This is a genomic window from Pseudomonas muyukensis (assembly GCF_019139535.1).
GTDB lineage: Bacteria > Pseudomonadota > Gammaproteobacteria > Pseudomonadales > Pseudomonadaceae > Aquipseudomonas > Aquipseudomonas muyukensis.
In genome coordinates, this window is sequence record NZ_CP077073.1 from 2,408,247 (window position 1) to 2,523,589 (window position 115,343).

Annotated in this window: 90 protein-coding genes, 1 tRNA gene and 1 other RNA gene (2 of these 92 cut by a window edge); 48 read left to right on the forward strand and 44 right to left on the reverse strand. The window is 66.1% G+C overall.

Translation table 11 applies throughout. The annotated features are described in order from the left end of the window. The 4 genes from KSS95_RS10880 to KSS95_RS10895 form a co-directional block, all read left to right on the forward strand. On the forward strand, nucleotides 1-463 hold the 3' portion of the coding sequence (locus KSS95_RS10880; protein WP_217853657.1) for an ammonium transporter. It extends 746 nt beyond the left edge of the window; 463 of the gene's 1,209 nt are visible here — the last part of the coding sequence; the start codon falls outside the window, past its left edge; it ends in the stop codon at nucleotides 461-463. Between the two features lie 72 nt (nucleotides 464-535). Next, on the forward strand, nucleotides 536-772 hold the full coding sequence (locus KSS95_RS10885; protein ID WP_217853658.1) for a glutaredoxin family protein: 237 nt from the start codon (nucleotides 536-538) through the stop codon (nucleotides 770-772). A gap of 67 nt (nucleotides 773-839) precedes the next feature. Next, nucleotides 840-1,148, forward strand: a complete 309-nt coding sequence (locus KSS95_RS10890; protein ID WP_186661874.1) for a transcriptional regulator — start codon at nucleotides 840-842, stop codon at nucleotides 1,146-1,148. A gap of 51 nt (nucleotides 1,149-1,199) precedes the next feature. Next, on the forward strand, nucleotides 1,200-2,084 hold the full coding sequence (locus tag KSS95_RS10895; RefSeq protein ID WP_217853659.1) for a pseudouridine synthase: 885 nt from the start codon (nucleotides 1,200-1,202) through the stop codon (nucleotides 2,082-2,084). A gap of 197 nt (nucleotides 2,085-2,281) precedes the next feature. On the opposite strand, the gene KSS95_RS10900 is transcribed toward KSS95_RS10895, so the two are convergent. From KSS95_RS10900 to acnA, 3 genes are all read right to left on the reverse strand, one after another. Then, entirely contained in the window at nucleotides 2,282-3,847 is a 1,566-nt protein-coding gene (locus tag KSS95_RS10900) for a methyl-accepting chemotaxis protein (protein WP_217853660.1), read from the reverse strand. 195 nt (nucleotides 3,848-4,042) lie between these two features. Then, entirely contained in the window at nucleotides 4,043-4,819 is a 777-nt protein-coding gene (locus KSS95_RS10905; protein WP_217853661.1) for a CPBP family intramembrane glutamic endopeptidase, read from the reverse strand. A 246-nt stretch (nucleotides 4,820-5,065) separates the two neighbouring features. Then, complete coding sequence (gene acnA / locus KSS95_RS10910; protein WP_217853662.1) at nucleotides 5,066-7,807, reverse strand: aconitate hydratase AcnA; 2,742 nt, start codon at nucleotides 7,805-7,807, stop codon at nucleotides 5,066-5,068. 219 nt (nucleotides 7,808-8,026) lie between these two features. Between acnA and rlmM the strand changes: the two genes are divergently transcribed. The 3 genes from rlmM to pdxB all read left to right on the forward strand — a co-directional run bounded on the left by rlmM (nucleotide 8,027) and on the right by pdxB (nucleotide 10,605). Beyond that, entirely contained in the window at nucleotides 8,027-9,085 is a 1,059-nt protein-coding gene (gene rlmM / locus KSS95_RS10915) for a 23S rRNA (cytidine(2498)-2'-O)-methyltransferase RlmM (protein WP_217853663.1), read from the forward strand. An 88-nt stretch (nucleotides 9,086-9,173) separates the two neighbouring features. Then, the gene (gene tusA / locus KSS95_RS10920) at nucleotides 9,174-9,416 is read left to right on the forward strand and encodes a sulfurtransferase TusA (RefSeq protein WP_217853664.1); all 243 of its coding nucleotides are present in this window, start codon (nucleotides 9,174-9,176) and stop codon (nucleotides 9,414-9,416) included. Between the two features lie 46 nt (nucleotides 9,417-9,462). Next, nucleotides 9,463-10,605: a 4-phosphoerythronate dehydrogenase PdxB gene (gene pdxB, locus KSS95_RS10925; RefSeq protein ID WP_217853665.1), complete on the forward strand. Its 1,143-nt coding sequence runs from the start codon at nucleotides 9,463-9,465 to the stop codon at nucleotides 10,603-10,605. Between the two features lie 116 nt (nucleotides 10,606-10,721). Here pdxB and KSS95_RS10930 read toward each other — a convergent pair whose 3' ends face one another. Next, nucleotides 10,722-10,889: a PA1571 family protein gene (locus KSS95_RS10930; RefSeq protein WP_217853666.1), complete on the reverse strand. Its 168-nt coding sequence runs from the start codon at nucleotides 10,887-10,889 to the stop codon at nucleotides 10,722-10,724. A gap of 391 nt (nucleotides 10,890-11,280) precedes the next feature. Here KSS95_RS10930 and KSS95_RS10935 point away from each other — a divergent pair, with 391 nt between their 5' ends. Next, a complete protein-coding gene (locus KSS95_RS10935; RefSeq protein ID WP_217853667.1) occupies nucleotides 11,281-13,044 on the forward strand; it encodes an ABC transporter transmembrane domain-containing protein in 1,764 nt (587 codons plus the stop codon). A 64-nt stretch (nucleotides 13,045-13,108) separates the two neighbouring features. Here KSS95_RS10935 and KSS95_RS10940 read toward each other — a convergent pair whose 3' ends face one another. Next, entirely contained in the window at nucleotides 13,109-14,458 is a 1,350-nt protein-coding gene (locus KSS95_RS10940; protein WP_217853668.1) for an NCS2 family permease, read from the reverse strand. 355 nt (nucleotides 14,459-14,813) lie between these two features. Between KSS95_RS10940 and KSS95_RS10945 the strand changes: the two genes are divergently transcribed. After that, nucleotides 14,814-15,569, forward strand: a complete 756-nt coding sequence (locus tag KSS95_RS10945; RefSeq protein WP_217853669.1) for a GntR family transcriptional regulator — start codon at nucleotides 14,814-14,816, stop codon at nucleotides 15,567-15,569. Between the two features lie 150 nt (nucleotides 15,570-15,719). Beyond that, nucleotides 15,720-16,418, forward strand: a complete 699-nt coding sequence (gene aqpZ, locus KSS95_RS10950) for an aquaporin Z (RefSeq protein ID WP_217853670.1) — start codon at nucleotides 15,720-15,722, stop codon at nucleotides 16,416-16,418. On the opposite strand, the gene guaD is transcribed toward aqpZ, so the two are convergent. The 4 genes from guaD to xdhA all read right to left on the reverse strand — a co-directional run bounded on the left by guaD (nucleotide 16,415) and on the right by xdhA (nucleotide 22,574). Then, entirely contained in the window at nucleotides 16,415-17,719 is a 1,305-nt protein-coding gene (gene guaD, locus KSS95_RS10955; RefSeq protein ID WP_217853671.1) for a guanine deaminase, read from the reverse strand. The two genes, aqpZ and guaD, sit on opposite strands and share 4 nt — an antisense overlap. A 10-nt stretch (nucleotides 17,720-17,729) precedes the next feature. Next, nucleotides 17,730-18,575 (reverse strand): xanthine dehydrogenase accessory protein XdhC, encoded by an 846-nt coding sequence (gene xdhC / locus KSS95_RS10960; RefSeq protein WP_217853672.1) that lies wholly within the window; start codon nucleotides 18,573-18,575, stop codon nucleotides 17,730-17,732. A gap of 152 nt (nucleotides 18,576-18,727) precedes the next feature. Next, entirely contained in the window at nucleotides 18,728-21,127 is a 2,400-nt protein-coding gene (gene xdhB, locus KSS95_RS10965; protein WP_217853673.1) for a xanthine dehydrogenase molybdopterin binding subunit, read from the reverse strand. Further along, on the reverse strand, nucleotides 21,120-22,574 hold the full coding sequence (xdhA, locus tag KSS95_RS10970) for a xanthine dehydrogenase small subunit (RefSeq protein WP_217853674.1): 1,455 nt from the start codon (nucleotides 22,572-22,574) through the stop codon (nucleotides 21,120-21,122). Before xdhA ends, xdhB begins: the two co-directional genes overlap by 8 nt. A gap of 272 nt (nucleotides 22,575-22,846) precedes the next feature. Here xdhA and KSS95_RS10975 point away from each other — a divergent pair, with 272 nt between their 5' ends. From KSS95_RS10975 to KSS95_RS11005, 7 genes are all read left to right on the forward strand, one after another. Further along, on the forward strand, nucleotides 22,847-23,506 hold the full coding sequence (locus KSS95_RS10975; RefSeq protein WP_217853675.1) for a GntR family transcriptional regulator: 660 nt from the start codon (nucleotides 22,847-22,849) through the stop codon (nucleotides 23,504-23,506). Between the two features lie 4 nt (nucleotides 23,507-23,510). Beyond that, the gene (gene smc, locus KSS95_RS10980) at nucleotides 23,511-26,999 is read left to right on the forward strand and encodes a chromosome segregation protein SMC (protein WP_217853676.1); all 3,489 of its coding nucleotides are present in this window, start codon (nucleotides 23,511-23,513) and stop codon (nucleotides 26,997-26,999) included. 204 nt (nucleotides 27,000-27,203) lie between these two features. After that, the gene (gene zipA, locus KSS95_RS10985; protein ID WP_217853677.1) at nucleotides 27,204-28,094 is read left to right on the forward strand and encodes a cell division protein ZipA; all 891 of its coding nucleotides are present in this window, start codon (nucleotides 27,204-27,206) and stop codon (nucleotides 28,092-28,094) included. A gap of 99 nt (nucleotides 28,095-28,193) precedes the next feature. After that, a complete protein-coding gene (gene ligA, locus KSS95_RS10990; protein ID WP_217853678.1) occupies nucleotides 28,194-30,548 on the forward strand; it encodes an NAD-dependent DNA ligase LigA in 2,355 nt (784 codons plus the stop codon). 187 nt (nucleotides 30,549-30,735) lie between these two features. Then, nucleotides 30,736-30,832, forward strand: an RNA gene (gene ffs, locus KSS95_RS10995) — signal recognition particle sRNA small type. Nucleotides 30,833-30,986: 154 nt separating this feature from the next. Further along, complete coding sequence (locus tag KSS95_RS11000) at nucleotides 30,987-31,367, forward strand: hypothetical protein (RefSeq protein WP_217853679.1); 381 nt, start codon at nucleotides 30,987-30,989, stop codon at nucleotides 31,365-31,367. Nucleotides 31,368-31,392: 25 nt separating this feature from the next. After that, complete coding sequence (locus KSS95_RS11005; protein WP_217853680.1) at nucleotides 31,393-33,342, forward strand: hypothetical protein; 1,950 nt, start codon at nucleotides 31,393-31,395, stop codon at nucleotides 33,340-33,342. A gap of 72 nt (nucleotides 33,343-33,414) precedes the next feature. Here KSS95_RS11005 and KSS95_RS11010 read toward each other — a convergent pair whose 3' ends face one another. Then, a complete protein-coding gene (locus KSS95_RS11010) occupies nucleotides 33,415-33,819 on the reverse strand; it encodes a MerR family transcriptional regulator (protein WP_217853681.1) in 405 nt (134 codons plus the stop codon). A gap of 36 nt (nucleotides 33,820-33,855) precedes the next feature. Between KSS95_RS11010 and KSS95_RS11015 the strand changes: the two genes are divergently transcribed. The 4 genes from KSS95_RS11015 to recR all read left to right on the forward strand — a co-directional run bounded on the left by KSS95_RS11015 (nucleotide 33,856) and on the right by recR (nucleotide 37,679). Continuing rightward, nucleotides 33,856-34,401 carry a DUF2938 domain-containing protein gene (locus KSS95_RS11015; RefSeq protein WP_437179592.1) on the forward strand — a complete coding sequence of 182 codons (546 nt, stop codon included), beginning with the start codon at nucleotides 33,856-33,858 and terminating at the stop codon, nucleotides 34,399-34,401. Nucleotides 34,402-34,539: 138 nt separating this feature from the next. Next, complete coding sequence (dnaX, locus tag KSS95_RS11020) at nucleotides 34,540-36,588, forward strand: DNA polymerase III subunit gamma/tau (RefSeq protein ID WP_217853683.1); 2,049 nt, start codon at nucleotides 34,540-34,542, stop codon at nucleotides 36,586-36,588. Between the two features lie 63 nt (nucleotides 36,589-36,651). Beyond that, nucleotides 36,652-36,987: a YbaB/EbfC family nucleoid-associated protein gene (locus tag KSS95_RS11025; protein WP_023632783.1), complete on the forward strand. Its 336-nt coding sequence runs from the start codon at nucleotides 36,652-36,654 to the stop codon at nucleotides 36,985-36,987. A gap of 89 nt (nucleotides 36,988-37,076) precedes the next feature. Continuing rightward, entirely contained in the window at nucleotides 37,077-37,679 is a 603-nt protein-coding gene (gene recR, locus KSS95_RS11030) for a recombination mediator RecR (RefSeq protein ID WP_217853684.1), read from the forward strand. A 146-nt stretch (nucleotides 37,680-37,825) separates the two neighbouring features. Here the strand turns inward: recR and KSS95_RS11035 are convergent, their stop codons facing one another. The 16 genes from KSS95_RS11035 to ccoN (KSS95_RS11110) form a co-directional block, all read right to left on the reverse strand. After that, nucleotides 37,826-38,374 carry an adenine phosphoribosyltransferase gene (locus KSS95_RS11035; protein WP_217853685.1) on the reverse strand — a complete coding sequence of 183 codons (549 nt, stop codon included), beginning with the start codon at nucleotides 38,372-38,374 and terminating at the stop codon, nucleotides 37,826-37,828. 54 nt (nucleotides 38,375-38,428) lie between these two features. Continuing rightward, entirely contained in the window at nucleotides 38,429-39,163 is a 735-nt protein-coding gene (gene fnrA, locus KSS95_RS11040) for a Crp/Fnr family transcriptional regulator FnrA (protein WP_023630845.1), read from the reverse strand. A gap of 189 nt (nucleotides 39,164-39,352) precedes the next feature. Next, nucleotides 39,353-40,735 carry an oxygen-independent coproporphyrinogen III oxidase gene (gene hemN / locus KSS95_RS11045; RefSeq protein ID WP_217853686.1) on the reverse strand — a complete coding sequence of 461 codons (1,383 nt, stop codon included), beginning with the start codon at nucleotides 40,733-40,735 and terminating at the stop codon, nucleotides 39,353-39,355. Between the two features lie 97 nt (nucleotides 40,736-40,832). Further along, nucleotides 40,833-41,516 carry a sulfite exporter TauE/SafE family protein gene (locus tag KSS95_RS11050; protein WP_217853687.1) on the reverse strand — a complete coding sequence of 228 codons (684 nt, stop codon included), beginning with the start codon at nucleotides 41,514-41,516 and terminating at the stop codon, nucleotides 40,833-40,835. Next, nucleotides 41,509-41,721: a cbb3-type cytochrome oxidase assembly protein CcoS gene (gene ccoS / locus KSS95_RS11055; protein ID WP_217853688.1), complete on the reverse strand. Its 213-nt coding sequence runs from the start codon at nucleotides 41,719-41,721 to the stop codon at nucleotides 41,509-41,511. Before ccoS ends, KSS95_RS11050 begins: the two co-directional genes overlap by 8 nt. Continuing rightward, nucleotides 41,703-44,174 (reverse strand): heavy metal translocating P-type ATPase, encoded by a 2,472-nt coding sequence (locus tag KSS95_RS11060; RefSeq protein WP_217853689.1) that lies wholly within the window; start codon nucleotides 44,172-44,174, stop codon nucleotides 41,703-41,705. The genes ccoS and KSS95_RS11060 overlap by 19 nt, the downstream gene beginning before the upstream one ends. Nucleotides 44,175-44,323: 149 nt before the next feature. Then, nucleotides 44,324-44,854: a FixH family protein gene (locus KSS95_RS11065; protein ID WP_217853690.1), complete on the reverse strand. Its 531-nt coding sequence runs from the start codon at nucleotides 44,852-44,854 to the stop codon at nucleotides 44,324-44,326. Between the two features lie 15 nt (nucleotides 44,855-44,869). Next, nucleotides 44,870-46,285: a cytochrome c oxidase accessory protein CcoG gene (gene ccoG / locus KSS95_RS11070; protein ID WP_217853959.1), complete on the reverse strand. Its 1,416-nt coding sequence runs from the start codon at nucleotides 46,283-46,285 to the stop codon at nucleotides 44,870-44,872. A 280-nt stretch (nucleotides 46,286-46,565) separates the two neighbouring features. Further along, nucleotides 46,566-47,543, reverse strand: a complete 978-nt coding sequence (ccoP, locus tag KSS95_RS11075; protein ID WP_217853691.1) for a cytochrome-c oxidase, cbb3-type subunit III — start codon at nucleotides 47,541-47,543, stop codon at nucleotides 46,566-46,568. Beyond that, nucleotides 47,540-47,731: a cbb3-type cytochrome oxidase subunit 3 gene (locus KSS95_RS11080; RefSeq protein WP_134693554.1), complete on the reverse strand. Its 192-nt coding sequence runs from the start codon at nucleotides 47,729-47,731 to the stop codon at nucleotides 47,540-47,542. The genes ccoP (KSS95_RS11075) and KSS95_RS11080 overlap by 4 nt, the downstream gene beginning before the upstream one ends. 5 nt (nucleotides 47,732-47,736) lie before the next feature. Next, nucleotides 47,737-48,345, reverse strand: coding sequence for a cytochrome-c oxidase, cbb3-type subunit II (gene ccoO, locus KSS95_RS11085; protein WP_134693551.1), 609 nt, complete (start codon nucleotides 48,343-48,345; stop codon nucleotides 47,737-47,739). Then, complete coding sequence (gene ccoN, locus KSS95_RS11090) at nucleotides 48,345-49,787, reverse strand: cytochrome-c oxidase, cbb3-type subunit I (protein WP_217853692.1); 1,443 nt, start codon at nucleotides 49,785-49,787, stop codon at nucleotides 48,345-48,347. The genes ccoO (KSS95_RS11085) and ccoN (KSS95_RS11090) overlap by 1 nt, the downstream gene beginning before the upstream one ends. Before the next feature lie 423 nt (nucleotides 49,788-50,210). Then, nucleotides 50,211-51,152: a cytochrome-c oxidase, cbb3-type subunit III gene (ccoP, locus tag KSS95_RS11095; RefSeq protein ID WP_217853693.1), complete on the reverse strand. Its 942-nt coding sequence runs from the start codon at nucleotides 51,150-51,152 to the stop codon at nucleotides 50,211-50,213. Further along, nucleotides 51,149-51,340 carry a cbb3-type cytochrome oxidase subunit 3 gene (locus KSS95_RS11100; RefSeq protein ID WP_134691797.1) on the reverse strand — a complete coding sequence of 64 codons (192 nt, stop codon included), beginning with the start codon at nucleotides 51,338-51,340 and terminating at the stop codon, nucleotides 51,149-51,151. Before KSS95_RS11100 ends, ccoP (KSS95_RS11095) begins: the two co-directional genes overlap by 4 nt. A gap of 5 nt (nucleotides 51,341-51,345) precedes the next feature. Next, the gene (ccoO, locus tag KSS95_RS11105) at nucleotides 51,346-51,954 is read right to left on the reverse strand and encodes a cytochrome-c oxidase, cbb3-type subunit II (protein ID WP_217853694.1); all 609 of its coding nucleotides are present in this window, start codon (nucleotides 51,952-51,954) and stop codon (nucleotides 51,346-51,348) included. Between the two features lie 13 nt (nucleotides 51,955-51,967). Then, nucleotides 51,968-53,392 (reverse strand): cytochrome-c oxidase, cbb3-type subunit I, encoded by a 1,425-nt coding sequence (gene ccoN / locus KSS95_RS11110; protein WP_050706570.1) that lies wholly within the window; start codon nucleotides 53,390-53,392, stop codon nucleotides 51,968-51,970. Nucleotides 53,393-53,441: 49 nt separating this feature from the next. Between ccoN (KSS95_RS11110) and KSS95_RS11115 the strand changes: the two genes are divergently transcribed. Then, a complete protein-coding gene (locus tag KSS95_RS11115; protein WP_225935574.1) occupies nucleotides 53,442-54,167 on the forward strand; it encodes an alpha/beta family hydrolase in 726 nt (241 codons plus the stop codon). A 22-nt stretch (nucleotides 54,168-54,189) separates the two neighbouring features. Here KSS95_RS11115 and ppnP read toward each other — a convergent pair whose 3' ends face one another. Beyond that, nucleotides 54,190-54,474, reverse strand: a complete 285-nt coding sequence (gene ppnP / locus KSS95_RS11120; protein WP_134691795.1) for a pyrimidine/purine nucleoside phosphorylase — start codon at nucleotides 54,472-54,474, stop codon at nucleotides 54,190-54,192. A gap of 73 nt (nucleotides 54,475-54,547) precedes the next feature. Beyond that, complete coding sequence (locus KSS95_RS11125) at nucleotides 54,548-55,099, reverse strand: 3'-5' exonuclease (RefSeq protein WP_217853695.1); 552 nt, start codon at nucleotides 55,097-55,099, stop codon at nucleotides 54,548-54,550. 186 nt (nucleotides 55,100-55,285) lie between these two features. Here KSS95_RS11125 and KSS95_RS11130 point away from each other — a divergent pair, with 186 nt between their 5' ends. After that, complete coding sequence (locus KSS95_RS11130; protein ID WP_217853696.1) at nucleotides 55,286-56,080, forward strand: substrate-binding periplasmic protein; 795 nt, start codon at nucleotides 55,286-55,288, stop codon at nucleotides 56,078-56,080. A 63-nt stretch (nucleotides 56,081-56,143) separates the two neighbouring features. Continuing rightward, nucleotides 56,144-57,151: a GNAT family N-acetyltransferase gene (locus KSS95_RS11135; protein WP_217853697.1), complete on the forward strand. Its 1,008-nt coding sequence runs from the start codon at nucleotides 56,144-56,146 to the stop codon at nucleotides 57,149-57,151. Nucleotides 57,152-57,259: 108 nt separating this feature from the next. Here the strand turns inward: KSS95_RS11135 and KSS95_RS11140 are convergent, their stop codons facing one another. Next, nucleotides 57,260-57,787: an RNA polymerase factor sigma-70 gene (locus KSS95_RS11140; protein ID WP_217853698.1), complete on the reverse strand. Its 528-nt coding sequence runs from the start codon at nucleotides 57,785-57,787 to the stop codon at nucleotides 57,260-57,262. Nucleotides 57,788-58,095: 308 nt separating this feature from the next. Here KSS95_RS11140 and KSS95_RS11145 point away from each other — a divergent pair, with 308 nt between their 5' ends. The 3 genes from KSS95_RS11145 (at nucleotide 58,096) to KSS95_RS11155 (ending at nucleotide 77,019) form a co-directional block, all read left to right on the forward strand. Beyond that, nucleotides 58,096-71,043 carry a non-ribosomal peptide synthetase gene (locus tag KSS95_RS11145; RefSeq protein WP_217853699.1) on the forward strand — a complete coding sequence of 4,316 codons (12,948 nt, stop codon included), beginning with the start codon at nucleotides 58,096-58,098 and terminating at the stop codon, nucleotides 71,041-71,043. Between the two features lie 958 nt (nucleotides 71,044-72,001). Then, nucleotides 72,002-76,645 (forward strand): RHS repeat-associated core domain-containing protein, encoded by a 4,644-nt coding sequence (locus tag KSS95_RS11150; protein WP_217853700.1) that lies wholly within the window; start codon nucleotides 72,002-72,004, stop codon nucleotides 76,643-76,645. Continuing rightward, entirely contained in the window at nucleotides 76,642-77,019 is a 378-nt protein-coding gene (locus KSS95_RS11155; RefSeq protein WP_217853701.1) for a hypothetical protein, read from the forward strand. Before KSS95_RS11150 ends, KSS95_RS11155 begins: the two co-directional genes overlap by 4 nt. Before the next feature lie 93 nt (nucleotides 77,020-77,112). Here KSS95_RS11155 and dsbG read toward each other — a convergent pair whose 3' ends face one another. From dsbG to dsbD, 3 genes are read right to left on the reverse strand one after another with little or no spacing between them, the layout of a single operon-like run. After that, the gene (gene dsbG / locus KSS95_RS11160; RefSeq protein ID WP_217853702.1) at nucleotides 77,113-77,871 is read right to left on the reverse strand and encodes a thiol:disulfide interchange protein DsbG; all 759 of its coding nucleotides are present in this window, start codon (nucleotides 77,869-77,871) and stop codon (nucleotides 77,113-77,115) included. 1 nt (nucleotide 77,872) lies between these two features. Continuing rightward, complete coding sequence (locus KSS95_RS11165; RefSeq protein WP_217853703.1) at nucleotides 77,873-78,703, reverse strand: TlpA family protein disulfide reductase; 831 nt, start codon at nucleotides 78,701-78,703, stop codon at nucleotides 77,873-77,875. Beyond that, nucleotides 78,703-80,421 carry a protein-disulfide reductase DsbD gene (dsbD, locus tag KSS95_RS11170; protein WP_217853704.1) on the reverse strand — a complete coding sequence of 573 codons (1,719 nt, stop codon included), beginning with the start codon at nucleotides 80,419-80,421 and terminating at the stop codon, nucleotides 78,703-78,705. Before dsbD ends, KSS95_RS11165 begins: the two co-directional genes overlap by 1 nt. Before the next feature lie 176 nt (nucleotides 80,422-80,597). Between dsbD and KSS95_RS11175 the strand changes: the two genes are divergently transcribed. The 4 genes from KSS95_RS11175 (at nucleotide 80,598) to pvdP (ending at nucleotide 85,934) form a co-directional block, all read left to right on the forward strand. Continuing rightward, complete coding sequence (locus KSS95_RS11175; protein ID WP_217853705.1) at nucleotides 80,598-81,281, forward strand: response regulator; 684 nt, start codon at nucleotides 80,598-80,600, stop codon at nucleotides 81,279-81,281. Next, nucleotides 81,278-82,600, forward strand: a complete 1,323-nt coding sequence (locus KSS95_RS11180) for an ATP-binding protein (protein WP_217853706.1) — start codon at nucleotides 81,278-81,280, stop codon at nucleotides 82,598-82,600. The genes KSS95_RS11175 and KSS95_RS11180 overlap by 4 nt, the downstream gene beginning before the upstream one ends. A 197-nt stretch (nucleotides 82,601-82,797) precedes the next feature. Beyond that, nucleotides 82,798-84,195, forward strand: coding sequence for an aspartate aminotransferase family protein (locus KSS95_RS11185; protein ID WP_217853707.1), 1,398 nt, complete (start codon nucleotides 82,798-82,800; stop codon nucleotides 84,193-84,195). 116 nt (nucleotides 84,196-84,311) lie between these two features. Further along, entirely contained in the window at nucleotides 84,312-85,934 is a 1,623-nt protein-coding gene (gene pvdP, locus KSS95_RS11190) for a pyoverdine maturation tyrosinase PvdP (protein ID WP_217853708.1), read from the forward strand. A gap of 101 nt (nucleotides 85,935-86,035) precedes the next feature. Here the strand turns inward: pvdP and KSS95_RS11195 are convergent, their stop codons facing one another. Genes KSS95_RS11195 through KSS95_RS11205 form a run of 3 tightly spaced genes read right to left on the reverse strand, consistent with a single transcriptional unit; the run spans nucleotide 86,036 to nucleotide 90,581 of the window. Continuing rightward, a complete protein-coding gene (locus KSS95_RS11195; protein ID WP_217853709.1) occupies nucleotides 86,036-87,433 on the reverse strand; it encodes an efflux transporter outer membrane subunit in 1,398 nt (465 codons plus the stop codon). 3 nt (nucleotides 87,434-87,436) lie between these two features. Then, entirely contained in the window at nucleotides 87,437-89,401 is a 1,965-nt protein-coding gene (locus KSS95_RS11200) for a MacB family efflux pump subunit (protein ID WP_217853710.1), read from the reverse strand. A 1-nt stretch (nucleotide 89,402) separates the two neighbouring features. After that, entirely contained in the window at nucleotides 89,403-90,581 is a 1,179-nt protein-coding gene (locus KSS95_RS11205; protein ID WP_217853711.1) for an efflux RND transporter periplasmic adaptor subunit, read from the reverse strand. 152 nt (nucleotides 90,582-90,733) lie between these two features. Here KSS95_RS11205 and KSS95_RS11210 point away from each other — a divergent pair, with 152 nt between their 5' ends. The 5 genes from KSS95_RS11210 to KSS95_RS11230 all read left to right on the forward strand — a co-directional run bounded on the left by KSS95_RS11210 (nucleotide 90,734) and on the right by KSS95_RS11230 (nucleotide 94,109). Beyond that, nucleotides 90,734-91,276: a sigma-70 family RNA polymerase sigma factor gene (locus KSS95_RS11210; RefSeq protein ID WP_263974811.1), complete on the forward strand. Its 543-nt coding sequence runs from the start codon at nucleotides 90,734-90,736 to the stop codon at nucleotides 91,274-91,276. 168 nt (nucleotides 91,277-91,444) lie between these two features. Next, the gene (locus KSS95_RS11215; RefSeq protein WP_217853712.1) at nucleotides 91,445-91,930 is read left to right on the forward strand and encodes a histidine kinase; all 486 of its coding nucleotides are present in this window, start codon (nucleotides 91,445-91,447) and stop codon (nucleotides 91,928-91,930) included. Between the two features lie 58 nt (nucleotides 91,931-91,988). Further along, nucleotides 91,989-93,314: an MFS transporter gene (locus KSS95_RS11220; RefSeq protein ID WP_217853713.1), complete on the forward strand. Its 1,326-nt coding sequence runs from the start codon at nucleotides 91,989-91,991 to the stop codon at nucleotides 93,312-93,314. 93 nt (nucleotides 93,315-93,407) lie between these two features. After that, a complete protein-coding gene (locus KSS95_RS11225; RefSeq protein WP_217853714.1) occupies nucleotides 93,408-93,704 on the forward strand; it encodes a type II toxin-antitoxin system MqsR family toxin in 297 nt (98 codons plus the stop codon). A 3-nt stretch (nucleotides 93,705-93,707) separates the two neighbouring features. Next, nucleotides 93,708-94,109, forward strand: a complete 402-nt coding sequence (locus KSS95_RS11230; RefSeq protein ID WP_217853715.1) for a type II toxin-antitoxin system MqsA family antitoxin — start codon at nucleotides 93,708-93,710, stop codon at nucleotides 94,107-94,109. Nucleotides 94,110-94,333: 224 nt separating this feature from the next. Here KSS95_RS11230 and KSS95_RS11235 read toward each other — a convergent pair whose 3' ends face one another. Next, complete coding sequence (locus KSS95_RS11235; RefSeq protein ID WP_217853716.1) at nucleotides 94,334-95,998, reverse strand: electron transfer flavoprotein-ubiquinone oxidoreductase; 1,665 nt, start codon at nucleotides 95,996-95,998, stop codon at nucleotides 94,334-94,336. A 544-nt stretch (nucleotides 95,999-96,542) separates the two neighbouring features. Between KSS95_RS11235 and KSS95_RS11240 the strand changes: the two genes are divergently transcribed. The 6 genes from KSS95_RS11240 (at nucleotide 96,543) to mqo (ending at nucleotide 102,265) form a co-directional block, all read left to right on the forward strand. Next, the gene (locus KSS95_RS11240; protein WP_134691771.1) at nucleotides 96,543-97,292 is read left to right on the forward strand and encodes an electron transfer flavoprotein subunit beta/FixA family protein; all 750 of its coding nucleotides are present in this window, start codon (nucleotides 96,543-96,545) and stop codon (nucleotides 97,290-97,292) included. Further along, complete coding sequence (locus KSS95_RS11245; RefSeq protein ID WP_217853717.1) at nucleotides 97,293-98,222, forward strand: electron transfer flavoprotein subunit alpha/FixB family protein; 930 nt, start codon at nucleotides 97,293-97,295, stop codon at nucleotides 98,220-98,222. 89 nt (nucleotides 98,223-98,311) lie between these two features. After that, nucleotides 98,312-99,133: a substrate-binding periplasmic protein gene (locus KSS95_RS11250; protein ID WP_217853718.1), complete on the forward strand. Its 822-nt coding sequence runs from the start codon at nucleotides 98,312-98,314 to the stop codon at nucleotides 99,131-99,133. A 9-nt stretch (nucleotides 99,134-99,142) separates the two neighbouring features. Further along, entirely contained in the window at nucleotides 99,143-99,496 is a 354-nt protein-coding gene (locus tag KSS95_RS11255; RefSeq protein WP_217853719.1) for a DUF4398 domain-containing protein, read from the forward strand. Continuing rightward, entirely contained in the window at nucleotides 99,493-100,299 is an 807-nt protein-coding gene (locus tag KSS95_RS11260) for an OmpA family protein (RefSeq protein ID WP_217853720.1), read from the forward strand. Before KSS95_RS11255 ends, KSS95_RS11260 begins: the two co-directional genes overlap by 4 nt. A 397-nt stretch (nucleotides 100,300-100,696) precedes the next feature. After that, nucleotides 100,697-102,265 (forward strand): malate dehydrogenase (quinone), encoded by a 1,569-nt coding sequence (gene mqo / locus KSS95_RS11265; RefSeq protein WP_217853721.1) that lies wholly within the window; start codon nucleotides 100,697-100,699, stop codon nucleotides 102,263-102,265. Between the two features lie 71 nt (nucleotides 102,266-102,336). On the opposite strand, the gene KSS95_RS11270 is transcribed toward mqo, so the two are convergent. Together KSS95_RS11270 and KSS95_RS11275 are read right to left on the reverse strand one after the other, a co-directional pair. After that, nucleotides 102,337-102,413, reverse strand: a tRNA-Pro gene (locus tag KSS95_RS11270). Nucleotides 102,414-102,495: 82 nt separating this feature from the next. Next, nucleotides 102,496-102,717: a YgdI/YgdR family lipoprotein gene (locus KSS95_RS11275; protein ID WP_134691765.1), complete on the reverse strand. Its 222-nt coding sequence runs from the start codon at nucleotides 102,715-102,717 to the stop codon at nucleotides 102,496-102,498. Between the two features lie 176 nt (nucleotides 102,718-102,893). Between KSS95_RS11275 and moaB the strand changes: the two genes are divergently transcribed. Further along, entirely contained in the window at nucleotides 102,894-103,433 is a 540-nt protein-coding gene (gene moaB, locus KSS95_RS11280) for a molybdenum cofactor biosynthesis protein B (protein WP_217853722.1), read from the forward strand. A gap of 22 nt (nucleotides 103,434-103,455) precedes the next feature. After that, on the forward strand, nucleotides 103,456-104,643 hold the full coding sequence (locus KSS95_RS11285; protein ID WP_217853962.1) for a molybdopterin molybdotransferase MoeA: 1,188 nt from the start codon (nucleotides 103,456-103,458) through the stop codon (nucleotides 104,641-104,643). On the opposite strand, the gene KSS95_RS11290 is transcribed toward KSS95_RS11285, so the two are convergent. Together KSS95_RS11290 and KSS95_RS11295 are read right to left on the reverse strand one after the other, a co-directional pair. Then, entirely contained in the window at nucleotides 104,632-105,867 is a 1,236-nt protein-coding gene (locus KSS95_RS11290) for a glycosyltransferase family 4 protein (RefSeq protein WP_217853723.1), read from the reverse strand. The genes KSS95_RS11285 and KSS95_RS11290 overlap by 12 nt on opposite strands. Before the next feature lie 63 nt (nucleotides 105,868-105,930). Then, nucleotides 105,931-107,385: a mannose-1-phosphate guanylyltransferase/mannose-6-phosphate isomerase gene (locus tag KSS95_RS11295; protein ID WP_217853724.1), complete on the reverse strand. Its 1,455-nt coding sequence runs from the start codon at nucleotides 107,383-107,385 to the stop codon at nucleotides 105,931-105,933. A 272-nt stretch (nucleotides 107,386-107,657) separates the two neighbouring features. Here KSS95_RS11295 and yegS point away from each other — a divergent pair, with 272 nt between their 5' ends. Next, nucleotides 107,658-108,545: a lipid kinase YegS gene (gene yegS / locus KSS95_RS11300; protein ID WP_217853725.1), complete on the forward strand. Its 888-nt coding sequence runs from the start codon at nucleotides 107,658-107,660 to the stop codon at nucleotides 108,543-108,545. Here yegS and KSS95_RS11305 read toward each other — a convergent pair. From KSS95_RS11305 to KSS95_RS11315, 3 genes are all read right to left on the reverse strand, one after another. After that, nucleotides 108,529-109,188 carry a response regulator gene (locus KSS95_RS11305; RefSeq protein ID WP_217853726.1) on the reverse strand — a complete coding sequence of 220 codons (660 nt, stop codon included), beginning with the start codon at nucleotides 109,186-109,188 and terminating at the stop codon, nucleotides 108,529-108,531. The genes yegS and KSS95_RS11305 overlap by 17 nt on opposite strands. Then, complete coding sequence (locus KSS95_RS11310) at nucleotides 109,178-110,074, reverse strand: sensor histidine kinase (protein ID WP_217853727.1); 897 nt, start codon at nucleotides 110,072-110,074, stop codon at nucleotides 109,178-109,180. Before KSS95_RS11310 ends, KSS95_RS11305 begins: the two co-directional genes overlap by 11 nt. A gap of 367 nt (nucleotides 110,075-110,441) precedes the next feature. Then, on the reverse strand, nucleotides 110,442-110,954 hold the full coding sequence (locus KSS95_RS11315; RefSeq protein WP_217853963.1) for a histidine kinase: 513 nt from the start codon (nucleotides 110,952-110,954) through the stop codon (nucleotides 110,442-110,444). Between the two features lie 339 nt (nucleotides 110,955-111,293). Here KSS95_RS11315 and KSS95_RS11320 point away from each other — a divergent pair, with 339 nt between their 5' ends. Both KSS95_RS11320 and KSS95_RS11325 read left to right on the forward strand, forming a co-directional pair. Then, a complete protein-coding gene (locus tag KSS95_RS11320; RefSeq protein WP_134691757.1) occupies nucleotides 111,294-112,229 on the forward strand; it encodes a chemotaxis protein CheV in 936 nt (311 codons plus the stop codon). A 55-nt stretch (nucleotides 112,230-112,284) separates the two neighbouring features. Then, a complete protein-coding gene (locus tag KSS95_RS11325; RefSeq protein ID WP_217853728.1) occupies nucleotides 112,285-113,088 on the forward strand; it encodes an MOSC domain-containing protein in 804 nt (267 codons plus the stop codon). A 98-nt stretch (nucleotides 113,089-113,186) separates the two neighbouring features. On the opposite strand, the gene KSS95_RS11330 is transcribed toward KSS95_RS11325, so the two are convergent. Next, nucleotides 113,187-115,115, reverse strand: coding sequence for a transglycosylase SLT domain-containing protein (locus tag KSS95_RS11330; RefSeq protein ID WP_217853729.1), 1,929 nt, complete (start codon nucleotides 115,113-115,115; stop codon nucleotides 113,187-113,189). Between the two features lie 207 nt (nucleotides 115,116-115,322). On the opposite strand from KSS95_RS11330, the gene KSS95_RS11335 reads away from it, so the two are divergent. Beyond that, nucleotides 115,323-115,343: the beginning of an ATP-binding cassette domain-containing protein gene (locus KSS95_RS11335; RefSeq protein ID WP_217853730.1), read on the forward strand. 1,908 nt of this gene lie beyond the right edge of the window; the window shows 21 of its 1,929 coding nt (coding positions 1-21); its start codon is at nucleotides 115,323-115,325; the stop codon falls past the right edge of the window.

A 115,343-nucleotide genomic window follows, 5' to 3' on the forward strand; every position in this document is an offset into this window, starting at 1 on the left:
CTTGTCGGCCTTGCTGGCCGGGCGCAACGACCCGGGCTTCCTGCACAACGGCCCGCTGGCCGGGCTGGTGGCAGTGTGCGCCGGCTCCGACCTGATGCACCCGGTCGGCGCACTGGTCACCGGGCTGGTGGCCGGCGGGTTGTTCGTCTGGTGCTTCACCGCGGCGCAGAACCGTTGGAAGATCGACGATGTGCTCGGTGTGTGGCCGCTGCACGGCCTGTGTGGCGTATGGGGCGGTATCGCCTGTGGCGTGTTTGGCCAGGCAGCGCTTGGTGGGCTGGGTGGCGTCAGCCTGCCCAGCCAGCTGCTGGGCAGCCTGGCCGGGGTGCTGGTGGCATTGGCCGGCGGCTTTGCCGTGTATGGCTTGATCAAGGTGCTGCATGGCCTGCGGCTGAGCCACGAGCAGGAGTTCCAGGGCGCCGACCTGGCGTTGCACCGCATTGGCGCCACCAGCCAGGATTGAGGCAGGTCAGGTGCGTGATGGCGGGGGTGGGCCTAGAATGAGCATCCATTCCTGCGATTGGCGGATGTTTGCATGCTCCCCGAAACCCAACTGTTCGGCACCCTAGGGTGCCACCTGTGCGAAGTGGCCGAGGCCGTGCTGATGCCGTTCGTCGAGCATGGCCTGCTGGTCGAGCTGGTCGATATCGCCGACAGCGAGGACTGGTTCGAGCGCTACAGCCTGAGGATCCCGGTATTGCGCCGTTGCGACACCGGCGCCGAGCTGGGCTGGCCGTTCGATGCCGAGCAGGTGGTGGCTTTTCTGCGCTGACGCGTGCATTGACGGCAGGGCGGCTGGCTCCGTATGCTGTATATAAATACAGTATCGAGGTAACGCCATGCTCAATGTCGAGCAACTCAAGTACAGCATCAACCACATGTCCCCCGAGCGTGTGTGCGACGCGGTGCTGGAACTGCGCCTCGACGGCATCGTCACCGACGAGCGCACCCCATTCGGCAAGGTCCACTTCAACACCTGCTTCGCGGAAATCGAGGCGCTGTTCCAGCGCGCCGGGTTCCACCGTCCGCTGGATGTAGTGGGCTACCAAGGGCTGAGCTACGCCCTCTACGACCCCGGCCGCTGGGATGCGGTGCAGGTGCTGCGCTGGCTCAAGGCGCGCTGCGAGCCGGCCTGCGAGGCTGGTTGAGGCGTGCGGGGTAGGGGATAATGCCCGCCCCCTGAAGAACCGAGCCCACCCATGACCACGCCTTTCGATCCTGCCCGCCAGCAAGCCAGCACCGTATGCCTGCCGCCAGGGCCTTGGGCGACGGTGCTCGATTGCCTGTGCGATCACTTCAAGGGCATCACCCGCGAGCAGTGGCTCGACCGATTTGCCCGGGGGCGTGTGCTCGATGCCCAAGGCCAGGCCATCGCTGGCGAACTGCCTTATCGGCGCGGCATGCGCCTGCATTATTTCCGTGAAGTAGCCAACGAGAAGGCGATACCGGTGCAGGAGCAGATCCTGCACATCGACGAGCATCTGGTGGTGGCGGACAAGCCGCATTTCCTGCCGGTTACACCGACGGGCGAATACGTCGAGCAGACCCTGCTGCGCCGTCTGATCCGGCGCCTGGACAACCCCCACCTGGTGCCGCTGCACCGCATCGACCGGCACACTGCCGGGCTGGTGTTGTTCTCGGCCAACCCGCACAGCCGTGGCGCCTACCAGCGCCTGTTCCCGGAACGACGCATCGACAAGCGCTACCAGGCCATTGCCGCAGCCATGCCGAATGTGGCGTTCCCGTTGGTGCACCGCAGCCGGCTGGTGCATGGCGAACCGTTCTTCCGCATGCATGAGGTCGAGGGCGCTGACAACAGCGAGACCCACGCCTGCGTGCTGGAGAAAAATGGCGAGCTGTGGCGCTATGGCTTGTCGCCGGTCACCGGCAAGACCCATCAGCTGCGGGTGCACATGGCGGCGTTGGGGGCGGGTATCTGCAACGACCCGTTTTATCCGCAGTTGCTCGATGACCAGGACGATTATGCCAAGCCCTTGAAGCTGCTGGCCCAGAGCCTGCGTTTCACGGACCCGTTGACGGGTGAGGCGCGCTATTTCGAAAGCCGGTTGCAGCTGGACTGGTAACGGCCGGCCGCATACCCCTTGGCCAGGCGCTGGGATGGTCTTCGCAGGAGTAGGTGCCAGGCACCGCGGCGCCTGCTTCGCCAGCAAGGCTGGCGCCTACGCAGCGCGGGGAAGTCGCGAACGTCGTAGGCGCCGGCTTGCCGGCGAACACCGGCATGGCCGGTGCCAACAGGGCGCCTACGGTCCGTCGCCGCGGCTCAGCGGTTGAAGCGCTCCACCAGCGAATACTGCGAACCGGCGGTGCTGGTCAGTTCCTCGCTGAGCAGCGCCGAACGCTGGGCCTGGCCGGACGTCTGGTCTGCCAGGTCGGCGATGGTACTGATGTTGCGGCTGATTTCCTCGGCCACCGCGGACTGCTCCTCGGTGGCGGCAGCGATCTGCGTGGCCATGTCGGTGATATTGGCCACCGCTTCGCTGATACCGACCAGCGCCTGGTCGGCTTCCATCACCCGCTCGACGCCTTCCTGGGCCTGGCGGTGGCCGGTTTCCATGGTTTGCACGGCGTTGTTGGCGGTTTGCTGCAGCTTGGCGATCAGGGTGTGGATCTGCCCGGTGGACTCGGCGGTGCGCTGGGCCAGCTGGCGCACTTCGTCGGCGACCACGGCGAAGCCACGCCCCATTTCGCCGGCCCGTGCCGCCTCGATGGCGGCGTTGAGCGCCAGCAGGTTGGTCTGGTCGGCGATGCCCTTGATCACATCGACCACGCCGCCAATCTCGTCGCTGTCCTTGGCCAGCTGGGTGACGGTCAGCCCGGTTTCACCGACGGCGGCGGACAGGCGCTCGATGGCGTCGCGGGTTTCACCGGCAATGTTGCGACCCTGGCTGGTCAGGCGGTTGGCTTCCTGGGTAGCGTCGGCGGTGCGCTGCACGTGGTTGGCCACTTCCTGGGTGGTGGCCGCCATCTGGTTGACCGCGGCGGCCACTTGTTCGGTTTCCACGCGCTGGCGCTCCAGGCCCGAGGAGCTCTGGTGGGCCAGGGCATCGGACTGGCGTGCCTGGTCGCTGAGCTGCTCGGCGCTGTCCTGCAGGCGGGTCAGGCAGGTCTTCATCCGCGCGTCCTGGCTGAGCATGGCCATTTCCAGGCGCGCCTGCACGCCGCGGCTGTCGGTGTACATCTGCGCGATCAACGGGTCGGAGGTGGTCTGCTCGGCCAGGCGCAGCAGGCGCTTGAGGCCGCGTTGCTGCCAGCTCAGGCCCAGCAGGCCGAGCGGTACCGACAGGCCGGCGGCCAGGGCGAAGCCCCAGGAGTGGCCCAGCCAGTTGCCGATCAGGAAGCCGATCTGGCTGACCAGGATGAACGGCAGCCAGTCCTGCAGCACCGGCAGCCATTTGTCGCGCTTGGGAATGGCCGAATGGCCTTGGTTGATGCGTTGGTACAACGCCTCGGCGCGGCGGATCTGTTCGGCGGTGGGCTTGACCCGCACCGACTCGTAGCCGACCACCTGGTTGCTGTCGAAGATCGGCGTGACGTAGGCATTGACCCAATAGTGGTCGCCCGACTTGCAGCGGTTCTTGACGATGCCCATCCACGGCAGGCCCTGCTTGAGGGTCTGCCACATGTGGGCGAACACCGCCGGCGGCACATCGGGGTGGCGCACCAGGTTGTGTGGCGCGCCCATCAGGTCCTCGCGGGAAAAACCGCTGATCTCGATGAAGGCATCGTTGCAGTAGGTGATCACGCCCTTGGCGTTGGTGGTCGAGATCAACCGCTGCTGGGCAGGGAAAGTCCGTTCTCTCTGGGTAATCGGCTGGTTGTTACGCATTGGCTGTTCAATCCGCGAGGCTTTCCACAGGTATCGGCAAGCCTCTGGTTTTATTGAATGAATAATTAACTGCCGTTGATCTGGCGCAACATGCGCGGGCTACGCCTGGGGTAGCGCGAAGATCGCGTAAGTTGCTGCCAATATTGCAGTTTTCTTTATAAATGATGACGAATAGGTCTGATCATGACCTATTGTTCAATGCAGGGCCAGCATCGGGTAGCTGAAGAGGGCGAAGTGCGCCAGGTTGACGCAGGCATGGCACAGCACCGCGGCGCCGAGGCCGCCATGGCGATACGCCAGACCATAACCCACCCCGGCCAGGGTCGCCAGGTAGAACCATTGCCAGCCACCGCCCAGGTGCGCCAGGCCGAACAGCAGCGCGGCCACCAGCAACGCCAGCCCTTCATGCTTGAACAGACGTTGCAGACCGCCCTGGATATAGCCCCGGAACAGCAATTCTTCGGTCAGGCTCACCAGCAGCAGGTTGTTCACCAGCCACAGCCAGGCCTGCTCCGGCCATTTCGGCGCCCATGCCAGCAGGCCCAGGGCCCAGGCGCCGCCGAGGCAGGCGAGCAAGGTCAGCGGCAAGATCAGCGCCAGGCTCAGGGCCAGGCCGCGCGCGCGCAGCATCACCAGCCAGGGGCAGGCCAGTAGCAGCCACAGGCCAATCAGCGGTTTGTCCAGGTTCAGGTACATGGAGAACGGCACCGCGCCCTCGCTGAGCACGGCCTTGTCGATGACGCGGGCGCCGTGGAAGCCGGGCAGCCAGTGCAGCGCCAGGGCGATGGCGAGGACGATGAACAGCAGGTGGCCGAGGGTCTGTTGCCAGCGTACCCGGCGTCGGGCCAGCAGGGCGCAGCAGAACAGGGCGAGCAAGGCGGGTAGGGCGGCCACGCCGAGGCTGCCGTAGATCAGTGCGAGGGTGTAGCCGAGGCCGAGCAGGAGCAGGGCGATCCAGTGGGGAAGAGGCATGAGGGGTCCTTGTGCCGGTGAATCCGTGGAGGGTAGGACTTACCCCAAGGCCTTCAGGACACTTGGATGCTTGCGCGCTTGGACGGGTAATGCCGGGACCGCGTTGCGGTCCTTTCGCGACACAAGGCCGCACCTACAGGGGACCGCGCCGTCCTGTAGGAGCGGCCTTGCCGAGGCGTCGGACCGGTCGGAAAGGGTCGCAAAGCGACCCCGGCAATCTTGAATGGGGAAGGGATGGGCCCAGCCTTAGCCTGCGATCAATTGCCGCAGCACATAATGCAGGATCCCCCCCGACTTGAAGTACTCCACCTCATTGAGGGTGTCGATCCGGCACAACACCTCGATCTGCTCCTGGCGCCCGTCCTCGCGGGTGATACGTACCGGCAGGCTCATGCCCGGGCGGATCTGCGCCCCGCCAAGGCCCAGCACATCGATGCGTTCCTTGCCGGTCAGCCCCAGACGCTTGCGGTCGTCCCCAGCCTTGAACTGCAAGGGCAGCACGCCCATGCCCACCAGGTTGGAGCGGTGGATGCGCTCGAAGCTCTCCGCCAGCACCGCCTTGACCCCCAGCAGGTTGGTGCCCTTGGCCGCCCAGTCGCGGCTGGAGCCGGTGCCGTACTCCTGCCCGGCGATCACCACCAGCGGCGTGCCATCCTGCTGGTAGCGCATGGCGGCATCGTAGATCGACTGTTTCTCGCCCGTGGGGACGTACAGTGTGTTGCCACCTTCCTCGCCGCCGAGCATCTCGTTGCGGATGCGGATGTTGGCGAAGGTGCCGCGCATCATCACTTCGTGGTTGCCACGGCGCGAGCCATAGGAGTTGAAGTCGCGTGGCTCCACGCCTTTTTCGCGCAGGTAGCGTCCGGCCGGGCTATCGGCCTTGATGTTGCCCGCCGGGGAGATATGGTCGGTGGTCACCGAGTCGCCGAGCAGGGCGAGGATGCGCGCGCCCTGGATATCGGCGATCTCTGGCGGCGGCCCGGCGATGTCGTCGAAGAACGGCGGATGCTGGATATAGGTGGAAGCGTCCTGCCAGACATAGGTGGCCGCCTGCGGTACCTCGATGGCCTGCCACTGGGCGTCACCGGCGAAGACTTCGGCGTATTCCTTGTGGAACATTCGCGTGTCGACCTTGGCCACGGCCTCGGCGATCTCCTGCTGGCTTGGCCAGATGTCGCGCAGGTACACCGGCTGGCCGTCCTTGCCGGTGCCCAGCGGGTCCTGGCCGAGGTCGACGCGCACGCTGCCGGCCAGGGCATAGGCCACCACCAGCGGTGGCGAGGCCAGCCAGTTGGTCTTGACCAGTGGGTGCACCCGGCCTTCGAAGTTGCGGTTGCCCGACAGCACCGAGGCGACGGTCAGGTCGGCGCTGCCGATGGCTTGCTCGATGGCCTCGTCCAGGGGGCCGGAGTTGCCGATGCAGGTGGTGCAGCCGTAGCCGACCAGGTCGAAGCCAAGCTGGTCGAGGTAGGGGGTGAGGCCTGCGGCCTTGTAGTAGTCGGTGACCACCTTGGAGCCGGGGGCGAGCGAACTCTTCACCCAGGGCTTGCGCTGCAAACCTTTCTCCACGGCTTTCTTCGCCACCAGCCCGGCGGCCATCATCACGCTGGGGTTGGAGGTGTTGGTGCAGGAGGTGATGGCGGCGATCACCACGGCGCCGTCGCGCAGGGTGTGGGTCTGGCCGGCGTGGCTGTAGGCGATCTCGCCGGCCTGGTCGGCATTGCCCACCGCCACGCCACCACCGCCTTCGCTTTCGAGGCGGCCGACTTCCTTGGCCAGGGGCTTGGGCTGCAGCTCGATGAAGTGGTCGAAGGCCTGGCGTACCTGGCCGAGGGCGACCCGGTCCTGTGGCCGCTTGGGCCCGGCCAGGCTGGCTTCGACCTCGTGCATGTCCAGCGCCAGGGTGTCGCTGAACAGCGGCTCCTGGCCGGGCAGACGCCACAGCCCCTGCGCTTTGCAGTAGGCTTCTACCAACTGCACGGCCTCTTCGGGACGGCCGGACAGGCGCAGGTAGTCGAGGGTCACCTGGTCGACCGGGAAGAAGCCGCAGGTGGCGCCATACTCGGGTGCCATGTTGGCAATGGTGGCGCGGTCGGCCAGCGGCAGGTCGGCCAGGCCGTCGCCATAGAACTCGACGAACTTGCCCACCACGCCTTTCTTGCGCAGCATCTGGGTGACGGTCAGCACCAGGTCGGTGGCGGTGATGCCTTCGCGCAGCTTGCCGGTGAGCTTGAAGCCGATCACCTCGGGGATCAGCATCGACACCGGCTGGCCGAGCATCGCCGCCTCGGCCTCGATGCCGCCGACGCCCCAGCCGAGCACGCCGAGGCCGTTGATCATGGTGGTGTGCGAGTCGGTGCCGACCAGGGTGTCGGGGAAGGCGTAGGTGCGGCCGTCGTCTTCGCGAGTCCACACCGTGCGCCCCAGGTACTCGAGGTTGACCTGGTGGCAGATGCCGGTGCCCGGTGGCACCACGCGGAAGTTGTCGAAGGCGCTCTGGCCCCAGCGCAGGAAGGCATAACGCTCGCCATTGCGCTGCATCTCGATGTCGACGTTCTGGGCGAAGGCGCTGGGGCTGGCGTAGCGGTCGACCATCACCGAGTGGTCGATCACCAGGTCCACCGGCGACAGCGGGTTGATCCGCTGCGGGTCGCCGCCAGCCTTGGCCATGGCCGCGCGCATGGCGGCCAGGTCGACCACCGCCGGCACGCCGGTGAAGTCCTGCATCAGCACCCGCGCCGGGCGGTACTGGATCTCACGGTCGCTGCGGCGCTCCTGCAGCCATTTGGCCAGGGCGCGCAGGTCGTCGCCGGTGACGGTCTTGCCGTCCTCCCAGCGCAGCAGGTTTTCCAGCAGTACTTTCAGCGACATCGGCAGGCGCTGCAGGTCGCCGAGTTGGCGGGCGGCTTCGGTGAGGCTGAAATAGTGGTAGGCGCGGTCGGCCACCTGCAGGGTCTTGAGGGTTTTCAGGCTATCGAGCGAGGGCATTTACAACTCCTTGTGCTCCGGTGCCCGGCGGCTGCCAATGGCTCGCCGGTGTCACCGCTCTGGATTGGTCCGCACGGCACGGACCTGGCTGAACAGTCAGGTTAGACCGGTTTGCCCGACCTGACCCTTTTCTGGACCGATGGGGCGTGTCGCAGGTTCCGATCTTCCTTTATCATTCGCCGCCCTGGTGCCACCTGCGCCAGTGATGTGGAGTGAGAAATGAATACCCTGTTCATGCATTGCCGGCCCGGCTTCGAGGGCGAGGTCTGCGCCGAAATCAGCGAACACGCCGCCCACCTGGGCGTGGCCGGCTATGCCAAGGGCAAGCCGCAGAGCGCTTGCGCCGAATTCGTCTGCACCGAGCCTGGCGGCGCCGAACGCATGATGCGGGAGCTGCGCTTCGCCCAGCTGATTTTCCCGCGCCAGTGGGCGCGTGGCGCCTTCGTCGAGCTGCCCGAGACCGACCGCATCAGCGTGCTGCTCGAGCACCTGGCCGAACTGCCGGTGTGCGGCAGCCTGTGGCTGGAGGTGCTCGACAGCAATGACGGCAAGGCCTTGTCGACCTTTTGCCGCAAGTTCGAGGTGCCGCTGCGCAAGGCCCTGGAGAAGGCCGGCCGGCTGGTGGACGACGCCCGCCGCCCACGCTTGCTGTTGAGCTTCATCAGCGGCCGCCAGGTTTTCCTGGGCCTGGCCGAGGCCGACAATTCGGCGTTGTGGCCGATGGGCATCCCGCGTCTGAAGTTCCCCCGCGAGGCGCCCAGCCGCTCGACCCTCAAGCTTGAGGAGGCCTGGCACCAGTTCATCCCCCGCGAGCAGTGGGATGCGCGCCTGAACGACGACATGACCGGCGTCGACCTGGGCGCCTCCCCCGGTGGCTGGACCTACCAACTGGTCAAGCGCGGCATGCTGGTGACCGCCATCGACAACGGCCCGATGGCCGAGAGCCTGATGGACACCGGCCTGGTCACCCACCTGATGGCCGACGGTTTCACCTGGCAGCCGAAGCGCACCGTGGACTGGATGGTCTGCGACATCGTCGAGAAGCCAGCGCGTACCGCGTCGCTGATCGAGACCTGGCTGGGCGAGGGGTTGTGCCGTGAAGCGGTGGTCAACCTGAAACTGCCGATGAAGCAGCGCCATGCCGAGGTGCGCAAGCTGCTGGAGCGTATCGAGGCGGGGTTCAAGGCGCGCAAGGTCAGGGTGTCGATCGCCTGCAAGCAGCTGTACCACGACCGCGAGGAAGTGACCTGCCATCTGCGTCGGCTCGACCTGAAATAACCCCTGTAGGCGCCAGCGAGGCTGGCGCCTACAGGGAGACGTGGGCCTGCTTATGCGCCACAATGACGATCATTTTGCGGAGTCTTTCATGACCGATTTCCCCCACGACGCGATCCTCGATGCCAGCGGCCTGAACTGCCCGGAGCCGGTGATGATGCTGCATACCCACGTGCGCAACCTGGCCGGCGGCGGCGTGCTCAAGGTCATCGCCACCGACCCTTCGACCCGCCGTGACATCCCCAAGTTCTGCAACTTCCTCGGCCACGAATTGCTCGGTCAGCAGGAAGCGGCCGGCACCTACCTGTACTGGATCCGCAAGAAGGCCGACTGAGCCCTGGCGATCGCGCTACACTGCGTTCCCCAGACAGGAGAGCGCCATGCTGATAGTTGCCGACGAGAATATCCCGCTGCTCGATGCCTTCTTCGCAGGCTTCGGCGAGATCCGCCGTTACCCTGGCCGGGCCATCGATGCCGCCTGCGTGAAGGATGCCGATGTGCTGCTGGTGCGCTCGGTGACCCGCGTCGATCGGCAACTGCTCGAAGGCAGCCGGGTGCGCTTTGTCGGCACCTGCACCATCGGCACCGACCACCTGGCGCTGGACTACTTTGCCGAAGCCGGCATCCACTGGAGCAGCGCGCCGGGCTGCAACGCCCGTGGCGTGGTCGACTACGTGCTGGGCAGCCTGCTGACCCTGGCCGAGCTCGAAGGTGCCGATCTGGCCGGCAAGGTCTATGGCGTGGTCGGCGCCGGCGAAGTGGGCGGGCGTCTGGTGCGGGTACTGCGGGGCCTGGGCTGGCAGGTGCTGGTCTGCGACCCGGTACGCCAGGCCAGCGAGGGCGGTGCCTTCGTCGACCTGGAGACGATCCTTGCACAGTGCGATGTGATCAGCCTGCATACTCCGTTGCAACGCGGTGGTGAGCACCCGACCTGGCACCTGCTCGACCAGCCACGCCTGGCGCGGTTGCGCGCCGGTGCCTGGTTGATCAATGCCAGCCGCGGCCCGGTGGTGGACAACGCGGCGTTGCGCGAACTGCTGCTCGACCGTGAAGACCTGCACGCGGTGCTCGATGTGTGGGAGGGCGAGCCGCAGGTCGACCTGCAACTGGCCGACCTGTGCACCCTGGCCACCCCGCATATCGCTGGCTACAGCCTGGATGGCAAGCAGCGTGGCACGGCGCAGATCTACCAGGCGTTCTGCCGCTGGCGTGGCGAGGCCGAACAGGTGCACCTGGTCGATTTGCTGCCGGCGCCAGCGCTGGCCCAGCTCGAATTGGCTGCCAGCGCGGAGCCAGCCTGGGCGCTGGCCACCTTGTGCCGGGCAGTGTATGACCCACGCCGTGACGATGCGGATTTTCGGCGCAGCCTGAGCGAGCAGGTGGCCGAGCAGCGTGCCGCGTTCGACTTGCTGCGCAAGCATTATCCAGTGCGACGAGAGATCGAGGGGCTGGCGGTGCGGGTGCGCGGCGAAGCGCCGCAGCTGGCGCAGATGGTCAGCGCCTTGGGCGCGATACTGGTGTAGCCGCCGGCTTGCCGGCCAACCACTGCGTTGCCTGGTTCGCCGGCAAGCCGGCTGCTACCGGTATCAAGGGCCAATAAAAACCCGGCGCCTGGCCGGGTTTTGGTGAATACCTGGGCTCAACCCTGCTTGACCTTCTCGACCCGGCTCTGCTCCAGGTCCTTGCAGGCCTTCTGGATCATCTGCTCGGTAATCGGGATCTCGCGCCCCTGGGCATCGATGATCGAACCGCATACCTGAGGTTGCTGTGGGGTCTTGGGCTGATTGGTGCTGTGCTGCAAGCTCATGTCCTGTCTCCTCATCAGGTTCAAGCTCAAGGGTATCGCCGCGCCGTGACTGGCCTGTGACAACGCCTGCGGCATCACGACAGCCACAGTCCAACAGAAAGCGCGGCAAAGCTCCAGTGACGCATTAGACCGAATGGGCATAGGGCCTGCGGCACTGGCCTTAGGCTCTGTACGAAAAGCCTTGATACTCGTTCATGCTGCGTTGAAAACCGCCTCGCAATGCTCAGGTACTTCAGTACACTGCGCTTGCTCGGCTGTTTTCGCCTTGCCTGACCTTCGTCTCAAGACTTTTCATACAGAGCCTAGCTGCGACGGCGTCTTATTCACGGGAGTTCCGCCGCGGTGGACGAATGGTAGGCTTGCAGGGTCTTCCTGCCGAAAGCTGCCTGCCATGCCTGATCCGATATCGTCCCGCCAGCGCCGTGCCCTGCACCTGGGCTGGCAGTTCATCCGTCCGTATCGCCGACGGGCGTTGCTGGCCCTGTTGGCCCTGGTGGTCACCGCTGCCATCACCTTGTCCATGGGGCAGGGCATCCGCCTGCTGGTCGACCAGGGCTTCATGACCGGTTCGGCGCACCAGCTCAACCAGACCATCGGCCTGTTCCTGCTGCTGGTCATGGCCCTGGCGGTGGGCACCTTCGCCCGTTTCTACCTGGTTTCATGGATCGGCGAGCGCTGCGTGGCCGATATCCGCCGCGCGGTGTTCGACCATCTGATCGGCCTGCACCCGGGTTTTTTCGAGGACAACCGCAGCTCGGAGATCCAGTCGCGGCTGACTGCCGACACCACCTTGCTGCAGTCGGTGATCGGTTCTTCGTTGTCGATGTTCCTGCGCAACGCACTGATGGTGATCGGCGGGGTGATCGTGTTGTTCGTCACCAACCCCAAGCTGACCAGCATCGTGGTGCTGGCGCTGCCATTGGTGCTGGCGCCGATCCTGTTGTTCGGGCGGCGGGTGCGCAGCCTGTCACGGCAAAGCCAGGACCGGGTGGCCGATGTCGGCAGCTATGTGGCCGAGACCCTGGGCCAGATCAAGACGGTGCAGGCCTACAACCATGAGGCGCGTGACCGGGCGCTGTTCGGCGAGACGGTCGAGGCGGCGTTCACCGTGGCGCGCCGGCGTATCGCCCAGCGGGCGTGGCTGATCACCCTGGTGATCATGCTGGTGCTCGGTGCGGTGGGGGTGATGCTGTGGGTCGGCGGCATGGATGTGATCGCGGGGCGTATCTCCGGTGGCGAGCTGGCCGCGTTCGTGTTCTACAGCCTGATCGTCGGCAGTGCCTTCGGTACCCTGAGTGAAGTGATCGGCGAATTGCAGCGGGCCGCCGGCGCCGCCGAGCGTATCGCCGAGCTGTTGGCGGCGCGCACCGTGATCCTGCCGCCGGCGCAGCCGCTGCCGCTGCCGGGCGCGCGGGCCCAGGGCGCGATCGAACTGCGCGAGGTGCGCTTTGCCTATCCGTCACGGCCGGGCACGGCGGCCATCGACGGCTTGAGCCTGCAGGTGCAGCCAGGGCAGACCGTGGCGCTGGTCGGGCCTTCGGGCGCAGGCAAGTCGACCTTGTTCGACCTGCTGCTGCGCTTCCACGACCCGCAGGCGGGGGCGATCTTGCTCGATGGCCAGGCGATCACCGAGCTCGAGCCTGCCGAGCTGCGCCGCCAGTTCGCCCTGGTGGCGCAGCAGCCGGCGCTGTTTCGCGGCACGGTGGCGGCCAATATCCGCTATGGCCGGCCCGAAGCCAGCCAGGCCGAGGTCGAGGCGGCGGCGCGCAGCGCTCATGCCCATGAGTTCATCGTGCAATTGCCCGAGGGCTACGAAACACCGTTGGGCGAGGGCGGCGTCGGCCTGTCCGGCGGCCAGCGTCAACGCCTGGCGATTGCCCGGGCGTTGTTGCTGGATGCGCCGATCCTGTTGCTGGACGAAGCCACCAGCGCCCTCGATGCGCAGAGCGAGCACCTGATCCAGCAGGCGTTGCCGCCGTTGATGGCTGGGCGCACCACCCTGGTGATCGCCCACCGCCTGGCGACCGTGCAGCATGCCGAGCGCATCGCCGTGATCGACCAGGGGCGCCTGGTCGCGGTGGGCACGCACCGCCAGTTGATCGACGAAAGCCCGCTGTATGCACGCTTGGCCGCGTTGCAGTTCACCAGCGGTTGACCCATGCAGGCAGGGGTGGGAATCAAGCAAGGGCGCCGCGGCGCCCTTGCTTGTTACCGCGCGGTCAGAGGAACACGAACTTGGCAATGAAGATCAGGCACAGCACCCACAGGCTTGCCGAGATCTCCTTGTACTTGCCGGTGCCCGCCTTCAGTGCCACGTAGCTGATGAAGCCCAGGGCGATGCCATCGGCCACCGAGAAGGTCAGCGGCATCATGATCACGGTGACGATCGCCGGGATGCTGTCGGTGGCTTCGTCCCAATGAATGTGCGCCATGCTGCCCATCATCAGCATCGCCACATAGATCAGCGCCCCCGCGGTGGCATAGGCCGGGATCATCCCCGCCAGCGGGGCGAAGAACATCGCGGCGATGAACAGCAGGCCCACCACCACGGCGGTCAGCCCGGTGCGCCCGCCGGCAGCCACGCCCGCGGCACTTTCCACGTAGCTGGTCACCGGCGGCACGCCGACCACCGCGCCGAACACGCTGGAGGCACTGTCGGCCTTGAGCGCCCGCGACAGGTTTTCGATGCGCCCGTCCGCCGCCACCAGGTTGGCGCGCTGGGCCACGCCCATCAGGGTGCCGGCGGTGTCGAACATATGCACGAACAGGAACGCCAGCACCACGCTGATCATGCTGACGTTGAACACCCCGGCCACGTCCATGGCCATCCAGGTTGGCGCCAGGCTCGGCGGCATCGACATCACCCCGCCGAACTTGACCAGGCCCAGGCCCCAGCCGGCCAGGGTGACACCGATGATGCTGATGAGGATCGCGCCGAACACGCGCTTGTAGCTGAGGATGGCGATCAGCAGGAAGCACAGCGCCGCCAGCAGCGGCCCGGGCTCGTGCAGCGAACCCAGCTTGATCAGGGTGGCCGGGCTGTCGACGATGATGCCGGCGGTCTTCAGGCCGATCAGCCCGAGGAACAATCCGACGCCAGCCCCCATGGCATGACGCAGGCTGACCGGGATGCTGTTGAGCAGCCACTCGCGCACCTTCGACAGGGTCAGGAACATGAACAGCACGCCCGAGACGAACACCGCCCCCAGCGCTGTTTCCCAGTTGTAGCCCATGGTGCCGACCACGGTGTAGGTGAAGAAGGCGTTCAGCCCCATGCCCGGCGCCAGGCCTACCGGCCAGTTGGCGTACAGGCCCATCAGCAGGCAGCCGAGGGCGGCGGCGATGCAGGTGGCGACGAATGCCGCGCCGTGGTCGATGCCGGCGTCGGCCATGATGTTGGGGTTGACGAAGATGATGTAGGCCATGGTGATGAAGGTGGTCACCCCGGCGATCAGTTCGGTCCTGACCGTGCTGCCATGTCGCTTGAGTTTGAAAATCCGCTCCAGCCAGCCCGTTTCGAGCGGTGGGGCGAGATCCAGCGTAGGTGCTTCGGATTTGCGGCTTTCCACAGCGAGTACTCCTCAAGTCTTTCTTGTTGTTCGAAGCCGGGTCCTGAGCCATGCACTGGGAGGCTTCGCGAGGGGGTGTGGCAGACGTCCGACCATTTTGTTGACTTTTGGGTCAGGAAGTTGCTCGCAGGATTATGCTTTTGTGTACAAAGAATGCAAATAATGTTTTATCTTTTGTGCGCACAAACCGCCGTACAACGGCTATATAGGTAAAAGGCCACCTGCAGAAACGGGTCAGCCTGTGTACAATGGCGCCATACCTTGGCCCACTATCTTCTTCCTGGACTTGCCATCCCCCCGCTGACAGGTATTACAGTCACGGTCCGACTGGCAGATCCTTTGTGCTCGAGAGCCCATGAACGAACAGCTGCAACCTCTGAAAAAACCTGCGCGCACTGGCAAGGCCGGCCGCAGCGGTACCCAGGACGACATCGTCTACGCGCATATCTTCGAGGCGATCCTCGAGCAGCGCCTGGCACCGGGCACCAAGTTGAGCGAGGAAGCGCTGGGCGAGATCTTCGGCGTCAGCCGCACCATCATCCGCCGCGCCCTGTCGCGCCTGGCCCACGAAAGCGTGGTGCTGCTGCGGCCCAACCGTGGTGCGGTAGTGGCCAGCCCGACGGTCGAGGAGGCACGCCAGGTGTTCTTCTCGCGGCGCATGGTCGAGCGCGCCATCACCGAGCTGGCCGTGCAGCACGCCACCCTCGAGCAGCTCAACGAACTGCGCCACATGGTGCGCGAGGAGCGTGACAGCTTCTCCCGTGGCGACCGGGGCGCCGGTATCCGCCTGTCCGGGGAGTTCCATCTCAAGCTGGCCGAGGCCGCCGGCAATGCACCGCTGGTGAGCTTCCAGCGCAGCCTGGTGTCGCAGACGTCGCTGATCATCGCCCAGTACGAGAGCGGCAACCGTTCGCACTGCTCGTACGATGAGCACATGCAGCTGATCGATGCCATCGAGGCGCGCGATGCCGAGCAGGCGGTGAGCCTGATGATGCATCACATGGACCACATCGACAGCAAGCTCAACCTCGACGAGGAAAGCGCCTCGGACGACCTGCACGCGGTGTTCTCCCACCTGCTGAAAAAGCCCAAGGCCAGCGCCAAGGGTTGATCGTTTGCCTGCATGAACAAAGGGCCGCTTCGCGGCCCTTGTCGTTACTGGCCATTTGCCGGGACCCTGATAGATTTATTAGTTGCAAACCCCTTTTCAATGTGGTTGGGCTTGCGCAATCGTTGCGTCCAATGACTTGAGGAGAGGTCCATGACTACTTCCCTGGGTGTGCGCATGGGTGCCGAGCTGGTCGGTACCTTCTGGTTGGTGCTCGGTGGCTGTGGCAGCGCAGTGCTGGCCGCCAGTTCGCCGGTCGGCATCGGGGTGCTCGGCGTCGCGTTCGCCTTTGGCCTGACCGTGCTGACCATGGCCTTCGCCATCGGCCATATCTCCGGTTGCCATCTCAACCCCGCCGTGTCGTTCGGCCTGGTGGTGGGTGGGCGGTTTCCGGCCAAAGAATTGTTGCCCTATGTAATTGCCCAGGTGATCGGCGCGATTCTCGCCGCGGCGGTGATCTATTTCATCGCCAGTGGCAAGGCCGGCTTCGAGCTGGCCAACGGGCTGGCCTCAAACGGCTATGCCGAGCACTCGCCGGGTGGCTACAGCCTGGCGGCGGGCTTTGTCAGCGAGGTGGTGATGACCGCGATGTTCCTGGTGATCATCATGGGCGCCACCGATGCCCGGGCGCCGGCCGGGTTCGCGCCGATCGCCATTGGCCTGGCGCTGACCCTGATCCACCTGATCTCGATCCCGGTCACCAACACCTCGGTGAACCCGGCACGCAGCACCGGGCCTGCCTTGTTCGTCGGCGGCTGGGCGCTGCAACAGCTGTGGCTGTTCTGGCTGGCACCGCTGATCGGCGCGGCGATCGGCGGTGCGTTGTACCGGGGGCTGGGGAAACAGCCCTAGCGCTGGTGCACGCGACGCCCGGCGGCGTAGGTCTCGCGCACCGTGCGATCGTCGCCCAGGGTGGTGAGCACGAACAACGTCTCCTCGATGCTCCTGGACTGCTGCAGGCGGTAGTCCAGCAGCGGGGTGGCCTTGTAGTCGAGCACCACGAAGTCGGCGTCATTGCCCGGGCGCAGGCTGCCGATGCGGTCGTCCAGGCGCAGCGCGCGGGCGCCGCCAAGGGTGGCCAGGTACAGCGACTTGTAGGGGTGCAGGCGTGCGCCCTGCAGCTGCATCACCTTGTACGCCTCGTTCAGGGTGTTGAGCAGCGAGAAGCTGGTACCGGCGCCGACGTCGGTGCCCAGGCCGACATTGACCTTGAAGCGTTCGGCCTGGGGCAGGTTGAACAGGCCGCTGCCGAGGAACAGGTTGGAGGTCGGGCAGAAGGCGATGGCCGAACCGGTCTCGGCCAGGCGCTGGCATTCGCTGTCGCACAGGTGCACGCCGTGGGCGAACACCGAGCGCTCGCCGAGCAGCTCGAAGTGGTCATAGACGTCGAGGTAGCCTTTCTGCTCGGGGAACAGCTCCTTGACCCAGTCGATCTCCTTGAGGTTCTCCGACAGGTGGGTATGCAGGTAGACGCCTGGGTGCTCCTTGAGCAACTGGCCGGCGGCGGCCAGCTGCTCCGGCGTGCTGGTCGGGGCGAAGCGCGGGGTCACCGCGTAGTGCAGGCGGCCCTTGCCGTGCCAGCGCTCGATCAGCGCCTTGCTGTCGCGGTAGCTGGATTCGGCGGTGTCGGTCAGGTAGTCGGGGGCGTTGCGGTCCATCATCACCTTGCCGGCGATCAGGCGCAGGTCCAGGCGCTCGGCCTCCTCGAACAGGGCGTTGACCGACGCGGGGTGCACGCTGCCGAACACCAGGGCGGTGGTGGTGCCGTTGCGCAGCAGTTCCTTGAGGAAGATCTTCGCCACCTGGTCGGCGTGGGCCTTGTCGGCGAACTGCTTCTCGCACGGGAAGGTGTAGGTGTTCAGCCAGTCCAGCAACTGCTCGCCGTAGGAGCCGATCATGCCGGTCTGCGGGAAGTGGATATGGGTGTCGATGAAGCCTGGGGTGATCAGCGCGTCCGGGTAGTGCTCCACGACGATATCGCTCGCCAGGCCCGGCAGCAGCGCGCTGGCATCGCCCAGGGCGCTGATGCGGCCGTCGTCGACCAGCAGCAGGCCGTCTTCATAGTATTCGCAGGACGCCTCCAGGCCGACCTCGGCGGGGTCGGCGATGCTGTGCAGGATGGCGGCTCGGTAGGCTTTGCGGGTTGCGCTCATGAGGCTCTCGTCAAATGGCTTGGCTGCGTCGCGAGGACGGCAGCAACTGGGCGATGGGGCCTGCGTTGGCGCCAGCGTCGTGCTGGCCGAAGCAGGCGTTGTAGGTGGCAATGATCTCGGCGGCGATGGACACGGCGATCTCGATCGGCAGCTTGCCCTTGACCTCGGCCAGGCCCATCGGGCAGCGCATGCGTGCCATCAGGCTGTCGTCGAAGCCGCGTTCGCGCAGGCGGTGCTCGAACTTGACGCGCTTGGTCTTCGAGCCGATCAGGCCGAACCAGGTGAAATCATTGCGCTTGAGAATGGCGGCGGTCAGTTCCAGGTCCAGCTGGTGGTTGTGGGTCATGACGATGCAGTAGCTGCCGGCGGGCAGCTCGGCGACTTCGTCGACCGGTTCCTCGCTGACCACCTTGCTGACCCCGTTGGGGATGAGCGCGGGGAATTCCTGTTCGCGCGAATCGATCCAGCGCACCCGGCAGGGCAGGGCAGCGAGCAAGGGTACCAGAGCCCGACCGACATGGCCCGCGCCGAACACGGCGATCTGCGCCTGCACTCCGGTCATCGGTTCGAACAGCAGCACGGTGGCGCCGCCGCAGCACTGGCCAAGGCTGGCGCCGAGGCTGAAGCGCTCAAGGTGCGGGGTGCTGCGCTGCTCCTCGAGCATCTGCCGGGCGATATGCAGGGCCTTGAACTCCAGGTGGCCGCCGCCGATGGTGTCGTACAGGGCGCTGGCGCTGACCACCATTTTCGAGCCGGCGTTGCGCGGGGTGGAGCCGCGTTCCTCGATGATGGTCACCAGCACGCAGGGCTCGCCGCGGGCTTGGTGGTCGGCGAGGGCGTTGATCCATTGGTGCATGTCTTCAATCCTCCTCGTGCCCTTTGTAGGAGCGGCCTTGTGTCGCGAAAGGGGCGCGAAGCGGCCCCAACATCTGTGCAGCGATGAAGATTTCTGGGGCTGCTACGCAGCCCTTTCGCGACACAAGGCCGCTCCTACAGGGTCCCGCGTTTTCAGTGGGTGACAGTTTCCAAAGCGGGCTCCACAGGCTGCTGCGCAGCCACCGCCTTGCGCATCTGCTCACAACCCCACAGCACTCGCTCCGGCGTCGACGGCGCGTCGATATTCGGTTGCACGCGGTAGTCGGCAATGCTCGCCACCGCATCCTTGATCGCGCACCAGGCGGCGATGCCGAGCATGAACGGCGGTTCGCCCACGGCCTTGGAATGGAACACCGTGTCCTCGGGGTTCTTGCGGTTTTCCACCAGCTTGACCCGCATGTCCAGCGGCATGTCGGCCACCGCCGGGATCTTGTAGCTGGCCGGCCCGTTGGTCATCAGCTTGCCCTTGGCGTTCCACACCAGTTCCTCGGTGGTCAGCCAGCCCATGCCCTGGACGAAACCACCCTCGACCTGGCCGATGTCGATGGCCGGGTTCAGCGAGTCGCCCACGTCGTGGAGGATATCGGCGCGCAGCATCTTGTATTCGCCGGTCAGGGTGTCGACGATCACCTCCACGCAGGCGGCGCCGAAGGCGTAGTAGTAGAACGGTCGGCCACGGGCCTGGGTGCGGTCGTAGAAGATCTTCGGCGTGCGGTAGAAACCGGTGGTCGACAGCGACACCTGGGCGAAGTACGCCTGCTGCACCAGTTGCTCGAAGCTGACGATCTGCTCGCGCAGGCGCACATGGCCGTTGCGGAACTCGACGTCTTCCTCGGTGACGTTGTAATGCCGCGCGGCGAACTCGGTGAGGCGCTTCTTGAGGATCTCGGCGGCGTTCTGCGCCGCCTTGCCGTTCAGGTCGGCGCCGCTGGAGGCCGCGGTTGGCGAAGTGTTGGGCACCTTGTCGGTGTTGGTGGCGGTGATCTGGATGCGACCGAAGTCCACCTGGAACACCTCTGCCACCACCTGCGCCACCTTGGTGTTCAGGCCTTGGCCCATTTCGGTGCCGCCGTGGTTGAGGTGGATGCTGCCGTCGGTATAGATGTGGATCAAGGCACCGGCCTGGTTGAGGAAGGTGGCGGTGAACGAGATGCCGAACTTCACCGGGGTCAACGCCAGGCCCTTCTTCAGCACCGGGCTGTTGGCGTTGAAGCGGAGGATCGACTCGCGGCGCTCGTGGTAGTCGCTGCTGGCCTCCAGGTCGGCGGTCATCTCCTCGAGCAGGTTGTGCTCGACGGTCTGGTAGTAGTGGGTGACGTTGCGCTCGGTCTTGCCGTAGTAGTTGGCCTTGCGCACCGCCAGCGGGTCGAGGGCCAGGTGGCGGGCGATATGGTCCATCACCTGCTCGATGGCGACCATCCCCTGCGGCCCGCCGAAGCCGCGGTAGGCGGTGTTGGAGGCGGTGTTGGTCTTGCAGCGGTGGCCATGCACCGTGGCGTCGCCCAGGTAGTAGGCGTTGTCGGCGTGGAACATGGCGCGGTCGACGATCGAACCGGACAAGTCGGGCGAGTAGCCGCAGTTGCCGGCCAGGTCGAAGTTGATCCCGTGCAGGCGGCCGGAGTCGTCGAAGCCGACGTCGTACTCGACGTAGAACGGGTGGCGCTTGCCGGTCATCATCATGTCTTCGACCCGAGGCAGGCGCATCTTGGTCGGCTGGCCGGTCAGCCGCGCGATCACCGCGCACAGGCAGGCGGGGCTGGCGGCCTGGGTTTCCTTGCCACCAAAGCCACCGCCCATGCGGCGCATGTCGACGACGATCTTGTGCATCGGCACGTCGAGCACTTCGGCCACCAGCTTCTGCACCTCGGTGGGGTTCTGCGTCGAGCAGTAGACGATCATGCCGCCGTCTTCGCTGGGCATCACCGAGCTGATCTGGGTCTCCAGGTAGAAGTGCTCCTGGCCGCCGATGTGCAGGTTGCCCTGGATGCGGTGCGGGGCGCTGGCCAAGGCGGCGGCCGAGTCGCCGCGCTGGTGGGTGTGGCTGTCGAGCACGAAGTGCTGCTTGCGCAGTGCCTCGACCACATCGAGCACCGGCTCCAGGTCTTCGTACTCGACGATGGCAGCCATGGCGGCGCGCCGGGCGGTGTCCAGGTCGCGGGCGGCCACGGCCAGCACCGGCTGGCCGAAGAACTCGACCTTGTCGATGGCCAGCAGCGGGTCGCCGGCGACCACCGGGCCGATGTCCTTGAGCCCGGGAATGTCTTCGTGGGTGATGGCGATGCGCACGCCCTCGAACTGGTAGCAGGGCGCGGTATCGATGCGCAGGATGCGCGCGTGGGCGCGGTCCGCGGTGCGCGCATAGACGTGCAACTGGTTGGGGAATTCCAGGCGGTCATCGATGTACACCGCCTCGCCGGCCACGTGCTTGTCGGCGCTGTCGTGCTTGAGGCTGCGACCGACACCGGTGGTCAGGCCCTGGCTGAACAATGCGGCCATCTCGGCCTGGCTCTTGACGGCGTGATGGTTAGACATAGGCGGTCACCCGGGTTTCGATGTGCGGTGTTTGCAGTTCGATGAAGTACTTGCGCAACAGGTTCTGCGCAGTCAGCAGGCGGTACTCGCGGCTGGCGCGGAAGTCGCTGAGCGGGGTGAAGTCCTCGGCCAGGGCCTGGCAGGCGCGCTCGATACTGGCCTGGTTCCACGGTTTGCCGCGCAGGGCGGCTTCGCAGGCGCGGGCGCGCTTGGGGATGGCGGCCATGCCGCCGAAGGCGATGCGCACGCCGCTGACCACGCCGTTGTCGAGGCTCAGGTTGAATGCCGCGCACACGGCGGAGATGTCGTCATCCAGGCGCTTGGACACCTTGTAGGCGCGGAACGTCCAGTCGTTGCTGGCGCGCGGCACGATGATCTTCTCGATGAACTCGCTGTCCTGGCGCGCGGTGATGCGGTAGTCGATGAAGTAGTCTTCCAGCGCCAGGGTGCGCTGGCGCTCGCCCTGGCGCAGGACGATCTGCGCATCCAGGGCGATCAGCAGGGGCGGCGAATCGCCGATCGGCGAAGCGTTGCCGATGTTGCCGCCCAGGGTGCCCTGGTTGCGGATCTGCAGCGAGGCGAAGCGGTGCAGCAGGGCACCGAAGTCGGGGTACTCCTCGTTGAGCGCGGTATAGCAGTCGGTCAGCGGGGTGGCGGCGCCGATTTCCAGGTGGCGGGCGGTCTTGTCGATGCGCTTGAGCTCGGCGACATGGCCGACGTAGATCATCACCGGCAAGGTGCGATGGAACTGGGTGACCTCCAGGGCCAGGTCGGTGCCGCCGGCCAGCAGCCGGGCCTCGGGGTGCGAGCTGTACAGATCGGCCAGGTCGGCCACGGTCAGCGGTACCAGGCAACGCTTGTCGCCGCTGTTGAGCTCGCCGGTCTGCTGCGGGGCAATGGCCTTGAGGCGGGCGATGGTCTGGGCCTGCTGCGCGTCGAACTGGTCGCGGCAGGGGCGCGCGCAGCTCTGCTCGGCGGCGTCGAGGATCGGCCGGTAGCCGGTGCAGCGGCACAGGTTGCCGGCCAGGGCTTCCTGGGCCTGGTGCAGGTCGTGGCCGCTGCTGTTCTTCTGCAAGGCGAACAGCGACATGACGAAGCCTGGGGTGCAGAAGCCGCATTGCGAGCCATGGCAGTCGGCCATGGCCTGTTGCACGCTGTGCAGTTCGCCCTGGTGCTTGAGGCCCTCGACGCTGATCAACTGTTTTCCGTGAAGCGACGAGACGAACGTCAGGCATGAGTTCAGGCTGCGGTAGCGGATGCTGTCGCCGCCCTGTTCGTCCTGCAGCAGTTCGCCGACGACCACGGTACAGGCGCCGCAGTCGCCGCTGGCGCAGCCTTCCTTGGTGCCGGGTTTGCCCAGGTGCTCGCGCAGGTACTGCAGCACCGTCATGTTCGGGTCCAGGGCGTGCTCGCTGCGCAGCTCCTGGTTGACGAGAAACTGGATCACGGGGGAGGGCCTCGCAATGGTTTTATTGTTGTTCGGGCGGACTCTAAGCAACGCTTGACCTTGCGGTCAATAATTTTCTGACTCAAAGGTCAAGATTTTGCTCGAGCCCTTTCCGAACCACCTCATCGAGCCTTTTCCCAAGCATAGTTCGCGGCGTGGCCCACGCTCGACCCGACGGTCGCACAAAGCACCTCGTCGCGCTGCGCGAGCGCAGGGCAAGTGCGCTACAATCGCGCCCTTGTGCACAGCTACCCAGATCGCGAAGGAAAACCATGACGTTCAAGGCGCCGGACAGCCTCTCCGAGCAAATTGCCCACTACCTGGCCGAGCGGATCATCCGCGGCGAACTCGCACCCGGCGAGCGCATCCAGGAGCAGAAGGTCACCCAGGCCCTCAACGTCAGCCGCGGCTCGGTGCGCGAGGCGCTGCTGATCCTCGAGCGTCGCCACCTGGTGGCGATCTTGCCGCGCCGTGGCGCCCATGTGACCGAGCTGGACGAAAACAGCGTGCGCAGCCTGTGTACCCTGATGGGCGAGTTCTACATCCTGCTGGGCAACGCCGTCGCCGAGCATTGGCGCAGCGACAGCGACCTGCGCCCGTTCCTGGAGATCCAGCAGCGCTTGCAGCAGGCCCATGCCGGCAAGGACATCAAGGCCTTCGTCGCCGACAGTTTCGCGGTGATGCGCGCGGCCTATCCGTTCGCCAACAACCCATACCTGCAGGAGACCGTCGAGAACCTGCAGCCGGCCATGAGCCGTGCCTACTACCTGGCCCTCGACCAGCGCCAGGCCAGCATGGTCGACTACCTCACCCTGTTCGCCAGCCTGCTCGAGGCGGTGGTCGCCCGCGACCTGCCGCGCATCCGCGAGGTCCTCACCGCCTATTGCCAGCGCAGCTGCGAGCTGGTGCTGGCGGCGCTGGCGCGAGCCTGACGCCATGCGCCTGAAGTGCATTCGCCTGGCCGGGTTCAAGTCGTTCGTCGACCCGACCACCGTCAACTTCCCCAGCAACATGGCGGCGGTGGTCGGCCCCAATGGCTGCGGCAAGTCCAACATCATCGACGCGGTGCGCTGGGTGATGGGCGAGAGTTCGGCGAAGAACCTGCGTGGCGAGTCGATGACCGACGTCATCTTCAACGGCTCCACCAGCCGCAAGCCGGTCAGCCAGGCGAGCATCGAGCTGGTGTTCGACAACAGCGACAACAGCCTGGTAGGCGAGTACGCCGCTTATGCCGAGATCTCGATCCGGCGCAAGGTCACCCGTGACGGGCAGAACACCTATTACCTGAACGGCACCAAGTGCCGGCGCCGGGATATCACCGATATCTTCCTCGGCACCGGCCTGGGCCCGCGCAGCTACTCGATCATCGAGCAGGGCATGATCAGCAAGCTGATCGAGGCCAAGCCCGAAGAACTGCGCAACTTCATCGAGGAAGCGGCGGGGATCTCCAAGTACAAGGAGCGCCGCCGCGAAACCGAGAACCGCATACGCCGCACCCAGGAAAACCTGGCGCGCCTGACCGACCTGCGCGAGGAGCTGGAGCGCCAGCTCGAACGTCTGCACCGCCAGGCCCAGGCCGCCGAGAAGTACCGCGAGTACAAGGCCCAGGAGCGCCAGCTCAAGGCGCGCCTGTCGGCCGTGCGCTGGCGTGAGCTGGATGCGCGGGTGCGCCAGCGCGAGACGGTCATTGGCGATCAGGAGATCGCCTTCGAGGCGCTGGTGGCCGAGCAGCGCAACGCCGACGCCAGCATCGAGCGCCTGCGCGATGGCCATCACGAGTTGTCCGAGCGTTTCAACCAGGTGCAGGGCCGCTTCTATTCGGTGGCCGGCGATATCGCCCGGGTCGAGCAGAGCATCCAGCATGGCCAGCAACGCCTGCGCCAGTTGCAGGACGACCTGAAGGAAGCCGAGCGCACCCGCCTGGAAACCGAATCGCACCTGGGGCACGACCGCACCTTGCTGGCGACCCTGGGCGAAGAACTGGCGCTGCTCGAGCCGGAGCAGGAGCTCACCCTGGCCGCTGCCGAGGAAGCGGCGGCGACGCTGGAGGAGGCCGAGCTGGGCATGCACGGCTGGCAGGAGCAATGGGACAGCTTCAATACCCGCTCCGCCGAGCCGCGTCGCCAGGCCGAAGTGCAGCAGGCACGCCTGGCCCAGCTCGAGGCCAGCCTGGAGCGCCTGGCCGAGCGCCAGCGCAAGCTGGGCGACGAGGGCGAACAACTGGAGGGCGATCCGCAGGGCGCCGAGCTGCTGGAGGTGGCCGAACAGCTGGCCAGCAGCGAGTTGCTGCTCGAAGACCTGCAGTTGCAGGAGCAGCAGGTGGTCGAGCGTCTCGAGGCGCTGCGCGAGCAGTTGCAGCAGGCCGCCCAGGCCCAGCAGCAACAGCAGGGCGACCTGCAGCGCCGCGGTGGCCGCCTGGCCTCGCTGGAGGCCCTGCAGCAAGCCGCGCTCGAGCCAGGCGTGGGCGCTGCCGAGTGGTTGCGCGAGCAAGGTTTGCAGCAGCGCCCGCGCCTGGCACAGGGCCTGCGGGTCGAGCCAGGCTGGGAGTTGGCGGTGGAGACGGTGCTCGGCGCCGACCTGCAAGCGGTGTTGCTCGAGGGTTTCGACAACCTCGACTTCGCCACGCTGGAGCAGGGTGAGCTGCGCCTGCTGCTGGCTGCCGGCGAGGGCGCGCGGATGGCCGGCAGCCTGCTCGACAAAGTCGAGGGGCCTACCGACCTGTCGCCCTGGCTAGGCCAGGTCAAGCCGGTGGAAACCCTGGAGCAGGCCCTGGCCTTGCGCGCCACGCTGAGCGGCGAGCAAAGCCTGGTCAGCCGCGACGGTTACTGGGTCGGGCGCCATTTCCTGCGGATCAGCCGTGGCGGCGAGGCCCAGGGCGGCGTGCTGGCCCGGGCTCAGGAAATCGAGCGCCTGGGCCAGGAGCAACTGGAGCAGCAAGCCCTGCTGGAGCAGCAGGATGAGCAGCTGCTGCGCCTGCGCGAGCAACAGCGCGAGCAGGAGGAGCAACGCGAGCAACTGCGCCGGCGCAGCCAGGACGAAAGCCGCCAGCACGGCGAGTTCAAGGCGCGCCTGTCCGCCGGCAAGGCCCGGGCCGAGCAGGTCGAGCTGCGGCGGCGGCGGTTGCAGGAAGAGCTGGCCGAACTGCAGGCGCAGCGCGCCATCGAGCACGAGCAACTGGGCGAGGCGCGGCTGATGCTGCAGGACGCCCTCGACCTGATGGCCCAGGACACCGAGCAGCGCGAAGCCTTGATGGCGCGCCGCGATACGCTGCGCGAAGGCCTCGACCGGATTCGCCAGGAAGCTCGCCAGCACAAGGATCACGCCCACCAGCTGGCCGTGCGCCTGGGTTCGTTGCGCGCCCAGCACGATTCCACTCGCCAGGCCCTCGAACGCCTGGAACAGCAGGCCGCGCGCCTGAGCGAGCGTCAGGAACAGCTGAACCTGAACCTGGAGGAAGGCGAGGCGCCGCAGGAAGAGCTGCGCCTGAAGCTCGAGGAGTTGCTCGAGCGGCGCATGAGTGTCGATGAGCAGATGCGCCAGGCCCGCCTGCACATGGACGAGGCCGACCGCGAACTGCGCGATGCCGAACGCCGCCGCACCCAGGCCGAACAGCAGTCGCAGTTGCTGCGTGGCCAATTGGAGCAACAGCGCCTGGAGTCCCAGGGGCTGGATGTACGGCGCAAAACCCTGCAGGAACAATTGCTGGCCGACGGCTACGATCTTCAGGGCGTGCTCGCCACGCTCGAGGCCGAAGCCAGCGAGCAAGGCACCGAGCAGGAGCTGGAGCAACTCGAGGCGCGTATTCAGCGTCTGGGCGCGATCAACCTGGCGGCCATCGAGGAGTACGAACAGCAGTCCGAGCGCAAGCGCTACCTGGATGCCCAGGACGCCGACCTGGTCGAGGCGCTCGATACCCTGGAAAACGTCATTCGCAAGATCGACAAGGAAACCCGTAACCGTTTCAAGGATACCTTTGATCAGATAAATGCCGGATTACAGGCACTTTTCCCAAAAGTTTTCGGTGGCGGCAGCGCTTATCTGGAACTGACGGGCGAAGATCTACTCGATACAGGGGTGACGATCATGGCGCGCCCGCCGGGCAAGAAGAACAGCACCATCCATTTGCTGTCCGGCGGCGAGAAGGCATTGACGGCACTGGCACTGGTGTTCGCCATCTTCAAGCTTAACCCGGCGCCGTTCTGCATGCTCGACGAGGTCGACGCGCCGCTGGACGACGCCAACGTTGGCCGCTATGCACGGCTGGTTAAGGAAATGAGCGAAACCGTGCAGTTCATCTACATCACCCATAACAAGATTGCCATGGAGATGGCCGATCAACTGATGGGGGTGACCATGCACGAGCCGGGCTGTTCGCGTCTTGTAGCAGTTGATGTGGAAGAGGCCATGGCCATGGTTGACACATGAGGTGTATGAAAGGGCTCGATCTTGTAGGCAATTTCCTCGGCAGATGCGACAGACGGTGTAAAGTTGCCTTTGGTCGTGCTAGCTTTATGTCACTTGTTTTTTGCGTGGGTAAAACGCCTGTCAGAACATAGAGTTGGCGCCACGTGTTAAAGGCCTTTGAAGCCTTTGTTTTCAAGCATATTTTTTATAGAGGCACGGGATTACATGGAAATCGGTCTGCGCGAGTGGCTGATCGTCATCGGCATCATTGTCATCGCCGGTATTCTTTTCGACGGCTGGCGCCGCATGCGCGGCGGCAAGGGCAAGTTGAAATTCCGCCTGGACCGTAGCTACGCCAACGTTCCGGACGACGAGGGCAGCGCCGAGGTGCTTGGCCCTGCACGTGTGCTGGACACCCACAAAGAGCCCGAGCTGGACGAAAGCGACCTGCCGTCGGTGAGCGCGCCTGCCCGTGAACGCGAGCGTGAGCGCGAAGCCAAGCCGACCAAGGCCGCCAAGCGTGGCAAGCGCAACAACAGCGAGCCGCAGCAGGGCGACTTGAACCTGGCCGCCGAGCCGCGCGAGCCCGACCTGTTCGACGAAGACCGCGACGAGCTCGCCGCCGACAGCAAGCGCAACGCCAGCTTCGCTACAGCCAGCACCCCGGCCAAGGAGCTGCCACCGGCCGAGGAAGTGCTGGTGATCAGCGTGATTTCCCGTGACGAAGGCGGCTTCAAGGGCCCGGCCCTGCTGCAAAACATCCTGGAAAGCGGCCTGCGCTTCGGCGACATGGACATCTTCCACCGCCACGAGAGCATGGCCGGTCACGGCGAAGTGCTGTTCTCCATGGCCAATGCGGTCAAGCCGGGTGTGTTCGACCTGGACGACATCGACCACTTCAGCACCCGCGCCGTGAGCTTCTTCCTCGGCCTGCCGGGCCCGCGTCATCCCAAGCAGGCGTTCGACGTGATGGTTGCCGCCGCCCGCAAGCTGGCCCACGAGCTCGATGGCGAGCTCAAGGACGACCAGCGCAGCGTGCTGACCGCCCAGACCATCGAGCACTACCGCCAGCGCATCGTCGAGTTCGAGCGCCGCGCGCTGACCCAGAAACGCTGATGTACCCGAGCGAGTGGGCCTTGCCTCGCCCACTTCGCGATGATTCAAGCAAAAGAGCAGCCTGGGGCTGCTCTTTTGCTTTGCAAGAGAAGACAAAGAATGAACGCCGAATCCCGAATCCATGCGTTGCGAGCCGAGCTCGACCAGCACAACTACCGCTATTACGTGCTCGATGAGCCCAGTGTGCCGGACGCCGAATATGACCGCCTGTTCAGGGAGCTCAAGGCGCTGGAGGCCGAGCATCCGCACCTGGTGACCGCCGATTCGCCGACCCAGCGCGTCGGCGGCGCGGCGCTCGCCGCGTTCAGCCAGGTGCGCCATGAAATCCCCATGCTCAGCCTGGGCAATGCCTTCGAGGAAGACGACCTGCGCGACTTCGACCGTCGCGTGGTCGAGGGTCTGGACCTGCCGGGCGGCGACCTGTTCGCCACCCGCGCCGCCGTCGACTATAGCTGCGAGCCCAAGCTCGACGGCTTGGCGGTGAGCCTGCTGTATCGCGATGGCCAGCTGGTGCAAGGGGCCACTCGCGGCGATGGCAGCACCGGCGAGGACATCAGCGCCAACGTGCGCACCGTGCGCAACATCCCGCTGAAACTGCAGGGGCAAGGCTGGCCGGCGGTGCTGGAAGTGCGTGGCGAGGTGTACATGAGCAAGGCCGGTTTCGACCGGCTCAATGCCGCCCAGGCCGAAGCCGGCGGCAAGACCTTCGCCAACCCGCGCAACGCCGCCGCCGGCAGCTTGCGCCAACTGGACTCGAAGATCACCGCCAGTCGCCCGCTGGAGTTCTGCTGCTATGGCGTCGGCCAAGTGTCCGAGGCGTTCGGCGACAGCCATATCGGCATTCTCGAGAAGCTCAAGACCTGGGGCTTGCCGATCAGCCGCGAGCTGCGCCACGCCGCCGGGATCGAGCAGTGCCTGGCCTATTACCGCGATATCGGCGCCCGTCGCAACGACCTGCCCTACGAGATCGACGGCGTGGTGTTCAAGGTCAATGCCCTGGCCGCGCAGCGCGAGCTGGGTTTCCGCGCCCGTGAGCCGCGCTGGGCCATCGCCCACAAGTTCCCGGCCATGGAAGAGCTCACCGAGGTGCTCGATGTCGAGTTCCAGGTCGGCCGTACCGGTGCGGTAACCCCGGTGGCCCGCCTGAAGCCGGTCAAGGTCGCCGGGGTCACGGTGTCCAACGCCACCTTGCACAACATGGATGAGATCGCCCGCCTGGGCCTGCGCATTGGCGACACGGTGATCATCCGCCGGGCCGGTGACGTGATCCCCCAGGTGATGCAGGTGGTGCTCGAGCGTCGCCCCGCGGATGCCCGCGCGGTCGAGGTGCCGAGCAGTTGCCCGGTGTGCGGCTCGCAGGTCGAGCGCACCCAGCTGGTCAAGCGCAGCAAGGGCAAGGAAACCACCAGCGAAGGCGCGGTGTACCGCTGCGTCGGGCGCCTGGGCTGCGCGGCCCAGCTCAAGCAGGCGATCATCCACTACGTGTCGCGCCGGGCCATGGACATCGACGGCCTGGGCGAGAAGAGCGTCGAGCAGTTGGTCGATGAGAACCTGATTCGCTCGCCGGCCGACCTCTACCAGCTCGCGTTCGAGCAGGTGGTCGCCCTCGAAGGTTTCGCCGAGGTCTCCAGCCGCAAGTTGCTGGAGGCCATCGAAGCCAGCAAGCGCCCGAGCCTGGCGCGCTTCATCTACGCCCTGGGCATCCCCGACGTGGGCGAGGAAACTGCCAAGGTGTTGGCGCGCTCGCTGGGCAGCCTGGCGCGGGTGCAGGTGGCCTTGCCGCAAGTGCTCACCTACCTGCCGGACATCGGCCTGGAGGTCGCCTTCGAGATCCACAACTTCTTCGAGGACGCGCACAACCGCGCGGTGATCAGGCAATTGCTCGACAGCGGCATGCAGTTGCAGGAGGAGGGCGAGCTGGCTGCCGAGTTCGCGGCCAGCACCACCCTGGCCGGCATGCTCGCCAAGCTCGATATCCCATCGGTGGGGCCAACCGGGGCCGAGAAGCTGGTCGACAAGCTGGGCACCCTGGACAAGATCATTGCCGCCGACGGCATCGACCTGCGCCAGGCCTTGAATACCAAGGCGGCTGACGGCGTGCGCGAGTTCTTCAAGGTCGAGGCCAACCAGCAGTTGGCCCGTGCCATCGAGGCCCAGTTGCTGGACTTCGGCATGCACTGGTCGTGCGAGAAGAAGACCGCCGAGGGCCTGCCCCTGGCCGGCCAGACCTGGGTGCTGACCGGCACCCTGGAGCGCATGAGCCGCGACATCGCCAAGGACAAGCTGGAAAGCCTGGGGGCCAAGGTGGCGGGCTCGGTGTCCGGCAAGACCCACTGCGTGGTCGCCGGCCCCGGCGCCGGCTCCAAGCTGGCCAAGGCCGCTGAGCTGGGCGTTGCGGTGATGGACGAGGAGGCATTCGTGGGCTTCCTGGCGGAGCGCGGCATCAGCGTTTGAGCCCGCTGGCTTTATCGCGGGGTAGCCCGCTGCCACGGGTGATGGTGTGTGGGAGCGGGCTTGCCCCGCCATAGGCTTGCCACAAGTCCTTGAGAAATGATGGTTTTTTCACGATCAAAGGTTGTAACTTCGCCCTGGCGCTGTACAATGGCGCGGCTCGTCACTTGGCGAGCCGTCGTGGTGGCCCCATCGGTCCCCCCGCATTGATTACCCGTTAACCTGGTCAGGCCCGGAAGGGAGCAGCCATAGCGGGAACATCGAGTGCCGGGGTGTGGCTGGTGGGGCCGCCTCCATTTTGGGCGTAGGCATTTTCCGGTGCGCCGTCTTTCCTACCCCGCTCGACGCCTTTCCTCGCACCGTTTTACGCCTGCACAAGCGTGCGCGACGCTTTATCATGCATCCCATCGTGTCAGTCCGTTCGGCCAGGAGATAGCGACCGTGGAACATGTCGACGACCTCACCCGCCAGAAAATCCGTGAGTGGCAATTGCGCCGCCTGGAAATCAAGGACCAGATGACCGCCCAGCCCGAGCGCGTGCTGGAGCTGTCGCAGGTGCTCGACCAGATGGAAGAGGAGCATGAGCGGATTCTCGAGCAAGCAACCCCGCCGGCCAGCGTGACGCCCAGCGCCGCGCCACTCGAGTTGCACCTGCAGGTCTCGGCGAACAATGCCCGTGATCTGCGCAAGTTGCTCGAGCTGGCCTTGCACGAACTCGATGACGCCCTGGCCGAGCCTCGCCCGGGCAGCCAATGCGCCGACATGGCCGGCTCGCTCGGCGCCTACCGCTTCGCGCTCAGCGTCGAGCCCGGCGAATCCTGAATGATTGCCCGGAACCTGCGCCCTCATGCAGCCTGAACACTTCGACTTCTCCCGTCCGGTCTACCTGCCGGTGACCGCCGAGGTCTGCCAGGGGCTGTTGCAGGCCGAGGGCGCGCCTGCGCTCGAGGCCCTGAGCGACCCCGAACTTGCCGCCTTGCTGGTGATCCAGAACCTGGCCCAGGGCGGCGCCAAGGTCGATGCGCTGGCCGCCGAGAAGGTGCTGGGCCGGTTGCTGGCCTGGGCAGTGGACGGGCCGCATTCGGCCGATGTCGGCCTGTTGTCGGAGGCCCGCCGGCTGTTCGATGCGCGCAAGCTGTACTTTGGCCTCGAGGTGATCAAGGGCTCGCGCCTGCGCCTGCTCGATGCCGAACAGGTACAGGCGCGGGCCTACCTGCTGGCGGACGGCAAGTGGGATTTCGCTTTCCGTATCCGTCTGCAGCAAGACGGCGACCCGTTCAGCCAGCAGGTGACCACGGGCTTCGACAAGGAGCGCTGGCTGACCGTCGAGCAGGACAAGCTGCTCAAGGTGGTGCGCGCCAACCTCGATGAAGATCTGCATGTGCAAGGTTATGCCGGGATCGGCAAGAGCTACCTGCTCGGCGCGCTGATGGACTGCCTGCCGCGGGGGCGGGTGCTGGTCCTGGCGCGCACGCCGGCCAAGCTCGGTGCCCTGCGCCAGCGCATGGGGCTGGATGCCCAGGCCAAGGTCGGCATGACCTTCGGCCAGTTCGCCCACGCGCTGCTCAAGGAGGCCCGGCCGCCAGCGGCCAAGGCTTCGCCGCGGGGGCCGGGCAAACGCCGCCTGGCCGAAGAGCTAGGTATCGTCGGGCTGCGCCAGTACGATGCCGAGCATGCCCTGGAGATCTGCCTGGAAGTGCTGCAGCGCTACTGCGAGTCGCGCGACTACAGCCTGTCGAACCGCCACTTGCCGTTCTTTCGCCAGGCGTTGTCGACCCTCGACGCGCAGGTGCTGCTGGAGTATGCCAGCCGGCTGTGGCGCTACCTGCAGGCGAACCCGGCCTGGGGCGCGCAGACCGGCTTCGAGGCTCTGCTGCTGATCAAGCGCGCGAGTCTGGCCGGTTGCAGCGTACCCGGGCGTTTCAGCCATGTGGTCATCGATGAGAGCCAGGATGTACCGGCGTCGCTGCTGCAAACCATCGAGCGCGGCCGCCAGGTGCTGATCACCCTGGGTGACGAATACCAGAAGGCCAGCGGCGAGGTGGTGCGCCGCGAGCGCCAGGTGCGGCACAAGGACATGGCGTTTGCCGTGCGCTCCGGGCGCAAGGTCGAGCGCCTGATCAACCCCTTGATTGGCGTGCACTCGCAAAAATCCAAGGTGGCCTTCGAGGCGGCGGACGCTGTGGATGTCGGGATCGAGCATTTCCCTGAAGGCTTCGTGCCACCCGAGGGCTGCGTGGTGCTGACCGCCTCGCGCTGGGACACGATGCGCTGGGCCATGGAGCTGGTCGATTGCAACTGCCTGCTGAACTTCCCCGACTGGCCCGACATGCGCCGCTTCATGGCCACGGCGATCAGCCTGTTCAGGTCGGCGTTCCATGCCACGGGGCCGGATGCCGAGGGCCAGCACGGCTATTTTGCCCATCTGCTCGATTGGCCCCAGGTGCGTGAGTCGGAGCGCTTCGATGCGTCGTTCCAGTGGGTCGAGGCGCGCCTGGAGGCCGGGTTCAAACTGGCCGACCTGACCCTGCTCGATGCCCGGGTCGCGGATCGCCGGGGCAGCCTTACCCTGATGCAGGCCGAGCAGGCCGGCGGGCTGGAGTTCGACCAGGTGCTGCTGACCCCGGAGTTGATGACCACCCAGCGCTTCAAGGATGCCTACGCCTTCGATGCGCGGATCTGCGCGGTGTATATCGCCTTGTCGCGGGCGCGCCGGCAGTTGTACCTGCCGTATGACGTGCAGGAGTGGATCGACTACCACAAGGGCCAGCCGTTTCGCGAGTTGCACGGCTACTGAGGCTTGCGGGATGGGACGCGGCAGCGCCCCGCGATACCGGCGAGGTCGCCGCCAGCCATCACCGAGCAGGCTTCAGGCCTTGGCGGCTGACCTGCCGCGCTTGCCCTGGCTGGCCGATACCTGCATCAAGCGCTGGAATGTCGGGCAGTGCAGGTGATGCGCTGCGGGGCAGGCCGCTGCATGGCGCAACCCCTTGCTCATGGCTTGCAAGCGTCGGACCTTGCGGTCGATCTCGTCGGCCTTGGCCAGTAGCATCTGCCGGTCGACCTGCTGTTCCACGAGCATTGCCGCCACCTCGTCCAGGGAGAACCCGGCTGCCTGGCCGAGGGCGATCAGTGCCAGGCGTTCTGCTGTGTCGGCTGGAAACTGTCGGCGCTGGCCGCGGCCAGCCAGTGACCTGAGCAGCCCCTTGTTCGCGTAATAACGCAGTGTCGATGCAGGCACCCCGGTGCGCCGGGCGACATCGGCGATGTCCATGGTAACCCCCTTGACTTGAAGTTGACTTCAACTTGCATGCTGCTCGGCAGGTACCTATTCGTCAACTTGCCAAGGGCTTTCAGCGTGACTACCTCAATCCTCTCTCTCTCCATCGTGCTGGTCGGTATCGGCGCGACCCTGGTCATGGACCTGTGGACCTGGCTGCTCAAGCGCCTGGGCGTGACCACCCTGAACTACGCGATGATCGGCCGCTGGGCCGGGCATCTGCTGCAGGGGCGCTGGCGCCATGCGGCGATCGGCAAGGCCGCGCCAGTGCGCGGCGAGCTGGGCTGGGGCTGGCTGATCCACTACGCCACCGGGTTGGCCTTCGCCCTGTTGCTGGTGGCCGTGGCCGGGCAGGCCTGGCTGCGCGCGCCGACCCTGTGGCCCGCATTGCTGGTCGGGGCGGTGACCGTGCTGGTGCCCTTGTGCGTCGTGCAACCGGCTCTGGGTGCCGGCTACTTCGCGGCGAACACCCCGGCGCCGCTGCGCGGTTGCCTGCGCAGCCTGGCGACGCACTGCGTGTTTGGCCTTGGGCTGTTCCTCAGTGCCTGGGCCCTGGCCTGGTGCCTGCGGGGCTAGGCGGGCGGGGTAGCAGGGCGTTGCGCCTTGCCGGTCTGCCCGGGCTTGTGCCTGGACGACAACGGCAGGGTGCAATTTTGGCCCCGCTCCGCTAGCATTAGCGCTCTTTCCGCCCGCTCCGGTCACGATGGTTTTTTGATGAGTTATCAGGTTCTTGCACGTAAATGGCGTCCGCGCTCGTTCCGCGAAATGGTCGGCCAGACCCATGTGCTCAAGGCTTTGATCAACGCCCTGGACAACCAGCGCCTGCACCACGCCTATCTGTTCACCGGCACCCGTGGCGTGGGCAAGACCACCATCGCGCGGATCATCGCCAAGTGCCTGAACTGCGAGACCGGCATCACCTCGACGCCCTGCGGCACCTGTTCGGTGTGCCGGGAGATCGACGAAGGCCGCTTCGTCGACCTGATCGAGATCGACGCCGCCAGCCGCACCAAGGTCGAGGACACCCGCGAACTGCTCGACAACGTGCAGTACGCCCCCAGCCGCGGGCGCTTCAAGGTCTACCTGATCGACGAAGTGCACATGCTTTCCAGCCACTCGTTCAACGCCCTGTTGAAGACGCTGGAAGAGCCGCCGCCCTACGTCAAGTTCATCCTCGCCACCACCGACCCGCAGAAGCTGCCGGCCACCATCCTGTCGCGCTGCCTGCAGTTCTCGCTGAAGAACATGAGCCCGGAGCGGGTGGTCGAGCACCTGAGCCACGTGCTGGGCGCCGAGAACGTGCCGTTCGAGGACGATGCCCTGTGGCTGCTCGGGCGCGCCGCCGACGGCTCGATGCGCGACGCCATGAGCCTGACCGACCAGGCCATTGCCTTCGGTGAAGGGCGGGTGCTGGCGGCCGATGTGCGGGCGATGCTCGGCACCCTTGATCATGGCCAGGTGTACGGCGTGCTCCAGGCGTTGCTCGAGGGCGACGCGCGGGCGCTGCTGGAAGCGGTGCGCGACCTGGCCGAGCAAGGCCCGGACTGGAACGGCGTGCTCTCGGAAATGCTCAACGTGCTGCACCGGGTGGCCATTGCCCAGGCGCTGCCGGAGGCCGTCGACAACGGCCAGGGCGACCGCGACCGCGTGCTGGCGCTGGCTCAGGCCCTGCCGGCCGAAGACGTGCAGTTCTACTACCAGATGGGCCTGATTGGCCGCCGTGACCTGCCATTGGCGCCGGACCCACGTGGCGGCTTCGAAATGGTCCTGCTGCGCATGCTGGCGTTCCGTCCGGCCGATGCCGACGATGCGCCGAAACCGGTGCTAAAGCCGGTGGGGATCAGCCAGGCCACAGCTGATCCAACCACACCGGTGGCAGCGACGGCTGCTGTCGTCGCGCCCGCCGTGGCGCACGAGGCCGCGCCGGCGCCCGCCGAGGTTGTCGAAGCGGCCCCCGCGCCAGTGGTGCCTGTGCCCGCAGTGCTCGAGCCAGCGCCGCCAGAGCCCGTCGCCGAGCCGGTGGCGCTGCCGGCAGCGGCCGAGGAAGTCGTCGACTTGCCGTGGGAAGAGCCTGTCGCCGCGCCTGCGCCAGTGGCTATCGAGCCGCCGCCTGAGCCTGAGGCCCCAGCCGCCGAGCCGGCGCACTACCAGCCCGACGATGACGCGCCGCCGTTCGACCCGTCCGCCTACAGCCCGGCGGGCATGGAGCGTGATGACGAACCGCCAGGCGATGAGGACTACTACGTCCCGGACAGCGATCCGGCCGGTTTCAGCTACCTGGACGAGCTCGCCGAGCACGTCCAGGAAGAGCCCCCTGCCCAGGCGCCCGAACCCTTGCCCGCCGCCCAGCCGGCCACCGGTTTGGCCCTGCAATGGCTGGAATTATTCCCACAGTTGCCTGTCTCTGGGATGACAGGCAACATCGCCGCCAACTGTACCCTGATCGCCACCGAGGGCGACGACTGGCTGCTGCACCTGGACCCAGGCCAGGGCGCGCTGTTCAACGCCACCCAGCAACGGCGCCTGAACGACGCGCTCAACCAGCTGTTGGGGCGTAGCATCAACCTGAGCATCGAGTTGATCCGCCCCGAGCAAGAGACCCCGGCCCAGGCTGCAGCGCGCAAGCGCGCCAACCGCCAGCGCGACGCCGAGGTGTCGATCGAGCAGGACCCGCTCATCCAGCAGATGATTCGGCAGTTCGGCGCGACGGTACGACAGGATACTATTGAGCCGGTAGACGCCCTGGTCAGCCAGGGTCAATGACGGATAACCATGCGGCCGGCCACGGGGCGGGCCGCATCACATGACCCAATCGAGGTACACCCCATGATGAAAGGTGGCATGGCCGGCCTGATGAAGCAGGCCCAGCAGATGCAGGAAAAGATGCAGAAGATGCAGGAAGAACTGGCCAATGCGGAAGTCACCGGCCAGTCCGGTGGCGGCCTGGTCAGCGTGGTGATGACCGGTCGCCACGACGTCAAGCGCGTCAGCATCGACCAGAGCCTGATGTCGACCGATGCGGATGACAAGGAAGTGCTCGAGGACCTGATCGCCGCGGCGCTGAACGACGCCGTGCGCAAGATCGAGCAGAGCAGCCAGGAGAAGATGGGCGGCATGACTGCCGGCATGCAGCTGCCGCCTGGTTTCAAGATGCCGTTCTGATCGGCGTCCTGCGTCATAAGGGGGAGCAACGACCCAGCGGGCGTTGCTCCCTTGTTCATTCTGATTCCTGAATTGGCAGGCCCGCATACATGAGCTTCAGCCCCCTGATCCGCCAACTGATCGACGCCCTGCGCATCCTGCCCGGCGTTGGCCAGAAAACCGCCCAGCGCATGGCCTTGCAGCTGCTCGAGCGCGACCGCAGCGGCGGTACCCGCCTGGCCCAGGCCCTGAGCCAGGCCATGGACGGCGTCGGTCATTGCCGCCAGTGCCGCACCCTGACCGAGCAGGAACTGTGCCCGCAATGCGCCGACCCGCGCCGCGATGACACGCAGTTGTGCGTGGTCGAAGGGCCGATGGATGTCTATGCGGTGGAGCAGACCGGCTACCGCGGTCGCTATTTCGTGCTCAAGGGGCACCTGTCGCCGCTCGACGGCCTGGGCCCCGATGCCATTGGCATTCCGCAGCTGATGGCGCGGATCGAGGAGCAGGGCACCTTCAGCGAGGTGATCCTGGCCACCAACCCGACCGTGGAAGGGGAGGCGACGGCGCATTACATCGCCCAGCTGCTGGCCGAGAAAGGCCTGGCGGCCACGCGCATCGCCCATGGTGTGCCGTTGGGTGGGGAGCTGGAGCTGGTCGATGGTGGGACCCTGGCCCACGCCTTCGCCGGGCGCAAGCCGATTTCGCTGTAAGGCCCAGCGCTTTCAAGGTCTTTGGGTTTGAGAGTTATTGACCGAGGGAAGGCTGCCGAGTGTTCGCCGCAACCTTTGCAGTGCCGATAAAATCGAGCGCCGCGCGGGCGGCGCTCGGTCTGATAGGCGATACAACTCAAACGAACTCAGAATTCGCTCAGGGAAAACTCGGTCAGGCAGAAGGTCGGCACCCCGGCCGCCTGCAAGCGACGCGAACCTTCCAGCTCCGGCAGGTCGATGATCGCCGCCGCCTCGAATACCTGGGCACCCGTGCGGCGTACCAGGTTGGCCGCAGCCAGCAGGGTGCCGCCAGTGGCGATCAGGTCATCGAAGATCAGCACCGAGTCCCCTTCGCAAAGGCTGTCGGCGTGCACCTCCAGGAAGGCCTCGCCGTATTCGGTCTGGTAACCCTCGCTCAAGACGTCGGCCGGCAGCTTGCCCTGCTTGCGGAACAGGATCAGCGGCTTGTTCAACTGGTGGGCGATGATCGAGCCGATCAGGAAGCCCCGCGCGTCCATGGCGCCGATGTGGCTGAACTCGGCTTCGACATAGCGCTCGATGAACTGGTCGGCGACATAGCGCAGCCCGCGCGGCGATTGGAACAGCGGGGTGATGTCGCGGAAGATCACGCCCGGCTTGGGAAAGTCCACTACCGGGCGGATCAGGGCTTTGAGGTCGAAGGTGTCGCTGTGCATGGGGCGGGTATCCTGGAAAAACCAAGGCGCCAGTATACCCTGTTCACGCCAGGATCAGACCTCTAGCGCACCACCGGCCAGCGCGCACAGCTGGATCGGATCGAGGATATGCACTTCCTTGCCTTCGGCCTTGAGCAAGCCATTTTGCTGGAAGCGGGTGAATACGCGGGACACGGTTTCCACGGCCAGGCCCAGGTAGTTGCCGATCTCGTTGCGCGACATGCTCAGGCGGAACTGGTTGGCCGAGTAGCCACGGGCGCGGAAGCGCGCGGACAGGTTGACCAGGAAGGTGGCGATGCGTTCGTCGGCGGTTTTTTTCGACAGCAGCAGCATCATCTGCTGGTCGTCGCGGATCTCGCGGCTCATCACCCGCATCAGCTGGCGCCGCAGTTGCGGCAGTTGCACCGACAGTTCGTCGAGGCGCTCGAACGGGATCTCGCACACCGAGGTGGTTTCCTGGGCCTGGGCCGACACCGGGTAGGCCTCGGTGTCCATGCCGGACAGGCCGACCAGCTCGCTGGGCAGGTGGAAGCCGGTGATCTGCTCTTCGCCGCTGTCGCTCAGGCTGAAGGTTTTCAGGGCGCCGGAGCGCACGGCATAGACCGAGCCGAAATTGTCACCCTGGCGGAACAGGAACTCACCCTTTTTCAGCGGGCGGCCGCGTTTGACGATTTCATCCAATGCGTCCATGTCCTCGAGGTTGAGGGACAGGGGCAGGCACAGGGGGGCCAGGCTGCAATCCTTGCAATGGGCCTGGTTGTGTGGGCGCAGTTTTACTGGCTCGGACATTTCTTTCGATCCTTGTGGGAAAGCACACATAAGCCGTAAGGATAACCCGTGGCATGGGCTGTAGGCCAGCATGCGCTTTTTTGGTGCGCGCCGGCTCCGGTCCGGTGGGGTGTTCCGGCACCGTACAACTGTCCATAGTGTGCCTCGAAAGGCCCGCTGTCCATGCGGTGAAACGCCTCAATACAACCCTTAGATCACCCGTGAAAAACGCTGGCGGTTCTGCTGCGCCAGGTAGGCATCGAAGACCATGCATACCGAGCGTGCCAGCAGGCGGCCGGCCGGCAGGATGCGTATGCCCTGGGCGTCCAGGGTGATCAGGCCGTCGCGCTGCATGGCCTGCAACTGCGGCCAGAGATCGTTGAAGTAGCCGCGAAAATCAATGGTGAACGCCCGCTCGATTGGCTCGAAGTCCAGCTCGAAGTGGCAGATCAGTTGCTGGATGACGGCCCGGCGCAAGCGATCGTCCTGGTTGCACAAAAGGCCGCGCTGGGTCGCCAGCTGGGCGGTGGAGAGGGTGTCCTGGTAGGTGTTGAGGTCGCTGCTGTTCTGGCAGTAGAGGTCGCCGATCTGGCTGATCGCCGACACGCCCAGGCCGATCAGGTCGCAGTGGCCGTGGGTGGTGTAGCCCTGGAAGTTGCGTTGCAAGGTGCCTTCTTCCTGGGCAATGGCCAGCTCGTCGTCGGGCAGGGCGAAGTGGTCCATGCCGATGTAGCGGTAGCCGGCGGCGGTCAGCTGGTCGATGGTGGCGTGGAGCATTTCCAGCTTGGCCGCGGGTGCCGGCAGGTCGTTGCTGTCGATGCGCCGCTGGGGCATGAAGCGTTCGGGCAGGTGCGCGTAGTTGAACACCGACAGGCGGTCGGGTTGCAGGCGGATGACTTCCTCGACGGTGCGGGCGAAGCCTTCCGGGGTCTGCTTGGGCAGGCCGTAGATCAGGTCGAGGTTGATCGAGCGGAACTGCAAGGTGCGCGCCGCCTCGATCAGGGTGCGGGTCTGTTCCAGGCTTTGCAGGCGGTTGACCGCGCGCTGCACGGCCGGGTCAAGGTCCTGCACGCCGAGGCTGACGCGGTTGAAGCCCAGTTCGCGCAGCAGGCCCATGGTCGACCAGTCGGCCTCGCGCGGGTCGATCTCGATGCCGTAGTCGCCGGAGTCGTCGTCCAGCAGGTTGAAGTGCTGGCGTAGGGTGGCCATCAGCTGGCGCAGTTCCACATGGCTGAGGAAGGTCGGCGTGCCGCCACCGAAATGCAGCTGTTCAACAACTTGTTTAGGGTCGAGGTGGCAGGCGATCAGCTGGATTTCCTGCTCCAGGCGTTGCAGGTAGGGCGCGGCGCGGCCACGGTCCTTGGTGATGACCTTGTTGCAGGCGCAGTAGTAGCAGATGTTGGCGCAGAACGGCACGTGCACGTACAGCGACAGCGGGCGGGTGGCGCGACGGCTCTCGCGCAGGGCGTGGAGCAGGTCGAACGAGCCCACTTCGCCATGCAGTTGCACGGCGGTCGGATAGGAGGTGTAGCGTGGCCCGGCCAGATCGTAGCGACGAATCAGGTCGGCGTCCCAACGTAGGTCGTCGAGCATGTGGGTGGTCCCCGGATAGAGCAGCAGTGTCCGGAGTCTAGGGGCGTCTGTAGGAATCTGTGTTGATTTGTATCAAGGGCAGTTGGCAGCCCTGCGATCAGTGCCCCATCAGCCAGTGCTGGTGCGGCCCGGGTAGGGTCCACAAGCCGAACAGAATCACCAGCACGCCCCCGGCCATGCGCACACCGCGTTTGCGCAGCAGTTTGCCGACGCGCTCGGCGGCCAGCCCGGTGGCCAGCAGCACCGGCCAGGTGCCGACGCCGAAGGCCAGCATCAGCGCCGCGCTGTGCAGCGCATCGCCCTGGCTGGCCGCCCACAGCAGGGTGCTGTACACCAGGCCGCAAGGCAGCCAGCCCCACAGGGCGCCAAGCAGCAGGGCGCGGGGCAGGCTGGAGACCGGCAGCAGGCGCGTGGCCAGCGGTTGCACATGGCGCCACAGCCCGCGCCCCAGCGCCTCGATGCGGGTCAGGCCGCTCCACCAACCCGCCAGGTACAGGCCCATGGCAATCAGCAGTAGCGCCGCCAGCACCCGCAGCCCGGTCGCCAGCGGGCTGCTGGCCAGGGCCACCCCGGCCAGGCCCAGCAGCAGGCCGGCGCTGGCATAGCTGAGGATGCGCCCGAGGTTGTAAGCCAGCAGCAGGCGCAGGCGCTTGCCGCGCTGCTCGGGGGGGATGGCCAGGGTCAGGGCGCCCATCAGGCCGCCGCACATGCCCAGGCAATGGCCACCGCCGAGCAAGCCGAGCACCAGGGCCGAGCCAAGCAGGGGGATCAGCTCAGGCACGCGGGGTCGGGTCCTGGTCGTCAGGCTTGGCTTCGTCGTGCTTCACAGCAGCCTGGTGACGCGGGTCCTGGTCGTCGAACAGGATGCTGTGGGCCGGGCCTTCGAGGTCGTCGTACTGGCCGCTGTCCACTGCCCAGAAGAAGATGTACACGGCGACGCCGACCAATAGCAGGGCGGCGGGGATCATCACGTAGAGCGCGGGCATAGCGGTTTCCTTTCAGGCGACGGCGGTGCCGCGCCAGGCGCCTCTGTCGCGGCGGGCAGCCGGGTCAGGCGCAGGGCGTTGAGCACCACGATCAGCGAGCTGACCGACATGCCGATCGCCGCCCATACCGGGGTGATCCAGCCGAGCGCGGCGAACGGCAGCATGAGGCCATTGTACAGGGTCGCCCAGAGCAGGTTCTCGACAATGTTGCGGCGGGTGCGGCGGGCCAGGTCGAAGGCTTGCACCAGCGCGTGCAGGCGGTTGGATAGCAGCACTGCGTCCGCGCTGGTCTTGGCAAGGTCGGTGGCGCTGCCCATGGCGATGCTGATGTCGGCGGCGGCCAGCACCGGCACATCGTTGACCCCGTCGCCCAGCATCAGCACCTTGCGCCCCTCGGCCTGCAGGGCTTTCAGGCGGGCGAGCTTGTCGTCCGGGCGCAGGCCGCCGACGGCCTGGTCGACGCCCAGTTGCGCGGCCACCTCGGCGACCATTGGCGAGCTGTCGCCGGACAACAGCAGGGTCTGCCAGCCACGTGCCTTGCAGGCGGCCACCAGGTCGGCGGCATCGTCGCGCAGGCGGTCGTCCAGGCCGAACCAGGCCAGTGGCCCCTGACGATCGCCCAGCAGCAGCCATTGCCCGCGTGGTTCGGGTACGCCGGGCACCTCGGCGCCGCTCAGGGCGCAGACGAAGGTGGCCTGGCCAATGCGCAGGCGCTGGCCGTCCATGTCACCTTCCAGGCCCAGCCCCGGCACCGCATTGACCGCCTCGGCGGGCCGCGCGGCACGGCCGAAGGCGCGGGCGATCGGGTGTTCGGAGCGATTCTCCAGGGCGGCGGCCAGGGCCAGGCAGCGGTCGCTGTCCAGGCGCCCCAGCGGGCGCACGCTACGCAGTGCCAGGCGGCCTTCGGTGAGGGTGCCGGTCTTGTCGAAAATCACCGTGTCGATCTGGTTCAGGCCCTCCAGCACGTGGCCGCGAGTCACCAGCAGGCCGAGTTTGTGCAGGGTGCCGGTGGCGGCGGTGAGGGCGGTCGGGGTGGCCAGCGACAGTGCGCATGGGCAGGTGGCGACCAGCATGGCCAGGACGATCCAGAACGCCCGGGGCGCATCGAGCTGCCACCACACCAGGCCGATGAGCGCCGCCGCCACCAGGGTGAACAGCAGGAACCACTGCGAGGCGCGGTCGGCGATCTCGGCCAGGCGCGGTTTTTCCGACTGGGCGCGTTCCAGCAGGCGCACGATGGCCGACAGTCGCGAGTCATGGCCCAGGGCCTGGACCTCCACCGTGAGCGTGCTCTCGACGTTGAGGGTGCCGCCGGTGACGCGGTCGCCGGCCTGGCGTGGCAAGGGCAGGTATTCGCCGGTCAGCAGCGACTCATCGACGCTGGAGCGCCCGCCGACGATGCGCCCGTCGGCGGGAATCACCGCGCCGGGCAACACCTGCACGCGGTCGCCGCACTGCAACTCGCCGAGCAGGATGCGCTCGGCCTGGCCGTCGCTCGTCACGCGCAGGCACGAGGCCGGCAGCAGGTTGACCAGCTGCGCGGTGGCTGCCGCGGTGCGCTCGCGGGCGCGGCGTTCGAGGTAGCGCCCGGTGAGCAGGAACAGGGCGAACATGCCCACGGTATCGAAGTACAGCTCGCCACTGCCGGTGATCGCGGTCCAGATGCCGGCGCAGTAGGCCAGGGCGATGGCCAGCGACACCGAGACATCCATGGTCAGGTGGCGGGTGCGCAGGTCGCGGGCGGCGCCCTTGAAGAACGGCGCGCAGCTGTAGAACACGATGGGCGTGGTGAGGAACAGCGCGACCCAGCGCAGGATGGTGTGCATCTCTGGCGACAGGTCGATATTGAATTCCGGCCAGGTGGCCATGGTCGCCATCATCGCCTGGAACCACAGCAGGCCGGCCACGCCGAGGCGGCGCAGGGCGCTGCGGTTTTCCCGGGCCAGTTGTTCGGCGGCCTGGTCGGGCTGGTAGGGGTGGGCGGCGTAGCCGATCTGGCGTAGCTCGGCGAGCAGCCTGGACAGCGGCAGCTGGTGGTCGGCCCAGCTGACCAGCAGGCGGTGGTTGGACAGGTTGAGGCGCGCTTCGGCGACGCCGGGCAGGTTGCGCAGGTGCTTCTCGATCAGCCAGCCACAGGCGGCGCAGCTGATGCCTTCGACCAGCAGCGTGGCTTCGGCCAGTTCGCCTTCGTGGCGGACGAAGTTGCGTTGCACGTCGTCGCGGTCGTACAGCGCCAGCTCGTCCTGCAGTTGCCGCGGCAGGGCCTCGGGGTTGGCGCTGGTGTCGCTGCGGTGCTGGTAGTAGTGCTCCAGGCCACCGGCGACGATGGACTCGGCCACCGCCTGGCAGCCGGGGCAGCAGAACTGTCGCGGCGCGCCGAGTACCACGGCGGTGAAGCGGCTGCCGCCGGGGACGGGCAAGGCGCAGTGGTAGCAGCGGGTGGGGTGGGTCATGTCGAATCTATCTTTTGGCTTGGGATTGCCGGGGCCGCCTTGCGGCCCTTTGGCGACACAAGGCCGCTCCTACAGGGGGGCATGCGATTCCCTGTAGGAGCGGCCATGGGTCGCCAAAGGGGCGCAAGGCACCCCAGCGGTGTGGCGATTCATTGCTGGTGCTCGGCACCTTGCAGCGCTTCATCCCCCAGCTGCAAGGTCACCCCATGCTCGACCTTCTCTTCCTCGAACAGCCGCCACACATGGTCGTCCTGGCTACCCAGCAACTCGACGAAGCGCCGGCCCTGGACCTTGTCGTCGAGCTGGCCGACATAACGCCCCGGCTCGCTGCGCAGCAGCGGGACCTTGCGGTCCTTGTCCGGCTGGGTCGGCGAGATCAGGTTCAGCTCCAGCGTCTGTGGGGCACTGTTGCCGGTCAGGCGCACTTCGACCTCGCCGGTCAGTTCGTCCAGGTGCACGCTGGCCTTGAGGTTCAGGGCCTGGGCCAGCAGTTCGCGGTCCAGCGAGCGGTTGATGCCCTTGCCGGCCTCGTAGTAGTTGTCGTTGACCAGGTTGTCCGGGTTGCGCACGGCGATGCTGACCATGGTCAGGCTCAGGCACACCGAGGTGGCCAGGATGCCGATGATGATCCAGGGCCAGAGGTGCTTGTACCAGGGGCTGGCGGCGGTGGCGGCAGGCATTGTCGAAATTCTCTCTCAGCGGATCTGTGGGCCGATGAAGCGGCTCTTGGCTTCAACCTGGCTGGCACCGTCGTCGGCGTCCTTGAGGATGAAGGTGATTTCGTTGGTGGTCGAGGGCAGTTGCTCCGGGGCGACCGACAATTGCACCGGCAGGGTGACGATGTCGCCGGCGCTGACGCGGATCTCGCGCAGGCCTTCGAGCTTGAGGTCCGGCAGGCCGGCGGCGTCGAGCACGTAGACGTGGTCGCGCTGGTCCTTGTTCATCACCTTGAGGCTGTACACGTTCTCGATCCGCCCCTGGGCGTTCTCGCGATACAGCACGCGGTCCTTGGCCACGTCGAAGCCGACCAGCGAGCGGGTGGCGAAGGCGGTGGCCAGGGCGCCGATCATCACCAGCAGCACCAGGGCGTAGCCGATCAGGCGCGGGCGCAGCATGTGGGTCTTCTGCCCGGACAGGTTGTGCTCGGTGGTGTAGCTGATCAGGCCCTTGGGGTAGTTCATCTTGTCCATGATCGCGTCGCAGGCGTCGATGCACGCGGCGCAGCCGATGCACTCGATCTGCAGGCCGTCGCGGATGTCGATGCCGGTCGGGCAGACCTGCACGCACATGGTGCAGTCGATGCAGTCGCCCAGGCCCTTGGCCTTGTAGTCCATGTCCTTTTTACGCGGGCCACGGGTTTCGCCGCGGCGCGGGTCGTAGGAGACGATCAGGGTGTCCTTGTCGAACATCACGCTCTGGAAGCGCGCGTAGGGGCACATGTACACGCACACCTGTTCGCGCAGCCAGCCGGCGTTGCCGTAGGTGGCCAGGGTGAAGAAGCCGATCCAGAAGTAGGCCCAGCCGTCGGCCTGCCCGGTGAAGAATTCGAAGACCAGTTCGCGCACCGGGGTGAAGTAGCCGACGAAGGTCATGCCGGTGACGAAGCCGATCAGCAGCCACAGGCTGTGCTTGGTGAACTTGCGCAGGAACTTGTTGGCGCTCATGGGCTGCTTGTCCAGCTTCATGCGCTGGTTGCGGTCGCCCTCGGTGACTTTCTCGCACCACATGAACACCCAGGTCCATACGCTTTGCGGGCAGGTGTAGCCGCACCAGACCCGGCCGGCGTACACGGTGATGAAGAACAGGCCGAAGGCGGCGACGATCAGGATGCCCGAGAGCAGGATGAAGTCCTGCGGCCAGATGGTGGCGCCGAAGATGTAGAACTTGCGCTCGGGCAGGTCCCACCACACGGCCTGGCGGCCGCCCCAGCTCAGCCAGACAGTGCCGAAATACAGCAGGAACAGCACCGCGCCGCCGACCATCCGCAACCTGCGGAAGATGCCGGTGAAGGCGCGGGTGTAGATTTTTTCGCGCGAAGCGTAGAGATCGACGGAATCCTTCCCTTTGTTGGCAGGCGGGGTGACGTCATGTACCGGAATTTGCTTGCTCATCATCAAGTCCCACGGCAGTGGAGAAATGCCGCGGCCAGTGCTTGCCGGCCGCAGTCTCGCGCGTTCTGCTAGCGCTCTGCGGCCCATGATACGCCTGTGATGGCATACCTGGGGCGCGCTGCGACACTTAGTCGCGTTGGGTTCGTGGTATGAATCGTGATAAGGCGGGTGTCAATTGATACAGGTCAGCTTGTGCTGAGTTTGCTGGCCTCATCGCGGATGAATCCGCACCTACAGGGGGGGGTAGGAGCGGATTCATCCGTGAGCGGCCTGGCCTGCCTTATTCGGTCTGGGCCGGTTCCGCCTGATGCGACAGGCTGTACACATAGGCTGCCAACAAGTGCACCTTGTCGTTGCCTTGCATCTGCGCCTGGGCTGGCATCTGCCCTTGGCGACCGTAGCGGATGGTCTGTTGCAGCTGGGCGAAGCTCGAGCCGTAGATGAACGCCTGCGGGTGGGTCAGGTTGGGCGCGCCCATGGCCGGGGTGCCCTTGCCTTCGGGGCCGTGGCAGGCCACGCAGTTGCTGGCGAAGATCTGCTGGCCCTTGACCGGGTCGGCCTTGGCGTCTTCGGGCAGCTTGCGGCCATCGAGGTTGGTCAGCACGAAGGCGGCCACGTCGGCCACGCCCTGCTCGCCAATCACCGTGGCCCAACCCGGCATCACCCCGTGGCGACCATTCATGATGGTGGCCTTGATGGTCTCCGGTTCACCGCCCCAGCGCCAGTCGTTGTCGGTCAGGTTGGGGAAGCCGTAGGCGCCGCGGGCGTCGGAACCGTGGCACACCGAGCAGTTGGAGGCGAACAGCCGCGCGCCCATCTTCAGCGCCTGTGGGTCCTTGGCCACTTCTTCCACCGGCATGGCGGCGAACTTGGCGAAGATTGGCCCGAAGCGGGCGTCGGCCTTGGCCATCTCCTTTTCCCATTCGTGCACGCCGGTCCAGCCGGCCTGACCGTTGCTGAACTCGGTCTGCTTGTCGTTATCCAGGTACGCGTAGCCCGGCAGGATGCCTTTCCAGTTGCCCAGGCCGGGGTAGAGCACCAGGTAGCCGAGGGCGAAGACGACGGTGCCGACGAACAGCCAGAACCACCATTTCGGCAGCGGGTTGTCGTACTCCTCGATGCCGTCGAAGGCGTGGCCGACGGTTTCGTCGGTGATTTCCTCGCGCTGGCCCTTGCGGGTCGACAGCAGCAGCCAGGTCAGGGCGAAGATGGTGCCCAGGGTCAGGACGCTGACGTACAGACTCCAGAAGGTTGTCATTGTTGTTTGCTCCCAGAAGCTCGTGCTTGCTCGAGGTGCCGGATGGCCTCGGGATCGTCCGCGAACGGCAATTGCGTCGCTTCATCGAAATCCTTCTTGCGCCGTGGGCTGAACACCCACAGCGCCAGGCCCACGAAGGCCACCAGCACCAGCGCGGTGCCCAGACCGCGAATCATCCCGATATCCATCATGGTCACCGTTTGCTCTTGATGAGGGTGCCAAGGCCTTGCAGGTACGCCACGATGGCGTCCATCTCGGTCTTGCCCTTGACTGCGTCCTTGGCACCGGCGATGTCTTCGTCGGTGTAGGGCACGCCAAGCGTGCGCAGCACTTCCATCTTCTTGGCGGTGTCCTTGCCGTCGAGCTTGTGCTCGACCAGCCAGGGGTAGGACGGCATCTTCGATTCCGGCACCACGTTGCGCGGGTTGTACAGATGCGCGCGGTGCCAGTCGTCCGAGTAGCGGCCGCCGACGCGGGCCAGGTCCGGCCCGGTGCGCTTGGAGCCCCACAGGAACGGGTGGTCCCACACGCTCTCGCCGGCCACCGAGTAGTGGCCGTAGCGTTCGGTTTCGGCGCGGAACGGGCGAATCATCTGCGAGTGGCAGCCCACGCAGCCTTCGCGGATGTAGATGTCACGCCCCTCGAGCTCCAGTGCGGTGCGCGGCTTCATGCCTTCGACCGGTTTGTTGGTGACGTCCTGGAAAAACAGCGGGACGATTTGCGTGAGGCCACCGATGCTCACCGCGATGACCATGAAGAAGGCCATCAGGCCTATGTTCTTCTCGACTGCTTCGTGCTTCATCAGTGCGCTCCCACGACGACGATCTTGGCGGCTTCCTCAGCCTGTACCGGGTTGGCGGCGCGGACAGTGCGCAACACGTTGTAGGCCATCAGCAGCATGCCGGAGGCGAAGAACGCACCGCCCAGGGCGCGGACGATGAAGCCCGGGTGGCTGGCCTGCAGGGCTTCGACGAAGGAGTAGGTGAGGGTGCCGTCGTCGTTGATGGCGCGCCACATCAGGCCCTGGGTGATGCCGTTGACCCACATCGAGGCGATGTACAGCACGGTGCCGATGGTGGCCAGCCAGAAGTGCGCGTTGATCAGGCCGACGCTGTGCATCTGCTCGCGGCCGTAGAGTTTCGGGATCATGTGGTAGACCGCGCCGATGGAAATCATCGCCACCCAGCCGAGGGCGCCGGCGTGGACGTGGCCGATGGTCCAGTCGGTGTAGTGCGACAGCGAGTTGACCGTCTTGATGGCCATCATCGGGCCTTCGAAGGTGGACATGCCGTAGAACGCCAGCGACACCACCAGGAAGCGCAGGATCGGGTCGGTGCGCAGCTTATGCCAGGCGCCCGAGAGGGTCATCATGCCGTTGATCATGCCGCCCCAGCTCGGTGCCAGGAGGATGATCGACATCACCATGCCCAGCGACTGGGCCCAGTCGGGCAGGGCGGTGTAGTGCAGGTGGTGGGGGCCGGCCCAGATGTACAGGGTGATCAGCGCCCAGAAGTGGACGATCGACAGGCGATAGGAATAGATCGGGCGTTCGGCCTGCTTGGGCACGAAGTAGTACATCATCCCCAGGAAGCCGGTGGTGAGGAAGAAGCCCACGGCGTTGTGCCCGTACCACCACTGGATCATCGCGTCGGTGGCGCCGGCGTAGGCCGAGTACGACTTGAACAGGCTCACCGGCAGCGAGATGTGGTTGACGATGTGCAGCATCGCGGTGACCACGATGAAGGCGCCGTAGAACCAGTTGCCGACATAGATGTGCTTGGTCTTGCGCTTGACGATGGTGCCGAAGAACACCAGGGCGTAGGTGACCCAGACGATGGCCAGGAGGATCGCCAGCGGCCACTCGAGCTCGGCGTATTCCTTGGTGGTGGTCAAGCCCATCGGCAGGGTGATCAGCGCGCCGACGATCACCGCCTGCCAGCCCCAGAAGGTGAAGGCGGCCATGCTGTCGGAGATCAGGCGGGTCTGACAGGTGCGCTGCACCACGTAGTAGCTGGTGCCGAACAGGGCACAGCCACCGAAGGCGAAGATCACCAGGTTGGTGTGCAGCGGGCGCAGGCGGCCGAAGCTCGTCCATGGCAGGTCCAGGTTGAGCTGGGGCCATACCAGTTGCGAGGCGATGAAGACGCCGAGCCCCATGCCAAGGATCCCCCAGACCACCGTCATGATGGCGAACTGGCGGACGACCTTATAGTTATAAGCAGTCGGACTGATTGCAGTGCTCATTCTAAGGTTCCACGGTTTGGGTGTTCTTGTTGGTTGGTAAATCGGCGCCAGTATCGATAACCACCAGGGTTATGGCAACGCAAGGGATCGGGCGCCGACCCGTGTCCAGACCCGTTTCGCCACCGTCCCGTGGCGTTGGGGTCGAACGATTGTACACAAACAAATATTTGTAATGTGTACCGTTTTCCATATTTTTCTGATCGATCGGTCAAGCTTTTTGATCGGGACGGCATCAGGCTGTGTGCCGCGTCTGCTTCGGTCCTTTGGGAGCGAAGCCCACTGTGGCAACAAGCTTAGTTGTGTTCGGAGGGGGTGCAAGGGAGGGGGCGAGCGGGGGGAGGCTGGTGTGATGTGGTGGGGCGGATATCGAGCGCCGCGCGGGCGGCGCTCGATTTTACAGGCGTTGAATCTCTCCCGGCGTACTCACTGAGCAGTCACTGTTTCAGGAATCTGATCCTGCGACAGGCTATACACATACGCCGCCAGCAGGTGGACCTTGTCGTTGCCCTGGATGTCGGCCTGGGCCGGCATCTGGCCCTGACGGCCGTAGCGGATGGTCTGCTGCAGCTGGGCGAAGCTCGAACCGTAGATGAACGCCTGCGGATGGGTCAGGTTGGGCGCGCCCATGGCCGGGGTGCCCTTGCCTTCAGGCCCGTGGCAGGCCACGCAGTTGCTGGCGAAGATCTCCTTGCCCTTGACCGGGTCGGCCTTGGCGTCCGCCGGCAGCTGGCGGCCGTCGAGGTTGGTCAGCACGAACGCGGCCACGTCGGCCACGCCCTGCTCGCCAATCACCGTGGACCAGCCCGGCATCACGCCATGGCGACCGTTCATGATGGTCGCCTTGATGGTCTGGGCGTCGCCGCCCCAGCGCCAGTCGCTGTCGGTCAGGTTGGGGAAGCCGTAGGAACCCTTGGCGTCGGAGCCGTGGCACACCGAGCAGTTGGAGGCGAACAGGCGGCTGCCCATCTTCAGCGCTTGCGGGTCCTTGGCCACTTCCTCCACTGGCATGGCGGCGTACTTGGCGAAGATCGGTCCGAACTTGGCGTCGGCCTTGTCCATCTCTTTCTGCCACTCGTCCACCTGGGTCCAGCCGTTCTCGTAGCCGGGCAGGATGCCTTTCCAGTTGCCCAGGCCCGGGTACAGGATCAGGTAGCCGACCGAGAACACCAGGGTGCCGACGAACAGCCAGAACCACCATTTGGGCAGCGGGTTGTCATACTCCTCGATGCCATCGAAGCTGTGGCCCATGGTCTGGTCGGTGGTGTCGCTGCTCTGGCCCTTGCGGGTGCTGAGCAGCAGCCAGGTCAGGCCGATCAGGCTGCCGATGGTCAGTACGCTGATATACGTACTCCAGAAGGTGGTCATTGCCCGTTACTCCTCATGGCAGGTTCCTGCCCGGCGGGGGGCAGGCGGTCGTCGACGAAGGGCAGCAGGCGCGCTTCGGCGAAATCTCGGTCGCGGCGGCGGTTGAACACCCACAGTGACAGGCCGATGAAGGCAATCATCACCACCAGGGTGCCCAGGCCGCGGATCATGCCGATGTCTAGGTCCATCGCACTCACCTCTTGTTCTTGATCGCGGTGCCGAGCACCTGCAGGTAGGCGACCAGCGCGTCCATCTCGGTCTTGCCCTTGACGGCTTCCTTGGCACCGGCGATGTCGTCGTCGCTGTAGGGCACGCCGAGGTTGCGCAGGACGCGCATCTTGACGTCGGTGTGGCTGTTGTCGACCGCCGCGGCCACCAGCCACGGATAGGACGGCATCTTCGACTCCGGCACCACGTTGCGCGGGTTGTACAGGTGCGCGCGGTGCCAGTCGTCCGAGTAGCGGCCGCCGACGCGGGCCAGGTCCGGCCCGGTGCGCTTGGAGCCCCACAGGAACGGGTGGTCCCACACGCTCTCGCCGGCCACCGAGTAGTGGCCGTAGCGCTCGGTCTCGGCGCGGAACGGCCGGACCATCTGCGAGTGGCAGCCCACGCAGCCTTCGCGGATGTAGATGTCGCGGCCTTCCAGTTGCAGGGCGGTGTAGGGCTTCATGCCTTCGACCGGTTTGTTGGTGACGTCCTGGAAGAACAGCGGGACGATTTGCGTCAGGCCGCCGATGCTGACGGCGAACACCATCAGCAGGGCCATCAGGCCTATGTTTTTCTCAACGACTTCGTGTTTCATCAGGCTCTACTCCTCAAGCCAGCTGGGCATTGGCGGTGGCTTGCTCGGCAGCCGGGGCACGCACGGTGCGCCAGGTGTTCCAGGCCATCAGGAACATGCCGCTGAGGAAGATCACGCCGCCGACGAAGCGCACGACGAAGCCTGGGTGGCTGGCCACCAGGGTTTCGACGAACGAGTAGGTCAGCGTGCCGTCGCTGTTGACTGCGCGCCACATCAGGCCCTGGGCGATGCCGTTGACCCACATCGAGGCGATGTAGAGCACGGTGCCGATGGTGGCCAGCCAGAAGTGCGCATTGATCAGGCCGAGGCTGTACATGCGCTCCTTGCCGAACACTTTCGGGATGGTGTGGTACAGCGCGCCGATGGAGATCATCGCCACCCAGCCGAGGGCGCCGGCGTGCACGTGGCCAATGGTCCAGTCGGTGTAGTGGGACAGGGCGTTGACCGTCTTGATGGCCATCATCGGGCCTTCGAAGGTGGACATGCCGTAGAACGCCAGCGAGACCACCAGGAAGCGCAGGATCGGGTCGCTGCGCAGCTTATGCCAGGCGCCCGAGAGGGTCATCATGCCGTTGATCATGCCGCCCCAGCTCGGGGCCAGGAGGATCAGCGACATGATCATGCCCAGCGACTGGGCCCAGTCGGGCAGGGCGGTGTAGTGCAGGTGATGCGGGCCGGCCCAGATGTACAGGGTGATCAGCGCCCAGAAGTGCACGATCGACAGGCGATACGAATACACCGGGCGTTCAGCCTGCTTGGGCACGTAGTAGTACATCATCCCCAGGAAGCCGGCGGTGAGGAAGAAGCCCACGGCGTTATGGCCGTACCACCACTGCACCATGGCATCGGTGGCGCCGGCGTACAGCGAATAGGACTTGGTCAGGCTGACCGGCACTTCCAGGTTGTTGACGATGTGCAGGATCGCCACGGTGAGGATGAAGGCGCCGAAGAACCAGTTGCCCACGTAGATGTGCTTGGTGTTGCGCTTCATCAGCGTGCCGAAGAACACCACGGCATAGGCGACCCAGACGATGGTGATCAGGATGTCGATCGGCCATTCCAGTTCGGCGTACTCCTTGGTGCTGGTGTAGCCCAGTGGCAGGCTGATCGCCGCCAGCAGGATCACCAGTTGCCAGCCCCAGAAGGTGAACGCGGCCAGGCGTGGCGCGAACAGGGTGGTCTGGCAGGTGCGTTGCACCGAATAATAGGAGGTGGCGAACAGGGCACAGCCGCCGAAGGCGAAGATCACCGCGTTGGTGTGCAAGGGTCGCAGGCGGCCGAAGCTGGTCCACGGCAGGTCAAGGTTGAAGGCGGGCCAGGCGAGCTGGGCGGCAATGAAGACGCCGAGCCCCATCCCGACGATGCCCCACACCACCGTCATGATGGCGAATTGGCGGACCACCTGATAGTTGTAGGCGGTACTGCTGGTTGTGTTCATGTATGGGTTCCCATCCACGGTTATAGGCAGGCTAGACAGCGAGGCAAGCATGATTAATGGGCAAAGTGCCGGTATTGACGGGGATCAATGGGCGAAGATCGCAAATGTCCCAGGCTTGCGCTGCGATCCTCCGAAAACTCCGGGGGATCGCGGCGTTTGCGCCTGCCTGATCCTGGCCCATGGCGCCGGTGCGCCAATGGACAGCGGGTTCATGGAGGACATGGCGCAAAGGCTGGCGGGGCAAGGGGTAGGGGTGGTGCGCTTCGAGTTTGCGTACATGGCCCAGCGGCGTGTCAGCGGCGCTAAACGGCCGCCCAATCCGCAGAAGGTGTTGCTGGAAACCTGGCGGACTGTATACGAACAGGTGCGACCTTTAGTCGCAGGAAAATTGGCCGTTGGCGGCAAGTCCATGGGCGGGCGCATGGCCAGTTTGCTGGCTGATGAACTCGGCGCCGATGCGCTGGTGTGCTTGGGCTATCCGTTCTATGCGGTGGGCAAGCCGGAAAAACCCCGGGTCGAGCACCTGGCGGGGCTGCGGACGCCCACGCTGATCGTGCAGGGCGAGCGGGATGCCCTGGGCAATCGTGAGGCGGTGGCGGGGTATGAACTATCGCCGGCGATCGAGGTGTGCTGGCTGGCGGCGGCGGATCATGACTTGAAGCCGCTGAAGGTGTCCGGGTTCAGCCATGAGCAGCATCTGCAGACGGCGGCGCAGCGGGTGGCGGGGTTTTTGACCGATGCGCCGGCAAGCCGGCTCCTGCGCTGTTCCCTGTAGGAGCCGGCGAACCTGTACGCGCTTAGTCGCGGTACTCGCACAGGTAGGCGGTATCGACGGCGACCTTGAGCTGGAACTTGCTGTCGGCCGGCACGTTGAACTGGCTGCCTGCGGCGAATTTCTCCCAGTTGTCGCTGCCCGGCAGCTTGACGGTCAGGGCGCCGGAGACCACGTGCATGATCTCGCGCTTGGCGGTGCCGAACTCGTATTCACCCGGCGCCATGACGCCGACGGTAGCCGGACCTTCATGGCCTTCGAAGGCGATCGACTTGACAGTGCCATCGAAGTACTCATTGACCTTGAACATGGGGCGGCTCCTGAAAAAGGGCTGAAAAATGGGCTGGCCAGTATGCCCAAGGCCCACGGCGGCGTCATCTGTTTCAGGCATCCCCCGCCGGCAGGCTCAAGGGCAGCAGGCGGGCGGTGTTGCGCGCATCCTCCAGGGCCCGGTGCTGGCGCCCGGAAAACTGCAGCCCGGCCAGTTGCAGGGCGCCGTTCAACCCCGCCGGTCGTTGCAACTGGCGGGCCTTGGCGAAGCGCTGCTTGAGGTTAATGTGCGGCAACTGCGCCAGCAGGCTGTGCACCTGGTGCAGCTGCCATTCTTGCAGCAACTGCTTGCGGTCGTAGTCGCCCCAGCTGACCCAGGCCTGCAACTGTCCCTGGTGATGCGCCAGCCAGCGCTCGAACTGCCCCCAGACCTCGGCGAACGGCGCGGCGCCGTCGACGTCGGCCTGGCGAATGTGGGTCAGCTCGCGGCAGAACGGGGTCAGTTGCGGCCGCCGCCTGGGCCGCACGAAACGCTGGAAATGCTCGACCTCGCGGCCGTCGCGGGTGACCAGGCTCGCGCCGATCTCGATGACTTCCATATCCGTGACCGGCCAGCCACCTTCATCGGTGGTGGCTTCCAGGTCGATCACCAACCAATGGCCCATGCCAGGCTCCCTATCAATGCACGAAGATCCCTCGGCAAGCCCTCGAAGAGGCGCCAGCGCGCGGGCCAGTAGAGCGTAGCCAAAGTCGGCGCGCACGGCATCCCCTGGCACTTTGGCATATCCGGCGGTTGTGCCGGTCAGGGAAAACGCCTAGCTTAGGCGCATTAATGTGATGAGTGTCCCGACTTGATCCCTTTGCCCAGCCTCAAGCTGTCGTCCACCTTGCTGCTGTTCGCCACCTTGTTGCTGACAGCTGCGGCGCGGGCCGACGAGGCCCATGAGGTGAAGGTCGGCGCGGCGCACTTCCCGCCCTACACGGTGCGCCCGGAGCAGGGAGCCGATACCGGCTTGCTGCCGCAGTTGGTGGAGGCGCTGAACCGGATGCAGGGGCAGTACCGGTTCGTCCTGGTGCCGACCTCGATTCCCCGGCGCTTCGGTGATTTCCAGCAGGGCCGCACCGACATGGCGATCTTCGAGAACCCGCAGTGGGGTTGGCAGGGCATCGCGCACAAGGCCGTGGACATGGGCCTTGAGGATGCCGAGATCTTCGTCGCCCGCCAGCAGGCCGAGCGTGACCAGCGCTATTTCGACGACCTCGACGGCAAGCGCCTGGCGCTGTTCAACGGCTATCACTATGCCTTCGCCGATTTCAACCCAGACCCGGCCTACCTGAAGAAGCGCTACCGGGCGACCCTGACCTACTCCCACGACAGCAACCTGAACATGGTCGAGCGCGGGCGCGCCGATGTTGCCCTGGTGACCCGTTCGTACCTGATCGATTTTCTCAAGCGCAACCCCGGCAGCGCGTTGATGGCCTCGGAGCGGGTCGACCAGGTCTACCATCACTACGCGCTGCTGCGCCCCGACGCGCCGATCAGCCCCGAGGCATTCGCCGGCCTGCTGCGCGGCCTGCGCGAGAACGGCGAGCTGCTGCGCATCTTCCGGCCCTACAAGATCACTGTCGAAGCCCCGCGCGACTAAATTGCCCGGGGCGGGTCACGTTCACAGGAGTGAGCCTTCTTTCACTTGCCGTGAGCCATGACCATGCCGTTCGATGCTGCTTCGCCGCCCCTTTGCGCGCCTCGTTGGCGCACCCTGCACGCCGACGAGGGCGATTGCCACCTGAGCCTCGCCCTGGAAGGACGCCCGTTGATCGGCGTGCGTCTGGTGCCGGAGCAGGCGCTGCATGTGCACCTCGAGCAGCTTTGCCCTGAACGCTCGGAGCAGGCGTTGTGGGCGGCCTGTTACTGGTTGCTGTCCCGTAATCCGGGTTGTCTGCGCCTGGTCTGGCACTTGCCGGGTGTGCAGTCGCAGGCCCTGGCCAGCGGCTTGCTGGTGCCGGGTGAGGCGCCGGGGCAGTACCTGTGCGAGCGCGCGTTGTTCTGGCAATTGCCCCAGCCGTGGCTGGGCGAGTCGCGGGCCTACCCGCAGCAGATGCTGATCAGCCAAGGCAAGCGCCACCCGCGCCGTGCGCCCAAGCCGCGCGGCGAGGTATACCGGCGTTTCGATGCGCGCCTGGGGGCCTGGGTGTCGTTGCGCACCCTGGAGATCGAGCAGGACCTTGAGCGTTTCAATCGCTGGCAGAACAGCTCGCGGGTCGCGCAGTTCTGGCAGGAGAGCGGTACGCTGGCGCAGCACCGCGAATACCTCGGCAAGCTCGAGCAGGACCCACATACCCTGACCCTGATCGGCTGTTTCGACGATGAGCCGTTCGCCTACTTCGAGGCCTACTGGGCCAAGGAAGACCGTATCGCGCCGTTTTATCCTGCCGACGACTACGACCGCGGCATCCACATGCTGGTGGGGGAGCAGGCGCACCGCGGGCCGCACAAGGTGGCCAGCTGGCTGTCGGCGCTGGTCCACTACCTGTTCCTCGACGACCCGCGCACCCAGCGGGTGGTGGCCGAGCCGCGCGCCGACAACGGCAAGATGATCGGCTACATGCACGACCAGTGCTTCCACTGCGAGAAGGAATTCGATTTCCCGCACAAGCGTGCGGCGCTGATGATCCTGGGGCGTGAGCGGTTCTTCGATCGCTGCAGCTTGGTGTGAGGCGCGTCGCCCTGCAGGACTCGGCATTGCCTGCTGCGCCAGCAAGGCTGGCTCCTACAGGGCCGGACGGGAACTGTGTAGGAGTCGGCTTGCCGGCGAGCCCGGCCGTCAGCCCTGGCGGCTGCTCTTGCGGCAGTGGATCAGCGCATCGCGAATCATGAAGTTGACCAGCGTCGGCGAGACCCCCAGCTCCTTGGCGATGTCCTTTTGCGGCACGCCGTGCAGCCGGTACATCTCGAAGGCATAGCGGGTGCGCGCGGGCAGTTCGTTGAGCGAGGCGGCGATGTGTTCGAGGGTGGCGAGGTTGATGTGGGTGGCTTCGGGCGAGGCGTTCTGGATGACCACGTTCAGGCCCTCCTCTTCACTGCCGGAGTACTTCAGCTCCATGGCCTGCTTGCGGTAGTGATCGATGGCCAGGTTGCGCACGATCTGGAACAGGTAGCTGAGCTGGGCCTTGAACGATGACGTGATCTGCGGGGCGGCACTGAGCCGGAAGAACGCGTCCTGCACCACATCCTCGGCGCGTGAGCGGCAGCCGGTGATGCGCGCCGCGATCTTGACCAGGATATTGCGGTTGTCGACGAACGCCTGGAGTAACGGTGAATCGCACTTACTTGTGGATAGTTGTTCCGCCATGGAAATCACCTTGTCTCGGAGGGGAAAGGGAGCACAGCCAGAAGCGATGCTTCCTACGACGTGCGACAAACTATTCAGAATGATAATGATTGTCAAATACGAAAGTTAATGAGTTTCGATTAATTTCGGTTCTAAGCGATCGCACTGTGAAGCGCGTCAACCTTGCCGCTTGCGCCGGCCTGTTCCGGGCCTAATTTCTGCCCTGGTTTATCCGTTCCCCTGTGTACATCCGGCTGCCGAACGCTGCCCGCCTGTCATGTGCGGAGCCAGCCAGGCACGACTCACCCAGACACTGGCAGGAACATTCCATGACGGACGCCTTCGAACTCCCGCACTCGCTGGTCCAGGCCCTGGCGCAGCGCGCCGCCCAGACCCCGGAGCGGATTGCCTTGCGCTTTCTCGCCGACGCGCCCGGTGAACAGGCGGTGCTCAGCTACCGGGACCTCGACCAGCGCGCCCGGACGATCGCCGCGGCCTTGCAGGCCCGTGCCGGGTTTGGCGAGCGCGCCGTGCTGCTGTTTCCCAGCGGGCCGGACTATGTCGCGGCGTTCTTCGGCTGCCTGTATGCCGGGGTGATCGCCGTGCCGGCCTACCCGCCGGAATCCTCGCGCCAGCATCATCAGGAGCGCTTGTTGTCGATCATCGCCGACGCCGAGCCGCGCCTGCTGCTGACGGTAGAAGCGCTGTGTGACAGTTTGCAGGGCCTTGACGCCCTGGCCGCGGACCACGGCCCGACCCTGCTGGCGGTGGACCGCCTGGACCCGCAGCTCGCCGCGCACTGGCGCGAGCCGTCGCTGGCGGGGCATGACATCGCCTTCCTGCAATACACCTCCGGCTCCACCGCGCTGCCCAAGGGCGTGCAGGTCAGCCATGGCAACCTGGTGGCCAACGAGCAACTGATCCGCCGCGGCTTCGGCATCGACCTCAACCCGGACGACGTGATCGTCAGCTGGTTGCCGCTGTACCACGACATGGGCCTGATCGGCGGGCTGCTGCAGCCGATCTTCAGCGGTGTGCCGTGCGTGCTGATGTCGCCGGGCTATTTCCTCGCCCGGCCCCTGCGTTGGCTGCAGGCCATCAGCGAATACGGCGGCACCATCAGCGGTGGCCCCGACTTCGCCTACCGCCTGTGCAGCGAGCGGGTCAGCGAGTCGGCCCTGGCCGGGCTCGATCTGAGCCGCTGGCGCGTGGCCTATTCAGGCTCCGAGCCGATTCGCCAGGACAGCCTCGAGACCTTCGCCGCGAAGTTCGCCGCCTGTGGTTTCCAGGCCAGCAGCTTCTTCGCCAGCTATGGCCTGGCCGAGGCCACCCTGTTCGTCAGCGGCAGCCGCCGCGGCCAGGGCATCGCTGCCCTGGCGCTGGACGCCGAGGCATTGGCCGGCAACCGCGCCGAAGCGGGCCAGGGCAGCGTGCTGATGAGTTGCGGTTATCCGCAGCCGGACCATGCGGTGCGTATCGTCGAGCCGCAGCAGCTGGCGCAGCTCGGCGACAATCAGGTCGGCGAGATCTGGGCCGCGGGCCCGAGCATCGCCCTGGGCTACTGGCGCAACCCCGAGGCCAGTGCCCGTACCTTCGTCGAGCGCGACGGCCAGACCTGGCTGCGCACCGGCGACCTGGGCTTCCTGCGCGATGGCGAGGTGTTCGTGACCGGCCGCTTGAAGGACATGCTCATCGTCCGTGGCCAGAACCTCTACCCCCAGGACCTGGAGAAAACCCTGGAGCGCGAGGTCGATGACCTGCGCAAGGGGCGGGTGGCGGTGTTTGCCGTCGACGACCAGGGCGAGGAGGGCATCGGCGTGGCGGTGGAGATCAGCCGCAACGTGCAGAAAGCGCGCCAGCCCGAAGCGCTGATCAACACCCTGCGCCGGGTAATCGCCGACGCCTGCCGCCAGGCGCCGGCGGTGGTGTTGCTGCTCAACCCGGGGGCCTTGCCCAAGACCTCCAGCGGCAAGTTGCAGCGTTCGGCGTGCCGTCTGCGCATGGACGACGGCAGCCTCGATTGCTACGCACGCTTCCCGGCGGCTGTGCAGCCGCCGCCCGCCGCGGCCACCGGCGAAGGCTTGCAAGCCCGTATCGCCAGCCTCTGGTGCGAGCTGCTGGGCATCGAAGCGGTGGCGGCGGACGATCACTTCCTGCTGCTGGGCGGCAACTCCATCGTCGCCACCCAGGTGAGTGCGCGCCTGGGTGATGCGCTGGGTATCCCGCTGAGCCTGCGCACCTTGTTCGAAGCGCCGACCCTGGCCGAGTACAGCGCCGCCGTGGCGGCCATGCTCGCCGACGGCAGCAGTGCTGCCGGGCGCATCGAGCGCCAGGGCCGTGACCAGGCGTTGGCGCAGTCGCTGGCGCAGAACCGCTTGTGGCTGCTGTGGCAGCTGGAGCCGCAATCGGCCGCCTACAACATTCCGGCGGGCCTGCACCTGCGCGGCGAGCTCGACGAGCAGGCCCTGCAGGCCAGCTTCCAGGCCCTGGTGGCGCGCCACGAGTCGCTGCGCACGGTCTTCGACGAGGTCGATGGCCAGGGGCTGCAACGCATCCTGGCGAGCCTGCCATTGACCGTGCAGCGCCTGGACCTCGAAGGCCTGGACGCCGACCAGGTGGCGGCACGCCGCGAACAGGAAGCGCAACAACCGTTCGACCTGCGCCAAGGGCCGCTGCTGCGGGTAACCCTGGCGCGCCTGGATGACGAGCAGCACCAGCTGTGGCTGACCTTGCACCATATCGTCGCCGACGGCTGGTCGCTGAATATCCTGCTCGACGAATTCGCCCGCCTGTATGCCGCCCAAGGCCAGGCGCTGAACCTGGGCGAGCTGCCGCTGGGCTATGCCGACTACGGCCACTGGCAGCGCCAGTGGCTGGCCGACGGCGAAAACGCGCGGCAGCTGGCGTACTGGCAAGCCAAGCTCGGCAGCGAGCTGCCGGTGCTCGACCTGTGCACCGACCAGCCGCGGGCGAGCCTGCGCGATGCCCGCGCCGCGCGCCTGAGCCTCAAGGTGCCGGCCGCGCTCGGCAGCGCCCTCAAGGACCTGGCCCGCGCGCAGCAGGCCAGCCTGTTCATGGTCCTGCTGGCCGGCTGGCAGGCGCTGCTGCACCGCTACACCGGCCAAGGCGATATCCGCGTCGGGGTGCCCAACGCCAACCGCCCGCGCCTGGAAACCCAGGGCCTGGTCGGCTTCTTCATCAATACCCAGGTGCTGCGTGCCGAGCTCGACGGCCGCCTGCCGTTCGTCCAGTTGCTGAGCCAGGTGCGCCAGGCCACCCTGGAGGCCCAGGCGCACCAGGACCTGCCGTTCGAGCAGTTGCTCGAGGCGCTGCCCCAGGCTCGAGAGCAGGGCCTGTTCCAGGTCATGTTCAACCACCAGCAACGCGACCTCTCGGCCCTGCGCCGGCTGCCCGGCCTGCTGGCCGAGGAGCTGCCGTGGCACAGCCGCGAGGCCAAGTTCGAGTTGCAACTGCACAGCGAGGAAGACCATCAAGGTCGCCTGACCCTGGCCTTCGACTACGCTGCCGGGCTGTTCGAGGCGGCCACCGTGCAACGCCTGGCCGGTCACCTGCTGGCACTGCTGGAGCAGGTGTGCGCCGAGCCGCACCTTGCCCTGGGCGAGGTGCGGCTGCTGGATGAACAGTGTCGCGCGCAGTTGCTGGATTGGGGCCAGGCGCCCATGGCCAATGCGCCGCAGCTGGTGGTGGAACAGCTCAACGAACAAGCCCGGCGCACGCCCGAAGCTACCGCGCTGGTGTGGGACGGCGGCCAGCTCGACTACGCCGAACTGCATCAGCAGGCCAACCGCCTGGCCCATTACCTGCGGGACAAAGGCGTGGGTCCCGACACCTGCGTGGCCATCGCCCTGGAGCGCTCGCCGCAACTGCTGGTCGGCCTGTTGGCGATCCTCAAGGCCGGCGGCGCCTACGTGCCGCTCGACAGCGACTACCCGGCCGAACGCCTGGCCTACATGCTCGCCGACTGCAAGGCCGGCCTGCTGCTCAGCCACAGCGACCTGCTGCAGACGCTGCCCCAGGTGGACGGCGTCAGCGTCATCGCCCTCGACCAGTTGCACCTGGACAGCTGGCCGAGCCAGGCCCCGGGCCTGCACCTGCACGGCGACAACCTGGCCTATGTGATCTACACCTCCGGTTCCACCGGCCAGCCCAAGGGCGTGGGCAACACCCATGCCGCCCTGGCCGAGCGCCTGCACTGGATGCAGCAGGCCTACGCGCTGGATGCCAGCGACGTGCTGATGCAGAAGGCGCCGATCAGCTTCGACGTGTCGGTGTGGGAGTGCTTCTGGCCACTGCTCAGTGGCTGCAAGCTGGTGCTGGCCGGCCCCGGCGAGCACCGTGACCCGCAGCGCATCGCGCAGTTGGTGCAGGAGCATGGGGTGACCACGCTGCACTTCGTGCCGCCGTTGCTCCAGGTGTTCGTCCAGGAGCCGCAGGCTGGCGCGTGCACCAGCCTGCGCCGGCTGTTCTCCGGTGGCGAGGCGTTGTCCGCGGCGCTGCGTGATCGCGTGCTGCAACTGCTGCCCCAGGTGCAGTTGCACAACCGCTACGGCCCGACCGAGACTGCGATCAACGTCACCCACTGGCACTGCCAGGCCAGCGACGGCCAACGCTCGCCGATCGGCCGGCCGCTGGGCAATGTGCTGTGCCGGGTGCTGGACGATGAGTTCGAACTGAGCGCGCCGGGCGTGCCCGGCGAGCTGTGCCTAGGCGGCGCGGGCCTGGCCCGTGGTTACCTCGGCCGCCCGGGGCTGACCGCCGAGCGCTTCGTGCCGCAGCCCGACGGTGACGGCGCGCGGCTGTACCGCAGCGGCGACCGTGCCCGCTGGCAGGTGGGCAATGCCGCGTTGGACTACCTCGGGCGCCTCGACCAGCAGGTGAAGGTGCGTGGTTTCCGGGTCGAGCCCGAGGAGGTCCAGGCCGTGCTGCTGGCCCAGGCCGGTGTCGAGCAGGCGCTGGTGCTGATCCACCAGGATGCCGTCGGCGCGCAGTTGCTCGGTTACTACAGCGGGGTCGAGCAGACTGCCGCGTTGCTGGCCACCCTGGGTGAGCGCCTGCCGGCCTACATGGTGCCGGCGCAACTGATCCACCTGGCGCAGATGCCCCTGGGGCCGAGCGGCAAGGTCGAGCGCAAGGCGCTGCCGGCCCCGGTGTGGCAGCAGCGTGAGCATGTCGAGCCGCAATCGGCGCTGCAGCAGCAGGTCGCGGCGATCTGGCGCGAGGTGCTGAACCTGCCGCGCATTGGCCTGCAGGATGACTTCTTCGCCTTGGGCGGCCACTCGTTGCTGGCCACCCAGATCGTCTCGCGCACCCGCCAGGCGCTGGATGTCGAGCTGCCGCTCAAGGCCCTGTTCGAGGCCAGCGAGCTGGGCGCCTTCTGCGCCGAGGTCGAGGGCCTGCGCGACAGCGGCGCGCGCAACCTGCAAGGCGTCATCGCCCGGGTCGACCGACGCCAGGCGGTGCCGTTGTCCTACTCGCAGCAGCGCATGTGGTTCCTCTGGCAGATGGAGCCGGACAGCCCGGCCTACAACGTCGGTGGCATGGCCCGCCTGCGCGGCGCGCTGCATGTGGACGCCTTCGAGCGCGCCCTGCAGGCGCTGATCGTGCGCCACGAAACCCTGCGCACCACCTTCCCCAGCATCGACGGCAAGCCCTACCAGTGCGTGGCCGACGACAGCAACCTGCAACTGGCTTGGCACGACTTCAGCGGCATCGACGCCCAGGCGCGCGAGCAGCGCCTGCAGCAGCTGGCCGACGCCCAGGCGCACCTGCCGTTCGACCTGGAGCGCGGGCCGCTGCTGCGTGCCTGCCTGGTCAAGGCCGGCGAGCGCGAGCACTACTTCGTGCTGACCCTGCACCATATCGTCACCGAAGGCTGGGCCATGGATATCTTCGCCCGCGAACTGGGCGAGCTGTACGAGGCCTTCGTCGATGAGCGCGAGTCGCCGTTGCCGCCGCTGGCGGTGCAGTACCTGGACTACAGCGTGTGGCAGCGCCAGTGGCTCGAAGGCGGCGAGGGCGCCCGGCAACTGGCCTACTGGCAGGCGCGCCTGGGCGCTGAGCACCCGGTGCTGGCGCTGCCGGCCGACCGGCCGCGCCCGGCGGTGCAGAGCCACCGTGGCGCGCTGTACCGCTTCGACCTGGACCCGGCGCTGGTGCAGCGCGTGCATGCCTTCAACAGCCAGCAGGGCCTGACCCTGTTCATGACCATGACCGCCACCCTGGCCGCGCTGCTGCACCGCTACAGTGGCCAGCGCGACCTGCGCATCGGCGCGCCGGTGGCCAACCGCATCCGCCCGGAAAGCGAGGGGTTGATCGGCGCCTTCCTCAACACCCAGGTGCTGCGCTGCGAGCTGGATGGGCAGATGAGCGGCCAAGCGCTGCTCGAGCAGGTGCGCCAGGCCATCATCGAAGGCCAGTCGCACCAGGACCTGCCGTTCGACCAGTTGGTCGAAGCCTTGCAGCCGCCACGCTCGAGTGCCTACAACCCGCTGTTCCAGGTGATGTGCAACGTGCAGCGCTGGGCCTTCCAGCAGAGCCGCAGCCTGGCCGGCATGCAGGTGGACTACCTGGTCAACGACGCCAGTGCCACCAAGTTCGACCTGTACCTGGAGGTCACCGACCTCGACGGTCGCCTGGGCTGCTGCTTCACCTACAGCCGCGACCTGTTCGACGAGCCGCGTATCGCGCGCATGGCCGAGCACTGGCAGCAGCTGCTGGTGGCCTTGCTCGACAACCCGGCGCAGCGCCTGTGCGAATTGCCGATGCTCGGCGCGGCCGAGCAACAGCGCCTGATCGGCCAGCTCCAGGGCGTACAGGATGTCGCCCTCGACCAGACCCTGCACGGCCTGTTCGCCGCCCAGGCCGAACGCACCCCCGCAGCCCTGGCATTGACCTTCGCCGGCCAGCACCTGAGCTACGCCGAGCTGGACCAGCAGGCCAACCGCCTGGCCCGCGCCCTGCGCGAGCGCGGGGTGGGCCCGCAGGTACGCGTCGGCCTGGCGCTGGAGCGCTCGCTGGAAATGGTGGTCGGCCTGTTGGCGATCCTCAAGGCCGGGGGCGCCTATGTGCCGCTGGACCCGGAATACCCGCTCGACCGCCTGCGCTACATGATCGAGGACAGCCGCCTGGGCCTGTTGCTTGCCCAGCGTGAACTGTTCGAGCGCCTGATGCCATTGCCCGAGGGCGTGGCCCGCTGGTGCCTGGAGGACGACGCCGCGAGCCTGTCGGCCTACAGCGATGCGCCGCTGGACAACCTCAACCTGCCCGGCCACCAGGCCTACCTGATCTACACCTCCGGCTCCACCGGCAAGCCCAAGGGCGTGGTGGTCAGCCATGGCGAGATCGCCATGCACTGCCAGGCGGTGATCGCCGAGTTCGGCATGCGCAGCGACGACTGCGAACTGCACTTCTATTCGATCAACTTCGACGCCGCCAGCGAGCGGCTGCTGAGCCCCTTGCTGTGCGGTGCCCGGGTGGTGCTGCGGGCCCAGGGTCAATGGGACGCCGAGCAAATCTGCCAACTGGCGCGCACCCAGCAGGTCAGTATTCTCGGGTTCACCCCAAGCTACGGCAGCCAGCTGGCTCAGCACCTGGCCGTGCAAGGCGAGCAGTTGCCTGTGCGCCTGGTGATCACCGGTGGCGAGGCCTTGACCGGCGAGCATCTGCAACGTATCCGCCAGGCGTTCGCCCCGCAGCAGTTGTTCAATGCCTACGGCCCGACCGAAACCGTGGTCATGCCACTGGCCTGCCTGGCCCCGGACGTGCTGCCCGACGAGGCCGGCAGCGTGCCGATCGGCCGGGTGATCGGTGCCCGTACCGCGTACATCCTCGACGAGGACCTGGCCCTGCTGCCGCCCGGTGGCATCGGCGAGCTGTATGTCGGTGGCGCCGGCCTGGCCCAGGGCTACCACGAGCGCCCGGGGCTCAGTGCCGAGCGCTTCGTCGCCGACCCCTTCAGCCACACAGGTGGACGCCTGTACCGCACGGGCGACCTGGTACGGCTGTGCGCCGACGGCTTGGTGGAGTACGTCGGCCGCGCCGACCAGCAGGTGAAGATCCGCGGTTTCCGCATCGAGCTGGGTGAAATCGAGAGCTGCCTGCAAGCCCATGCCGAGGTCGACGAGGCGGTGGTCCTGGCCCTCGACCTGCCCGGTGGCAAGCAGCTGGTCGGCTACCTGGTGTGCGCCCAGGCCACGGCCGGCAGCGAAGCCCAGGCCCAGCTGCGGGAAGCGGTCAAGGCCGATGCCCGCCTGCACCTGCCCGATTACATGGTGCCGGCGCACCTGGTGCTACTCGAGCGCCTGCCGCTGATGGGCAACGGCAAGCTCGACCGCCGCGCGCTGCCGGCCCCGGACCTGGAGCAGGCGCGCCAGCACTACCAGGCGCCGGCCAGCGAGCTGGAAAACCAGTTGGCGCAAGTCTGGCGCGAGGTGCTCAACGTTTCGCGCATTGGCGTGCAGGACAACTTCTTCGAACTGGGCGGCGACTCGATCCTGTCGATCCAGGTGGTCAGCCGTGCCCGCCAGCTGGGCCTGCAATTCACCCCACGCGACCTGTTCCAGCACCAGACCCTCCAGACCCTGGCGGCGGTGGTCACCCGCAGCGCGGCGCCCAGCGCCATCGAGCAGGGGCCACGCCAGGGCCGTACCGGCCTGACGCCGATCCAGCACTGGTTCTTCGACAGCGAGGTGGCGCAACCGCAGCACTGGAACCAGGCGGTGCTGCTGGAGGCCCGCCAGCCGTTGCAGGCCGAGCGGCTGGAGCAGGCGCTTGGCGCGCTGGTGGCGCACCACGACAGCCTGCGCCTGCGCTTCAGCCAGGCCAATGGCCGCTGGCAGGGCGACTACGCCCAGCCGGCCGCCCAGCCCCTGCTCTGGACCGCCACGGTCAGCGATTTCGCCGACTGCCAGGCGCTGTATACCGATGTGCAGCGCAGCCTCGACCTTGACCAGGGGCCGCTGTTGCGCGCCTTGCTGGTGACCGACGGCCAGGGCGGGCAGCGCCTGCTGCTGGCGATCCATCACCTGGTGGTCGACGGTGTGTCCTGGCGCGTGCTGCTGGAAGACCTGCAAGCGCTGTACCGCGGTCAAGCGCTGGCGGCCAAGACCCACGCCATGGGCGACTGGGCGGCGCGCCTGGCCAGCTATGCCGGCAGCGACTCGCTGCGCGACGAGCTGAGCTGGTGGGAAAACCAACTGGGCGACGCGCGCCTCGAGCTGCCCTGCGACCATCCTCAGGGCGGCAATCTGCAGCGTCATGCCCAGAGCCTGGCCATCGAACTGGATCGCGAACAGACCCGGCAGCTGCTGCAACAGGCCCCGGCGGCCTATCACACCCAGGTCAACGACCTGCTGCTGACCGCCCTGGCGCGCACCCTGTGCCGCTGGACCGGCGGCGCCCAGGTGCTGGTGCAGCTCGAAGGCCATGGCCGCGACGGGCTGTTCGAGGACCTGGACCTGACCCGCAGCGTGGGCTGGTTCACCAATGCCTATCCGCTGAGCCTGAGCCCCGCCCAGGGTGATGACGAGGCGGCGCGGGCAGCGTCGATCAAAGGCATCAAGGAGCAATTGCGCCAGGTGCCGCACAAGGGCCTGGGTTATGGCGTGCTGCGCTACCTGGCCGACCAGGCCGGACGCGAGCGCATGGCGGCCTTGCCTCAGGCGCGCATCACCTTCAACTACCTCGGCCAGTTCGACCAGCAATTCGACGCCGCGGCGTTGTTCCAGCCGCTGGATGCACCGGCGGGCCTGGCCCACGACCCGGATGCAGCACTGCCGAACTGGCTCAGCGTCGACGGCCAGGTGTATGGCGGGGCCTTGCAACTGCGCTGGACGTTCAGCGCCGAGCGTTTCGAGGCCTCGACCATCGCCGAGTTGGCCGATGCCTATCGCCAGGAACTGCTGGCCCTGGTCGCGCATTGCCTGGCCGAGGGCAACGGCAGCTTCACGCCGTCGGACTTCCCACTGGCGCAGCTGACCCAGGAGCAGATCGACGCGCTGCCGGTGCCGGCCGCCGAGATCGAGGATGTCTACCCGCTGACGCCGATGCAGGAAGGCCTGCTGTTGCACACCTTGCTGGAGCCGGGCACGGGCCTGTACTACATGCAGGACCGCTACCGGATCAACAGCGCCCTGGACCCCGAACGCTTCACCCAGGCCTGGCAAGCCGTGGTGGCGCGGCATGAGGCCTTGCGCGCCTCGTTCAGCTGGAACGCCGGCGAGGCGATGCTGCAGATCATCCACAAGCCGGGCAAGCTGGCGGTGGACTACCAGGACTGGCGCGGCCTCGACGAAGCCGCCCAGGAGCTGCGCCTGCAAGCCCTGCACAAGCAGGAGCGCGAGGCTGGTTTCGAGCTGCTGCGCGAGGCGCCGTTCCACCTGCGCCTGGTGCGGGTGGACGAGGCACGCTACTGGTTCATGATGAGCAACCATCACATCCTCATCGATGCCTGGTGCCGTTCGCTGCTGATGAACGATTTCTTCGAGCTGTACCAGGCCCTGGGTGAAGGCCGCCAGGCGACGTTGCCGGTACCGCCGCGCTACCGCGACTACATCGGTTGGCTGCAACGCCAGGACCTGGCCGAGGCGCGCCAATGGTGGCAGGACAACCTGGCCGGTTTCGAACGCGCCACGGCGCTCCCCAGCGACCGTCCGCTGCGCCATGAGCATGCCGGCGACGGCATGCGGGTGGGCGACTGCTACACCCGCCTCGAGGTCAGCGAAGGCGCGCGGCTGCGCGAGTTGGCCCAGGCCCATCAGCTCACCGTCAATACCTTCGCCCAGGCGGCCTGGGCCCTGACCCTGGCACGCTACAGCGGCGAACGCGACGTGGTGTTCGGCGTCACCGTGGCCGGGCGCCCGGTGAGCCTGCCGCAGATGCAACGCACCGTCGGCCTGTTCATCAACAGCATCGCCCTGCGCGTGCAACTGCCCCAGCCGGGTGAGCGACGCAGCGTGCGCCAGTGGTTGCAAGGCTTGCTCGAGCGCAACATGCAGCTGCGTGAGTACGAATACCTGCCCTTGGTGGCGATCCAGGAGTGCAGCGAGCTGCCCAAGGGCCAGCCGCTGTTCGACAGCCTGTTCGTGTTCGAGAACGCCCCGGTGGAAACCGCGGTGCTCGACCATGCCCAGCACCTGAACGCCAGCTCCGACTCGGGCCGGACCCACACCAACTTCCCGCTGACCGCGGTGTGCTACCCGGGCGATGACCTGGGCCTGCACCTGTCGTTCGACCAGCGCTATTTCGACTTCCCCACCGTCGAGCGCCTGCTGGCCGAGTTCAAGCGCCTGCTGCTGGCGCTGGTCGCAGGCTTCGACGGCGAGGTGGGCGCGCTGCCCTTGCTCGGCGCCGAGGAACAACGCTTCCTGCTCGAGGACTGCAACCGCAGCGCGCACCCCTATGCCCTGGAGCAGAGCTACGTCGAGCTGTTCGAGGCGCGGGTCGCCGCGCATCCGCAGCGCACCGTCGCCCGTTGCCTGGAGGCGTCCTACGACTATGCCGGGCTGAACGTCGCGGCCAACCGCCTGGGGCATGCCCTGGTCGCGGCGGGCGTGACCATCGACCAGCCGGTGGCGTTGCTGGCCGAGCGTGGCCTGGCGCTGCTGGGCATGATCGTCGGCAGCTTCAAGGCTGGCGCCGGCTACCTGCCGCTGGACCCGGGCCTGCCGGCGGCGCGCCTGCAACGCATCGTCGAGCTCAGCCGCACGCCGGTGCTGGTGTGCAGCGCCGCCTGCGCCGAGCAGGCGCGCCAGCTGCTCGATGAAGTGGCCGGCGCGGTGCGGCCGAAGTTGCTGGTGTGGGAAGAGGTGCAGGCGAGCCATGTGGCCAGTCACAACCCTGGCATCCACAGCGCGCCGGACAACCTCGCCTATGTGATCTACACCTCCGGCTCCACCGGCCTGCCCAAGGGCGTGATGGTCGAGCAGCGCGGCATGCTCAACAACCAACTGAGCAAGGTGCCGTACCTGGCGTTGGACGAGCAGGACGTGATCGCCCAGACCGCCTCGCAAAGCTTCGATATCTCGGTGTGGCAGTTCCTTGCCGCGCCGTTGTTCGGCGCCACGGTGCAGATCGTGCCCAACGCCATCGCCCACGATCCGCAGGGCCTGCTGGCGCATGTCGAGGCCACCGGTATCAGCGTGCTGGAAAGCGTGCCGTCGCTGATCCAGGGCATGCTCGCCAGCGACCACCAGGCCCTCGACGGCCTGCGCTGGATGCTGCCCACCGGCGAGGCGATGCCGCCGGAGCTGGCCGCCCAGTGGCTGCAGCGCTACCCGGCCATCGGCCTGGTCAATGCCTACGGCCCGGCGGAATGCTCGGACGATGTGGCGTTCTTCCGCGTCGATGCCGCCTCGACCCAGGGCAGCTACCTGCCGATTGGCACGCCGACCGACAACAACCGCCTGTACCTGCTCGGCGAGGACCAGGCCCTGGTGCCACTGGGCGCGGTGGGCGAGCTGTGTGTCGCCGGTACGGGTGTCGGCCGTGGCTATGTGGGCGATCCGCTGCGTACTGCCCAGGCGTTCATCCCGCACCCTTACGGCGCGCCGGGTGAGCGGTTGTATCGCACTGGCGACCTGGCCCGCCGCCGCCCGGATGGGGTGCTGGAGTACGTGGGGCGCATCGACCATCAGGTGAAGATCCGTGGTTATCGCATCGAGCTGGGCGAGATCGAGGCGCGCCTGCACGAGCAGTCGGAGTTGCGCGATGCCGCGGTAGGTGTGCAGGAGGGCGTCAATGGCAAGCACCTGGTCGGTTACCTGGTGGCCCACCAGGGTGTCGCCGCCGATGCCGGCCTGCTCGACCAGCTCAAGCAACGCCTGCGCGCCGAACTGCCGGAGTACATGGTGCCACTGCACTGGGGCTGGTTCGACAGCCTGCCGCACAATGCCAACGGCAAGCTCGACCGCAAGGCGCTGCCGGCCATCGACATCGGTGGCCAGCACAGCCAGGCCTACCTGGCGCCGCGCGACGCGCTCGAGGAAACCCTCGCTGGCATCTGGGCCGATGTGCTCAAGGCTGAACGGGTAGGGGTGCGCGACAACTTCTTCGAGTTGGGCGGGCATTCGCTGCTGGCCACGCAGATCGCCTCGCGGGTGCAGAAGGCATTGCAACTCAATGTGCCGCTGCGGGCGATGTTCGAGTGCAGCACGGTGGAGGAGTTGGCCGGCTACGTGCAGGGGTTGCAGGACAGTGCGCTGGACGAGGACAAGGTCGATCGCCTGAGCGACCTGATGGCGGAGCTGGAGGCCTTGTAAGGACTGCCGTCAGGAATGCGCTAGCCCTGTAGGAGCCGGCTTGCCGGCGAACACCGGCACTGCCGGTGCCATCCACCGCGTCGCCTGGTTCGCCAGCAAGGCTGGCTCCTACGGGCGGGCAGGTCGCGGGCGGCGTAGGAGCCGGCTTGCCGGCGAACACCGGCACTGCCGGTGCCATCCACCGCGTCGCCTGGTTCGCCAGCAAGCTGGCGCCTACGGGCGGGCAGGTCGCGGGCGGCGTAGGAGCCGGCTTTGCCGGCGAACACCGGCACTGCCGGTGCCATCCACCGCGTCGCCTGGTTCGCCAGCAAGCTGGCGCCTACGAGCGGGCAGGTCGCGGGCCGCGTAGGAGCCGGCTTGCCGGCGAACACCGGCACTGCCGGTGCCAGCCACCGCGGCGCCTGGTTCGCCAGCAAGGCTGGCTCCTACGGGCGGGCAGGTCGCGGGCGGCGTAGGAGCCGGCTTGCCGGCGAACACCGGCACTGCCGGTGCCATCCACCGTGGCGCCTGGTTCGCCAGCAAGGCTGGCTCCTACGGGCGGGCAGGTCGCGGGCGGCGTAGGAGCCGGCTTGCCGGCGAACACCGGCACTGCCGGTGCCATCCACCGCGTCGCCTGGTTCGCCAGCAAGGCTGGCTCCTACGGGCGGGCAGGTCGCGGGCCGCGTAGGAGCTTGCCGGCGAACACCGGCACTGCCGGTGCCAGCCACCGTGGCGCCTGGTTCGCCAGCAAGGCTGGCTCCTACGGGCGGGCAGGTCGCGGGCGGCGTAGGAGCCGGCGTTGCCGGCGAACACCGGCATGGCCGGTGCCATCCACCGCGTCGCCTGGTTTGCCAGCAAGCTGGCCTACGCAGGCGTGATGACGCCATGAGCAGAGCATTATGGCGCCTGGCCAGCATGTAAGCCGCACCCTTGCCAGTGCTACCCTGCGCAGCTTCCACCCAAGGATTTCCCAGGTTTCATGGACGACAGCCTGCACGCCGCCCGCATGGGCGACCTCATCCTCCATCCACCCTTGATGGCCGAACTGGTCAGTGGCCTGGTCGAGGCGGCTGTCTATGCGGCAGCCGTCGCTGCAGTCGGGGCCGCCATCGGCGGCGCGGTGGTGGCCGTGGTCGGTACCGGTGGTGCCGCCGCTGCGCTCACACCACTGATCGCCGGTGCCATGGTCAGTGCTGCCGCCATGCTGCCGGCCGGTGAAGACAAGAGCATTGGCGATCACATCAGCGACTTCAGCACCTGGGTCGGCAATTCGATGTTCCCGCCCGAGCCCTACGGGTCCATCAGCAGTGGCTCGCACAACACCCGCATCAACGGCATCCTCGCGGCGCGAGCCGCCGGGGTGAGCGGCGGCCCGGTCGCGGAGCCTTCGCCCGGCGAAGAACCGTCGATCCTGGAGAACATCGGTGCCTACGCCATGGTCGGCGCCTCGATGGTGATGCCGGTGATTGGCCTGGCACAGGAGATCAACAGCATCTTCAACCCGCCGGTGACCACGCCGGCGGCCCCCGGGTCGATTCCCAAACCCGAGGACAAGGTGGTATGCAGCAAGCATCCGCCAATGCCCGAGCAGTTCGTCGCCCAAGGCTCGGACAAGGTGTTCATCAACGGCCAGCCCGCCGCCCGGGTAGGGGACAAGACCACCTGCGACGGGCCGATCGGCATGACCTATTCGCCGAACGTGCGCATCGGTGGCGGCACCACGACGGTGCGCGACATTCACGACGGCAAGAGTGCGGCGGCGAAGATCATCGGCTTGATCGCCGGGATGCTCATCAGCCGTCGTGGCATGCTCAAAGGGCGCCGGTGCGGGGTCGGCAACCCGGTGGCACCGTCCACGGGCCGTAAGTTTCAGGAAGGCCCCGAGGATGTGGATTTCAAACTGGCGGCGCTGGTCCCGATTACCTGGGCGCGGCGTTATGACAGCAACGACTTGCGCACAGATGGTCTGTTCGGCATGGGTTGGAGCGTGCCCTACGAAGTGCGTCTGGAGCGTGTCGCGCACCCAGAGGGTGGCGAGCTGTGGATCTACATCGATGAAGAAGGCTCCAGGCTGGAGCTCGGTCGCCTGCAGGTCGGCAGTGCCTTCGTCAGCCTTCTCGATGGCCTGGCGTTCTTTCATCAGGACAATGGCTTTACCATCGTCGAGGACATCAATAGCGGGTTGTACCAGGTGTTCCACACCGACCCGCTGGACAGCCGGCGGTCGCGGCTGGTCAAGGTAGGCGATCGCAATCTCAACTGCCTGGAGCTGTTCTACGACGATCAGGGGCGGTTGCAGTTTCTCGGTGACACCTTCGCCCGCACCTTCATCGAACTGCGCTTCGCCGACGGGCAACCGCGCCGGGTCGCCGAGATCCACAGGTTGCACCTGCAGGCCGGCCAGGCCTTTGCCGTCGAGCAGCGCGAATGCCTGGTGCAGTATCGCTACACCCCGGCAGGGCAGCTGGAGTCTGTCGCCGATGCCGAAGGGCAAGTGCTGAGGCAGTTTACCTACACCGACCAAGGGTTGATGGCCAGCCATACGCTGCCCACGGGCGCGACGCGGCACTACCAATGGGCCTGCTTTGCACCTGCGGCGGTTTCGCGAAAGCCTTGCAGCCTGGATGGCACGCCTTATGCCATGCCGCCGCTGCTCGAGCCTCAGCCAGGCCACGAGTGGCGTGTGGTGAGGCATTGGGGCAGCGATGGCGAGGACTATCGCTTCACCTATGACCTGGAGCAGGGCCATACCCAGGTCACCGATGGCCTGGGGCGGGTGGAGCACTATCACTGGGGTGCCTTGCATGAGGTCCACACCTACATCGATGCATTGGGCTGCATATGGCGGCACGACTATGTCGATGGCTTGTTGCGGCGCACCCTCGATCCGCAAGGTGGCGAGTGGTCCTATGGCTACGATGCCCTCGGGCGACTGGTCGCCACTACCGATCCGTTGGGGCGTTGTGAGAGTGTCGCCTATACCGAACATTGGGCTTTACCCAGCCGGATCACCGACGGGGCAGGCGGTGAGCGTCGATATACCTATGATGGGCGGGGCAACCTGCTGGCTGAGGTCGATCCGCTCGGGCAGACGACAGGTTACGCCTACGATCGCCAGGGACGGCTTGTGCACAGCGTCGACGCCTTGGGAAAGGAGCGCTCTTTCAATTGGAATGATCGCGGGCAACTGATCGCCGCGTGCGACTGTTCTGCCCAGCAGACCCATTACCGTTATGACTGGCGCGGGCACCTGAGTGAGGTACGCAACGCCGAGGGTGGCACCACGCGCTACCGCTTCGATGCTCGTGGCCATTTGCTGCAGCGTGAGTTGGCCGACGGCAGGGTCGAGCATTACCAGGTCGATGCGGCCGGCAAGTTGGCCCGCCATGTCGACCCGGCGCAGCGCGTGACCCAATGGCAGTACGATGGCAGCGGACGACTGCTGCAACGCACCGATGCGCTAGGTCACACCGTGCGCCTGGGGTGGGATGCCTATGGTCGCTTGCAGCAGTTGGAGAACGAAAACGGCGAGCACTATCGTTTTGAGTGGGATGCACTGGATCGATTGAGCAGCCAGCGCAATCTCGATGGCGGTGGCTGCACGCTGCGTCACGACGCTTTGGGCAATGTCATCCAGCGCACCGTGCATCCTTGCGCTACCGCGGAACCTGTGTTCCCGGGCAGCCCGGCGGAACCGGAGCCGCCGGCACAGATCCATCACCATGAACATGACGCCGTCGGCCGCCTGGTGCGCAAGTGTACCGATGATGGTGAGACGACCTACCGCTACGATGCCGCCGACAACCTGCTGGCGATCTGTTTCACCCGGCACGGAGGGCAGCGTCAGGAGTTGGCGTTTACCTATGACGCTATCGGCCGCTTGTTGAGCGAGAGCCACGGCGCCGGACAGCTGGGTTACGCCTATGACCCACTGGGCAACCTGCAAACCCTGACGCTGCCAGACACACGGCGGATCAATTATTTGCGCTACGGCAGTGGCCACCTGCACCAGATCAACCTTGACGGTCGTGTGATAAGCGATTTCGAGCGCGATGCCTTGCATGGCGAGGTACTGCGTAGCCAAGGCACACTACAGACCAGGACACACTACGACAGCACTCGGCGCCTGGTGCGCAAGGCCGTTGAATACCACGACGCTGCGTTGGGCAGCCTGCCGTTGTTGCAAAAGGACTATCAATACGATGCCGGTGACAACCTGGTCGGTGAGCTGCTGACCCAGACTCAGCGTTCCGGCAGTGGGCTGGGCGTTGACCTGGAACACCTGATCGGGCGTTTCCAGGCCGGTGCCGGTGGGCGGGGCAGCTACCAGGGCCGTGCCGGTTACGGGTATGGGCCTACCGGGCGCATCCATGGCGCATCGCGCCAGATGCCCCACCCGCAGCCGGCGATGGCCGAGCACTTTGGCTATGACCGCGCCGGTAACCTGCTCGAGGGGTTCCAGGTCAACGGCCGGGTCCGGCACGATCGGGTGAAGGTTTTCCAGGACCGCCGTTACCGTTACGACCGCTTTGGTCGACTCTGCGAAAAGCGCACTGGCAAGCATCTGATCCAGTACTTTGAGTACGATGCCGAGCACCGGCTGGTGCTTGTCAGGCAGCAGCGCGGGCCGCTGCGTGAGCGGGTCGAGTTTGCCTATGATCCGCTGGGCAGGCGCATCGAAAAACGCCTCTACCGGGACGCGCATGAGACGCCGCTCAGTCGTACCGCGTTCCTTTGGCAGGGCCTGCGGTTGTTGCAGGAGGTACAGGACGGAAAACCGAGTCTCTACCTGTACACCGGCGGCGGGCATGAGCCGTTGGCCAGGGTGGATGGCGCGCCTGGTCATGAGCAGGTACTGCACTTCCATACCAACGCGGCAGGTCTGCCAGAGCAGCTGACCGATGAGCAGGGCACGAGCGTCTGGCAAGGCGACTTTCACGTCTGGGGCAACAGCTGCCAGGAGTGGCATGCGCCGGCACAGGCCAGCCAGCAGAACCTGCGCTTGCAGGGGCAGTACCTGGACCGGGAGACGGGGCTGCACTACAGCACGTTCAGGTTCTATGATCCGGATATCGGTCGGTTTACCCAGCCCGATCCTATCGGCTTGCTGGGCGGCATCAACCTTTATCGCTATGCCCCCAACCCCCTCACCTGGATTGACCCATTGGGGTTGTCGGCAACAGAAGGGGTGACGACCTTCTACCATGCCGGGGATATCCAGGGCGCCATCGACCCTTCAAAAGGGCGACCCGGGCTGGACTTCAACCCTGCCGGCCAGGGTGGGTTCTATGTGACAACCGATAAGGCGCAAGCGGTTGAATGGGCTAACATGCGTAGCCACCCAACGATTACGCAGTTCGATATTCCCAATGCCGAACTCGCCAAACTGGACGTGAAGGTGTTCGATTCCGCCAATGGCGAGTGGGCGGAGTACGTCACCAAGGGGCGCAATGGGACGCTCGAGCATGGGCATGATGGTGTCCGCGGCCCAATGCTCGGGAACCCTCAGGCTGTGAAAAGAGGCAAGGCAAAGCCGACCAGCAAGGGAAGCCAGTTCGCAATTTTCTCCAAGAAGGCAGCGGCGTTGTTCGACCGCTTCAAGGTAAAGGGTTGTCAGTTATGATGGATAAGAGCCAGGTCGTCGACAATATTGTCTTGATCAATGAAGCGCAGCCGGACGAGCAGGTGGTGTTCAACTTCCATACGTGGTTGGAAGTCATAAAGGCCATTTTGGTCAACTATGCCGGCAAGTCAGAGGCGCAAGCCGAGTCGCTGCTGTTTGCTTCACCGTTGGTGAATAATGCGCTGGGCGGTTACATGGCCGCTGTGGTGCGTGCCCACGAGCTGGAATACCACTGGGCCATGGAGTTGGCGCATGGCGAGCACTATTGGCAGCGAGGTGTCAGCGCCGAAGAACCGGACGGTTACTTCGAATGGGACGAACAGTACAGAAAGGATCATGGCCTGGCCGAGGAAAGCTTTACGTTTGCCGAATAAGCGTCGCAGGGCAAAAACTCAAGTCAAGTGTTGAGCCTGAAAAGCGGGAAGGGGGATCCCTTGCGCTTTTCAGGCACTGCTATCGGGCATCCCTCAACGCTTGCCGAGAATCTTCCCGAGCATCTCCGGCCGCGGCGCCCCTTGCTGGCTCTGCAACTGCCCTTGCTCATCCTGGTAGAAGATCGCCGGCGTCGCCGCCAACCCCAGCTCCTCCATCAGCGCCATGTTCGCCTCGAGCTTTTTCTGCACCGCCTCCGGCACCTTGTCCAGTGCCTTGAGGGTACTGGCCTTGCCGGCCTTCTCGTGCGCTTGCAGGGCCTGGGCCGGGTCCTTGGCGGCCAGCAGCGCGGCGGACTTGCCCGGGCTGTCCGCGCGGATGATGCCCACCATGATGTGGCGCAACTGCACCTTGCCCGACTCGACCCAAGGCCGCGCCTGCTGCCAGAACATGTTGCAGTAAGGGCAATTGGGGTCGCTGAACAGGTAGACGACGCGAGGCGCGTCGGCCTTGCCGTCGGCGATCCAGGCGGTGTTTTCCATCTTCGCCCACACGGCCTTGCTCATGGGCGCGTACACCAGCTTTTCCAGGGGCTCGGCGCTCAGGTCCTTGCCTTGCTCGTCGAACAGGCTGCCCACCAGCACATGCTTGCCATCGGGGGTGAGGTACAGGGCGATGCCGTTGTTGTGGTATTCGGCGGCATAGCCGCGCAGGCCGTTGGGGGCATCGAAGCTGCCCTTGATCACAGCGCCCTTGGCCTGCAATTGCTGGACGGCCTTGGGCAGGGTTTCGGCGTGCAGGGCGGGGCTGGCGAGCAGGGCCAGGGTCAGGGGCAGCAGCGCATTCAATCGCATGTCAGTTTCCTTGTGGGGCGGGCGCCTCGGCGCGTTCGAAGGGTTCCAGGGCATGGCGCAGGCTGGCCCGCGACAGTTCGCCCAGGTGGCTGCCGACCAGCCGCCCTTCGGCGTTGTAGAACAGGGTGGTGGGCAGGGCCATGGAGCCGACCTTGCGGGCCAGTTCGCCAGTGCCGTCGAACAGCACGTTGGACAGGGTCAGGCCGGTGGTGGCCATGAAGGTGCTGACGTTCTCCGGGGTTTCGCCCTGGTTGACGAACAGGAAGGTCACGTGGGGATAGTCGTCCTCGGCTTGTTGCAGCACCGGCATTTCGCGGCGACACGGCGGGCACCAGGTGGCCCAGATATTGATCACCAGCGGCTTGCCCCGGTAGTCGTGCAGGGCCACGGCCTGGCCGCGGCTGTCGCGCAGGCTCATCTGCGGCAGCTCGGTGCCCTTGCTGTAGAGATGGCTGGCCAGGCTGGCCAGGCCCCAGAACAGCGCGCCGCTGAACAGTGCCCAGCCCAGCGGCCGACGCAGGCCGGGGCGGCGCCAGCCTTGCCAGAGGGTGCCCAGGACCAGGCCCAGCAGCCCGCCCCAGAGCAGGAAGCCACCATCGCGAATGTCGATGATCTGCAAGGGGTCGTCGCGGTACATCGGCCAATAGGCCAGCACGAAGCCCAGGCGGGCGAACAGCAGCCCCAGCAGGAACAAATTGAACAGCGCCGACTCGGGGTTTTCGCCGCCGCGTCGGGCCACGCGCCAGCCGACCAGGCTGGCGATGCCCAGCGCCGCGAGCAGCAGCAAGTGGTTCAGGGCCATGGTCAGTGGCCCGAGGGTGACCGTCAGCATCAGCCTTGGCTCCTGGTCTGTGCCCAATGTTGCAGGAACCCGGCGGCATCGATTTCACCGGTGATACGCCGGGCGCGGCGCTCTTCACCTTCCGGGCCGATCCAGATCAGGCTGGGCGGGCCGGGTACCTGGTAGTGTTGCAGCAGCGCCCGGCTGGCCGGCGCATCGGCGGTGACGTCCAGGCGCAACAGGTGCACGCCGGCCAGGCTGGCCTGCACATCGGCACGGCCGAAGACCTGTTTTTCCATGACCTTGCACGACACGCACCAGTCGGCATAGTAGTCCACCAGCACCCATTGGCCACGGGCCTTGGCGGCGTCCAGCTCGCGTTGCAGCTCACCGGGGTTGGCGACGGTGACGAAGGCGTCGTGGGCACTGGCCTTGGCATTGGCGCCCGTATTGCCGGCGAAGGGTTGCAGCGGTTGCCACAGGTCGCTGCCGCCGGCGGCGGCGCCGACCAGCAGCAAGCCACCCCACAGCGCGCCGAGCAGCGGTATCGCGCGCAGCGCCGGCAGGCGCTGCAGGGCCGGCCAGGCGGCCCAGCCCAGGGCAATCAGCCAGCCGCCGGCCAATGCCAGCACCAGGGCCTCGGGCAGCAGGCTGCGCACGGTGTACAGGGCCATGGCCAGGAACACGAAGCCGAACAGCCCCTTGACCAGGTTCATCCAGGCGCCCGGGCGTGGCAGGTAGCGGTTGCCCAGGGTGACCAGCAACAGCAGCGGCACGCCCATGCCCAGGCCCAGGGTGAACAGCACCAGCGCGCCTTGCAGCACATCGCCGCTCTGGGCGATGTACAGCAGGGCGCCGGCCAGCGGTGCGGTCATGCACGGGCCCAGCAGCAACCCGGACAAGGCGCCGAGCAGCGCCGCACCATACAGGTTGCCGCCACGGGTGCCCTGGCCGGCGCGGTCGAGGCGGTCACGCAGGGCGCTGGGCAGTTGCAGCTCGAAGGCACCGAACATCGGCAGGGCGAGGAGCACGAACAAACCGGCCAGGCTGCCCAGCAGCCAGGGCTGTTGCAGCCAGGCTTGCAGGCTGGCGCCGAGCAGCGCGGCGATCACCCCCAGGCCGGCATAGACCAGCGCCATGCTCAGCACGTAGACCCCGGCCAGCAACCAGCCGCGGCGGGCGCTGGCGCCGTTGCCCAGGACCAGCCCGGCGAGGATCGGCAGCATCGGCAGCGAGCAGGGGGTGAAGGCCAGCAGCAGGCCCAGGCCGAAGAAGGCCAGCAGGCTCCAGGCCAAGCTGCCCTGTTGCAGATTGCTGGCCAAGGCCTGGTCGCTGGCCTGGTCGGTTGCCGCTGCGGTGGAGGGGGCGGCGCCGAGGGCGATGGCCGTGGTTTGTGGCGGATAGCACAGGCCGGCGTCGGCGCAGCCCTGCCAGCCCAGGCGCAGTTCGCCGCTGGCGGTGGCGGGCAACAGCAGTTCAAGTTGCTGGCGATAGACCGCGCTGTCGCCGAAGAACTCGTCGTGGTGGTTTTCCGCCACCGGCAAGGCGGGCTGCTGCGCGGTGGGCAGACCGTCGAACTTCAGGCGTTTCTGGTAAAGGTAGTAGCCGTCCTTGATCTGGAAAAACAGGCGCGTCTGGCCGTTGTCCAGGCGCTCGTGGGTGAGGACGAAGGCTTCGTTCACCGGCAGGAAGTCCGGTTTGACGGCGAAGGGGTTGGCCTGGAGGGGGCCGGCGAGCAGGAATGCCAGGAAAAGCAGGAAAACACGCATGTCGACGCCTTGGTAGAGCTTGAGTTGGGGCCATGCTGGGCATGGCGTATTAACTGAAGGTTAACCCCGCTGACGGCAAACGCCTGGCAATGATTGTCGCAATGCCCAGAGGGTTCATAATCCCCCCTTAATCAGCACGCTGTGCAATGCCCGCCAGCCCACCCAGGAGATCCCCCATGCACGTTCTGCTCTGCGAGGACGACGACCTGATCGCCAGCGGTATCTGCGCCGGCCTCTCGGCCCAAGGCCTGACCGTGGATCGGGTGGCCAGCGCCTCGCAGGCCCGGCAAATGCTGCAGACCGCGCAGTTCGACGTGATGATCCTCGACCTCGGCCTGCCCGACGAAGACGGTCTGAAGCTGCTGCGTCGCCTGCGCCAACAGGGTGAGACGCTGCCAGTGCTGGTGCTCACCGCCCGCGATGCGGTCACCGATCGCGTCGATGGCCTGCAGGCCGGCGCCGACGACTACCTGCTCAAGCCGTTCGACCTGCGCGAGTTGGCCGCGCGCCTGCACACCTTGTTGCGCCGGGTTGCCGGGCGGGCGGTGAACGCCATCGAGCACGGCCCGCTCAGCTACGACCCGAGCAGTTGCCTGGCGACCCTGGCCGGCCAACCCGTCGACCTGTCGCGCCGCGAGCAGGCGCTGTTGCAGGCCTTGTTGCAGAACCCCGGGCGGGTGCTTTCCAGCGAGCAGCTCAAGGATTGCGTGTATGGCTTCGGCGACGAGGTCGAAAGCAACGCGCTGAACGTGCATATCCATCACCTGCGGCGCAAGCTCGGCAACAGCATCGTCGAGACCGTGCGTGGCCTTGGCTATCGCCTCGGCCCGGCCCAGGCCCCGCAGGAGGGCGCATCATGAGCCTGCGGGTACGCCTGTCGCTGATCCTCGGCAGCGTCTTCATCATCATCTGGGTGCTGGCCGCCGCCTGGATGCTGCGCGACCTGCGCCAGCAGATGATGTTCTCCCTCGACCAGCGCCTGGTCGCCTCGGCGCGGATGGTTGCCGGGTTGATCGACCAGCTGCCGCAGCCCTTGGCCGCCAAGGGCCAGGATGCGCATTTCGCCGCCGATCAATTCAGCGTGCCGGACGGCATGGCGTGCCAGGTCAGTTCCCTGCGCGGCGAAATCCTCGCCAGCAACCACAAGCACGACGGCAGCATCGATGACGGGCGCAGCGGCTTTCGCGACCAGACCATCGACGGCGCCTCGTGGCGTACCTTCACCTACAACCATGGCGATGTGCGCATCACCACCGCCGACCGGCACCAGGAACGCGAGGCGCTCAACCAGTCGATCTTGCTGGCGGCCTCGGCGCCGGTGCTGATGGCCTTGCTCGGCAGCCTGGGGTTGTTGTGGATCGGCCTGGGCAAGGGCCTGGAGCCGCTCAACCGCATGCGCGACGCGTTGCGCCGGCGCCGCGCCGACAGCGTCGAGCCGTTGCAGGTGGCGGGCCTGCCCAGCGAGCTGCAGCCGCTGCTCGCCACCCAGAACCAGCTGTTCCTGCGCATCGCCCAGACCATCGAGCGCGAGCGGCGCCTGACCGACGATGCCGCCCACGAGCTGCGCAGCCCCTTGACGGCGATCAAGACCCACCTGCAAGTGGCGCGCATGACCGATGGCGCGGTGCGCGAGCAGGCGCTGGCGCATGCCGAGCAGGGCACCGATCGCATGCACCGCACCCTGGAGCAGCTGCTGATGCTGGCGCGGGTCGAGGGCAGCCTGTCGTTCGACGACGGCGTGCAGTGCAGCGCCGAGCAGGTGGCCTTGCAGGCGGTGCAGGATGCCGGTGGCGGTGACAACCGGCGCATCCGCCTGCACCTGCCGGACGAGGCTGCCCAGGTCTACCTGGGCATGCCGGCACCGCTGGCGGTCGCGGCCTTGCGCAACCTGCTGGACAACGCCTTGCGCCATGGCGGTGATGCCGAGGTGGAACTGGCCGTGCAGGCGCGGGACGGGCAGGTCGGCTTCATGGTTCGCGACCATGGCCCCGGGATTGCCGAGGAGGATCTTGCGCACCTGACCGAACGCTTCTGGCGCCATGGCCAGAGCGGTGGCTGCGGCTTGGGCCTGGCGATTGTCCAGGCCATTGTCCAGCGTTGTGCCGGCACCTTGCGCTTCGACAGCCAGGCCGATGGCTTGCGGGTGTGGCTGCAAGTGCCGGCCCGCCCGGTGGTCTAGGCTCTGTTCGTACAGAGCCTGAGCAGATACAGGGCGCGGGCTTGCCCCGCGCCAGGGCCATCATCGCCACAATAAATCCCACGCCAAGCGCTAAATCCGCACCTCGCCAAAGCGTTCTCCAAGCGATAACAACCCGACACACATCCGGTGACAGGAAGCGTGGCGGGCACATTCGCTTGCTTGCGAGGGTTTTCCCGATGTCGACCGCTTCCAGCCTTGCCCAGGCACTGCCGGCTACCGCGCCGCGCGCCTTGTATGAGTTCGAGCCATCAGCGCTGCTGCTGCGCCAGCAACAGCAGGAGTCCAACGCCCGCAGCTACCCGCGGCGCATCCCCCTGGCGCTCAAGCGGGCCCGGGGCATCTACGTCGAGGACGTCGACGGTCGCCAGTTCATCGATTGCCTGGCCGGCGCCGGTACCCTGGCCCTGGGCCACAACCACCCGGTGGTGATCGATGCCATCCAGCAGGTGATCGCCGACGAACTGCCGCTGCATACCCTGGACCTGACCACCCCGGTCAAGGACCAGTTCGTCCAGGACCTGTTCGGCCTGTTGCCCGAGGCCTTGCGCCGCGAGGCGAAGATCCAGTTCTGCGGCCCCACCGGCACCGATGCGGTGGAGGCGGCGCTCAAGCTGGTGCGCACCGCTACCGGGCGCAGCACGGTACTGGCGTTCCAGGGGGGCTACCACGGCATGACCCAGGGCGCCCTCAGCCTGATGGGCAGCCTGGGGCCGAAGAAACCGTTGGGCGCGCTGCTCGCCAGTGGTGTGCAGTTTCTGCCCTATCCCTATGACTATCGGTGTCCGTTCGGCCTGGGCGGTGAGGCTGGCGTGCGCGCCAACCTGCATTACCTGGAGAACCTGCTGAACGATCCGGAGGCCGGGGTGGCCCTGCCGGCGGCGGTCATCGTCGAGGTGGTGCAGGGCGAGGGCGGCGTGATCCCGGCGGATATCGAGTGGTTGCGCGGCCTGCGGCGGATTACCGAGCAGGCGGGGGTGGCCTTGATCGTCGACGAGATCCAGAGCGGCTTTGCCCGTACCGGCAAGATGTTCGCCTTCGAGCACGCCGGCATCGTGCCAGACGTGGTGACCCTGTCCAAGGCCATTGGCGGCAGCCTGCCGATGGCGGTGACGGTCTACCGCGACTGGCTGGACACCTGGTCGCCCGGGGCGCACGCCGGCACCTTCCGCGGCAACCAGATGGCCATGGCCACGGGCTCGGCGGTGATGAAGTACCTGGTCGAGCAGCGCCTGTGCGAGCACGCCGAGGCCATGGGCCAGCGCTTGCGTGGGCATCTGCAGCGCCTGCAACAGGACTATCCGCAACTGGGCGACATCCGTGGCCGGGGCCTGATGCTCGGCGTCGAGCTGGTGGACCCGGCCGGCAGCCACGATGCCCTGGGGCACCCGCCGGCCTGCCGCACCCTGGCGCCGAAAGTGCAGCGCGAATGCCTGCGCCGTGGCCTGATCCTCGAGCTGGGTGGCCGCCATGGCGCGGTGGTGCGCTTCCTGCCGCCGCTGATCATCAGTGCCGAGCAGGTCGACGAAGTCGCCGGGCGCTTTGCCGAGGCGCTGCGCGCCGCCGTGGCGGGCTGAAGCATTCGGGGCCGCCTGCGGCCCCGTGTTTCCAGGTTTGGGCGGTAAATTTCCATACGCCTGGTACGTCCTAGCTTGGGTAGAAGCCGCGTCACGCGGAGACGGATTGAGGCGCAATGACAATTTCTCGACGAGGATTCATCGCCGGGTTGGCCGTGGCGGGCGCCACGGGCACGGCGGCCTATTACGCGCACAAGCAACTGACCCATGACCCTGAGGACGATATCGTCACCCCCGGCGAGGCCAGCGTGGAGTTGGCCGACTACAGCGGCCAGGTGCTCGCGGACCTGCTGCGGGGGGTCTGGGACATCCGTTTCGAGGGCGCCGATGCGGGCCTGGACGGTGTGCCCGGGCAAGGTGTCGAGATGTTCCTCGACATCGCCACCAAGGGGCGCGGCCTGCGCGGCTTCGTCGACCAAGGTGAGCGCCTGCGCGGCGCGGGCGAACCCGCCTACCGGGTGCTTGGCGACCTGGTGGGTGCCAGCACCGGCGAGGTGCGCTGGCGCTTGATGAACCAGCAGGGTGGCCCCAGCTACGAATGCGTGGCCAGCCTCGACGAGGTCTGGGGCAGTTTTGCCAACGCCGGCAGTGGAACCCTGAGCGGGCGCCTGCAGCGCCTGGACCGGCCATTGACCCTGCCGTTGCAGGACAGCCGCTTCGTCGCGGTCAAGCGCCTGTTCCCCGAGGCGCGTGAGCGCATTCCCTACACCCCACAGATGCAGGCGTGGGTGATCGGCGCCGAGCACCGGCTGTTCCATCAGCTTTGGCATGCCACGCGCGACAAGTGGCACCGCTTGCCGCCAACCAAGCAAGACGCCCTGCGCGGCCTGGGTTGGCAACCTGGCCCACGGGACCGCGAGCGCGATGCCCGCGGGCCGCGCAAGCACCGTAATGGTTCGGGTATCGATTTCCTGTTCATGCACCGGCACATGCTGATGTATGCCCGCACCCTGCAGGATTTGCCATCCTGGCCACGCTTCCCGTTGCCGCAGCCGAGCGTCGAGTTCGACCGCGCAGGCTTTGCCCGTTATCACGACAACCACGACGGCCAGCGGGTGCCGCCCGGCTGGCAGGCGCCCGGTGACCAGGCCTACGGGCAGTGGGTGGGGGCGATCAAGGCCGGCGAGACCTATTGCAGCAACTTCCAGGTGTGGGAGTCGCAGTATCAGGACCCGCTGTACCTGTCGAAGCTGTCGCTGGGCGCGTTTGGTTCCGAGCTGGAGATGAACCTGCACGACTGGCTGCACATGTGCTGGGCGTCGGTGCCGCGCGATCCCAACAGTGGCGCACCGGTGCCGTTTGCCCGTGATCCGGCGGACTTTGCCGCCCGTTGGTTCGCCCGCGACAACGACTTTCTCGGCGATCCGTTCTCATCCCACGTCAACCCGGTATTCTGGGGCTTCCACGGCTGGATCGACGACCGAATCGATGACTGGTTCCGCGCTCACGAGCGGTATCACCCTGGGCAGGTCCGACGCTTGGAGGTCAATGGTGTGCCGTGGTTCGCGCCTGGCCGCTGGGTGGAGGTCGACGACCCTTGGCTGGGGCCGGACACCCATGGTTGCAGCACCCAGCCGGGCATGCGTGCGGGCAAGTCGGTGGAGATGGACGTCGAGGTCATGAAGCTGGCCTTGCGCATTACCTTTGGCGAGGACGACAAGATCGCGCCATTGCTGCGCAAGGTGCCCCAGCGTCCCTGGTACGCGCGGCATCTGTCGCTGAAGAACATCGTGACCTGAAGCCAGGCGCGCAGGAGGTTCGCCGGCAAGCCGGCGCCACCCCCGCGCCTGTAGGCCCCAGCCTTGCTGGCGAACCAGGCGAGGCGCTGTCCAAGCCCTGCTTACTCTACTTGCCACCCCCCGCCCAGCGCCTTGTACAACGCCACGCTACCCTGCAACCTCGCCAGGCGCAGTTGCGCCTGCTGGTCCTGGGCCAGGTACAGCGTGCGCTGGGTCTCGAGCACGCTGAGCAAGGTCTCGGCGCCAGCACCATAGCGCTGTTGGGCCAGGTCGAAGGCAATCCGCGCCTGGTCGACTTCCTGGTCTTGCCACTGGCGTTGCCGCTCGACGCCGCTGATGGCGTTCAATGCCTTCTCGACATCGGCGAAGCCGGCCAGGATGCTGCCCCGGTAGTCTTCGAGCAGTTCCTGTTGGCGGGCGTTGGCCAGGTCGCGCGAGGCGCTGAGGCGGCCGTTGTTGAAGATCGGCGCGGCGAGCCCGGCGGTGAGGGTGTAGTAGGGGCTGTCGAACAGGTTGGCGAAGGTCCGCGCACCGCTGCCGACATCGGCACCCAGCACCAGGCGCGGCAGCATGGCGGCCCGGGCCACCTGGACGTTGGCGCTGGCCGCGGCCAGCCGGGCCTCGGCGGCGGCGATGTCCGGGCGGCGGCCCAGCAGTTCGCTGGGCACGCCGCTGCCGATCCCCGGCCAGCGCAGGCCATCGAGCGTCTGCACGCTGGCGGGCAGGGCCTGGACCGGCTCGCCGAGCAAGGTGGCCAGGGTTACCCGGTTGTCCTGCCAGCGCTGTTCCAGCAGTGGCACCTGGCGCTCCTGGGCGGCCACCAGGCTGCGTTGCTGGGCCAGTTCCAGGCGCGTGGCCGAGCCTGAGCGTTCACGGGCGTTCACCAGATCCAGCACGTCGCGGGCATTGCCCAGGTTAAGGCGGGCGATGCGCAGCTGCTGTTCCAGGGCCAGGCCTTGCAGGTAGCTGTCGGCAACCGCGCTGACCAGGGTCAGCTCCACGGTCTGGCGGTCGAAGCGGCTGGCGTCGAGGCTGCGCAGGGCGCTGTCGCGGGTCGCGCGCAGGCCGCCCCAGAAATCGATTTCGTAGCTGGCGCTCAGGCGCGTACCGAACGAGGTGCTGGTGCGTTCGCTGCTGCTGGCGTCGAGCTGGTCGTTGCCATTGCCGCGCAACAGGCGCTGGCGGCTGCCATTGAGGCCCAGTTGCACCTCGGGCAGCAAGGGCGCGCCGGCGATCACCGCGCTGGCCTGGGCCTGGCGCACCCGCGCGGCGGCGGCGGCCAGGTCATGGCTGTTGTGCCGCGCGCGTTCGACCAGGCGGTCCAGTTCGTCACTGGCGAAGGCGCGCCACCAGTGTTGGTCGGGCAAGGGGCGCGCGGCGTGGGCGGGGCCCTGCCAGCTCGACGGGGTGTCGATGTTCGCCGCCGGTGGTGGCGGGGTGCTGCAGGCGGCCAGGCACAGGCTCAAGGTCAACAGGCTGAAGCGGCTTGGAAATGTCATGGGCTATTCGCTGGTAAGGGCCTTGACCGGGTCGAGGCGGGCGGCCTTGCGGGCCGGCATGAAACCGAACACCACGCCGGTGATCACCGCGCAGGCGAAGGCGCCGAGCATGGCGGGCAGGGCGAAGGCCACGGCGATATCGGCCAGCAGCAAGCCGCCGCCGATGACCAGGGCCAGGACGATACCGGTCACCCCGCCGACCATCGACAGCATCACCGCCTCGGTGAGGAACTGGCGCAGGATGTCGCGTTGGCGGGCGCCGGTGGCCATGCGGATACCGATTTCCCGGGTGCGCTCGCGCACGGTCATGAGCATGATGTTCATCACGCCGATACCCCCGACCAGCAGCGAGATCGCGGCGATCGCCCCGAGCATCAGCGACAGGCTGTTCTGGGTGCGGGCCTCGGCCTGGATCAGCGCGGCATCGTTGGTCAGTTCGAAATCGTGGCGGCCCTGGTGGCGCTGGCGCAGCAGGCGGTCGATGGCCTGTTCGGTCTCGGTCACGCGGCCGGAGTCCTGGGCAGCGATGGCGATGTATTCCGGATCGCGGCTGCCGAACAGGCGGATGGCCGCGGCGGAGTAGGGCACGGCGATGCGCTCGTCGGCATCCTGCTGGCCGGAGCTGGCGCCCTTGGCCACCAGTACGCCGACCACCTGGAAGGGCACGTTGCCGATCAGCAGGTACTGGCCCAGCGGGTTGCTGGTGGGGCCGAACATCTTGTCGCGCACCTTGGCGCCGATCACCGCCACCGCCGCGCCGCTGGCCTCGTCGGCCTCGCTGTAGAAGCTGCCTTCGACCACCGGCCAGTTGAAGATCTCGGGGAACGCCGTGTTGTTGCCGCCGACGTAGAACTGCTGGCTGTTGTTGCCCTGGCGCACCATCAGCTTGTCGCCGATCACCGGCATGACCTGGCGGACCTGCGGCAGCTCGCCGATGGCCGCGACATCATCGAGGGTGACGATGCCGGCCGGTTCCTGCTGGGTGGCCTGCTTGCCGTTGAGGTAGAGGATGTTGGAGCCGAACGCGGCCATCTGCGCCATCACCTGGCGCTTGCTGCCTTCGCCCACGGCCAGCATGACCACCACCGAGGCCACGCCGATGACGATGCCGAGCAAGGTCAGGGCGGTGCGAAAGCGATTGATCCACATGATGCGCCAGGCCGCTTGCAGTGCCTCGAGCAGCTCGCCTTTCCAGGCGCCCCTGAGGGAAGCGCCGCGGTCCAGGCGCTGGCGCAGGTCGTCGGCTTGCAGGCGTTGGTTGGCGGTTGCTGTTGGCTGGTCGGCGGCCGAGTCGCTGACCACCTGGCCGTCGCGTACTTCGATGACCCGCTGGGCACGGGCCGCGACCTCGCGGTCGTGGGTGATGAGAATGATCACATGGCCCTGGCTGGCCAGCTCGTCGAGCAGGGCCATGACCTCGGCGCCGCTGTGGCTGTCGAGCGCGCCGGTGGGCTCGTCGGCGAGGATGATATGCCCGCCGTTCATCAGGGCGCGGGCAATCGACACCCGTTGCTGCTGGCCGCCGGACAGCTGGTGCGGGCGGTTGCCGGTACGGCTGGCCAGGCCCAGGCGCGCGAGCAGGGCGCGGGCGCGGGCATGGCGCTCGGCAGGTGGCGTGCCGGCGTAGATGGCCGGCATCTCGACGTTTTCCTGGGCGGAGCCGGCGGGGATCAAGTGGTAGCCCTGGAACACGAAGCCGAAGGCTTCGCGGCGCAGCCAGGCCAGCTCGTCGCTGTCCAGCTCGGCCACGTCGCGGCCGGCGAAGTGATAGCTGCCGGCGCTGGGCCGGTCAAGGCAACCAAGGATGTTCATCAGGGTCGATTTGCCGGAGCCGGACGCGCCGACGATGGCGACGAACTCGCCGGGGTGGATGCTCAGGCTGACGCCGCGCAACACCTCCACTTGCGGTGAATCGACACCGCCGTAGACCTTGCGGATATCGCGTAGCTCGATCAGGGGCGTGGGCATGTCAACCTCCGCTGGCGGCAGGGCTGCCGATGACCAGGCGCTCACCTTCGTTCAGGCCTTCGAGGATCTGCACCCGCAGCCGGTCGCTGAGGCCCGTGCGCACCTGGCGCGCCTCGATCTTGCCTTGGCGGTTGAGCACCTGGGCCAGGCGCAGGCCATCCCCGGGGGTGTCATCCAGCGCCGCCAGCGGGGCGCTGAGCACCTGGCTGGCCTGGCCGGCGACAAAGAACACCTGGCTGGTCATCTCGGCCATCAGGGCGCCGTCGGGGTTGTCGACATCCAGCAGCACGGTGTACTGCACCACTTTGCTGCCAGTCGTGCCGGCACTGGCGCTGGCCGGGCTGCCGCTGCCCTGGCTGGCCTGCTCCAGGGGCTTGGGCGGGATCGGCAGGATCTGCCGCACGCGGCTGGTCCAACGGCGCTTGCCGCCGGCGAGGGTGGTGAAATAAGCGGTCATGCCCGGCGTGACCTTGCCGATATCGGCTTCGGATACCTGGGCCCAGACCGTCATCGGCGAGAGCTTGGCGATGCGCAGGATCAACGGCGTCTGTTGCTGGGCGTTGAGGGTCTGGCCCTCGCGGGCGTCCACCGCCACCACGGTGCCGCTCATCGGCGCATAGATGCGGGTGTAGCCCAGTTCGGCTTCGTCGCTGCGCAGGCTGGCCTGGGCCTGGCGGATCTGCGCCTGGTACATGTCGATGCGCGCCTGGGTCACCTTGAGCTGGGCTTGCGCTGCCTGCAGGTCTTCCTGGCGGGTGGCGCCGGCCGCGGCCAGGTCGCTTTGGCGCCGGTGCTGCTGCTGGGCCAGTTGATACTGGGCGCGTTGCTCGGCGAGCTGGGCCTTGAGGTTCTCGATCGAAAACCGCCCGGCGTCGAGCTTGGCCTGCTGCGTGGATGGATCGATTTCCACCAGCAACTGGCCCTGGCGAACCTCGTCGCCGGCTTCGACATGCAGCTTGCGGATCTGCCCCGAGGCCTGGGCGCCAACGTCGACGTAGCGGCGTGGCTGCAGGGTGCCCAGGGCGGTGACGCTGCTTTCGATGTCGGCGCGGGTCACCGGCACCGTGCTGACCGGTGCGCCGCCCAGTGGCAGGCTCTGCCAGGCCACCAGGCTGCCGAGGCCGAGCAGGCCAAGGGTGCCGAGCAGTATCCGGCGGCGGGGAGTGGATGTGCGTGTCATGCGGGCTTCCAGCCGGAGGGAAGGGCGAGTGCCGCGTCGAGGGCGGCACGCTCGGGGTCTGACGGTAAACGAACCCGGGCCGGCATGATTTAGCGCAAGGGAGGGGCGATCGGTGTGTTGCTGAGAATAATTATAATTTGTAAGATCGCACGCTGACATCATCCAGACCCGCCTCCCAGCCAGGTCCGCGCTCGAGCAGGGAGGCGCCAGGTGCCATCGTGGAACATTACTATCGCGAATTGGTGAACTTTCTCAGCGCCCGCCTTGGCAGTCGCCAGGCCGCCGAGGACGTCGCCCATGATGCCTACCTGCGGGTGCTGGAGCGTACCGCCGGCGAGCAGATCGAGCACCCCCGCGCGTTCCTCTACCGTACGGCGCTCAACCTGGTGGTCGACCGCCATCGGCGCCACCTGGTGCGCCAGACCGAGCCGCTGGAAGTGCTCGACCAGGACGAGCGCTGGCATACCCCGGCGCCGGTGCAAGGCATGCAGCATGACCAGCGCCTGGCCTTGATGCAGCAGGCCCTGGACGAGCTGAGCGCGCCTTGCCGCGACAGTTTCCTGCTGCGCAAGCTCGAGGGCTTGTCCCACAGCCAGATCGCCGAGCGCCTGGGCATCTCCCGCAGCCTGGTGGAAAAGCACATCGTCAACGCCATGAAACACTGCCGGGTGCGCATGCGCCATTGGGAGTCATGAGCAGGTCGCAGGAATGTGAAAATTCCGTGAGCCGGCGGCTTGATTTCTGGTTGTTTCACGACAACTATCAAGAAAGACCCTGCGCGGGCGATTCGCCCGACGCTGCCCGCACGGGCGCAGTATGGTCATGGAGCCTCGTTCTCTCACCTCACTGCCCAGGCCCGTACGATGCCCAATAAAGCCATGCGCATTCTCATCGCCGACGAGCATCCCGAGCAGCGCCTGCAGCTGGAGAGGATGCTCAATGGCCTGGGCTACTACCGGATCGCTCCTGTCGACAGTTTCGACGACCTCCAGCGCCTGGTGCACAGTGCCCTGCAGCCGTTCAACCTGCTGATCGGCAACATCGAGCTGGCCAGCCATGCCGGCGTCGACCTGGCGCGGTTCTGCCGGGTCAGTTCGCAGATCCAGCACGCACTGCTCTACCACGCGCCGCACCTCAAGGTGCCGACGGTGGCGCCGAACGATCGTCATGCGGTGAGCATCAGCCTGCCGCGCGCACCCGACAGCGAGGCCTTGGAGTCGTTCATGGCGATCATCGACCTGCCGGTGCTGGTTGGCCAGCTACCGCTGCCGGCGGGGTTGGCCGCCAGCCCCGGCTATGCGCGCCGGCGCAGCGGCCTGGCGCCGACGGTGTTCAGCCGCAGCTCCTGAGCCGTCAGGGCGGGCTTTTGCTATCCTCTTGGCCTTTTGCCAAGTTGCGGAACCTGCCATGACTGCCATCGATACCGCCCGCCCGCCCCGGTTCAGCCGCGGCGACCACCGAACCCTGGGTCTGGCGGCACTGGGCGGTGCCCTGGAAATCTATGATTTCATCATCTTCGTATTCTTCGCCCTGACCCTCAGCCAGCTGTTCTTCCCGCCCGAGATGCCGGAGTGGCTGCGCCTGCTGCAGAGCTTCGGGATCTTCGTCACCGGCTACCTGGCGCGGCCACTGGGCGGCATCCTCATGGCGCATTTCGCCGATCACCTGGGGCGCAAGCGGGTGTTCAGCCTGAGCATCCTGATGATGGCCCTGCCGTGCCTGCTGATCGGGGTGATGCCGACCTATGCCGACATCGGCTATGCCGCGCCGCTGATCCTGCTGGCGTTGCGAATCCTGCAAGGCGCTGCGGTCGGCGGCGAGGTGCCCAGTGCCTGGACCTTCGTCGCCGAGCACGCGCCAGTGGGGCGGCGGGGCTATGCGCTGGGCTTCCTGCAAGCCGGGCTGACTTTCGGCTACCTGCTCGGAGCGCTGACCGCAACCTTGCTGGCGCAGCTCTACACGCCCCAGGAGATTCTCGATTACGCCTGGCGTTATCCGTTCCTGCTGGGTGGCGTGTTCGGTGTGATTGGTGTCTGGCTGCGTCGCTGGTTGAGTGAAACGCCGGTGTTCCTGGCCCTGCGCGAGTGCCAGCAACAGCCGGTGGCATTCCCCTTGCGCAGCGTGCTGGCCGAGCATCGCCGAGCGCTGATCCCGGCGGCGCTGCTGACCTGCGTGCTGACATCGGCGGTGGTGGTGCTGGTGGTGATCACCCCGACGGTGATGCAGCAACGCTTTGGCATGACGGCCGGGCACACCTTCGCCCTGAGCAGCGTGGGCATCGTCTTTCTAAATATCGGCTGTGTGCTGGCCGGGCTGCTGGTGGACCGCATTGGCGCCTGGCGCGCGTTGATGCTGTACAGCCTGCTGTTGCCGTTGGGTATCGGCGTGTTGTACGCCAGCCTGGTCGGGCAGTGGGGCATGACCTGGCTGGCCTATGCCCTGGCGGGGCTTTGCTGCGGCGTGGTGGGGGTGGTGCCGTCGGTGATGGTCGGGCTGTTCCCGGCGCAGATCCGCGTGTCGGGGATCTCCTTCACCTACAACGTTGCTTATGCGTTGTGGGCGAGCACTACACCGCTGGCGCTGATTGCGCTGATGCCGTGGAGCCCGTGGGTGTGTGTCGGTTTTTGTCTGGCCATGGGCGTGGCTGGGCTGCTGACGGCGCTGTATTTCGGGCGTCGGGAACCTTTGGTGTTCGGTGCGGAGTCGATGCCGATCATGTGTGGTGACAAATGAGGCGGTAAGGGTGGTGAAGGGCTAAGGCAAGCTTCCAGGCGGGGTTATTGGAATAACCTATTAGCCAAATTTAACCTGGAAGGTTAATTTCTCATGGAAAAGAGAACGCCTCATTGCTCACTTGCACGTGTGCATGCCCTGCTGGCTGAAGGCTTGGTGCGAATTACCCACACTGCGGCCAAAGGTGCTGCTGACCTGGGCATTAGTGAAGAGCAGTTACTGGCGGGTGTCGCGCAGCTTACCCGTGGCGACTTTTACAAGAGCATGACCAGCTTTGCAGATCACCGCGTTTGGCATGATGTTTATCGTCCCATGACTCGAGTGGGCAGGGTGTATCTCAAGCTGGTGGTAATCAATGACTTGCTCATTGTGTCTTTCAAGGAGCTGTAAGCCATGAAGTGTCCGATCTGTGGGGCTGGAGAGCTGGTTCAGGCAGTCCGCGACCTGCCATACACGTACAAGGGCGAGGCGATGGTCATTCTGCAGGTCGAGGCCGAGTTCTGCTCGGCATGCGACGAAGCAATCATGACGGTGCCGGTGGCCCGACGAGTGAACGCTGAAATGCGCGCATTCAATCAACGTGTCAATGCCATGGCTGTAGACCCCGGTTTCATTGCCACTGTTCGCCGGAAATTCGATCTCGATCAGCGTGAAGCCGGTGAGATTTTTGGCGGCGGTGTCAATGCCTTTTCCCGTTACGAGAACGGCAAGACCAAGCCACCCCTGGCCTTGATCAAACTGTTCAAACTGCTTGATCGACATCCAGAGTTGTTCGAGGAGGTCAAGACTGCCTGACCTGTCGGAGGGGCGTCGGTTGTCTTACGTCATGTCGTCGAGTGACAACGCAGCATGAGCGCAAAAACACCGCGAATTAGGGTGGTTATTTGTGAAACACCACACCAGGGATGGACACCACGGATAGCAAGGTTCTGTACAAGTCATGAAGCCGATGCCCCGGACATGAAAAAGCCCCCCGGCCTCACGGGCCAGGGGGCTTCTTGTTGCCATCAGGATGGCGCTTACATGTTCGGGTAGTTCGGCCCGCCCGCGCCTTCAGGGGTGACCCAGGTAATGTTCTGCGCTGGATCCTTGATGTCGCAGGTCTTGCAGTGCACGCAGTTCTGCGCGTTGATCTGGAAGCGCTTGTTGCCGTCTTCCTGGGTGACCACTTCGTAAACGCCGGCCGGGCAGTAGCGCTGAGCCGGTTCGTCGTACAGCGGCAGGTTGCTGGCGATCGGGATATTCGGGTCGGTCAGCTTCAGGTGGCAGGGTTGTTCCTCTTCATGGTTGGTGCTGGAGAGGAATACCGAGCTGAGCTTGTCGAAGCTGAGCTTGCCGTCCGGTTTCGGGTACTCGATTTTCTGCGAGTCGGCGGCGAGCTTCAGGCAGGCGTAGTCCGGCTTGGTGTCGTGCAGGGTGAACGGCAGCTTGCCGCCGAACCAGTTCTGGTCGACATAGTTGAACGCAGCGCCCAGCAGCGGGCCGAACTTGTGCATCGCCGGGCCGAAGTTGCGGCTGGCGAACAGTTCCTCGTACAGCCAGCTGGCCTTGAACGCGCTGACATAGCCATTGAGCTGGTCGCCACCCTCGCTGCCGGCGATCAGTGCATCGGCCACCGCGTCGGCGGCGAGCATGCCGGATTTCATCGCGGTGTGGCTGCCCTTGATCTTGGCGAAGTTCAGGGTGCCCAGGTCGCAGCCGATCAGCGCACCGCCGTTGAAGACCATTTTCGGCAGCGAGTTGAAGCCGCCCTTGCAAATGGCGCGGGCACCGTAGCTGATGCGCTTGCCGCCTTCGAGGTACTGGCTCATCACCGGGTGGTGCTTGAGGCGCTGGAACTCGTCGAACGGCGACAGGTAGGGGTTGGCATAGGACAGGTCGACGATCAGGCCGACCACCACCTGGTTGTTCTCCAGGTGATAGAGGAACGAGCCGCCGGTATTGTCCTTGCTCATCACATCCAGCGGCCAGCCGGCGGTGTGCACCACCAGGCCCTGCTCGTGCTTGGCCGGGTCGATTTCCCAGATTTCCTTGAGGCCGATGCCGTAGTGCTGCACATCGGCTTCGTTGTCCAGGTCGAAGCGCTTGATCAGCTGCTTGCCGATGTGGCCGCGGCAGCCTTCGGCGAACAGGGTGTACTTGGCGCGCAGTTCCATGCCCGGGGTGTACAGGCCGTCCTTCGGCTTGCCTTCGCGGTCGACGCCCAGGTCGCCGGTGACGATGCCGCGGACCACGCCGTTTTCATCGAACAGCGCCTCTTGCGCGGCGAAGCCTGGGTAGATTTCCACGCCCAGGTTCTCGGCCTGCTGGGCCAGCCAGCGGCACAGGTTGCCCAGGGAAATGATGTAGTTGCCCTGGTTGTGCATGGTCTTGGGCACGAACAGGTCGGGGACCTTGGTCGAGCTGGCGGCATCCTTGAGTACATAGATGTCGTCGCGCTTGACCTCGGTGTTCAGTGGCGCGCCTAGCGCTTTCCAGTCAGGGAACAGTTCGTTCAGCGCGCGCGGTTCGAACACCGCGCCGGAGAGAATGTGGGCGCCGACTTCGGAGCCTTTCTCGACCACGCAGACGCTGATCTCGCTACCGGCTTCGGCGGCCTTCTGCTTCAGGCGGCAGGCGGCAGACAGGCCCGCCGGGCCTGCGCCGACGATGACCACGTCGAATTCCATGTATTCGCGTTCCACAGGTTCTCTCCTACTCAAGGCTCATCGCTGTTGCTTGTCTTTTATGGGTGTTCACGGTCACGCGCGGCATGCTGTTGCTGTAGCTTCGCAGGTGACGGACTACACCGTCTTGTCTTGGCCGCGCATTATATCTACACCACTTGGCGGGTCCAATACAAACGTTTGTTTGAATTTGCCGGAGGCCCGTAGAATCACAGGTAGGCGGCTGGAGGCTGGCCAATTTGCCGTATTGACCGGATTGGGTGTTACGGTCAAGATACGAGCGCTTTCGCGTTCGCCGTAGGCTGACCGTCGGGCGCAGGTGCACCCCTAAAGACCAGGCGTGGAGCAGGGTTTACGGGCCGAATCAGGTGTTGTAGTGGAGTCTACACGCCACGACAGGAAATGACCCGCGGGTTTTGCCCGGTAAAGGTCGCAACAGGACTGATCGGTCACTTGAACTTTGCCGGTGTCGACACGTTTTTAGAGGTGCCCTTGTACCCACGCGCATTCGCCGGGCAGTCCCCAGGCGATCTTCTTTTCACCGGAGAGTAACGAGGAATCCATGAAGGTTCTTGTAGCTGTCAAACGAGTGGTCGACTACAACGTCAAGGTTCGCGTCAAGGCGGACAACTCCGGCGTCGACCTTGCAAACGTCAAGATGTCCATGAACCCCTTCTGCGAAATCGCCGTGGAAGAAGCCGTGCGCCTTAAAGAGAAGGGCGTGGCGAGCGAAATCGTCGTCGTCAGCATCGGCCCGACCGCGGCGCAGGAGCAACTGCGTACCGCCCTGGCCCTGGGTGCCGACCGCGCCATCCTGGTCGAGGCCGCCGACGAGCTGAACTCGCTGGCCGTGGCCAAGGCGCTGAAAGCCGTTGTCGACAAGGAGCAGCCGCAGCTGGTGATCCTCGGCAAGCAGGCGATCGACAGCGACAACAACCAGACCGGCCAGATGCTGGCCGCGCTGACCGGCTTCGCCCAGGGTACCTTCGCCTCCAAGGTCGAAGTTGCCGGCGACAAGGTCAACGTCACCCGTGAAATCGATGGTGGCCTGCAGACCGTCGCGCTGAACCTGCCAGCCATCGTCACCACCGACCTGCGCCTGAACGAGCCGCGCTACGCGTCGCTGCCGAACATCATGAAGGCCAAGAAGAAGCCGCTGGAGACCCTGACTCCGGACGCGCTGGGCGTATCCCTCGCCTCCACCAACAAGACCCTGAAAGTCGAAGCGCCTGCTGCCCGCAGCGCGGGTATCAAGGTCAAGTCGGTGGCCGAACTGGTCGAGAAGCTGAAGAACGAAGCGAAGGTAATCTAAATGACTATCCTGGTTGTCGCTGAACACGAGAACGGTGCCGTAGCCCCGGCCACCCTGAACACTGTCGCCGCTGCCGCCAAGATCGGTGGTGATATCCACGTGCTGGTCGCAGGCCAGAACGTCGGTGGCGTCGCCGAGTCCGCCGCCAAGATCGCAGGCGTTGCCAAGGTGCTGGTCGCCGACAACGCGGCCTATGCCCACGCCCTGCCGGAAAACGTCGCGCCGCTGCTGGTCGAGCTGGCCAAGGGTTACAGCCACGTGCTGGCCCCGGCCACCACCAACGGCAAGAACATCCTGCCGCGGGTAGCCGCGCTGCTGGATGTCGACCAGATCTCCGAGATCATCGCGGTCGAGTCCGCCGACACCTTCAAGCGTCCGATCTACGCCGGTAACGCCATCGCCACCGTGCAGTCGAACGCTGCCGTCAAGGTCATCACCGTGCGCACCACCGGCTTCGACGCCGTGGCCGCCGAAGGTGGTTCGGCTGCCGTCGAAGCCGTCGCCGGTGCCCATGACGCGGGCAAGTCGGCCTTTGTCGGCGAAGAGCTGGCCAAGTCCGACCGTCCTGAGCTGACCGCCGCCAAGATCGTCGTTTCCGGCGGCCGCGGCATGGGCAACGGTGACAACTTCAAGCACCTGTACGCCCTGGCCGATAAGCTCGGCGCCGCAGTGGGCGCCTCGCGCGCCGCGGTCGACGCAGGCTTCGTGCCGAACGACATGCAGGTCGGCCAGACCGGCAAGATCGTCGCGCCACAGCTGTACATCGCCGTTGGTATTTCCGGCGCGATCCAGCACCTGGCCGGCATGAAGGACTCGAAAGTGATCGTCGCGATCAACAAGGACGAAGAGGCGCCAATCTTCCAGGTGGCCGACTACGGCCTGGTCGCCGACCTGTTCGAAGCGGTACCGGAGCTGGAAAAGCTGGTCTGATCCGCCTGCTTCACTTATAAAGAACCCGGCCCGCCCTTGGCGGTCCGGGTTTTTTCATGGCTGTCGTTGCGCAGGTGGGGAGTGGTTGCATGGTGTTTCGTTCGAGCAAGGGGATGCTGGCCTGCGCCTTGGCGCTGCTGTCGAGCCCGGTATGGGCATTGGGCAAATGCGAACGCCTGGTGGCCACTGGCAGCCCGGATGCGCCGCCGTATTCCTGGCAGGACCCGCAAGACCCCAAGCACCTGATCGGCGCCAATGTCGACTTGTTGCGCCAGGTTGCCGACGAATTGGGCCTGAAGGTCGAGGTGCTGCACGCCGGCAAGCGTGAACAGGCGCTCGACGAGGTGCGTAGCGGGCGCATCGACCTGCTGCTCGATACGCCGCTGCAGGTCACGCAGTTGACCGCCCTGGACTATGTCCATCCGGCCTTGCAGCTCAACGAATACCTGGTCTGGACCCGCCACGACGCGATACTCGAGTTCAACGGCCCGGCCGACCTGGCCCAATACCGCGGCGGGCTGTCGGACAAGGCGCGGCTGACGCCGGCCTTCGAGGCTTTCGCCAAGGCCCAGCTGAAGCTTGCGCCGGCGCAGAACCTTACCCAGGCGTTCCAGAAACTGGTGCTCGGCCAGGTCGACTATGTGCTTGCCGGCCGTTACTCCGGCATGGCCATGGCCCAGAGCCTGGGGGTGAGCGACGACCTGATCGCCCGGGGCTTGCCGGTGGACCGGCCAGGCCTGTACCTGGCGGTGTCGCATAACTCGGCATGCAACGACAGCTGGTTGCGCGGACAACTGGCGAAAAAGCTGACAGAATTGCCGATCTCCGGGGCGAGCGAGGCTGTGCTGCAGCGCAATGTAGAGCGCTGGAAAGCGCAGATGCAGGCGTCGCAGGGCGCCCCCAAACAGTAGGAAGAGTGCGTGAGAACCCAACCCCTGATGCTTGCCCTGGCCATGCTTGGCCTGGCCGGTTGTGCCAACGATCCGGCACCTAATGAACAGTTGCGCCTGTCCGAGCAGGCCCTGGAGCAGGCCAAGGCCGTCGGTGCCACCGAACAGGTGGTGGAATTCAAGCTGGCCGAAGACAAGCTGGCCCGCGCCAAGAGCAACATGCTCAGCGAGCGCTATCGTGATGCGCGCATGCGTGCCGAGCAGGCTGAGCTGGATGCGCGCCTGGCCGAGGCGCGGGTGCTGAATCAGAAGAGCGAGGAGCAGCTGCAGGTCATGCAGTCGCGTATCAAGCGCCTGCGCAAGCAATTGGAGGTGCAGCCATGAGCCGCCTCAAGCCCATCGCCCTGGCGCTGTTGGCCCTGGTCGGTCTGCAGGGTTGCGCCAGCCAGCGCAGCGAGTCGTCGCTGGAAGATGCCAGCGCGGCGTTCCAGAAGGTCAAGGACGACTCCGATGTGTTGCGCAGCGCGCCGCGCGACGTGATCCGTGCCGGCGAGTCCCTGGGGCGTGCCGAACGCCTGGCCGGCTACGTAGGGACTGGCAGCGACGTGCGCCATTACGCCTACCTGAGCCAGCGCTACAGTGAGATCGCCCGCGAGCACGCCAACCTGGCGCTGAGCGAGGAGCGCCTGACCAAGCTCGAGCTGGAGCGCCAGCGCCTGCAGCTGGCGCTGCGCGAGGCCAAGCTGGCCAGCGTGCAGCAGCAGGGCAAGTTCGTCGAGGCGCAAATCGCCGCGCTGGCCTCCGAGCAGACCGATCGTGGCCTGGTGATGACCTTGGGCGATGTGCTGTTCGACACCGGCCAGGCGCAGCTGAAGAACTCGGCAAGCCGCACGGTGCTCAAGCTGGTGCAGTTCCTTCAGCTCAATCCGCGGCGGGTGGTGCGGATCGAGGGCTATACCGACAGCACGGGGGCGGCCGAGGACAACCTCAAGCTGTCCCGGGAGCGTGCCCAGTCGGTGGCCGATATGCTGGTCGACCTGGGTGTCGATGAAAAGCGTATCCAGGTCGAGGGCTATGGCGACCAGTACCCGGTGGAGGCCAACGCTTCGGAGCGGGGCAGGGCGCAGAACCGGCGGGTCGAGATCGTTTTCTCCGACGACAAGGGCAAGCTCGCGCCGGCGCGCTGAGCCTTGGTGCGCGCGCAGCCTTGCCAGGCGGTGTGCGTTCAAGGGGCGCTTGAATTCGAGATTGCCGGGCTGCAATGCAGCCCCGGCAAGTCTGCGTGCAGCGCCAAATCTCACCACCTTGAACGGGTTGCTGCTCAAGGTGCGAGCCTGCATCTGCCTGGGATGAGCGTCAGGCAGACGGGGCCAGGCCAACATCCTCCTTCCTGCGGCTAGGCGCGCGACAGCCAAGCTCACGCACGCTGCGGGGGAAACCCGCCAGCCAGGCACTCGCTTCTGCCTCTAGCGTGGCGGTTTGTCGCCATGCCCGCAGCGCTTCGCCCCAGCAACAGGGGCCCAAACCGGTTGGCACGTTCTTCGCTATCGCCCCCGCGTCAACACCCACAACCGGAAACATCCAATGAAGAAGTTCCTGCTGACGCTCCTGTGCCTGGGCGTCATCGGTTGCTCCAAGCCCGCCGTCCCGGAAAAAACCGTCGATGTCCTGCTGATCGGCGGCGGTATCATGAGCGCCAGCCTCGGCACCTACCTCACCGAGCTGGAACCTGCGTGGAAGATCGCCGTCTACGAGCGCCTGGATCAGGTCGCAGAGGAAAGCTCCAATGCCTGGAACAACGCTGGCACCGGTCATTCGGCTTTCTGCGAGCTGAACTACACCAGGCTCGCCGAGGACGGCAGCATCGATATCAGCCAGGCCGTCAAGGTCAATGAACAGTTCGAGGTGTCCAAGCAGTTCTGGGCCTACCAGGTCGAGCAGGGCGTGTTGAGCAATCCGCCTTCGTTCATCAACAACGTGCCGCACCTGAGCTTTGTCTGGGGCGATGCGAACATCGCCTTTCTGCACCAGCGGGTCGCGGCGCTGCAGCACAGTTCGCTGTTTCGCGGCATGGAAATTACCGAGGACCACGAGCAGATCCGCAAGTGGGCACCGTTGGTGATCGAAGGCCGTGATCCAGGGCAGCGGGTCGCGGCCACGCGGATGGCCATAGGCACCGACGTCAATTTCGGCGAGATCACCCGCCAGCTGTTCGCCTCGATGACCCGCAACCCCAACGTCAAGCTGCACCTGGGCCATGAAGTGCGTGATATCACGCGCAACGACGATGGCAGCTGGAACGTGATGGTGGCGGACCTGGCCAATGCTGGCCGCGAAGCGCCAGTGAAGGCGCGTTTCGTTTTCATCGGTGCCGGTGGCGGTACCCTCAAGCTGCTGCACAAGTCTGGTATCCCCGAAGCCGAGGGTTATGCCGGCCTCCCGGTCGGTGGCCAGTTCCTGATGACCGACAACCCGGACCTGGTGGCCCGGCACCAGGCCAAGCTGTACGGCAAGGCGCCGGTCGGCGCACCGCCGATGTCGGTGCCGCACCTCGACACGCGGCTGATCGATGGCAGGCAAGTGCTGTTGTTCGGCCCGTTCGCGAGTTTCACCACCCAGTACCTCAAGCAGGGTTCGCTGCTGGACATGTTCGCCGCGCTGACCGCCGACAACATCAGCCCGCTGCTGCATGCCGGCCTCGATAATGCCGACCTCGGCACCTTCCTGGTGGACCAGTCGCTGCTCAGTTTCGATGAGCGCATGGCGGTGCTGCGCGAGTACTTCCCCAACGCCAAGGGCGAGGACTGGAAACTGCTGCAGGCCGGCCAGCGCGTCCAGGTGATCAGGAGCGACCCCGTGCACGGGGGAGTGCTGCAGTTCGGTACCGAGGTGGTGGTCGCGCAGGATGGCAGCATCGCCGCGCTGCTGGGCGCGTCCCCTGGCGCCTCGACGGCCGCGCCGATCATGCTCGGGGTGCTGGAGAAGGCCTTCAAGGAGCGTATCAATACCCCGGCCTGGCAGGCCAAGCTCAAGGAAATCCTGCCCAGCTACGGCCAGGAGCTGGGCGGCGACCTCGAGTGGGTCAACAAGACCCGTGAATGGAGCAGCGCGCGGCTGCAGCTGGTGCACGTGCCGGTGCTGCCGGAAGTTTGATGCCCTAGGCGCCGGCCTTGCTTTAGCGCAGGCAGCAAAAAGCCCGCGCGAGGCGGGCTTTTTGTCGGATGTGGTCGGAGAGACAGGATTCGAACCTGCGGCCTTCTCGTCCCGAACGAGACGCGCTACCTGGCTGCGCTACACTCCGATGTCCGAAATGCTACTGCATCGATTTTTTCAACGCAACCCCTTGTTGCAAAAAGGAGTTGCGCTGAAAAACAGGGGCTGGATCACAGCTCCTTGACGGTACGGATCTGGTCCTTGTTGATGCGCGCGCGCTTGCCGTCGAGCTGCTCGAATTCGTAGAAACCGGAGTCGTCATCGTACTTCGGCGTGTCCACCGCCTGGATTTCGCGACCGTCGTTCAGGGTGATGACGGTAGGCGAGGCGCAGCCGGCGAGGGCGCCCAGGCCCAGGGCAAGCAGGAAGGCGGGAAGGGTCCGTTGGATCATCGTGTTTCTCCAGTGCAATGGTGCTAGATGACATTAAGACGCAGGGCGTCCACGCAAGTTCCTTGCAAAGTGCAGCATAGCGCCATCGCCGGGGCATTGACCAAGAACAAGGTCGCGTTCGTTGCCGCTGGCCTGTGATATAACAGCGCACATTCCCCTCCCGCGTGACGGACCCCATGAAAGCCAAGGCTGATACCCCCTTCGTGCCGCTGAACATCGCCGTGCTCACGGTCAGCGATACCCGTACCTTCGACACCGACACCTCCGGCCAACTGTTCGTCGACCGCCTGAGCGCTGCGGGCCACCGCCTGGCGGCGCGGGTGCTGCTCAAGGACGACCTGTACAAGATCCGCGCCCAGGTCGCCACCTGGATCGCCGACGAGCAGGTGCAAGTGGTGCTGATCACCGGCGGCACCGGCTTCACCGGCCGCGACAGCACCCCGGAGGCCGTGGCCTGCCTGCTGGACAAGCAGGTCGAGGGCTTCGGCGAGCTGTTCCGGCAGATCTCGGTGGCCGACATCGGCACCTCCACTGTGCAGTCCCGCGCCCTGGCCGGCCTGGCCAACGGCACGTTGGTCTGCTGCCTGCCGGGCTCGACCAACGCCGTGCGCACCGGTTGGGATGGCATCCTCGCCGAGCAGTTGGATGCCCGCCACCGGCCGTGCAACTTCGTCCCCCACCTGAAGCAGGCAGCGGCCTGCGACAGCCGTGGTTGAGGTGGCCCCGGCGCGGCCATTGATGCCGCTGGAAGAGGCCCTCGAACGCTTGCTGGCGCTGGCCGAGGCGGCACCTATCACGGCGACCGAGCGCGTGGTCCTGGGCGCTGCCGAAGGCCGAGTGCTGGCCTGCGATCTGCTTGCCGGGCTCGATTTGCCGCCTTGGCCCAACAGTGCCATGGATGGCTATGCCCTGCGCCTGGCTGACTGGCAGGGCGAGCCGCTGGCAGTGACCCAGCGCATCTTCGCCGGTCATGCGCCACAGCCGCTGCAACCAGGCACCTGCGCGCGGATCTTCACCGGGGCGCCGTTGCCTGAGGGCGCCGATTGCGTCGAGATGCAGGAAAACGCCGAGGTGCTCGAGGACGGTCGGGTGCGCTTTGTCGAGCCACTGACCCTGGGCCAGAACGTGCGCCCCAAGGGCCAGGAAACCCGTGTCGGCGAGTTGGTGATCGCTGCCGGCACGCGCCTGGGCCCGATCCAGCTCGGGTTGGCAGCAACCTTGGGCTTCGCTGAACTGGAAGTGGTGCGCCGGCCGCGGGTGGCGGTGCTGTCGACCGGTGACGAGCTGGTCGAGCCTGGCTTGCCGCTTGGCCCGGGGCAGATCTACAACAGCAACCGGCGCCTGCTGGTCAGCTGGTTGCAGCGCCTGGGTTGCGAAGTGCTGGACGCCGGTATCCTGCCGGACGACCTCGAGCGTACCCGGCACTGCCTGGGTGGCCTGGGCGATGTCGACCTGATCCTCTCCACCGGTGGCGTCTCGGTGGGCGAAGCCGATTACCTCGGCCTGGCCCTGCGCGAAGCTGGCGAGCTGGCGCTGTGGAAGCTGGCGATCAAGCCGGGCAAGCCGTTGACCTTTGGCCACTACCAGGGCGTGCCGGTGATCGGCCTGCCGGGCAATCCTGCCTCGACCCTGGTGACCTTTGGTTTGCTGGCGCGCCCCTACCTGCTGCGCCGGCAAGGCGTGAGCAAGGTCGCGCCGCTGTGCTTCAGTGTGCCGGCGGGGTTTGACTGGCCAAGGCCGGGCAGCCGTCGCGAGTACCTGCGCGCGCGCATCGAGGACGGCCAGGTGCGCATCTACAAGAACCAGAGCTCCGGGGTGCTGCGCAGCGCGGCCTGGGCCGATGGGGTGGTGGAAGTACGTGAAGGCAGCACGCCGCGCCAGGGCGAGCTGGTGACGTTCATTCCGTTCAGCGAGCTACTTGGCTAGCACGCCACCCAGGGGGCTGTTGCCTGCGGGGACCAGCTGGGTCAGGCGCATGTGCACGTTTTCCAGTTGCTGGGCGGCGACGCTCCAGTCATGGCGTTGGCGCACGAATGCCCGACCGGCCTCGCCGAGCTGGCTCATGCGCGCGGGCTGATTGAGCAGTTGCGTGATCAGCAGCGCCAGTTGGCCGCCATCGTCGCTGCCCAGGTAGTGCTCGCCAGGGGTCGCCGTCAGCCCTGAGACGCCCTTGCCGGTGGTGATCACCGGCAACCCTGCGGCCATGGCTTCGAGGATCTTCACCTTGGAGCCGCCAGCATGGCGCAATGGCGCGAAAAACAGCGCCGAGCGCCGCTGCAGCTCGCGCAGGTCGGGGCGATAACCCACCCACTCGATGCGCGGGTCGTTCCAGTGCAGCTTCCAGCTGGCCGGCAGGGCGTGTCCGGCAATGGCCAGGCGTACTGCAGGGTTGCTCATCCACACCTGGGGCAGGATGTCTTCCAACGCCCATTCGATGGCCTCCAGGTTGGCGCCGTATTCAAAGTTGCCGACGAACAGCAGGCGCTGGCTGTGAAGGGCCGGGTTCACGCCCTGGTAGTGGTCGCAATCCACGCCGTTGACCACCACGTTCACCGAGCGACCGCTGATCTGGCTGATCAGCTCGGCGTCATGGCCGCTGACTGCCACCACCTCGCTGGGCTGGCGCAGTACCCGTTGCTCCCAGCGCCGGTAGCGCCAGCGATCGAAGGCATTGAGCGGGCGCAGCCACAGGGGCAGGCGGTCGTGGCAGGCCGCGCCCATGACCGACTCCAGGTAGTGCTCGCTGAGCATGTAGGGCAGGCCGCGGGCCTGCAGGGCCTTCTCGAATGGCTGGAAGCTGTAGCTGTGCTCGATCTGGATCACGTCCCAGGGTTCGTCCAGCAGTTGCTCGAAGCGGTGTCGCAGGCAGGGCGCCAGGCCGTTGATGATGGCGCGCATGGGGTAGTCGATGATCGGCGAGGCCAGCAGGTTGAGCGGGCTGTGCAGTGCCCGCCGGGGCAGCACGATCAAGCGTTCGACCCAGGGCTCCAGGGCCTCGCGCGCCGCTTCGCCCAAGGGGACTTTGGACTGCACCAGCAAGGTGATCCGGTGACCGTGCTGGGCCAAGGTGCGCAGCAGGTGATATTGCCGGGTCTTGCTGCCGCTGGTGGTTGGCCAGGGCAGGTAGGGCAGGGTCCAGAGTATGCGCATAAGCCGGAATCCTCGCGGTTGGCCGGTTGTCGGCCCTGGATGGCAAGACGCGCCCACTGGCCGTCACCCGAGGGCGGCGGCCGGGGCGCGTCCATAGATATCAGTAAAGCGTACGATGTCGTCTTCGCCCAGGTACTCGCCGCTCTGCACTTCGATCATCACCAGGTCGATCACCCCGGGGTTGGTCAGGCGATGACTGCGGCCGGGCTTGATGAAGGTGGACTCGTTGGTGTCGAGCAGGAACTCCTCCTCGCCGTTGGTCACGCAGGCCATGCCGCTGACCACGATCCAGTGCTCGCTGCGGTGGTGATGCATCTGCAACGACAAGGATTCGCCGGGGCGCACCATGATGCGCTTGATCTTGAACCGTGGCCCTTCCTCGAGCACCGTGAACAGGCCCCAGGGACGGGTCACGGTACGGTGCAGGCGATAGGCATCATGGCCCTGGCGCTTGAGTTGCTGGGCGATCAGCTTGACCTCCTGGCTGCGCGCGGCGTCGGCGATCAGCAGCGCGTCGGGGGTGTCGATGACGATCAGGTTGTCCAGGCCCACGGCGCCGACCAGGCGCCGGGGCGCGTCGATGTAGCAGTTGCTGACGTCGTGCAGCACGGCTTCGCCGTTGCACTGGTTGCCTTGCTCGTCGGCCGGGCGCAGCTCGCGTACCGCTTCCCAGCTGCCGATGTCGCGCCAGCCGATGTCGCAGGGCACCACGGCCACTTGGCTGGAGCGCTCCATCAGCGCGTAGTCGATGGACAGGTCGGGGGCCTGGGCGAAGTGCTCGGCGTCCAGCTCCACCTGCAGGTCGCCAGCGCCGGCCTTGACCTGGCTGGCCTGCAGGCATTGGCCCACCTTGAGCACTACCTCGGGCGCGTGGGCCTGCAGTTCGGCCAGCAGGGTGCCGACGCGCAGGCAGAACATGCCGGCATTCCACAGGTGTCGGCCATCCTTCAGATAGCCCAGTGCCGTGTCTGCGTCGGGTTTTTCGACGAAGCGGGCAACCCGATAGGCCTGCTCGTCGAGCGGCTGGCCCTGTTCGATGTAGCCAAAGCCGGTCTCGGCGCGGGTCGGCAGCAGGCCGAAGGTGGTCAGCCAGCCCTGGCAGGCCAGTTGGCGGGCGTGTGCGACGGCCTGGTGGAAGGCGTCCTGGTCCTGCACTAGGTGATCGGCGGGCAGCACCAGCAGCAGGCTGTCCTCGCCGTACAGGCGGGCACAGTGCAGGGCCGCCGCGGCGATGGCTGGGGCGGTGTTGCGGCCGAAGGGTTCGAGGATGAAGTCCAGCGCCAGGCCCTGGGTGCCAAGCTGGCGATATTCGTCCTGAGTGCGGAAGTAGCTTTCGCGGTTGGTCACCGTGAGCAGGCGTTCCACGCCAGGCAGGGCGCGGGCCCGGCTGAAGGTTTTCTGCAGCAGGCTGATGCCGTCGGGCAAGCGCATGAACGGCTTGGGCATGGCCTCGCGGGACACCGGCCACAATCGGGTGCCGGCACCGCCAGCGATGATGCAGGGGATCAGGACGCTCATAGTCACAGCCTCGAATCAGGGCGCTGTCGCACAGCGCAAAAACAAGGGAATCACGACCTGTCAGGTATCCGATGACAGAAAGTCAATAAAATGACTTTTGCGAGCAGCATCGTCCATGAAGGCCAAATATTTGTCGAATGATGCACCTGTGGCCGCGACCTTTCAATGGTGGCTGTAGGAATTCGCGCTGTTGGGTGTGGGGTGTGGAGCAATCTGCATGCTTGAGTTGTCGAGATTGCGGTAGGGCTTTTCAATCAACAGGGAGCACGACGATGCAGCATTCCAAGGCACTGCTGATCCTGCACGGCAAGCAGGCCGGCAACGACGAGGTGCGCCTGGCGGTGGGCCAGTTGCGCGAGCGAGGCTGGACCCTGGACGTGCGCCTGACCTGGGAGGCCGGTGATGCCCAGCGCCTGGTCGAGGAGGCCTTGGCCGCCGGTTACGCTCACCTGGTGGCCGGTGGTGGCGACGGTACCTTGCGCGATGTCGCCGAAGCCATGGGGCAGGCGGCGACCCAGGCCAGCCTGGTGTTGTTGCCGCTGGGCACGGCCAATGACTTCGCCAAGGCCGCCGGCGTGCCGCTGACGCCACAGGCGGCGCTGGACTTGCTGGAGCAGCCGGCGCAGGCCATCGACCTGGGGCGGGTGGGTGACCAGTTGTTCCTGAACATGGCCACTGGCGGCTTCGGCAGCCAGGTGACGGCCAATACCTCGGAAGACCTGAAGAAGGTCTTGGGCGCGGCGGCCTATCTGTTCACTGGCCTGTCACGCTTCAGCGAACTGCAAGCCGCCGCGGTGGAGCTGCAAGGGCCGGATTTCCACTGGCAGGGGGAGTTGCTGGCGTTGGGTATCGGTAACGGCCGGCAGGCCGGAGGCGGTCATGTGCTGTGCCCGCAGGCCAAGGCCGATGATGGCTTGCTGGATATCGGCATCCTGCCGGCGCCGCAAGAGATGGCCGCTGCGCTGCGTGACCTGCTGGCCGGCGATGGCCTGTTCGTGCGGGCGCGGCTGCCATGGGTGGAGATCAAGAGCGCCCAGGGCCTGGACATCAACCTCGATGGCGAGCCCTTGCAGGCCGACAGCCTGCGCTTCGAGGCGGTGCCCCGCGCCTTGCGCGTGCACCTGCCGGCGGACTCGCCGCTGCTCAGTCGTCGAGGCTGATGATTCGTTCGCGCACGGCGAACAGCACCAGGCCCGCCACGTCGTAGATCTGCAGGCGCTTCATGATCTGCGAGCGATGGGTTTCCACGGTCTTGATCGACAGCCCCAGGCCATTGGCGATCTCGCGAGTGGACTTGCCGCGCACGATCAGGCGCAGGATCTCCAGCTGGCGCGCCGTCAGGTTGTGGCGGTCGTCGCTGGGCTGCTTGCCGCTCTGCGCGCGCAGCAACGCCTGGTTGATCACGGTGTGGGCGATGGCCGGGCTCAGGTAGCGCTCGTCGCCGCGCAATGCCGCCAGGGCCTGCTCCAGCTCGGTGGCGGTGGTGTCCTTGAGCAGGTAGCCGTGGGCGCCGCTTTCCAGGGCGCGCATGATCAGGTCCGGGTCGGTGTGCATCGACAGGATCAGCACCTTGCACAGGCAACCGTTTGCGCGCAGTTGCGTGAGGGCGTCCAGGCCGCTGGTGGTGCGCATGGAAATATCCAGCAGGACGATGTCCGGGTCCAGGCGCAGAACATGCTCGAGCAACTGGCCACCATCATCGGCTTCGCCGATCACGGTGTAGCCGGGAATGTCCGAGACCAATGCCCGTACGCCTGCGCGAATCAGGGAATGGTCGTCCACCAGCAGTAATCTACAGGTCATCGGGGGCAGGGGTCCTGGCGCGTTCCTGGCTGCGTGGCGGCCAGGGGAAAAGTGCATCGATTCGGGTGCCCTGGCCGGGCTGGCTGGTGATGCTCAGGCTGCCTTGCAGGGCGGTCACCCGTTCCTGCATGCCGGCCATGCCGCGCTGGCCGGCGTCGGCCGGGGCCGGCTCGGGGACGAAGCCGTCGCCATCGTCCTGGATCGACAGGGCCAGGCCTGCCGGTGTGCGCTGCAGGCGAACCACCAGGTTGCGCGCGCTGGCATGGCGCAGCATGTTGGTCACGGCTTCCTGGGTAATGCGGAACGCGGCCATGGCCACATCGTCGTTGATGCCGCCCAGGCGCTGCTGGCACTCCAGGCTCCAGTGCACCTCGGTGTTTTCCAGGGTGCGCAGCAGGTGCGCGCGCAGGCTCGCTTCCAGGCCCAGGCTGGCCAGCTGGCGCGGATTGAGGATGGCCGAGACGTCGCGGACGTTGCCCAGGGTCTGCTCCAGGGTGCTGCGCAAGGTGGCGCAATGCGCTTGCAGCTCTGTCGGCACCCGGCGTTGCAGCCAGTCGACCTGAAGCTTGGCGGCGGTAAGCAGCTGGCCGATGTCATCGTGCAGTTCACGGCTCAGGCGCTGGCGTTCGCTCTCCTGGACCTGGAGCATGCGGGTGGCCAGTTCCGCCGGGCGCAGGCTGATCGAGCGCGCCCAGTGCCGCAGGTGCCAACCGGCGCCGATCATGGCCGCCAGTTGCAGCAGCAGCAGGCTGGCCGAGAGCGGCAGGGTTTGCAGGTAGCACACCAGGTTCGCCGCCAGCGAGGCGACGCACAGCAACACCGTCGTCCAGCGCAGCAGGGCAACTCTGGAGCGGCAACGCTGGAGAAACTTCAAGCGTGGGAGCATAGATAGGGAAGCCACTGAGTTATTGCTGATGAAAGCATTGCACATGCCCAACCCGGGTTATTGGCGTCCCGTTTTGCATAAAGCACTGGGGCCGCAACCAATCGCCCGCTGTTCAACGGTGCGCATGTTCGAAAGCGCGCATGTTATCACTTCGATTGAGTTTGGTCGCGCAGGGATAACTGCTTGAAACCTCGGATTTTCCGGGCTGTGGCGGCTCGAATGGGCGGGTGCGCAGCTAGCAGAGTGCCATTATTAAATGATGTTTCCAAAGCGGCTGGATCAACTAAGATTCAACCTTGGAAAAACATTTTGAAAAACTTGATCAACTTGGCAAGTTGTGGCGCCTTACTTGTCGCGGGTCACTCGCTTAGTGTGGGCGCTCAGGTAGGGCCAGGGCGTGTGGGTTCTGTCGGTCGCCGGGGTGCGGGTGGGTGCAAAGGCTGCCCGTCGCATGGCACGGCGCGCACAGTTGTCCAACCGGTTGCCCCAGCAGGCCGGCCAGCTCGCCCAGCAGCAGTTGCTGTTCCTCGGTGTCCATGTCCAACCGGCCGCAGTGCGGGTCGACCAGCTCCAATTGCCAGGCCAGCAGGGTCAGGCAGGCTGCCAGCGCCGGCAGGGCGGGGCCGTGCAGGTGTGGCTGGGCGCAGGCAGGGGCCAGCAATTGCTGCAGGGTGCGCGTGTAGTGGGCGACTTCGACCAGGCCAAGTGCGTCGGCGCGCAAGGCCAGGGTGTCGAGGCTTTCGTTGAGGCAATGGCAGGCGTCGGCGTCGTTGTCGATCAGTTCCAGGTGCTGCAGGCACTCCTGGGCCCTGGCCAGCAGGACCTGCGCATCTTGCAGGAAGTCCGGCACGGCGCCGTTGTGCAGTGGCGTGCTATCCATCATGGCTCCCCGGCGTCAGGGATTGGCCACACCAAGATGATCGCTAGCAAAAGCCTGACTCCGTTCATGCATTGAGAATGGCGTCACATTAATGGCTAATGGATATCGCGAACATCAGGTTGCACCCGATTGCTACTAAGGGTTTCCCTGATGCAGATTCAGGTGGGCTGTTCGTCGGGGGGAGGCGCGCAAGGTCGGCGTGGCAGCAGTAAAGCATGATGGTAAAGTGATATCAATCACCCTGAATGGCTTTTTCCATCAGGGGTCAAGCTGGGGCGGCTTCCGCCGATACAGGGCTGATGCAACCACTTTTTCCGACTCAAGCCTGGGGGCTGTGCAATGGCAGGCATTCTCGACACGGTAGACCAACGTACGCAACTGGTGGGTGAGAACCGCCTGGAAATTCTCATGTTCCGCCTGGCCGGCCGCCAGTTGTTCGCCATCAACGTCTTCAAGGTCCAGGAGGTGCTGCAACTGCCCAAGCTGACCCTGATGCCGCAGCGCCACGCCTTCGTCTGCGGGGTGGTCAACCTGCGTGGCCAGACCCTGCCGGTGATCGACCTGTCCCAGGCGATCGGCATGCGCCCACTGCAACCGGGGCCGGACAGCACCATCATCGTCACTGAATACAACCGCTCGGTGCAGGCCTTCCTGGTGGGTGGCGTCGACCGCATCGTCAACATGAACTGGGAAGCCATCATGCCGCCGCCGACCAGCGCCGGCCGTCAACACTACCTCACGGCGATCACCAAGGTCGACGAGAAGCTGGTGGAAATCATCGACGTGGAAAAGGTGCTGGCCGAGATCGTGCCTTACAGCGCCAAGGTCTCCCGCGACAAGCTCGAGGACCCGCTGCTGGCCCGCGCGCGCGGCCGCGAAGTGCTGCTGGTGGACGACTCCAGCGTGGCCCTGGCGCAGCTGCGTGAAACCCTGTCGCAACTGGGGGTGAAGCTGCATACGGCCAGCGACGGCCTCAAGGCGCTGCGCCTGCTCAAGGGTTGGGCCGATGCCGGAGAGGATGTCTGCGAAAAACTGCTGATGGTCTTCACCGATGCCGAAATGCCCGAGATGGACGGCTACCGGCTGACCACCGAAATCCGCAACGACCCGCGCCTGCGTGGCCTGTACGTGGTGCTGCACACCTCGCTGTCGGGCAGCTTCAACGAATCGATGGTGAAGAAGGTCGGTTGCGACAACTTCCTCTCCAAGTTCCAGCCGGATCGCTTGGTGGAGGTGGTGCGCCAGCGTTTGAGCCTGGATCACGCCGCAGTGTAATCGCCGCCCGCCTGCGTATAAGCTTGGCGTTTCGACTGGCGCAAGGCGGGCAAGGATGTTTCTGAGTGCGTTGTATCGTTATCCGGTGAAGTCGGCGCAGGCGCAGAGCCTGTCGGCATCGCCCGTGGGCCACATGGGGTTGGACGGTGACCGGCGCTGGCTGGTGGTGGAGGCGGAGAATGGCCGCTTCCTCACGCAGCGGGCCTGGCCACAGCTCGGACAGATCAGCGCCAGCTATGGCGCCGAGGGTCAGTTGCTACTGGCCGCGCCGGGGCAGGCCGCGCTGGAAGTGCCGGTGCCGGGTGCCGATGACGACCTGCGCGGCGTCACCATCTGGCGTGATACGTTGCGCGTGCCCGATGCGGGCGATGCGCCAGCGGCCTGGCTCAGCGAACTACTGGGCAAGGCGGTGCGGCTGGTGCATTGCCCACAGCAACGGGCCCGCTACCTGCCAAGCGGCTATGGCCTGAACAGCGATCGCGCGGCATTTCCCGATGGCTTTCCATTGCTGCTGATTGGCCAGGCTTCACTGGACGAGCTCAGCCGTCGGGTTGGTCGGCCGATGCAGATGCTGCGTTTTCGTCCCAACCTGGTGGTCGAAGGCGCCGAAGCGTTCGCCGAGGACCGCTGGAAGCGCATTCGCATCGGTGACATGACCTTCCGTGTGCTCAAGCCGAGCGTGCGCTGCATCCTCACCACCCTCGACCCTGCCACCGGCGAGCGCAGCGCCGACCGGGAACCCTTGACCACCCTCAAGACATTCCGCGAGCGGGAAGGGGATGTGCTGTTTGGCCAGAACCTGGCAGTGGATGGCGAGGGTGAGCTGAAGGTGGGGATGGCGGTTGAGGTTGTCGAGTAAGGCAAGGTGTTGGGCGATAGTCTTGCCGTGCTCTCAAGATCGAGCGCCGCCCGCGCGGCGCTCGATCTGATCGGCGCTACAGCGCCTGCGGCGAACGATCACATATCGTCGAAATACCGCTCATGCCAATCCACCAGCGGTTGCGGTGAATTGAGCTTCTGTCCATAGATGACCGAATACGACAGCACGTTCTGCACGTACTGGCGAGTCTCGTCGAACGGAATCGACTCCACCCACACATCGAAGCTCAGGTGCTTGGCGCCCTTGAGCCACTGGCGCACACGGCCTGGGCCGGCGTTGTAGGCCGCCGAGGCCAGTACCCGGTTGCCGTTGAACTGGCTGTGCACCTGGCTCAGGTAGGCGGCGCCGAGCTGGATGTTCTTGTCCGGGTTGAGCACCTGTGCCGGTGAGGCCAACGGGATGCTGAACTTGCGCGCGGTCTCCTTGGCGGTGCCCGGCATCAGCTGCATCAGGCCGCTGGCACCGACGCTGGAGCGGGCATCCTCCATGAAGGCGCTCTCCTGGCGGGTAATGGCGAATACCCAGCTCGAATGCAGGCCACGAACCTTGGCCTCGCGCACCAGGGTGTCGCGGTGGGCCATGGGGAAACGGATATCCAGGTCGTCCCAGTACTGCGCCTGGCTGATGGTGCGAATGGCCGGGAAGTACCAGCGCATGTCATAGGCCAGGCGCGCCTGGGCGACCATCTCGTCACGGTTGAAGTGGCGGCTGACGTGGTACCACTCGCGGCGGCCCTCGACGATCTGGCCGCGGGCATGGAACTCCAGGGCGCGACGCACGCCGGGGGTGTTGCGCACCTTGTTGATCACCGCCTGGCTCAGCACCAGCGGCTTGTTGTTCAGCTGGTAAGGGGTTTGCGCCCGGTCGGCGGCGAGGAAGCCGTAGAAGTCGCGTTCGCGGGCCACGGTCTTGTACAGCAGCGGAATTTGCGGGTTGTTCGGTTGCGCCAGTTCCAGGCTGCGCGCCTGCCAGTATTTCCAGCGGTTGCTGCTGGCCAGGTCCTGGGGCAGGCGCTTGGTCAGCTCGTAGGCGTCTTCCCAGCGGCCCAGGCGCAGCAGCAGGCGCATGCGCCATTCGCTGACGGTGTTGTCGCGCAGCTCGGGGTCGTAGCGGGTCATCAGCTCGAGGGCGCGCGGGTCGTAGCGGCGGGCCAGGGTCAGGCCGATCTCGCGGGCGATGGCGACTTTCTCGTCGCGGGAGAAGTGCATGCGCTGGGCGTAGTCGTCGAGCAGTGCCATGGCCTGTTCGGGGTTTTGCCGGGCCAGGCGGCGCAAGCCAAGGCTGACCACGTCCGACATGGCCTCGTTGACCGGGGTGAAGCGCGAGGGCTGGTTGAGCAGCTCTGGCTTTTGCGCCACGTCGAGCAGCAGCTTGCCTTGCGGGCCGAGGGTGGTGAGGGTTTTCACCAGGTTGTTGGCCAGGCCGTAGTTGCGCGCCTGGGCCGCCAGTTTGGCGCGCTGCCAGCGCTTGGCCTCGGTCAGCTGGCCTTCGGCGGCCCACAGGGCGAACAGGGTGTCGCAGGCGGTGGGCTGCGACTTGCCGACGTTCCACAGTTTTTCCGCCGTGGCGAAGCCTTCGGCGCGCAGGCCGTGGCTGAGCTGGTACTGGCCGTTGAGGCAGTCCAGTTCGGTGAAGTTCAGCTTGGCGTCATAGTACTTGGCGAAGGTGTTCCATTCGCCGCGCTCGGCCAGCCAGCGCAGCCAGCGCAGCTTCATCCAGTTGGCCTGGGGCAGGTCGCCATGGGCGGCGAGGAAGCCTTCGATCTCCTGGTTGCTGGCGCTTTTCAGGCGCGCGGTCAGTTCGTCGTAGGTCAGGTACGGCGTCAGCGGGTAGTCGCGCAGCGCCTGGGCGTAGCGCAGGTACGGGCCCTTGTCGCCCTTGGCCAGGGCGCGCTTGGCCTCGTCGTAGTACTGGCGTTGTTGGCTGAGGTCGGCGGCCTGTGCGGCACTCGCGGCGGTGGCGGTGAGCAGCAGGGCGGAAGCAAGTTGTAACAGGCGGCTGCGCATGATACGTCCGGGCAGTTGAACCAGTGAGAGTGACGGCGGAGCCAGCACTGTTGGGTATTACTGCCTAGCTTAGCCGGTTGCCGGGGAGCGGTGAAAGCACTGTGCTTGTATCGAGTTGTTATCCGACGCCGGGCAGTGGGAAACGTGTCGCTGATGCCGTGGCGGGGCAAGTCAGGTAGAATGCGCGCCCGGTTTTTGGAGAAGATCATGACCCTGCTCAAATTAAGC

Coding starts and splice junctions, on each gene's coding strand:
- KSS95_RS11100 (WP_134691797.1), bottom strand. CDS start 51,340: ATGGACCTAGACATCGGCATGATCCGCGGCCTGGGCACCCTGGTGGTG.
- aqpZ (WP_217853670.1), top strand. CDS start 15,720: ATGACTACTTCCCTGGGTGTGCGCATGGGTGCCGAGCTGGTCGGTACC.
- KSS95_RS11325 (WP_217853728.1), top strand. CDS start 112,285: ATGTTTCTGAGTGCGTTGTATCGTTATCCGGTGAAGTCGGCGCAGGCG.
- KSS95_RS10895 (WP_217853659.1), top strand. CDS start 1,200: ATGACCACGCCTTTCGATCCTGCCCGCCAGCAAGCCAGCACCGTATGC.
- KSS95_RS11010 (WP_217853681.1), bottom strand. CDS start 33,819: ATGGACATCGCCGATGTCGCCCGGCGCACCGGGGTGCCTGCATCGACA.
- ccoP (WP_217853691.1), bottom strand. CDS start 47,543: ATGACAACCTTCTGGAGTCTGTACGTCAGCGTCCTGACCCTGGGCACC.
- xdhB (WP_217853673.1), bottom strand. CDS start 21,127: ATGTCTAACCATCACGCCGTCAAGAGCCAGGCCGAGATGGCCGCATTG.
- KSS95_RS11155 (WP_217853701.1), top strand. CDS start 76,642: ATGATGGATAAGAGCCAGGTCGTCGACAATATTGTCTTGATCAATGAA.
- KSS95_RS11310 (WP_217853727.1), bottom strand. CDS start 110,074: ATGCTCCCACGCTTGAAGTTTCTCCAGCGTTGCCGCTCCAGAGTTGCC.
- KSS95_RS11125 (WP_217853695.1), bottom strand. CDS start 55,099: ATGGGCCATTGGTTGGTGATCGACCTGGAAGCCACCACCGATGAAGGT.
- KSS95_RS11185 (WP_217853707.1), top strand. CDS start 82,798: ATGTCGACCGCTTCCAGCCTTGCCCAGGCACTGCCGGCTACCGCGCCG.
- dsbD (WP_217853704.1), bottom strand. CDS start 80,421: ATGCGTGTTTTCCTGCTTTTCCTGGCATTCCTGCTCGCCGGCCCCCTC.
- mqo (WP_217853721.1), top strand. CDS start 100,697: ATGAAGAAGTTCCTGCTGACGCTCCTGTGCCTGGGCGTCATCGGTTGC.
- KSS95_RS10930 (WP_217853666.1), bottom strand. CDS start 10,889: ATGAGCTTGCAGCACAGCACCAATCAGCCCAAGACCCCACAGCAACCT.
- KSS95_RS11200 (WP_217853710.1), bottom strand. CDS start 89,401: ATGCCCACGCCCCTGATCGAGCTACGCGATATCCGCAAGGTCTACGGC.
- pdxB (WP_217853665.1), top strand. CDS start 9,463: ATGCTGATAGTTGCCGACGAGAATATCCCGCTGCTCGATGCCTTCTTC.
- KSS95_RS11005 (WP_217853680.1), top strand. CDS start 31,393: ATGCAGCCTGAACACTTCGACTTCTCCCGTCCGGTCTACCTGCCGGTG.
- KSS95_RS11330 (WP_217853729.1), bottom strand. CDS start 115,115: ATGCGCAGCCGCCTGTTACAACTTGCTTCCGCCCTGCTGCTCACCGCC.
- ccoG (WP_217853959.1), bottom strand. CDS start 46,285: ATGAGCAAGCAAATTCCGGTACATGACGTCACCCCGCCTGCCAACAAA.
- KSS95_RS11035 (WP_217853685.1), bottom strand. CDS start 38,374: ATGCACAGCGACACCTTCGACCTCAAAGCCCTGATCCGCCCGGTAGTG.
- KSS95_RS11205 (WP_217853711.1), bottom strand. CDS start 90,581: ATGACACGCACATCCACTCCCCGCCGCCGGATACTGCTCGGCACCCTT.
- KSS95_RS10905 (WP_217853661.1), bottom strand. CDS start 4,819: ATGCCTCTTCCCCACTGGATCGCCCTGCTCCTGCTCGGCCTCGGCTAC.
- KSS95_RS11135 (WP_217853697.1), top strand. CDS start 56,144: ATGCCGTTCGATGCTGCTTCGCCGCCCCTTTGCGCGCCTCGTTGGCGC.
- pvdP (WP_217853708.1), top strand. CDS start 84,312: ATGACAATTTCTCGACGAGGATTCATCGCCGGGTTGGCCGTGGCGGGC.
- KSS95_RS11290 (WP_217853723.1), bottom strand. CDS start 105,867: ATGCGCATACTCTGGACCCTGCCCTACCTGCCCTGGCCAACCACCAGC.
- guaD (WP_217853671.1), bottom strand. CDS start 17,719: ATGAGCGCAACCCGCAAAGCCTACCGAGCCGCCATCCTGCACAGCATC.
- dsbG (WP_217853702.1), bottom strand. CDS start 77,871: ATGCGATTGAATGCGCTGCTGCCCCTGACCCTGGCCCTGCTCGCCAGC.
- KSS95_RS11245 (WP_217853717.1), top strand. CDS start 97,293: ATGACTATCCTGGTTGTCGCTGAACACGAGAACGGTGCCGTAGCCCCG.
- KSS95_RS10890 (WP_186661874.1), top strand. CDS start 840: ATGCTCAATGTCGAGCAACTCAAGTACAGCATCAACCACATGTCCCCC.
- KSS95_RS11275 (WP_134691765.1), bottom strand. CDS start 102,717: ATGATCCAACGGACCCTTCCCGCCTTCCTGCTTGCCCTGGGCCTGGGC.
- KSS95_RS11195 (WP_217853709.1), bottom strand. CDS start 87,433: ATGACATTTCCAAGCCGCTTCAGCCTGTTGACCTTGAGCCTGTGCCTG.
- KSS95_RS11065 (WP_217853690.1), bottom strand. CDS start 44,854: ATGCCTGCCGCCACCGCCGCCAGCCCCTGGTACAAGCACCTCTGGCCC.
- ccoN (WP_217853692.1), bottom strand. CDS start 49,787: ATGAGCACTGCAATCAGTCCGACTGCTTATAACTATAAGGTCGTCCGC.
- KSS95_RS11240 (WP_134691771.1), top strand. CDS start 96,543: ATGAAGGTTCTTGTAGCTGTCAAACGAGTGGTCGACTACAACGTCAAG.
- yegS (WP_217853725.1), top strand. CDS start 107,658: ATGCAGCATTCCAAGGCACTGCTGATCCTGCACGGCAAGCAGGCCGGC.
- KSS95_RS11145 (WP_217853699.1), top strand. CDS start 58,096: ATGACGGACGCCTTCGAACTCCCGCACTCGCTGGTCCAGGCCCTGGCG.
- KSS95_RS11150 (WP_217853700.1), top strand. CDS start 72,002: ATGGACGACAGCCTGCACGCCGCCCGCATGGGCGACCTCATCCTCCAT.
- KSS95_RS11115 (WP_225935574.1), top strand. CDS start 53,442: ATGATTAATGGGCAAAGTGCCGGTATTGACGGGGATCAATGGGCGAAG.
- recR (WP_217853684.1), top strand. CDS start 37,077: ATGAGCTTCAGCCCCCTGATCCGCCAACTGATCGACGCCCTGCGCATC.
- KSS95_RS11285 (WP_217853962.1), top strand. CDS start 103,456: ATGCCGCTGGAAGAGGCCCTCGAACGCTTGCTGGCGCTGGCCGAGGCG.
- acnA (WP_217853662.1), bottom strand. CDS start 7,807: ATGCCCTCGCTCGATAGCCTGAAAACCCTCAAGACCCTGCAGGTGGCC.
- KSS95_RS11080 (WP_134693554.1), bottom strand. CDS start 47,731: ATGGATATCGGGATGATTCGCGGTCTGGGCACCGCGCTGGTGCTGGTG.
- KSS95_RS11025 (WP_023632783.1), top strand. CDS start 36,652: ATGATGAAAGGTGGCATGGCCGGCCTGATGAAGCAGGCCCAGCAGATG.
- KSS95_RS10945 (WP_217853669.1), top strand. CDS start 14,814: ATGAACGAACAGCTGCAACCTCTGAAAAAACCTGCGCGCACTGGCAAG.
- KSS95_RS11250 (WP_217853718.1), top strand. CDS start 98,312: ATGGTGTTTCGTTCGAGCAAGGGGATGCTGGCCTGCGCCTTGGCGCTG.
- tusA (WP_217853664.1), top strand. CDS start 9,174: ATGACCGATTTCCCCCACGACGCGATCCTCGATGCCAGCGGCCTGAAC.
- KSS95_RS11305 (WP_217853726.1), bottom strand. CDS start 109,188: ATGACCTGTAGATTACTGCTGGTGGACGACCATTCCCTGATTCGCGCA.
- KSS95_RS11015 (WP_437179592.1), top strand. CDS start 33,856: ATGCTGCTCGGCAGGTACCTATTCGTCAACTTGCCAAGGGCTTTCAGC.
- KSS95_RS11180 (WP_217853706.1), top strand. CDS start 81,278: ATGAGCCTGCGGGTACGCCTGTCGCTGATCCTCGGCAGCGTCTTCATC.
- KSS95_RS10885 (WP_217853658.1), top strand. CDS start 536: ATGCTCCCCGAAACCCAACTGTTCGGCACCCTAGGGTGCCACCTGTGC.
- KSS95_RS11060 (WP_217853689.1), bottom strand. CDS start 44,174: ATGACCCACCCCACCCGCTGCTACCACTGCGCCTTGCCCGTCCCCGGC.
- ccoS (WP_217853688.1), bottom strand. CDS start 41,721: ATGCCCGCGCTCTACGTGATGATCCCCGCCGCCCTGCTATTGGTCGGC.
- KSS95_RS11315 (WP_217853963.1), bottom strand. CDS start 110,954: ATGGATAGCACGCCACTGCACAACGGCGCCGTGCCGGACTTCCTGCAA.
- KSS95_RS10975 (WP_217853675.1), top strand. CDS start 22,847: ATGACGTTCAAGGCGCCGGACAGCCTCTCCGAGCAAATTGCCCACTAC.
- ccoN (WP_050706570.1), bottom strand. CDS start 53,392: ATGAACACAACCAGCAGTACCGCCTACAACTATCAGGTGGTCCGCCAA.
- KSS95_RS11175 (WP_217853705.1), top strand. CDS start 80,598: ATGCACGTTCTGCTCTGCGAGGACGACGACCTGATCGCCAGCGGTATC.
- KSS95_RS11225 (WP_217853714.1), top strand. CDS start 93,408: ATGGAAAAGAGAACGCCTCATTGCTCACTTGCACGTGTGCATGCCCTG.
- KSS95_RS11165 (WP_217853703.1), bottom strand. CDS start 78,703: ATGCTGACGGTCACCCTCGGGCCACTGACCATGGCCCTGAACCACTTG.
- KSS95_RS11320 (WP_134691757.1), top strand. CDS start 111,294: ATGGCAGGCATTCTCGACACGGTAGACCAACGTACGCAACTGGTGGGT.
- moaB (WP_217853722.1), top strand. CDS start 102,894: ATGAAAGCCAAGGCTGATACCCCCTTCGTGCCGCTGAACATCGCCGTG.
- ppnP (WP_134691795.1), bottom strand. CDS start 54,474: ATGTTCAAGGTCAATGAGTACTTCGATGGCACTGTCAAGTCGATCGCC.
- ligA (WP_217853678.1), top strand. CDS start 28,194: ATGAACGCCGAATCCCGAATCCATGCGTTGCGAGCCGAGCTCGACCAG.
- zipA (WP_217853677.1), top strand. CDS start 27,204: ATGGAAATCGGTCTGCGCGAGTGGCTGATCGTCATCGGCATCATTGTC.
- ccoO (WP_134693551.1), bottom strand. CDS start 48,345: ATGAAGCACGAAGCAGTCGAGAAGAACATAGGCCTGATGGCCTTCTTC.
- KSS95_RS11220 (WP_217853713.1), top strand. CDS start 91,989: ATGACTGCCATCGATACCGCCCGCCCGCCCCGGTTCAGCCGCGGCGAC.
- KSS95_RS11215 (WP_217853712.1), top strand. CDS start 91,445: ATGCCCAATAAAGCCATGCGCATTCTCATCGCCGACGAGCATCCCGAG.
- KSS95_RS11260 (WP_217853720.1), top strand. CDS start 99,493: ATGAGCCGCCTCAAGCCCATCGCCCTGGCGCTGTTGGCCCTGGTCGGT.
- dnaX (WP_217853683.1), top strand. CDS start 34,540: ATGAGTTATCAGGTTCTTGCACGTAAATGGCGTCCGCGCTCGTTCCGC.
- KSS95_RS10935 (WP_217853667.1), top strand. CDS start 11,281: ATGCCTGATCCGATATCGTCCCGCCAGCGCCGTGCCCTGCACCTGGGC.
- KSS95_RS11140 (WP_217853698.1), bottom strand. CDS start 57,787: ATGGCGGAACAACTATCCACAAGTAAGTGCGATTCACCGTTACTCCAG.
- xdhC (WP_217853672.1), bottom strand. CDS start 18,575: ATGCACCAATGGATCAACGCCCTCGCCGACCACCAAGCCCGCGGCGAG.
- KSS95_RS10900 (WP_217853660.1), bottom strand. CDS start 3,847: ATGCGTAACAACCAGCCGATTACCCAGAGAGAACGGACTTTCCCTGCC.
- smc (WP_217853676.1), top strand. CDS start 23,511: ATGCGCCTGAAGTGCATTCGCCTGGCCGGGTTCAAGTCGTTCGTCGAC.
- fnrA (WP_023630845.1), bottom strand. CDS start 39,163: ATGTCCGAGCCAGTAAAACTGCGCCCACACAACCAGGCCCATTGCAAG.
- ccoO (WP_217853694.1), bottom strand. CDS start 51,954: ATGAAACACGAAGTCGTTGAGAAAAACATAGGCCTGATGGCCCTGCTG.
- KSS95_RS11230 (WP_217853715.1), top strand. CDS start 93,708: ATGAAGTGTCCGATCTGTGGGGCTGGAGAGCTGGTTCAGGCAGTCCGC.
- rlmM (WP_217853663.1), top strand. CDS start 8,027: ATGAATACCCTGTTCATGCATTGCCGGCCCGGCTTCGAGGGCGAGGTC.
- KSS95_RS11295 (WP_217853724.1), bottom strand. CDS start 107,385: ATGAGCGTCCTGATCCCCTGCATCATCGCTGGCGGTGCCGGCACCCGA.
- hemN (WP_217853686.1), bottom strand. CDS start 40,735: ATGCTCGACGACCTACGTTGGGACGCCGACCTGATTCGTCGCTACGAT.
- ccoP (WP_217853693.1), bottom strand. CDS start 51,152: ATGACCACCTTCTGGAGTACGTATATCAGCGTACTGACCATCGGCAGC.